Raw genomic sequence first — 113,633 nt, forward strand, 5'->3', positions numbered from 1 at the left:
CTGTCGGACAGGGTGCCCGGCGCCTTCGTGCGCGCGGGTCGGGGGTCCGCTACTCCCCCGCGATGACCTCCGCCGCCGCCCGGCCGCAGACCCGGGCCGCGCCGTGGGTCGCGATGTGCGGGGCGCCCCGGGGCGGCGCCTGCGGGACACCCATCTCCACGACGATCGTGTCGGGGCGGGCGGCCAGCAGGACGTCGAGGGCCGTCGCCATCCAGGCGTGCCGGTGTTCGTCACGGACGACGGCGACGATCCGCCGGGAGCCCGCGGCGGCCAGGACCTCGGCGGCCGCGTCGTCCCCCGCGAAGCCGCGGGTCTCCGTGCCGGGCACCAGCCGGGCCAGTTCGGCGGCGACACCCCAGGGGGTCTCTTCACCGACGGCGATGTTCGCGACCGGCGTGAGCGCGGCCACGTAGGGAGCGCCGGTGAGCGGGGTGTACGGCGCGGCGGAGGTGACCCGCAGCGCGCGACGGGCGGCGACCAGCCCGATCCCGGCGGCGTCGCCCTCGGCACTCCCGCCGCTCGCACCGCGGCCGGAGCCCGCGCCCTCCGCCTCCCGCGCCGCCGCGGCGGCCGTCCACCGGGCCAGCGCCCTGACCCGCGCCGCCGCGTCCGCGAGCCGCTCCTCGGCCAGTTCGCCGGTGCGGACCGCCGAGACGAGGGCGTCGCGCAGCCGTCGTACCGTCTCGTCGTCCGCGAGGCCGCCGCCCACGCAGATCGCGTCGGCGCCGGCCCCGATGGCGAGGACGCTGCCCCGCTCGATGCCGTACGTCGCGGCGATGGCCTGCATCTCCATGCCGTCGGTGACGATGAGTCCCTCGTAGCCGAGTTCCTCGCGGAGCAGACCGGTCAGGATGCGGCGCGAGAGCGTGGCCGGGCGGTCCGGGTCCAGGGCCGGGACCAGGATGTGCGCGCTCATCACCGCACGGGTGCCCGCGGCGATCGCGGCCCGGAACGGGGCGAGTTCGCGCGCCTGGAGGACCGGCAGGCCGGCGTCGATGCGTGGCAGGGCGTGGTGCGAGTCGACCGCCGTGTCGCCGTGCCCGGGGAAGTGCTTGGTGCAGGCCGCGACGCCGGCGGACTGCAGGCCGGTGACGTAGGCGGCGGTGTGCCGGGCCACCAGGTCGGTGTCGGCGCCGAAGGACCGTACGCCGATGACCGGGTTGCCGGGGTTGGAGTTCACGTCCGCGGACGGGGCCCAGTTGAGGTTCACCCCGCAGGCCGCCAGGCGCCGGCCGAGCGCGGAGGCCACCTCCCTGGTCAGTTCCACGTCGTCCACCGCGCCCAGCGCGTGGTTGCCGGGATAGGAGGAGCCGGACCGGACCTCCAGACGGGTGACGTCGCCGCCCTCCTCGTCGATGGCCACGAGGACGTCGTCGCGCTCCGCGCGCAACTGGGCCGTCAGGGCGGAGAGCTGTTCGGGCGACGCGATGTTCCGGCCGAAGAGGCCGACCGAGGCCAGGCCCTCACCGAGCCGGCGCAGCAGCCAGTCGGGGGCCGTGGTCCCCGTGAAGCCGGGCTGCAGGACGGTCAGCGCGTCGCGCGTCAGGTCATCCTTGTCCGCGTTGGACGCGGCTGTTCCGCTGGCGAGTGTCGTCATCGGGGGTGTTATCCCTTCACGGCGCCCGCGGTCAGCCCCGCGGCCATCTTGCGCTGGACGATGAGGAAGAGCACGACGATCGGCACGGCCATCATGGTGGCACCGGCCATCATCGGGGCGTACTCGGTGCCGTGCTTGGTGGTGAAGTTGCCGAGCCAGACGGTGGCGGTCTGGTTCTTCTGGCTCATCAGCATCAGGGCGTAGAGGTACTCGTTCCACGCCTGGATGAAGGCGTACACCGAGGTGGCGACCATGCCGGGGGCGAGGAGCGGGAAGACCACCCGCACGAAGGCGCCGGTGCGGGAGCAGCCGTCGACCATGGCCGCCTCCTCCAGCTCCTTCGGGATGTTGACGATGAAACCGCGCAGCGTCCACACCGTGAAGGGCAGGATGAAGGTCAGATAGGTGATGATCAGGCCGGAGAGTTTGTCGTACTGATCGAGGTCGTTGAGGAGCAGGAAGACCGGGATGATCATGGCGACCAACGGGATCATCTGGACGGCCAGGATGCCGACGATCACGATCTTGCGGCCGCGGAAGGCGAAGCGGGAGATGGCCAGCGCCGCGAGCATGCCCACGACGACGCCGATCAGGACGACCGCCAGGGACACGATCAGGCTGCGGCCGACCGGACCCCAGAAGTCCGCGATGTCCAGCGCGCGGCGGAAGTTGTCGAGCGTCACCCCGGTGGGGAACAGGCTCGGATCCGGGTCGATGGCGTCCTTCGCGGGCTTGAACGCCGTGTTCAGCATCCAGTAGACCGGGAAGCCCGCGACGACGAAGACGAGCAGACCGAGGACGTTCCAGCCGAGCTTGGACTTCCGGGGTCCGGAGGGCGTACGCCTCGGTGTGACGACGGCGCTCATTCGACCTCTCCGATCTTGAGCATCTGGCGCATGTAGACGGCGACCACGCCGAGCAGGAGCAGCACGGTCAGCAGGGCGATCGCCGATCCCTGGGCATAGTCGTTGACCACGAAGGCGCGGTCGTAGGAGTAGGTGGTGAGCAACTGGAACTCGGCCTCGGGGTGGCCGCCGCGCATCACGAAGACCTGCGGGAAGACACCCATGTCCCAGATGACGGAGAGCGTCGTCAGCATCACGACGATCGGCTTGAGGATGGGGAGCGTGACGTAGCGGAAGACGCCCCAGGCGCCCGCGCCGTCGAGGCGGGCCGCCTCCTCCAGTTCCTTGGGCACCTGGGTCAGGCCCGCGCCGAGCGTGATGACGACGAAGGGCACCGCGCCCCACACCACCAGCAGCATGATCACGGCCAGGCCCTGCGGTCCGCTGGCGAACCAGTTGTGACCGACCATGTCGACGCCCGGCAGCTTGCTCAGCAGCGCGTTGAAGACGCCGTAGTCCGAGTCGAAGAGCCACTTGAAGACGGTGGTGGCCACGATGATCGGCATGCCCCAGCTGGCCACCAGGACGATGTTGACGAGCGTCTTGACCCAGCCGGAGACGCGCTGGAGGAGCAGCGCGATCAGCATGCCGGCGACCATCGTGAAGACGACGGACCCGCCGGCGAAGACGATCGTGCGCAGGACGACGGACCAGAACTCGCCGTCGCCGAGCACCTTGGTGAAGTTGTCGAAGCCGACCGACTCGGCCGGCTGGAAGCCCCAGAGCTGGGACTGGCCGAACTTCTGGAAGGACAGGGTGACGAGCCGGACCAGGGGGTAGCCCATGACCAGCGCGAGGATGAGCAGACAGGGGGCGAGCAGCGCCCAGGGGACGGCGGTTCCGCCGGGGGCCCGCCTTCTGCGCGGCGCACGGGGGGCCGTCGGTGGCGATGTCTGCCGTGCCGGTGGCGCCTTGGTCGGGGTGGTCGTGTCTGCGGCACTCATCGCGCGCTCCTCAGCGGTCCCTCAGGTCGTACGAGAAGCAGGGCCCCGTCCCCGGAAGCACTCCCCGGGGTCCGACGGGGCCCTGCGCTCAGGTCACTTGGTGTTGATGACCTTGTCGATCGCGGCGTCCGCTTCCTTCGCGGCGGCCTCGACCGACTTCTTGCCGGTGCCGATGTTCTGCAGCATCGTCTGCAGGACCTGGGCCTTCTCGACCTGGCCCCAGCCCGGCGCCATCGGCACGAACCAGCTGCTCTCGGCCGCGGTGGCCGGGACGACCGTCGCCGGGTCGTTCTTGAGGGTCGCGAGGTCGGTCTTGTTGTTGGGCAGGTTGCCCTTGCCCATCAGGCCCTTCTGGCCCGTGGAGCCCGTGAAGGCGTTGATCCACTCGCCGGCGAGGGCCTGCGCCTTGGACTTCACCGGGACGGCGAGGTCGGAGCCGCCGAGGAAGACGGGCAGGTTCTTGCCGGACGGGCCGGGCATCACGAAGTTCTCGAGGTTGCCCTTGAGCTTGCCGGTCTTGTCGTTCTTCGGGTCCTCGGAGGTCGCGCCCTCCCAGGCGGCACCGAAGATCATGGCGGACTTGCCCTGGCCGTAGACGATGTAGCGGTCGGACTCGTCCTTGGTCTTGTCGCCGTGCATGTACTTGTCGACGACGTTCTTGAACTCGTTGAGGCCCTTGACCGACTCGGGCGAGGAGAGGTTGGCCTTCCACTGGCCGCCCTCGTCCGTGGCGATGGAGCCGCCGGCGTCGTAGACGAAGGACATCGCGGCGTACCAGTCGCGGGTGGGCTGGTACCAGGCGTTGAACTTGCTCCCCTCCTTCTTCTGGATCTTGTCCAGGTCGGAGGTGAGCTCCTGGTACGTCTTCGGGGTCGCCTTGATGCCGGCCGAAGCCGCCACGTCCTTGCGCCAGTTGCCGACGCGGCCGCCGGCGTAGTACGGCACGCCGTAGGTCTTGTCCTCGTACGTGACCGATGCCTTCAGGCCGTCGAGCCACCCGGCCGAGTTGTCGAACTTCGAGGCGTCGACGGGGGCGAAGGCTCCCTTGACCATGTAGCCGAGCATCTCGGTGTTGCCCATCTCGACCACGTCGGGGGCCTTGTCGGTGGCGAGGACGGCGTCGAGCTTGGTGTTCTTGTCCGGCCAGCCGTAGTACTCGTGGTTGATCTTGACGCCCGGGTGCTTCGCCTTCACCGCGGCGTCCGCGGCCTTGACCAGCTCGGGCCAGTTGTTCTGGGCGTCCACCGTGAGCCAGACGGTCAGTTCCTTGGCGTCCGCGCCCTTGTCCGATCCCCCGGACTTGTTGTCACTGCCCCCGCACGCCGCGATGGAGACCATCATGCCCGCGATACCGATCGCAGCTGCCAGCTTCCGCTTCACGCCACCCTCCTCAGGGATGCCACAAACCCCCCTGCCCACCGCGGTGACACACGCCGAATCGCTGCCGATTACTGCCCGTGGGGCTGGGACCTGGACCAATGGTGTAGACCAGTACGGGGAGCTTGGCCTAGACCTAGAGGGGTGTCAAGGGTGTGTAAGCCCGGCCGACCGTCCGTTATGGGACCTACATATGCAAGGACCTTTAAGTAGGTAAGTGGCATAAACGGCAGGGCTGTTCAGGAACCCCGCGCGCACGATGGACTAGACCAACAGGTACGCCGACGGTATATAGAGGGGATCACGGAGCGTGCGGGAGACACTCGCACACGAAGCCGTGCCACGATGTGACCCGTGACCGGCGGGATGCCGGTCGCTTCGGCACCCGGAGCCGGGAAGGCAGAGCATGAGCACCGACGTCAGCAGTGCGGAGAACGAGGGTGGGGCCCCCATCCGTACCGCGCGCGTGCCCAAGTACTACCGCCTCAAGAAGCACCTGCTCGACATGACGGACACTCTGCCGCCCGGCACACCGGTGCCGCCCGAGCGCACTCTCGCCGCCGAGTTCGACACCTCGCGCACGACCGTGCGCCAGGCCCTCCAGGAACTCGTCGTCGAGGGCCGGCTCGAACGCATCCAGGGCAAGGGCACCTTCGTCGCCAAGCCCAAGGTCTCCCAGGCGCTCCAGCTCACCTCGTACACCGAGGACATGCGCGCCCAGGGGCTGGAGCCCACCTCGCAGCTCCTGGACATCGGCTACATCACCGCCGACGAGACCCTCGCGGAACTGCTCGACATCTCGGCCGGCGGCCGGGTGCTGCGCATCGAGCGGCTGCGCCTGGCCAGCGGCGAGCCGATGGCCATCGAGACGACCCATCTGTCCGCGAAGCGCTTCCCCGCGCTGCGCCGGTCGCTCGTCAAGTACACCTCGCTCTACACCGCGCTCGCCGAGGTGTACGACGTCCACCTCGCGGAGGCCGAGGAGACCATCGAGACCTCGCTGGCCACCCCGCGCGAGGCCGGACTGCTCGGCACCGACGTCGGTCTGCCCATGCTGATGCTGTCCCGGCACTCGATCGACCGGCAGGGCGAACCGGTGGAGTGGGTGCGCTCGGTGTACCGGGGCGACCGCTACAAGTTCGTGGCCAGGCTCAAGCGCCCGCAGGACTGAGACACCGGTGTCCCCGAGGCCGGGGTGACCGACGGTCCCCCGCGGGCCCCGCGGTACCACTTCGCGTTCACGTTCGAGGCACGGTCCCGGCCGAGGCGCGGCGGGTCCGGTACGCGACGCGGCCGGCTCCGCTCCGGGCCGTGGGGGCAACGCGCGGCCCGGCAAGGGAGTTCACCGGCCGGCCCGCCCGCGCTCCCGCACACCAACCCTCCACATCCACCGCCGGGGATGGGGTTCCATAAAGCGGAACCGTCGCCTAGATTTCCTGCGCATTGCACAGGTGACCAGCGAGGGGACGGAGCCGCCCATGTCAGACGTGCCGGAAGCGAAACCACCGGTGGTGACACCGGTCCGGGTGGTGACACCGCTCCGCGTGGTGATCGCCCTCTGCCTGATCGCCCCCTTCGTGGCCATGCTGTGGGTCGGCTCGTACGCGAAGGTCGACCCGGCCTTCATCGGCATCCCCTTCTTCTACTGGTACCAGATGCTGTGGGTGCTTCTCTCGACCGTGCTCACCGTGACCGCGTACCAGCTGTGGCAGCGTGACCAGCGCGCCCGCGCCACCACGAAGGGCGGTGCCGACGCATGAACGACGGCGTGAACGGCGTGGCACTCGCCGTCTTCATCATCTTCTTCGTGGCCGTCACGGTCATGGGCTTCCTGGCCGCGCGCTGGCGCAAGGCCGACAACGAGCACAGCCTCGACGAATGGGGCCTGGGCGGGCGGTCGTTCGGCACCTGGGTCACCTGGTTCCTGCTCGGCGGCGACCTCTACACGGCGTACACCTTCGTCGCCGTACCGGCCGCGATCTACGCGGCGGGCGCGGCCGGCTTCTTCGCCGTGCCGTACACGATCCTGGTCTACCCGCTGGTCTTCACGTTCCTGCCCCGCCTGTGGTCCGTCTCGCACAAGCACGGCTATGTGACGACGTCGGACTTCGTGCGCGGCCGCTTCGGGTCCAAGGGCCTGTCCCTCGCCGTCGCCGTCACCGGCATCCTCGCGACCATGCCGTACATCGCGCTCCAACTGGTGGGCATCCAGGCCGTGCTGGACGTCATGGGCGTCGGCGGCGGCGAGAACACGAACTGGTTCGTCAAGGACCTCCCGCTCCTCATCGCCTTCGGCGTACTGGCCGCGTACACCTACTCGTCGGGCCTGCGCGCCCCCGCCCTGATCGCGTTCGTGAAGGACACGCTGATCTACATCGTGATCGCGGTGGCCATCATCTACATCCCGATCAAGCTGGGCGGCTTCGACGAGATCTTCCACTCGGCGAGCGAGAAGTACGCCGCGGCCGGCGCGGGCGGGATCGTACCGGCCCAGGCCGGGCAGTGGACCTACGCCACCCTGGCACTCGGCTCCGCGCTCGCCCTGTTCATGTACCCGCACTCGATCACCGCGACGCTGTCCAGCCGCAGCCGTGAGGTGATCCGGCGCAACACCACGATCCTGCCGCTCTACTCCCTGATGCTGGGCCTGCTCGCCCTGCTCGGCTTCATGGCGATCGCGGCCGGGGTGAAGGTCACCAACGGCCAGCTCGCCATCCCGCAGCTCTTCGAGGACATGTTCCCGGCCTGGTTCGCGGGTGTGGCCTTCGCCGCGATCGGCATCGGAGCCCTCGTCCCCGCGGCCATCATGTCCATCGCGGCCGCGAACCTCTTCACCCGCAACATCTACAAGGACTTCATCAAGCCGGACGCGACCCCGCAGCAAGAGACGAAGGTCTCCAAGCTGGTCTCGCTCCTGGTGAAGGTGGGCGCGCTGGTCTTCGTCCTGACGATGGACAAGACGGTCGCCATCAACTTCCAGCTCCTGGGCGGCATCTGGATCCTGCAGACCTTCCCGGCCCTGGTCGGCGGCCTGTTCACGCGCTGGTTCCACCGCTGGGCGCTGCTCGGCGGCTGGGCGGTCGGCATGCTCTACGGCACGCTCGCCGCCTACGGGGTCGCCTCGCCGACGCAAGCGCACTTCGGCGGCAGCTCGAAGGAGATCCCGGGGATCGGGGAGATCGGCTACATCGGTCTGACGGCGTTCGTCATGAACGTGGTGGTCTCCGTCGTCCTCACCTTCGCCCTGCGGGCGTTCAAGGCACCCGACGGCGTGGACGAGACGACACCGGAGGACTACACGGCGGACGCCGGCGACCCGGGAGTCCAGGCCGAGCTGCCCCCCGCCACCGCGGAGGCGGGCCACTAGGGCGCGTCGCGAAAGTCCCGCCCGCTCCCACCGGGCGGGAACCGCCGGGCGCGGCCCGGGACAGCGGTACCGCGGAGCGGGCCGCCGGAGAGAGATCCGGCGGCCCGTCGCCGTGCGTCCGGCGCGCACGCCCGGCACGGACACCGTCATCAGGCCGGCACGGCCGGAGGAGCACCCCGGTGCCGACCGCGCGCGGGCCACCGGGGGCTGTGCGCGTGGTGCTGTCCACCCGGCGCACCACGCGCGGCGCCCAGCGCCTCTACCCACGCCTCGGCTTCACCCGCGCCCCGGAGCACGCCTCGAACCCGGTTCCGCACCTCGACGACGTCTTCCTCCTCACCTACGAGTTGACCTTCAGGCACACTCCGTAGCGCCCTCCGAAGCCGACACGGCACAACATGTGGGGGTGCTTCCTCGGCCCGGCACTAGATGTATGCTCATGCTCGCTGTCGTCGCAGGGGAATCCGGTGCGAATCCGGAACTGTCCCGCAACGGTGTACTTGTGCGCATTCGCGTACGGGCTTCAGTCCGAGGACCTGCCGACAGCGTGCCCCGGCCAGCCGGCCCGGGCGCCGACGACGTCCGGGCCTCGTGGAATGGGCCGGTGGACGCACGCGTACCCGTCACCGAGTCGCGTGTCCCGCTGCCCTCCGCCAGGCCCCGTGCCGAGCGAGGGAGAGCCCCAAGTGACCATCGCGCCAGCCGACCCGGTTTCAGTTTCCGCCCAGCAGGCCCCGGTGGAAGCGGAGTCCGCGCAGCGGGCCCCGGTGGAGACGGACGGTCCTGGTACCACGCTGCTGCGTACCCTGACCGACTTCACCGCCGACCTCCCCGGCGCCGACCCCGGCCGGGTCGCCGCCGCCGCGTTGCGCGGCCGGTCCACGCACGCGGACGACGCGGAGCTGCGCGAGCTGGCCACCGAGGCGGCCGCCGGCCTCATCTCCGAGGACCCCGTGTACTCGCGGCTGGCCGCCAGGCTGCTGACCGTCGGCATCGCGGAGGAGGCCGCCTCGCAGGGCGTCACGACGTTCTCCGAGTCCATCACCACGGGCCGGCGCGAGGGTCTGATCGCCGACCGCACGGCGGACTTCGTCGACCTGCACGCGGCCCGCCTGGACGCCCTGATCGACACCGCGGGCGACGACCGTTTCGGCTACTTCGGCCTGCGCACCCTGCACAGCCGCTACCTGCTCCGGCACCCGATCACCCGAAAGGTCGTCGAGACCCCCCAGCACTTCATGCTCCGGGTGGCGTCCGGCCTCGCGGAGGACGACACGGCCCGGTCCGTCGACGAAGTGGCCGCGCTCTACGGCCTGATGAGCCGGCTGGACTACCTCCCGTCCTCCCCCACGCTCTTCAACTCCGGTACGCGGCACCCGCAGATGTCGTCCTGCTACCTCCTCGACTCCCCGCTGGACGAGCTGGACTCCATCTACGACCGCTACCACCAGGTCGCGCGCCTGTCGAAGCACGCGGGCGGTATCGGGCTGTCCTACTCCCGTATCCGCTCCCGCGGTTCACTGATCCGCGGCACGAACGGCCACTCCAACGGCATCGTCCCCTTCCTGAAGACCCTCGACGCCTCGGTCGCCGCGGTGAACCAGGGCGGCCGGCGCAAGGGCGCCGCCGCGGTCTACCTGGAGACCTGGCACTCCGACATCGAGGAGTTCCTGGAGCTGCGTGACAACACCGGCGAGGACGCCCGCCGTACGCACAACCTGAACCTCGCGCACTGGATCCCGGACGAGTTCATGCGCCGGGTCGACGCCGACGCGCAGTGGTCCCTCTTCTCCCCCTCCGACGTGCCCGGACTGGTCGACCTGTGGGGCGCCGAGTTCGACGCGGCCTACCGCGCGGCGGAGGCGAAGGGCCTGGCGAAGAAGACCATCCCGGCCCGCGACCTCTACGGCCGCATGATGCGCACCCTGGCGCAGACCGGCAACGGCTGGATGACCTTCAAGGACGCCGCCAACCGCACGGCCAACCAGACGGCGGAGCCGGGCCACACCGTGCACTCCTCGAACCTGTGCACCGAGATCCTGGAGGTCACGGACGACGGGGAGACGGCCGTCTGCAACCTCGGCTCGGTCAACCTCGGCGCGTTCGTCGACACGACGACCGGCGATCTCGACTGGGAGCGCCTGGACGAGACGGTCCGCACCGCCGTCACCTTCCTCGACCGCGTCGTCGACATCAACTTCTACCCGACCGAGCAGGCGGGCCGGTCGAACGCCAAGTGGCGCCCCGTCGGCCTCGGCGCGATGGGCCTCCAGGACGTCTTCTTCAAGCTGCGGCTGCCCTTCGACTCGCCCGCCGCCCGCGCGCTCTCCACCCGCATCGCCGAGCGCATCATGCTCGCCGCCTACGAGGCATCCGCCGACCTCGCCGAGCGCAACGGCCCGCTGCCGGCCTGGGAGAAGACCCGTACCGCCCGCGGTGTGCTGCACCCCGACCACTTCGCCGTCGAGCTGAACTGGCCGGAGCGCTGGGCGGCGCTGCGGGAGCGCATCGCCGCGGTCGGCATGCGCAACTCGCTGCTGCTCGCCATCGCGCCCACCGCGACGATCGCGTCCATCGCGGGCGTGTACGAGTGCATCGAGCCGCAGGTCTCGAACCTCTTCAAGCGCGAGACGCTGTCCGGTGAGTTCCTCCAGGTCAACTCCTACCTGGTGGCCGAGCTGAAGAAGCTCGGGGTGTGGGACGCGCAGACCCGGGAGGCGCTGCGCGAGGCGAACGGCTCGGTGCAGGGCTTCACCTGGGTGCCGCAGGACGTCCGCGACCTGTACCGCACGGCGTGGGAGATCCCGCAGCGCGGCCTCATCGACATGGCCGCGGCCCGTACCCCGTTCCTGGACCAGGCCCAGTCGCTGAACCTCTTCCTGGAGACGCCGACCATCGGCAAGCTCTCCTCGATGTACGCGTACGCCTGGAAGTCGGGCCTGAAGACGACGTACTACCTGCGCTCGCGCCCGGCGACCCGCATCGCCCGTGCCGCCCGGGCGCAGGCCCAGCCCGAGAAGTCCATCCCCCTCCAGCAGGTCGCCGACCCCGACCCCGACGCCGTCGCCTGCTCCCTGGAGAACCCCGAGTCCTGCGAGGCCTGTCAGTAATGAGCTCCACCGAGAAGAACCTGCTCGACCCGGGCTTCGAACTCACCCTGCGTCCCATGCGCTACCCGGACTTCTACGAGCGCTACCGGGACGCCATCAAGAACACCTGGACGGTCGAGGAGGTCGACCTCCACTCGGACGTCGCCGACCTGGCGAAGCTGTCACAGGGCGAGCAGCACATGATCGGCCGACTGGTCGCGTTCTTCGCGACGGGCGACTCGATCGTGGCGAACAACCTCGTCCTGACGCTGTACAAGCACATCAACTCCCCCGAGGCGCGCCTGTATCTCTCGCGCCAGCTGTTCGAGGAGGCCGTGCACGTCCAGTTCTATCTGACCCTGCTGGACACCTATCTGCCCGATCCGGAGGACAGGACGGCGGCCTTCGCGGCCGTCGAGAACATCCCCTCCATCCGGGAGAAGGCCGAGTTCTGCTTCAAGTGGATGGACTCGGTGGAGAAGCTGGACCGCCTGGAGACCAAGGCCGACCGGCGCCGCTTCCTGCTGAACCTCATCTGCTTCGCCGCGTGCATCGAGGGCCTCTTCTTCTACGGAGCATTCGCCTACGTCTACTGGTTCCGCAGCCGGGGTCTGCTGCACGGTCTGGCGACGGGCACCAACTGGGTGTTCCGCGACGAGACGATGCACATGTCCTTCGCCTTCGAGGTGGTCGACACCGTCCGCAAGGAGGAGCCCGAGCTCTTCGACGACCAGCTCCAGCAGCAGGTCACCGACATGTTGCGGGAGGCCGTGGAGGCCGAGCTGCAGTTCGGGCGCGATCTGTGCGGTGAAGGCCTGCCGGGCATGAACACCGAGTCGATGCGCCAGTACCTGGAGTGCGTCGCCGACCAACGGCTGCAGCGTCTCGGCTTCGCCCCGGTCTACGGCTCCGAGAACCCCTTCTCGTTCATGGAGCTCCAGGGCGTCCAGGAACTGACCAACTTCTTCGAGCGCCGCCCCTCGGCGTACCAGGTCGCCGTGGAGGGCTCGGTCGGCTTCGACGAGGAGTTCTGACCGCTCCGGAACGGGTCTGCGGGTGACGAGGCCGGGTCGCGCACGCGGCCCGGCTTCGTCACGCGCACCCCCAGCCACGCCAATCCCCTTTCCAATCCCCGCCTATGGAGCGGCAAAGTTCTTCGGGCGTGACTGTTCGTGTGCCGTCCGTCCCGGTTACGTTCTGGCCGTCCCGCCCTGCCACGCATCGTGGCATCCCAGGACGATCAATGTGTCATGCCCACGACAAAGCTCCGCGTTCACCACGCTACGCGCGTCACGGGCCCGCACCTCAGTGCAGCGCCGAGAACCCCACTTCCGGCTGTGGAACCGCGTACGGCCCCGCCCGGGCCCGCGCGGCACCGGCCTCAAACCGATGGAGGCAGCACTCCCATGAGTGAGACACGCTCCAGCAGGCCCGCCCGGCGGTTGCGAAGACTCCTGACCGCCGCCGCCCCCGCCCTCGCCCTCACCGTCGCCGGCCTCATGGCGGCCCCGGCCGCCGGCGCCCAGACCGCGCCCGCCACCGGACACACCTCTCGCGTGACCCAGAACGCGAAGGCCCTGACCGCCCCGGCCGCCCAGGCCGTCCACGCGACGGGCAGGGCCGGCCAGAAGGTGCCGACCACCCGTCTGTGCGGCTCCCCGACGCCCGGTCACGCGGCCTGCTTCGCCCAGCGCCGCACCGACATCAAGCAGAAGCTGGCCGCGGCGGTCTCCTCCGACGCCGCCGCGGTGTCCGGCCTCAGCCCGGCCAACCTGCACAGCGCCTACAACCTCCCCTCGACCGGCGGTTCGGGCCTGACGGTCGCCGTGGTCGACGCCTACAACGACCCCAACGCCGAATCGGACCTCGCCACCTACCGCTCGCAGTTCGGCCTGTCGGCCTGCACCAAGGCCAACGGCTGCTTCAAGCAGGTCAGCCAGACCGGCTCGACCACCTCGCTGCCGACGAACGACAGCGGCTGGGCGGGCGAGGAAGCGCTCGACATCGACATGGTCAGCGCGGTCTGCCCGAACTGCAACATCGTTCTCGTGGAAGCCACTTCACCCACCGACGCCAACCTCGGCACCGCCGAGAACGAGGCCGTCACGCTGGGCGCGAAGTTCGTCTCCAACAGCTGGGGCGGCGCCGAGTCGTCCTCCCAGACCGGCGAGGACACCTCGTACTTCAAGCACCCGGGCGTCGCCATCACCGTCTCCTCCGGTGACGAGGCCTACGGCGCCGAGTACCCGGCCACCTCCCAGTACGTGACCGCCGTCGGCGGCACCGCGCTGTCCACGTCCTCCGGCACCCGCGGCTGGACCGAGTCCGTGTGGAAGACCAGCAGCACCGAGGGCACCGGCTCCGGCTGCTCCGCCTACGACCCCAAACCGTCCTGGCAGACCGACACCGGCTGCGCCAAGCGCATGGAGGCCGACGTCTCCGCGGTCGCCGACCCCGCCACCGGCGTGGCCGTCTACGACACCTACGGCGGCTCCGGCTGGGCGGTCTACGGCGGTACGAGCGCCTCGGCGCCGATCATCGCGGGCGTGTACGCACTGGCCGGCACCCCGGGCAGCGGCGACTACCCGGCGAAGTACCCCTACTCCCACACCTCGAACCTGTACGACGTGACCAGCGGCAACAACGGCTCGTGCTCCCCCTCCTACTTCTGCACCGCGACCGCCGGCTACGACGGACCGACCGGCTGGGGCACCCCCAACGGCACGGCGGCCTTCACCTCGGGCACCAGCACGGGCAACACCGTGACCGTCACCAACCCGGGCGACAGGTCCACCGCGACCGGCAGTTCGGTGAGCCTGCAGATCGCGGCCAGTGACAGCGCGGGCGCGGCCCTCACGTACAGCGCGACCGGGCTGCCGACGGGGCTGTCCGTCAACGCCTCGACCGGACTGATCTCCGGCACGGCGAGCACCGCGGGCACCTACGGGGTCACCGTCACGGCGAAGGACGGCACGGGCGCCTCCGGCTCGGCCTCGTTCACCTGGACCGTGAGCACCTCCGGCGGTGGCACCTGCACCTCGGCGCAGCTGCTCGGCAACCCGGGCTTCGAGTCCGGCAGCGCCTCGTGGACCGCGTCGAGCGGCGTCATCACGACCGACACCGGTGAGGCGGCGCACGGCGGCTCCTACAAGGCATGGCTCGACGGCTACGGCTCCACCCACACCGACACGCTCTCCCAGTCGGTGACGATCCCCGCCGGCTGCAAGGCCAGCTTCACCTTCTACCTGCACATCGACACCGCGGAGACCACCACCGGCAGCGCCTACGACAAGCTGACGGTCACCGCCGGATCGACCACCCTGGCCACCTACTCCAACCTCAACAAGGCCACCGGGTACGCCCAGAAGACCTTCGACCTGTCCTCGTTCGCCGGCTCCACCGTCACCCTGAAGTTCAGCGGCGTGGAGGACTCCTCGCTCCAGACCAGCTTCGTCCTCGACGACACCGCCGTCACGACCAGCTGAGCATCGCGGGACCCCGGCCGCCGTCGCGGCCGGGGTCCCGCCCGTCCGGTGGGGATCCTGATACGCGGGTGACACGTCCAAGCGGCAAGGAGGTCACCCCCATGCGCCCTATGAACCCTCACCCGGTCCACACCCTCGCGGCCCTCGCCGCCCTGACGCTGCTGCTCGCGGGCTGCGGCACACAGGGCGGCGGCGACGCGGGAGGCGGCGGCACCGTGTCGCCGTCCCCCACGAAGCACCCCCAGGGCTGTGGCACGGCGCCCGCGGAGCTCGACGCCGCGGACGCCGGCCGTACGTACTGCCTCGCCACGGGCGGGGAGCTCCGTCTCTCCCTGGACGGCACCGCCGCCCGGCCCTGGACGCCCGTCAAGGCCGACGGCAGCGGCCTGGAGGCCACCAACAGCGGGATCGTCCTCCAGGCGGGCGATGCCTCGGCCGCCTTCCGGGCGGTCTCGGCGGGGACCGTCCGCCTCACCTCGTCCCGCCCGCTGTGCGCCACCGAGCCCCACCGGATGTCGTGCAAGGGCCTCCAGGAGTGGACGGTCACCGTGCGAGTGACGAAGCCCTGATCTGACGGTCCACGCGGCGCTCGTGCGCGAGCCCGATGAGTGACGGCAGCGCCACCACGGCGAGGACGGCGAGGACGAGAAGGATTCCGGCGAGGTTGTCCATGAATGTGTTCATGGACAGTACTGTCGCGCCGATCGCTCCTTACCGTCAGTGGCAGCGCTGCCGTACACCCTCGAATTCCTGCCAACTCCGAGGCACACTGGACGACATGCTGAAGAACGTGGCCGCCGTGCTGCTCGACGGAGTGCATCCCTTCGAACTCGGCGTGGTCTGCGAGGTGTTCGGGATCGACCGCAGCGACGACGGGCTGCCCGTGTACGACTTCGCGGTGGCCTCCGCCGAGGGCCCGACGCTGAGCACGCACGCGGGATTCTCGCTCCACACGGAGCACGGTCTGGAGCGGCTGGAGACGGCCGACCTGATCGCCCTGCCGGCCGGGAACGCCTACGCCTCCCGCTCCTACCCGCCCGAACTGCTCGCCGCGCTGCGCCGCGCGGTCGACCGCGGCGCCCGGGTGCTCAGCGTCTGCTCCGGCGTCTTCGTGCTCGGCGCGGCCGGACTGCTGGACGGGCGACGCTGCGCCGTGCACTGGCACCACGCGGACGAACTCGCCCGGCAGTACCCCCGCACGACCGTCGAGCCGGACGTGCTGTACGTGGACGAGGACCCGGTGATCACCTCGGCCGGCACCGCCGCGGGCATCGACGCCTGTCTCCACATCGTGCGCAAGGAACAGGGCCCGGAGGTCGCCAACGCCATCGCCCGCCGCATGGTGGTGCCCCCGCACCGGGACGGCGGCCAGGCCCAGTACATCGAACGCCCGCTGCCCCGCTCCACCTGTGACACGGTCGGCGAGGTGCTGGTGTGGATGGAGCGCCACCTCGACGAGGACGTGACCGTCGAACAGCTCGCGGCCCGCGCCCATATGTCCCCGCGCACCTTCGCGCGCCGCTTCCAGCAGGAGACCGGCACCACGCCGTACCGCTGGATCCTGCGCCAGCGGGTGCTGCTGGCGCAGGAGTTGCTGGAAGCGACGGACGAGACGATGGACGCGATCGCGGGCCGCACCGGGTTCGGCACCGCCGCCGCGCTGCGCCACCAGTTCGTGCGGAGTCTGGGGACGACCCCGCAGGCGTACCGGCGCACGTTCAGGGGCCCGCGGGCCGCCTGACCACGCACCGGCACGGACGCGGACCGTCACACACGGTCAGCGCGGCACGGTCCTCAGCAGCAGCCGGTGCGGCCGCAGCGTGATGCCGACACGGGTCGCGTCGTCCGACTCCGACACCTTCTCCAGGCGCCAGCGGGAGGCCACCGTCGCCGTGATCAGGCTGAGCTGCGCCATCGAGAAGTGGTCGCTCGGGCACTTCCGGTTGCCCACGCTGAAGGGGCTCATGGCGTACTTCGGCACGTCCTTCGCGCGTTCCGGAAGCCAGCGGTCGGGGTCGAAATCCAGATGCCCGTCGTACGACCGCGGATCACGCTGGATCGCGTACGGGCTGTAGACGATGTCGGCACCGGCCGGAATCCGATAGCCGCCGAGCTCCGTTTCGGTCATCGCGCGCCGCGTCAGAATCCATACCGCGGGGCGCAGCCGCATCGCCTCCACGACGACATTGTTCGTGTGCGACAGCCTCCGGACGTCGTCGAATGCGACGGGCCGGTCCCCGGCGACGGATTCGACCTCCTCTGCCACCCGGGCGGCGTGTTCCGGGTGTTCCACGAGGACTTGCAGCAGCCACATGATCGTGGATGCGACGGTTTCGCTGCCGGGGGTGAGTATCGCCACGACTTGGTCGTGGATCTCCTGTTCCCCTATCGGCTCACCGTTCTCGTTCTTCGCTTCCAGCAAGGCCGTCAGCAAATCGTCCGGCTTTTGACCAGATGCGCGGCGTTCGGCGATGATCTCGTCGACCAGGACATGCAAATCGGCCAATGCGCGGTCGAATTTGCGGTTGGCCGGAAGCGGTAGCCGATAGAGCGGGCCGGCCGGGATCACCATGCGCCGGTACATGCCGCGGAAGACGGTGGCGAGCGCGATGCTGAGGCGCTCGGCGCGCTCGTCCATGTACTCCCCGCGCAGCAGGCAGCGGGCCGCGATGCGCACGGCGACCCGGAACGACTCCGCGGTGCAGTCGACGGGCCGCCCCGACCCCATGCGCTCCGCGAGGGCCCGTGCCTCCTCCTCCATGACCGGGCCGTACTCGGGGATGACGTCGAGCCGGAACGCCGGCTGTATGGTGCGCCGCTGCCGGCGGTGCCGGGGCCCGTTGGCGGTCGCGACACCCTCCTTGCCGAGCAGGCCCTCCAGGGACTCCCAGAGCGGTCCGTCGATCTTGAAGTCGGGGCTCAGCGCCATCGCTCCGGTGAGGGCGGGCGAGGTGAGCGCGTACACCGTCTTGGGGCCGAGCCTGAGCCGGACGACCTCGCCGTGCTCCCGCAGCCGGGAGAAGAGGCCCAACGGGTCGCGGACCAGTTGCCAGCCGTGGCCGAGGACGGGGACACCGCCTCCGGCGAGGGGCGGGGCGGGCAGCTCCGGCGCCTCGGGATGTGCGGGCCTTACGGACTCGACGGTCATGACTCACCTGCCGCTTCGTTGTTGACGTACGGGGGTGTGGAGCGGTCGTCCCAGCTGTCGACGGTGTACCGGCCGGACTCGTGGTGGAACCAGTACACGGAGCTGAACCAGTTCCGCATGTTGCCGAGGCAGGACTTCACCGCGTCGCTCAGTTCCTTTCCGTGCACGGAGCCGTCCGCGAGCGCGTCGGCGAACTCGTCGAGTTCATCTTCCGCCTCGAGGAATTCGGTGACGCATTCCTCGACGCGCTGCCGCATGTCCGTGACGGCGCCCTCGAGAGTCAGTCCCTCGTGATGAATGAGACTGATTCCGAGATTGTGCACCTCGTCGCCCGCTATTTCCTTCGGGAGCGAACAGAGATCGTTGTACCAGGCGGCGAATTCCTGACTCAGCAGAGCCGCCCGCCGATATACGGAACTGTTCCGCACGACGGCGGGCAGTTCATATCCCGCACTCGTCTCCAGGAGATCGGTCCAGATCCAGTGGGCGAAGGTGAGCCGCCGGAGTTGGAGATATTCCTCGACCGTGGGAACTGTCTTGGAGGTACGGTTCCGGAATTCCCGGTCGTATGCCTCGATCACCGCGTGGAAGTGCCGTGCGAAGCGCGCGTTCCACTTCTCGCCCAGGAACGAGTACAGCCGCACCACGCTGTCCGCGAACCCCGCGACCAGGGGATCCGGGTGATACAGGTGTTCCCGGGGGGAGTCGAGCGCCTCATGGAGCTGGAACCTGAGCCTCCGCCAGGCCGCCGGCCTGCCGTGGACCACGTCCCGGTCGTGCCGGTCGTCCCAGACGAAGAACCACGCGCTGTAGTCCGCTATCGCCTGCATGACCTCGTCGGGCGCGCCAATGTAGTAGCCCGCCATCAAGTCCGTATAGCAAAGGCCGTCGGCATATTCCTGGACCTTGTCGGCGGGCATGAGCCGTTTTTCCCGGAGCCACGAACGTGTGTTCTCCTGGAGCCTGGGCCAATACGGGTGCAGTTGACGGGGAAACTCGGCCTCGATCACCGGGAGTGAGAGCGCCGGTGGAACCTCGATCGCGGTCGGTGTCGATGAAGTGCCGTGTGAGAAAGCATGCACGAACAGACCCCTCTCAGCCGCCAGTTGCGCTACGCCCCTCTCGCCGTGCCGGGCGTGCGCCGTTGCGTATCCCCGCACTTCCCATTCAGCACCACAACTGACTGTTCTGGGAATGGATTTGCTCCACTCACTACCGGAGAGTGCCGAGAATCCCCCTTCGTGTGACTGGATATGGATCATTAGGGGAGCGCAGGGGATCGGACGTGCGACGCACATACGAACGGCGCCTGGTCAGGGAGCTCCCCGACCAGGCGCCGTTCGCGCGGAACCCACGGAAGATCGCGGGCCCCGTCTGTCGTTTTCTGTCTCAGCCGTTCACGGCCGCGCCTCAGTCGTTCGCGACGACCGGGTAGCGCGGCTCGTTCTCGGACATCTGCCGCAGCGCGTCCTTGCGTTCACGCTTGGAGAGCCGGTCGATGTAGAGGTAGCCGTACAGGTGGTCGGTCTCGTGCTGGAGGCAGCGCGCGAAGTAGCCGGTGCCCCGCACCTTGACCGGGTTGCCCTTCTCGTCCTGCCCGGTGACCTCGGCGTAGTCCGGGCGGGCCAGCGGCGCGTAGGCGGTCGGCACCGACAGGCAGCCCTCGTTGCTCTCGTCCAACTGGCGCCGGTCGGCGGGCAGATCGACGAGGACGGGGTTGCAGACGACCCCGACGTGCCGCGTGCCCTCGTCGTCCTGGCAGTCGTACACGAAGACCTTCAGGTCGACGCCGATCTGGTTGGCGGCCAGGCCCACGCCCTCGGCGGTGCGCTGGCTGGCGAACATGTCGGCGACCAGCCGGCCGAGCTCGTCGTCGAACTCCGTGACGTCCGCGCACTCCTTGTGGAGCACCGGGTTGCCGACGACCGTGATCGGCCGCGAGGTGCCGGGCTCGCGGTAGGCCGCCTCACGCTCCTCGCAGTCCTCGGTGTCGATGACGAAACCCTCGTCGTCCACGGGGAGCACGCCCGCGTGCTGCTGTTCGGTGTCCTGCTGCGCCATGACCGACGTACGCCTTCCTGGAATCCATGAGAGTGCTGCGGCATACAGCCTACGGGGCCGGGCGGGCACCTCGGCAGGCGTCCGTGCCCGGCGGAACACGCCCTGGGGCGTGTTGCGAAAGTCCGGCCTGCGTCGCGACGCCTGGCAGGCCCGCCCTCCGGGCGGACGACGGGACTCTCTCAACACGCCCTAGCAGACCTCTTCGAGGTCCCGCCAGTCCCGGGAGTCGGGGCTGTCGGCGACCCAGCCGTCGAGCAGTCCGCGCACCAGCGTGGCCGGTGCCGCGAGCCCGCACTCCCGCTCGGGCACCCACAGCTGCCCGTCGGTGCGGTGGCCGAGCGGGCCCGGGTGACCGGGCTCACTGTGGTCGTGCGGGTCGAGATGCTCGCCGTCGCCCTCGTCGGACGGCATCCGGGACTCGGAGCACATCCGGCACAGCAGCCGTACGGAGGACGACCAGTCCTCGGCGGCGAACCCGGCGTCGGCCGCGAGCCGCTCCAGGGCGTCCCGGTCGTCCTCGGTGGCCGCCTCCAGCAGGACGACCCAGGTCGGCACCGGCGACGGAGCCCACAGCTCGATCTCGTCGAAGACGGGGTAGGAGTGCCCGACGACGGTGGTCCGCTCGCCGTGCGGCACTCCGTCGTGCAGGACGACCTCGCCCCAGCGCCGACCGGAGGACGGCAGCGGAATGGACAGCACCTCGATCCGGGCCGGATCGAGCCTGCGGCCCCACACGACCTCGGCCTCGCCCTCCGGCGACAGCCGTACCGCCGCGCTGCCGAGATCCATGCCCGCCGGCTCCCCGGAGACGGCGGCTCCGCCTGGCACCCGCAGCCCGTACGCCTGCCAGGCACGGCGGGCCAGCGGCCAGTCCTGCAGGGCGGTGGCGGCGATGCCGACGTTCCACCAGTCGGGGGCGCCCGCCTCCCGGTCCAGGAGTGCGACGGCCCGCAGACCGGCCGCTCTGGCCTGCTCCCAGTCGTGCCGGAACTTGTGCAGCAGAGCCAGGTTGAACCAGGACTCGGACAGCCACGGCTCCAGGTCCGCGGCGCGTGTCAGCAGCGCTCCCGCGTCCTCGTACCGGCCGTCACCGATCAGCGTGAACGCACGGTCGGTGGCCTGCCGCCATGAGGCGGAGGGCCGGTGTCGTCCCTTGCCGAAGATCCTCACGATTCCCGCCTGCCAGTTCCTTGCGATTCCCGCCTGCCGGTCGCTCGAAGACTCCCTTGAAGACAGTGCGGCCACGGGCTGGCCCGTGCCCCCGAACACCCTCTTCCTCGCATCCAACCACGTACCGTCGGACGGCCGCTCATTACCCATGGGTTACCCAGCCTGGGGCAGGGTAAGGCTGCCCCGCAACAGGACCCTGGCCAGCGACTCCACGACTTCGGGCTGATGGTCGCGGGCCGTGGCCAGCCGCAGCGTCTCCAGGGCGGTCAGGGGCCCTCCCGGCCCTGCTTCCCTGGCCAGCTCCTCGTAAGCGTTCACCGTGCGGACGATCCGCGCGCTCACCGGCTGCTCCCGGTAGGGGTCGGCCTGCCGCTCCACCACCACCGCGACCTCGGCGTCCACCCCGGTCTGGCGTACGACCGCGCCGCCGAGGAGGGCGATACGGCGCTGTTCCTCGGCGGAGAGCGCGCAGGTCGCGCCGGCCGGGACCGGGTCGACGAGGCTGAGCTGTCCGATGTCGTGCATCAGGGCCGCGTACTCCAGAACGGTCAGATCGGGCTCGGAGAGTCCCAGCTCCCTCCCGACGGCACGGCTGAGCGCGGCCACTCTGCGGGCGTGCCCCGCGGGGGTGTAGCCGGCGATCTCGGTCGCCCGCGCGAGCGAGGCGATGGTCTGCCGGTAGGTGACCCGCACGGCCGCGTACCGCCGGAAGGACAGCTGGGTCAGGAGCAGCGGCAGCGAGAACACGGGCAGCGCCCACAACCCCACCACCGCCACCGCGAGCGACATCACGGCCCCGGTCGCGCAGACCGCGGACCCGATGCCGAGGGTGGCCCGCAACTCGTCCCGCAGCAGCGGACCGAACGGCCAGCGGGTCCGGGAGCGCGCCATCGCGGCCGCGAGCACCGCGTCGCACAGCGCGGTCAGCACCAGCAGCGCGACCAGCAGCAGGGCGTACGAGGGGCCGGCCCAGCCCATCAACCTCCCCCGGTTGTACAGGGGTTGGAAGCAGATCGCCGCGAAGCCGACGGTCAGGACGCGCCGGGTGAGGTGGTCGAGGGTCGGGCCGCCGCCGCGGGCGACGTGCGGGACGCAGCCCAGCAGCGCGGCGGCGCTCACGACGGCCACGACCTGGAGCGCGCCGTGCCGGCTGGGGTGCCCCGCCTGCTCGCCCAGCAGCGCGTAGGCCAGCGCGCCCGCGGCTCCGAGGGGAGCGGACTCCCGGTCCTCGGTGCCGCTCCAGCGGGCGAGTTCCCCCACGGCGACGAGGACACCGAAGGCGAGGGCCGTCCCGCGTTCGTCGATACCGCTCCAGAGCGTGACGGCCAGGGCGACGACGCCGAGCAGGGCGGCCCCGGTGCGCGCGAGCGTGCCGAAGGTGTCGGAGTGCGGACCGGTGCGGGTGCGGCCGGCCGGGAACCGGGCGGACCCCGCGTGCCCCTCGGGCGGGCGCGGACCGGAGGCGCTGCGCTCCGCAGGGTTCATGGGCTTCTCCGGCCCGCGCTGTCGGCGGGACGGCTGTCCGTCGGACGGGGGACGGAGGACGCGGTCCGGTCGTCGCCCGCGGTCACCGCGGGGTGCCAGCCGTGCCGGTCCAGGGCCCGGACCAGGGCGCGCACCATCCCGGGGTCGAACTGCGCCCCGGCGCAGCGCTCCAGCTCCGCCAGCGCGGCGGGCACCGGGCGGGCCCCGCGGTAGGACCGGGTCGACGTCATCGCGTCGAAGGCGTCGGCCACGGCCACCACCCGGGCGAACTCCGGGATCTGCCCTCCGACCAGCCCGTACGGGTAGCCGCTCCCGTCGAGCCGCTCGTGGTGGTGCAGGATCGCCGAGCGGGCCTCCCCGAGGAAGCCGATCCCGCGCACCATCTCGTGGCCGTACTCGGGATGCAGTTCGATGATCCGCCGTTCGTCCGGCGTGAGCGGACCGTCCTTGCGCAGCAGCCGGGTGGGTACGCCGAGTTTGCCGACGTCGTGCAGGATCCCGGCGAAGCGCAGCACCTCGGCCCGCTCGTCGTCCATGCCGAGTTCGCGCGCGATCATCATGGAGGCATGTCCGACCCGCTCGCTGTGTCCGCGGGTGTACCCGTCCTTGATGTCGACGGCCTGCACGAGAGCCCGGATGGTGGCCTGGTGGGCGGCCCGCTCCCGGTGGTACTGGGCGAACACCCAGCACGAGACGTACATCGGCAGCAGCACGAGCAGCGCGGCGACCGGCCCGTACGGACTGCGCCACAGGACCGCCATCATCAACCCGGCGAGTCCGTGCGCGGCGACGGAGGCGAGGGAGCGTGAGAAGAGGCCGCGCCAGGCGCCGCGCACCGGCACCCGTTCGGCCAGGGCCAGGATCCCGCCGTCGAGGACGGTCAGAACCAGGCAGAAGGTGAGCACCGCGGCCCCGGCGGGGACGAGCGCGTACGGGAAACGGGGCGCGACGACCGCGTCCCGGCCGTCCAGCGCCCAGTGCACCCGGGAGGCCGCCCAGACCGCGACGGCGAGCTGCGCGGCGCGCCAGGTCCGGCGGAGTCCGCGCGGACGCTGCTCCACCCGGGAGAGCAGCGCCCCCGGCAGTGCGACGAGCGCGGCGGCGGGCGGCGGCAGCAGGAAGGCGCCGGCGAGCAGCACGGGGAGGAAGGTGCCCAGGCCCTGCGGCGCGTGGCGCCCGGCGGCACGGGTGGCGGCGCTCCCGGGGCCGTGCGGCAGGGTGATCCGCTCGCATCCCGCGTAGAGCGCGGCGAGCAGGGCGACGGCCCACCAGGGGGTGCGAACGCCCGGCAGGGGGGCGAGGACGACGAGGGCGGCGAGGACGACACAGGCCACGTACACCCGGGCCCCTGCCGGAATCGTCCGCATCTCGTCGTCCCCTCCCCCGCTCAGGTTCCGGAGCCTAGGGGCGCGGCGCGGGGGCGGGGGCGGCAACGGCCGAATCCGCGGGCTCGAAGCCCGCGGATTCGCACGTTCGGGTGATAACCGGACGATCTCCCCAAGGTGTGCCCTGCTTCCCGAGGGCGAGGACACCCGGCGGGTCAGGACCCTGGGAGTTCAGGACGCCCGGGGGTTCGGGACGCCCGGAGGTTCAGGACGCCCGGGGGTTCAGGACTCCTGCGGTGTCGCGCTGACGTCGTGCTCCGGCACCGTCTGTCCTGAGCGGATCAGGTCGATGCGGCCCATGACCTTCGCCCGCAGGTCGGTCGGTACGTCGTCCTGCCCGCAGCACCGCTTGACCAGCTTCTTCACGGCCTGCTCGAGGCCGTACTTCTCGAGACACGGAGAGCACTCCTCGAAGTGCACCTCGAACTTGGTGCAGTCCGCGTCCGGCATCTCATGGTCGAGGAACTCGTAAAGATGATCGAGTACCTCACTGCAATCCGTCTCGTGCGGCTCTCCGCAGCTCATGAGCCCGAGCCTTTCGCTTCGTTCGACTCTCCGGCGCCGGCCGGGACCAGCCCACGGTCACGGGCGTAGTCCTCGAGCATGCCGCGCAGTTGACGACGGCCCCGGTGCAGCCGGGACATCACCGTGCCGATGGGTGTCCCCATGATGTCCGCGATCTCCTTGTACGCAAAGCCCTCGACGTCGGCGAGATACACGGCGATGCGGAATTCCTCGGGAATCGCCTGCAGCGCTTCCTTGACGTCCGAGTCGGGCAGGTGGTCCAGCGCCTGCGACTCGGCCGACCGCAGACCGGTCGACATGTGCGACTCGGCACGCGCGAGCTGCCAGTCCTCGATCTCCTCGGCCGCGCTGCGCTGGGGTTCGCGCTGCTTCTTGCGGTACGAGTTGATGAAGGTGTTGGTGAGGATGCGGTAGAGCCAAGCCTTCAGGTTGGTGCCTTCACGGAACTGGTGGAAGGACGCGTACGCCTTCGCGTACGTCTCCTGCACCAGGTCCTCGGCGTCGGCCGGGTTCCGCGTCATGCGCAGGGCGGCCGAGTACATCTGGTCGAGGAATTCGAGTGCGTCCCGCTCGAAGCGCGCGGTGCGCTCGGCGGTCGATTCCGCACCCGTGCCCTGGCCCTCGGGCTGCTCCGCCTGGCCGTGTTCGGTCCCTGCGTCGGTCCCAGTGACCGGACCCACCTCCTCCAGCGATGTGGTGGAACCGAAACCGGTCCCACTCGAATCGGAGGATAGACGAACATCCACACCCGCCGCCGCCCGAACGGGAGCGGCCTTCGACGCGTGCAGCACCGTCCAGTCCAGCTCAGCGCTGCTGCGACTCGGGCAGATGGTCGAACCCATGCGGCGGACTTCCTCTCGTTCGAACGGTTCAGCACGGTGTGCTTCCTGCTCGCGACAACAGCCGACCACCGCGCGGCATTCCCAGCGATTCCGTGAGTGACACGTGAGTGACGAGCCCCACCTCCACGGCGGTCACGGGCTCCGGCTACGGCAGTGACGCGCTCCATCGCACGACGCCGTCGGTGACGATCCTCACGGCTTCGTCCTGGTCGAGCGGCGCCCGCCGGGGGACCGCGAAGCCATGATCGGCGTACGGCACCTCGACCAGCTCGTACGAGCCCTCCGGGAACTCCTCCGGTTTCCCGAAGGGGTCGTTGCCGCCCTGGACGACCAGGGTGGGCACTCCGGAGCCGAGGAGTTCCCCGGCGCGGGACTTCTCGGGCCGGCCCGGCGGGTGCAACGGGAAGCCGAGCGCGAGGACGGCCGCGGCGCCGAGCTCCGTCGCCGTGCGGCAGGCGACGCGGGCCCCGGCGCTGCGGCCGCCCGCGATCACGGGAAGCCCGGACTCCGCGACCGCGGGCCACAGGCCCCGCCATCCCGCGTCCAGCGTCTTCGGCGCGGGCGCCAGCTTCTTCCCGGCCACCCGCCAGGGCTGCTCCACGAGCGCGACGCTCACACCGTGGGCGGGCAGCACCCGCGCCAGCGCCCGCAGGTCCCGGGCCTCGATGCCGCCGCCCGCTCCGTGGCTCACGGCGAGCACGAGCCGGGCCCGCTCCGCCCGGTGCCAGGTGAGGCGGGCGGTACCGGCATCCGTCTCGATGAGCTGTGTCACATCGCAGTCATCGGAGTCGGTGGAGTCGGTGGAGTCCGTCACGTCAGAAGAGTGTGCCCTCTTCGGGCCCCTCCAGCTCCTTCAGCAGCTCCGGGCCGTTGTTGCGGACGCTGCTGACGGCGGTGGAGACGGGGTAGGCGCGCATCAGCCCGGTGGGCGGCGGGGTGAGCAGCGTGCGCAGTTCGTCGACGTCGGTGCGGGCCGGGTCGAGCCAGGCGTCCCAGCGGTCCGGGGTCAGCATCAGGGGCATCCGGGGGTGGATGTCGGCCAGGGTCCGCGGGCCCTCGGCCGGGGCCGACGCGAGCGGCGCCGTCTCGGCCTCGGTGGTGATGACGGAGCAGGTCGCCCACCAGGCCAGCGGGTGCTCGTCGGGGAGCGTCCGGTCCCGCCAGAACTCGTACAGTCCGGCCATCGCGAAGACCGAGCCGTCGGCGGGGAGCACGAAGTACGGCTGTTTGCGCGGCCGCTTCTTCCTGCCCTCGACCTCCAGGTCGCGTTCGCCGGCCCCGGTGACCCACTCGTAGTAGCCGTCGGCGGGCACGATGCAGCGCCGGGTGGCGAAGGCACGGCGGTACGAGGGCTTCTCGTGCACGGTCTCCGCCCGCGCGTTGATCATCCGGGCACCGCCCTCCGGCGTCTTGGCCCAGGACGGCACGAGTCCCCAGGTGAGTCTGCGCAACTGGCGAACCGGCCTCGGGCTGTCCGCGTCCTTGAGAGGGCGGTCCAGGACGGCGTAGACCTTCTTCGTCGGGGCCACGTTGTAGTCGGGCGCCAGGGCCTCCTCCGAGTCCCACTTCTCGATCTCGAAGACTCCTGCGAGATCCTCGGGCCCACGACTGGCTGCATACCGTCCGCACATACGTGCAACACTGCCAGATTCCGCGACACCTGAGGGAGCTCCCGCAGACAATGGACAGCACCGCATCCACCTCGCTGGCCTCGCTCTGGGACCAGGTCTCCGGCACCCAGCCGGACCCCGATCTGTGGGTGGTGATAGCCACCCTGGTCGCGGCCCTCGCCGTGATCGTCCCGCACGGCGTCTGGCGCGTCTCCCGGAACACCATCACCATCGCGCACGAGGGCGGCCACGGGCTGGTCGCCCTGCTCACCGGGCGCAGCCTCAGCGGGATCAGGCTGCACTCCGACACCAGCGGTCTCACCGTCAGCCGCGGCAAGCCCACCGGCCTCGGCATGATCCTCACCGCCGCCGCGGGCTACACCGCCCCGCCGCTGCTCGGCCTCGGCGGCGCCGCGCTGCTCGGCGCGGGCCGCATCACGCTGCTGCTGTGGCTGGCCACGGCTCTGCTGGTGGCGATGCTGGTGATGATCCGCAACGCGTACGGCGTGCTCACCGTCGTCCTCACCGGCGGCCTGTTCCTTCTCGTGTCCTGGCTCGCCGGACCCCAGGTGCAGGCGGCGTTCGCGTACGCCGTGGTGTGGTTCCTGCTGCTCGGTGGTGTCCGGCCGGGCTTCGAGCTCCAGGCCAAGCGCCGTCGTGGCGGCGCCCGCGACTCGGACGCCGACCAGCTCGCCCGCCTCACCCACGTACCCGCCGGCGTCTGGCTCTTCCTCTTCCACGCGGTGTCCCTGTGCTCCCTGCTGGCCGGCGCCCACTGGCTCCTGCCCCTCTGACCCCACAAGACCGCACCCCGCGCGTCACAGGGGGTGACCTTGAAGGGGGACCTTGAAGAGGGTCGGCCCTGAAGGGGGTGACCTTGCAGAGGGTTGGCCCTCAAGGGGGTGTCCTTGACGGGTTGCCCCTGAAGGGGGTCGCCCCCGAAGGGAGGCGCCCCCGAAAGGGGCGCGGGGAACTGCGCGCCCAGCCCCCACCGACCCGCACACGCACCCACCCGCCCACCACCCCACCCCGACACACACCAACCCGCACTCACTCCCGCCGCTCCCCTCCCCCACCCCCCTCCCCCACCCAGCGGAGCGTTTTCGTTCAGGTTCCGCCACTTTTGATCAAGATCTCCGCCCACCCCCAGCCACTAAAGTGGGGCCCATGACCGCGAACCCCGCCCACACCGCCCTCTGGCCCGCCCCGCACGCGAGCGGAGCCGTCGACGCGACGGTCCACGTGCCCGGGTCGAAGTCGGTCACCAACCGCGCTCTCGTCCTCGCCGCACTCGCCTCGGAGCCGGGCTGGCTGCGCCGCCCGCTCCGCTCCCGCGACACACTGCTGATGGCGGGCGCGCTGCGCGCGATGGGGGTCGGTGTCGAGGAGACGGTGGCGTCCAGTTCCACGGTCGCGGCGGGCCCGGACGCCTCCGGCGAGGCCTGGCGGATCATCCCTTCGGGCCTGCGCGGCCCGGCCACGGTGGACGTCGGCAACGCCGGCACCGTGATGCGCTTCCTGCCCCCGGTGGCCGCGCTCGCCGACGGCCCCATCCGCTTCGACGGCGACCCGCGGTCCTACGAGCGTCCGCTGAACGGTGTGATCGACGCGCTGCGCCTGCTCGGCGCCCGCATCGACGACGAGGGCCGCGGCGCGCTGCCGCTGACGGTGCACGGCGGGGGCGCCCTGGACGGCGGCCCGGTGGAGATCGACGCGTCCTCCTCGTCGCAGTTCGTCTCGGCCCTGCTGCTCTCAGGACCCCGCTTCAACCAGGGGGTCGAGGTCCGTCACATCGGCTCGACGCTCCCCTCGATGCCGCACATCCGGATGACGGTCGACATGCTGCGCGCGGTCGGCGCCCAGGTGGACACCCCGGAGTCGGGCGGCGAACCCAACGTCTGGCGCGTCACCCCGGGCGCGCTGCTCGGCCGGGACCTGATCGTCGAGCCGGATCTGTCGAACGCGCAGCCCTTCCTCGCGGCGGCCCTCGTGACGGGCGGCACCGTCGTCGTACCCGACTGGCCGGCGCGCACCACCCAGCCCGGCGACCGGCTGCGGGAGATCTTCACCGAAATGGGTGGCTCCTGCGAACTGACCGACAGAGGGCTGGAGTTCACTGGTTCGGGTGCGATCCACGGGATCGATGTGGACCTGGGCGAGGTCGGCGAGCTGACCCCGGGCATCGCGGCCGTCGCCGCGCTCGCGGACTCCCCCTCCACCCTGCGCGGCGTGTCCCACCTGCGGCTGCACGAGACGGACCGGCTGGCCGCGCTCACCAAGGAGATCAACGAACTCGGCGGTGACGTCACCGAGACCGCCGACGGGCTGCACATCCGCCCGCGCAGGCTGCACGGCGGCGTGTTCCACACGTACGACGACCACCGGATGGCCACCGCCGGCGCGATCATCGGGCTGGCGGTGGAGGGCGTGCAGATCGAGAACGTGGCGACCACGGCGAAGACGCTGCCGGACTTCCCCGACCTGTGGGCCGCAATGCTCGGGAACCCCGGAACGCTCGGGAACTGACGGGCGGACCTGGATCATGCGCCGCTACGGCAAGAACACCGACGAGGACGACATCCGCCAGCGGCCGAACCGCAAGGGCAACCGGCCGCGTACGAACATCCGCCCCAAGCACGAGGACGCGGCGGAGGGCATGGTCCTCACCGTCGACCGGGGGCGCCTGACCTGCCTCGTCGAGGACCGTACGGTCATGGCGATGAAGGCCCGCGAACTGGGCCGCAAGGCCGCGATCGTCGGCGACCGCGTCGCCCTCGTCGGGGACCTGTCCGGCGCGAAGGACACCCTCGCCCGCATCGTCCGGATCGAGCCGCGGACCTCGGTGCTGCGCCGGACGGCCGACGACGACGATCCGTACGAGCGCGTGGTGGTCGCCAACGCCGACCAACTCGCCATCGTCACGGCCCTCGCCGACCCCGAGCCGCGCCCGCGGCTGATCGACCGCTGCCTGGTCGCGGCGTACGACGGCGGCCTGGAGCCGCTGCTGGTGCTGACCAAGTCCGACCTCGCTCCGCCCGACGAACTCCTCGAGATGTACGGGGCGTTGGGCGTGCCCTACGTCGTGACCAGCCGCGAGGAGCTGGAGAGCGGCACGGCGGTGGAGCGGGTGCGCAAGCAACTCGACGGCAAGATCACGGCGTTCGTCGGGCACTCCGGCGTCGGCAAGACGACCCTCGTCAACGCGCTGGTCTCGCTGGAACGGCGGCGCAGCACCGGCCATGTCAACGCGGTGACCGGGCGCGGCCGGCACACCACGACCTCGGCGCGCGCGATTCCGCTGCCGGGCAGCGAGGGCTGGGTCATCGACACCCCCGGCGTCCGCTCCTTCGGCCTGCACCACGTGGACCCGTCCCGGGTCATCCACGCCTTCCCCGACCTCGAACCCGGCACCGAGGGCTGTCCGCGCGCGTGCAGTCACGACGAACCGGACTGCGCCCTGGACCAGTGGGTGGCCGACGGTCACGCGGACCCGGCCCGGCTCTACTCGCTGCGCCGGCTGCTCGCGACGCGCGAACGCGCGGAAGGCGACTGATCCCGGTACGCCCATGAGTGTCCCCCCGTGCGGGACGATCGAGGTTCCCTTCGTGACCTCCGCGTTGTTTGCGTCCGTGGCAGCCCGGTAAATGCATAATCGCACCCAGCGCCCTCGGGGACCGCTGGCCTGATCCGAGCCAGACGGAGCAGTCGACGTGCGGACGCGGGAGGACAAGACATGGCGTGGCTGCTGGTCGTTGTGGCAGGAGTGCTCGAAACCGGTTTCGCCGTCTGTCTGAAGCTCTCGCACGGCTTCACCAGACTCTGGCCGACAGTCGCCTTCTGCGTCTTCGCCCTGGGCAGCTTCGGCCTGCTGACCCTCTCCCTCAAGAAGCTCGACGTCGGCCCGGCGTACGCGGTGTGGACGGGCATCGGCGCGGCGGGTACGGCGATCTACGGAATGATCTTCCTGGGCGACCTGGTGTCGACCCTGAAGATCGTCTCGATCAGCTTCGTCATCTTCGGCGTCATCGGCCTCCAGCTCTCGGGATCGGCCCACTGAACCGCCCGTCGGCTGCGGGGCGGGGTCCGATCGTGCGGCGCGGCTCGCCCGCGCGGCGAGACCTTCACCGCCCTCTGCGCCTTCACCGGCCTCTTGATGCTTCACCGGCCCGCGCCTTCACCGGCCCGCGCCTTCACCGGCCTCTTGTTCCTTGACCGGCCTCCGATCCGTCTGTTCCTTGACCGGCCTCCGATCCGTCACCGGCCCCGGGATGTTCATCGCCCTCGGGGCAGGCGCCACCCCTGGGCAGGCGCCACCCCTGGACAGTCACCGCCATTGCCGGGGCAACGCGCCGCGCACCAGGTCCGTCACCCCGCCCTCCCCCGGAGGAGCCGCCACGCACGACAGCGCCAACCGCGTCACCAGCTCGCAGGACCCGGCCAGTTCGACGGCGTCGGCCCGGGTCGTGCCGGGACCGGCGAGCGAGGCGACGGCCCGGTCCCTCACGAGGGCCACGAAGTCGGCCGGCGACGGCAACGGCCCGTCCGCCCGCCGCTGCGCGGGCACCGCGGACGAGGACGGCACCGCCGAGAGCGTCGGCGAGGGCAGCCGTTCGCTCCAGCAGCCGGTGAGCATGGCCCGTACCAGCGCGTTGCCGCGTGCCGCCGTCATGGTCCACTCTGCGGTCGCGACCAGCCGCTCGCGCGCGTCCGCGTGTGCGGCGAGCGCGCGTTCGATGCCGGCGAGATAGCCGTCGGCCTCCCGGCGCACGAGCGCTCGTGCGAGCCCTTCCTTGCTGCCGAACTCGTTGTAGAGCGTCTGCCGGGACACTCCGGCCACGGCCGCGACGTCGACCATCCGCACCGTGGACCACGGCCGACGGGCGAGCGCCGTTTGAGCGGCGTCCAGAAGGGATTCCCGCGCTGCAGGCATCATTCGCCTCCCTGGGGCGAGCGGGCGGCACTGCAGCTCAGATTTGACGCGTGCACGGGCACTGTCAAGGGTTCGCGGCGGCGCCGAGGGGCGTACGCGAGCCGTCGTGCGCCGCGATGATCACCCGACCGTACGGCGGCGTGGGTGACCCCGTCGCCGACAGCGACCCGCCCGCGATCACCCGGCACGGCGACCGTCCGCACGACGGTCACCCGGCACCGCGGCGACCGCCGCCCGGCCCGTTCGTTCCCGTGGTCTGTTCTCCCGGTTTGTTCCCCGGGTTTGTTCCCCGGGCCGTATGGCTGTGGCCCGAGGGACCCATATACGGTGCAGTCATGCCCGACTACCGCGATGACCTGCGCCTGGCCCATGTCCTGGCGGACGCCGCCGACGCCGCGACGATGGACCGGTTCAAGGCGCTCGACCTGAAGGTCGAGACCAAGCCGGACATGACGCCGGTGAGCGAGGCGGACAAGGCCGCCGAGGAGCTGATCCGCGGTCATCTCCAGCGCGCCCGGCCGCGCGACGCGGTTCTCGGCGAGGAGTACGGCATCGAGGGCACCGGCCCGCGCCGCTGGGTGATCGACCCGATCGACGGCACCAAGAACTACGTCCGGGGTGTCCCCGTCTGGGCCACGCTGATCTCACTGATGGAAGCGGTGGAGGGCGGTTACCAGCCGGTCGTCGGTGTCGTCTCCGCGCCGGCGCTCGGCCGCCGCTGGTGGGCGGCGAAGGGCCACGGCGCGTTCACCGGCCGCAGCCTCTCCTCGGCTTCGCGCCTGCGCGTCTCCCAGGTCTCCCGGATGGCCGACGCCTCCTTCGCGTACTCCTCGCTGTCCGGCTGGGAGGACCAGGGCCGCCTGGACGGATTCCTGGACCTGACGAAGGCCGTCTGGCGCACCCGCGGATACGGCGACTTCTGGCCGTACATGATGGTCGCGGAGGGCTCGGTGGACATCTGCGCCGAGCCGGAGCTGTCCCTCTGGGACATGGCGGCGAACGCGATCGTGGTGACCGAGGCGGGCGGCACCTTCACCGGCCTCGATGGACGTCCGGGCCCGCACAGCGGCAACGCGGCCGCTTCGAACGGCGTCCTCCACGACGAGATGCTGGGGTACCTGAATCAGCGCTACTGAGGCTCGGGGGGCCTGGCACCCGGGCCGTCGCTGTCAACCGGACCGGCGCCGCCCACGGGGATTCCTGGACACCACGGGGTGACCTGGGGTTTCTGAGTAACCCCTGGGCGCCCCCGATCTCACGGCACGCGCCCCCTTGTTGACCGTCCCTTTAACTGCGACTCTGAGAGTCCCCCCACTTGTGAACTTGTGAATCCGCTCGCAAGCTCGACGGATTCGTAGGAGGTGGCTCCTTCCATGCTCGTCCGCGACGCCATGAGCACAGTGGTCCTCACCATCGGCCCGGCACACACCCTCCGCCAGGCGGCCCGTCTGATGTCCGCTCGCCGCGTCGGCGCGGCCGTCGTCCTCGACGAGGACGCCGGCGGCGTCGGCATTCTCACCGAGCGTGACATCCTCAACTCGCTCGCCCTCGGCCAGGACCCCGACGCCGAGACCGCCGACACCCACACCACCACCGAGGTCGTCTTCGCCGCCCCGGTATGGACCCTGGAGGAGGCCGCGACGGCGATGTCGCACGGCGGCTTCCGTCATCTGATCGTGCTCGACGGCAGCGGCCCCGTCGGCATCGTCTCGGTGCGCGACATCATCCGCTGCTGGGCACCGGCCCGGCAGCGCGTGCCGGCCTGAGCGGATCCCGCGCGCATACCGGCGGGCCGGACCCCCTCGGAGCGAGGGGGTCCGGCCCGCCGTCGACGACAAGCGGTCCAGTGCTGGTGATCAGCCGCGCAGGGCTTGGACCGCGGCCTCCAGCCGCTTGCCGAAGTCTCCGTCGGCCTGACGGAAGTTGGCGATCGCGCGCTCGGCGATCTCGTCACGGGAGACCTTGGCGATGAAGCCCGCAAGGTTCTCGATCAGACGGCCCCGCTCGTCCTCGGACATCAGCCGGTAGAGGTCACCGGCCTGCACGAAGTCGGTGTCCTCGGAGTGGACCGGGGCCTCATGGCTGCCGGTGCCCGCGGTGAAGCCCGCGGTCGGCCGCCACAGCGGGCGGTCCGTCTGGAACGGGCCGCCGAAGCTGTTCGGCTCGTAGTTCTTGGCGCCGCCGTGCCTGCCGTCGTACAGGGAGCCGTCACGGGAGTGGGTACGCGCCTCGGTGGCGCGCGGGCGGTTCACCGGCAGGTGGTCGGCGTTGACGCCGACGCGGTAGCGGTGCGCGTCACCATAGGCGAAGAGGCGCCCCTGGAGCATCTTGTCGGGCGAGGGGCCGATGCCGGGCACGAAGTGCGCGGGCGAGAAGATCGACTGCTCCACCTCGGCGAAGACGTTCTCCGGGTTGCGGTTGAGTTCCAGCCTGCCGATCTCGATCGGCGGGTAGTCCTCGTGCGGCCACACCTTGGTGAGGTCGAACGGGTTGAAGCGGTAGTTCGCCGCCTCGTCCGCCGGCATGACCTGGATCTGCACGGTCCAGGACGGGAAGTCGCCGCGCTCGATGGCCTCGCGCAGGTCGCGCTGGTGGGAGTCGGGGTCGACGCCGGAGAGACGGACGGCCTCCTCGGTGGTCAGGTTCTTGATGCCCTGGTCGGTCTTGAAGTGGTACTTGACCCAGAAGACCTCGCCGGCCTCGTTGTTCCACTGGTACGTGTGCGAGCCGTACCCGTTGAGGTGGCGGTAGGAGGCCGGGATGCCGCGGTCACCGAAGAGCCAGGTCACCTGGTGGGTGGACTCGGGGGACAGCCCCCAGAAGTCCCACACGTTGTCGGCCTCCTGCGAACCGGTGTACGGGTCGCGCTTCTGCGTGTGGATGAAGTCGGGGAACTTGATGGCGTCCTTGATGAAGAACACCGGGGTGTTGTTGCCGACGAGGTCGTAGTTGCCGTCTTCGGTGTAGAACTTCAGCGCGAAACCGCGGGGGTCGCGGACCGCGTCCGCGGAACCGAGGTTTCCGGCCACCGTCGAGAAGCGCAGAAACGTCTCGGTCTGCTTGCCGACCTCGGAGAGGAACCTCGCGCGCGTCCACCGCGACACGTCACGGGTGAGCGTGAAGGTGCCGTACGCGGCGGCGCCACGGGCGTGCACGACACGCTCCGGGATGCGCTCGCGGTTGAAGTGGGCGAGCTTCTCCAGCAGCAGCTGGTCCTGGACGAGCACAGGGCCGCCGACGCCCGCGGTCTCGCTGTTCTGGTTGTCGGCCACCGGCGCGCCGGCCTCCGTCGTAAGCGGTCCCTGCGTCACGTGCGCCTCCTGTGCCATTCCTGCCCAGACCTGTTCCCCGGTCACTGACGAGCACGATCCTACAATGGACAATGTCTAAGTCAAATCACCTTCCAAAGTCGTACTCGCTCGGGATCTGGTACTCGTGCTGTTAGGCTGAACCGCATGAGTGACCTGTTGGAACGCCTGCGCGGACACGGCTGGCGCATGACCGCACAGCGGCGTGTCGTGGCCGAGGTGCTCGACGGCGATCACGTCCACCTGACGGCCGACGAGGTGCACGCGCGCGCCGTCGCCAAGCTGCCGGAGATCTCCCGGGCGACCGTCTACAACACGCTGGGTGAGCTGGTCTCGCTCGGCGAGGTGCTGGAAGTCGCCACGGACAAGCGCGCGAAACGCTACGACCCGAACGCGCACCGCCCGCACCACCATCTGGTCTGCGCCCGGTGCGGTGCGATCCGCGACGTCCACCCGGGCGGCGACCCGCTGGCGGACCTGCCGGACTCGGAGCGCTTCGGCTTCGCGGTCTCGGACGTCGAGGTCACCTACCGCGGCGTGTGCCCGAACTGCGCGGCGGCCTGACGACCGCACGCCCCGCTCCAAGGAAGCCCCGGCCCCTGAACGAGGGCGGCCGGGGTTTTTCATGGCCGCGCGCCCCCGGGTGAACACCGGGGCGCAAAACGCCAGGGGGAAAACACTCAGGGCCCGGATCAGAAGATCCGGGCCCTGAGTCTTGAGTAGCGGGGACAGGATTTGAACCTGCGACCTCTGGGTTATGAGCCCAGCGAGCTACCGAGCTGCTCCACCCCGCGCCGTTGAACTGAACGTTACGTCACCTGGGTGGACCAGCGCAAATCGCTTTTCCACGGGCTCGAGACCGGTGCCCCCGGCACAGCGGAGGTCCACGGGCGGAGCCCCGGGCGCGGGCGGGGCCTACCGGCGGAGCCCCGGGCACGCACGGGGCCTACCGGCGGAGCCCCTGTTACGGCCGGGACGGGGACGCCTCACGCCGACAGCTCCTCCCGCAACGCATCCCGCAACCGGGCCGCCCGCTCCGACACCTCCGCCGGCCCCAGCGAGACCGCCCGGTCCGCCCACCGCTGCCCCTCGGCCAGCTCGCCCCGCCGCGCGTACACGAGCGCCAGCCGCAACGCCGCCCGCCCGTGCCCCGCGTCCGCCGCCCTTGCCCACCACAGCGCCGCCTCCGGCTCGCTCCCCTCCCGGGCGAGCAGCAGCCCGAGGTTGAACGCCCCGTTCCGCGACCCGGCCTCCGCGGCCTCGCGGTACCAGCGCGCCGCGTCGACCACGTCCCCGCGCGCCGCCGCGAGCATGCCCACCCGCACCTGCGCCCGCCGGTGCCCCTGGGACGCCGCCCGCTCGTACCACTCCTCGCACTCACTCTTCTCGTGCGCGGGCTCCCCCAGTTCGTGCTCCGGCGCGGGTGGCCGGCGCGCGTCGAGCACCGAGGCCAGCCGGTACGCGGCCTCCGCGCTGCCACCGCCCGCCGCGCGGCGCAGATGCCGCTCCGCCGCGGCCTCGTCCCCGTCCCGCAGCCGTGCGATGCCGACCTGGAGCGCGGCCTCCGTGTGCCCGTCGGCGGCGGCACGCTCGTACCACCGCAGCGCCGCGGCGTCGTCGGCCGCGGTGCCCCGTCCGGCGTGCAGGATCCCGAGGTTGAACGCGGCGTCGACGCTGCCCGCCTCCGCCGCCTTGGAGAACCACGGCTCGGCGCCCGCCGCGTCCCCGACCTGGAGCAGCAGCACGGCCAGGGCGTTCGCCGCCTCCCGGTGTCCGGCGTAAGCGGCCTGCCGGTACCACTGCTCGGCCTGCGCGGTCCGTCCCTGCTCGGCGCAGAGCAGCGCGAGGTTGTAGGCGCCGTTGGTGTCACCCGCGTCCATCGCCGCCCGGTACCACCGCTCGGCGGTCTGGGTCTCGCCCCGTTCGGCGTGCAGCGCGCCGAGCGCGTTCGCGGCGTTGCCGTCGCCCTCCTGCGCGGCCCGCAGCCACCACACGGCGGCGCTCTCGCTGTCGCCGGCGTCCCGCAGCAGGAATCCGAGCGCGCAGGCGGCCCGCGCCTCGCCGTCCTTGGCGGACGTCAGGTACCAGCGGCCGGCCTCCTTGAGCTCACCCCGCTTCTCCAGGATGGCCCCGAGGTGCAGCGCGGCCCGCCGGTGCCCGCGCGCGGCGGCCTGCCGGTACCACTGCTCGGCTTCTTCACCGGCGGCCCCGATGACGCCCAGCACACCGCTGACACCGTTGTCGGAGCCCCTTTCGCCCGCGTCCACGGCCTTACGGTCGAGCGTGCGTGCGAGGCGGTACGCGGCCTCGCGGTGTCCCCGCTCGGCGGCCGCCCGCATCCACTGCTCGGCGCCGACGTCACCGCGGTGCTCCAGCAGGTCGGCCAGCGCGTACGCCCCGAGGGCATGGCCCTGCTCGGCGGACTGGCGCAGCCAGTACTCGGCGGCGGGTTCGTCGCCCCGCTCGCGGTGGTAGCGGCCGAGCGCGTGCGCGGCGGCGGCGGAACCCGCGACGGCGGCGATCCGCCACCATCCCGCGGCGTCGTCGGTGTATCCGCGCTGGTGCAGGAGGACACCCAGGTTGTTGGCGGCTGCACGGTCACCCGCGGCGGTGGCGGCGCGCAGCTGGGGCTCGGCCGCGTCGAGATCGCCGCGGCGCAGCAGCATCGCTCCGAGGACGCTCATCGCCTCGACGTCGCCGGATTCGGCGGCGAGCCGCTGACGTGCCTCTTCTGCCGCCTCGCCGGTTTCGTCCCGGTTCGAAGGCTGCACAAAACGCCCTGTCTCCAACAGAGTTGCCTTGTCCCCCATAACGTCCATCGTCGCACCACCTGCAACCCGGCCACACCTGGTATACCGCAGTCAGTGAGGTCACTTCAGCGTTTTGTCGACATGCCCACAGAGAGACAAGTGAAACACAAAATCCCCAACTCCCCACGGATGGCGCAGCCTTCGCGCGTGTCGCCGAGCGACGCCGGTACGCACTCACCCGTCCGGCGGCAAGCGGTCCGCACGCGCACCCGTGCGGGCGCGGCGACACCCGGCGCGCGACGCGGGGAACCACACATGACGGGAACCACACATGACGAAGGCCCGGATCCTTGAGGATCCGGGCCTTCGCCTTTCAGTAGCGGGGACAGGATTTGAACCTGCGACCTCTGGGTTATGAGCCCAGCGAGCTACCGAGCTGCTCCACCCCGCGCCGTTGTGTTGCAACCGTACCACGGCGCGGAGGGGACTCCTTTCAGCTGCTTCCGGAGCTCCCGTCGCCGCTGGGAGTACTGCTGGGGCCACCGCTCGGGCTGTCGCTCGGGCCGCCGTTCTTGTCGCTGCCCTTGTCGCCGCTCTTGCTGCCGCCGCTGCCACTGGGCTTGCCGGCCGCGGTCTGGGCGTCCTCAGCCCGCTTCAGAGCGTCCTGAAGGTCCTTCTGCGCCTGGCCGTACGCCGTCCAGTCGCCCTTCTTGAGGGCTTCCTGGCCCTGCGTGAAGGCCTTCTGGGCGTCCTCGAGCGCCTGCTGGACCGTGGGGTTGCTCGATGTCGGTGGCTTCGTGGTGCCCGTGTCGCCCGGTGGGGTGGTCGTGACGTCCGCCCCGAACACCTTGTTGAGGGCCTGGTCGAGCGTGTCCTCGAAGGCGGTGTTGCCTCCGTAGGTCACCAGCACCTTGCGCAGCAGTGGGTACTTGAGTCCACCACCCCGTACGTAGACGGGCTCCACATAGAGCAGTCCTCCGTCGAGCGGAATCGTCAGCAGGTTTCCGTACTCGACCTCCGAGGCGCCGCCGCTGAGAAGTCTGATGGACTCGGCGATGGTCTGTTCGGAGTTGAACTGGCTCTGGACCTGTTTGGGTCCGTCGACGGGTTCGCTCGTCGGCAGTTTCAGGATTCTGATCTTGCCGTAGTCGCTGGTGCCCGCTTCGGCGTTGACCGCCATGAAGGCGCTCAGGTTGTCCCGGCCGTTCGGCGTGAACGTCGTCGTCAGGGAGAACGCCTGTGCCTGCTGGTCGGGCATCTTCATGCTCAGGTAGTACGGCGGCACCGCGTTGCCCGACTTGTTGCTCGGGTCGTCGGGGACCTGCCACACCTCGCTGCCGCTGAGGAACGTCTGCGCGTCCTTCACGTGGTAGCGGGTGAGCAGTTCGCGCTGGACCTTGAACAGGTCCTGCGGGTAGCGGAGATGCGCCATCAGCGAGGGCGAGATGTTCTTCTTCGACTTCACCGTGTGCGGGAACGCCTTCATCCAGGTCTTGAGGACCGGGTCCTTGGTGTCCCACTGGTAGAGCTTGACGTCACCGGTGTACGCGTCGACGGTGGCCTTCACCGAGTTGCGGATGTAGTTGACCTGGTTCTGCTGGGCCACCACCGCGCGCTGGTTGTTGGTCGCCGTGAGCGAGTCGGCCGTCGTGTCGCCGAGGGTGGTGCGGGAGGCGTACGGATAGCCGTTGGTCGTGGTGTACGCGTCGACGATCCACTGGATCCTGCCGTCGACCACGGCCGGGTAGGCGTCGCCGTCGATGGTCAGCCAGGGCGCCACCGCCTCGACACGGTCCTTGGGGGTGCGGTTGTAGAGGATCCGGGATCCCTCGCCGATCGCGCCCGAGTAGAGGATCTGCGGCTCTCCGAACGCCACCGCGTATGCCGCCCGGTTGACCGGGCTGGAGAGGCTGACGCCGCTGCCGCCCTTGTAGCTGGTCGTCTTCTCCCCGCTGTCGTCGGAGTAGTCGATCTCCTTCTGGGGACCGCCGACGATGGAGTACTGGGTGGTCTTCTCGCCGTAGTAGACGCGCTGCTCGTACGTCCCGAGGTCGCCCTTGGACGGCAGGTCGGACTCGGTGAAGACCGGCCGGCCGCCGGCGGTCGCCGTGGTGCCCTTGGCGGCGACCACGCCGTAGCCGTGCGTGTAGCGGAAGTGGTCGTTGATCCAGTTGTTCTTCGGGATGCCGTTGAGGTTCAGCTCACGCAGCCCGATGACCGTGTCCTGGTCCTTGCCGTCCTTGGTGTAGCGGTCGACGTCCAGGTTGGTCGGGAACGCGTAGTAGTTCCTCATCTGCTGCAGCTGCTGGAACGTCGGGGAGACGATGTTCGGGTCCATGATCCGGATGCTCGCCGTGGAGTCGGCGTCATCGCGCAGCTTGGTCTTGTCCTTGGTGTCGCTCGTGCCCGCGTACTCCGAGACCTTGGTGCCGTCGATGCCGTAGGCCTCGCGCGTCGCCTTCAGGTTCTTCTCGACGTACGGCGCTTCCTTGGCCTGCTCGTTCGGCTGGACCTGGAACTTCTGGACGATCGCCGGGTACAGGCCGCCGATGAGGATCGCGGAGAGCACCATCAGGCCGAAGCCGATCACGGGCAGCTGCCAGGTGCGCCGCCACAGGGTGGCGAAGAACAGCAGCGCGCAGATGACGGCGATGCAGAAGAGGATCGTCTTGGCGGGCAGGTAGGCGTTGGCGTCGACGTACCTGAGGCCGGTCCAGTTACCGGTCGCCTTGAAGTCGCTGGACTTCACGGCGAGTCCGTACCGGTCGAGCCAGTAGGCGACCGCCTTCAGCGCGACGAAGACGCCGAGGAGCACCGAGAGGTGACCGGTGGCCGCCGCCGTGGCGCGCGCCCCCGGGCTGGTGATCCGCAGTCCTCCGTAGAGGTAGTGCGTGAGCGCGGCGGCGATCAGCGACAGCACGGCGGCGGCGAAGCCGAAGCCGAGGAGGAACCGGTACCAGGGCAGGTCGAAGGCGTAGAAGGAGACGTCGAGGTGGAACTGGGGGTCCTTCTGGTCGAAGGGGACTCCGTTCACCCACATCAGCCAGGTGCGCCACTGGCCGGACGCGGACGCGCCCGCGATCAGGCCCACCAGGGCGGTGATGCCGAACAGCAGCCACCTCTTGTACGGCGCGATGCCCATCCGATAGCGGTCGAGGCTCTGCTGCTCCATCGACATGGCGCTCAGAGGCGGTCGCAGCCGGTGCGCCAGCCAGATGTTCACCCCCACCGCGGCCGCCATGAGCAGGCCGAAGACGAAGAAGAGTCCGATCTTGGTCCACAGGGTCGTCGTGAAGACGGACGAGTAGTGGACCGACCGGTACCAGAGCCAGTCCGTCCAGAACCCCGCGAACATGACGAAGGCCATGGCCAGCACGGCCAGCACGCCCAGTGTCATGAGCAGGGTCCGGACACGCCGGGAGGGGCGGCCCACTCTCATCCGTGGCCCCGTCGGGCCTCCGCCGCGGTCCGGCATCTGGAAAGCCAAGGTGCGCACCTCGAAGTCGCTGTTGATCCGTCAGGCCCCCGTGAACGCGGACCATCCATCAGGCTCCGTGATCGTGGAGCCTCACCTATGCAACTTACTCACGCTTTACTCGGTTCCCGCTTCCGGGTACTAACGAGGCAGGATTGTGACCATGTCCAACACTCCCATGGCAGCGAGCCCGCTCACCCGGGCCGTACTCGAGATCGACGAGTACGCCTCAGGCCTCGGCTGGGACCAGCCCGCCCGCCTCTTCGCCCTCGTAGACACCGCGCGACTGCGCACCCAGGAACCCGGCCTCGCGGCCCAGCTCGGTCTGCAGGACGAGACCGAGAGCACCGCCCTCACCCCCGTCGAGCAGGACGAGATCCCTGCCGGCAAGCCGCTGGACGAGTTCCTCGGCACCATCGCCTGGCCCGACGCCGTGGTCGGCTGCGCGCTGACCGTGGAGCGGCTGATGCTGCCGCCGTCCGCCGAGGCCTCCGTTCCGGAGGGGCTGAGCGATAAGAAGCTCGCGAAGTGGGTCGCCGAGCACCCGGACCGTCAGGAGGTCCGCATGACGGTCGGCGTCCTGCGCGACGGGACGCGCGACTCGGCTCTGCGGCTGCGCGAGAAGGACGCGCCGACGGAGGTGCTGACGGGGTCGGGCCTGGTGCCGGGGCTCGCCGAGGCGTTGTCGGCCACGTTCGCGGAGTAGCCCCGGGGCTGTGTGACGGTGCGGATCGCCCGGTCTACTTGACCGTGCACTTCGGCAGGTCGGCCGTCCTGCCGGACCTGATGTCCTTGAGGGCGCTCATCGCGTCGTCGATGGTGTTGACCTTGACGAGCGTGAGCCCCTCGGGGGTGTCCTTGGCGGCGGCCGCGCAGTTGTCCTTGGGCGTCAGGAAGTACTGGGCGCCCTTCTCGCGGGCGCCGACCGTCTTCATCTCGATGCCGCCGATCGGGCCGACGGTGCCGGCGTCGTCGATGGTGCCGGTGCCGGCCACGAACTTGCCGCCGGTGAGGTTGTCCGGGGTCAGTTTGTCCACGATGCCGAGCGCGAACATCAGGCCGGCGCTCGGTCCGCCGACGTCGGCGAGCTTGATGTCGATGTCGAACGGGAAGGTGTGGTCGGTCCCGGCCGAGATGCCGACGATGGCGCGGGAGGCGCCCTTGTCGGCGGACTTCGCCGTGGTGATCGTCACGTCCTGCGTCTCGGTCGCGGTCTTCTTCGCCTTCTCCGCGGCGGCCTGCTCCTTGAAGGGCACGACCGTGAAGACGACCTTCTCGCCGGGCTTGTGGCGGGTGACCAGCTTCGCGACGTCGTCGGGCGCCTTGACCGCCGTACCGTCGACCTTCTTGATCACGTCACCGGCGTGCAGGCGTCCCTCGGCCGGCGAGCCCTTGACGACCGTGGAGACGATCACCCAGGACTTCACCGGGATGTTCAGCTCCTTCAAGGCCGCCACCTTGGCGCTCTCCTGGGACTGGCTGAACTCCTCGGCGTTCTCCTGGGTCGACTGCTCCTCGGTCTTGCCGTCGGGGTACAGCGTGTCGTGCGGGACGATCTTGTTGTCGTGCGCCAGCCAGCCGTAGACGGCCTCGACGAGGTTCATCCGGTAGTCGGCGCTGGTCACCCGGACGGTGGTCATGTTCAGGTGTCCGGTGGTCGCGTATGTCTTGCGCCCGGAGATCTGCAGCACCGGCTCGCCGTCGTGATCGCCCAGTGTGTTCACCGTCGGTCCCGGTGACATCTCCGAGTACGGCACGGTGATGAACACTCCCGCGCACAGGAGCGCGATCAGGATCAGAGTGGAAGCGAGCATCGTCGCGGTGCGGCGTGGCATGTGTCGACACTACGGGACGGTGCTGTCAGCGCACCGTCGGGGCCGCCCGTACGGGTTCCTCGGCCGCGTACGGGCGCCGTGCCCTCAGACCGCGTCGGAGGGGGACTTCTCCAGCGCGTCGGACCGTGCCGGGACGGCCTCGGACCGTGCCGGGACGGCCTCGGACCGCTCCATGGCCGCACGGAAGCGGGCGTAGCCCTCGAGCTCCACGCCGTCTCCGGCCGTCTTGCGATTCCGGCCGGCCCAACTTCCCCACAGTCCGGCACCGATCGCGGCCATAAGCGGAATCAGCAACCAGGCGAGCGACGCCATGCCGACCTCCCAACCCCAACGAGCGACCGCAACTGACTGATCAGCAGATTAACCATTCGCAGTGCTAACGCTCACGCCAGGGGGTCGGTTACGCAAATCGAGCACGTGCGGAGGACCGGTGTGCTCCCTCCGTGGGCGCGCCGGGGCTTCGCCGGGGCTTCGTCCCTGCTCCGGGCCGTGTTCCTCAGCAGGCGCCGACCCACTCCTCCGTGCCGTCGGAGAACTTCTGGTGCTTCCAGATGGGCACCTCGTGCTTGAGGTCGTCGATCAGTCTGCGGCACGCCTCGAAGGCCTCGCCGCGGTGCGGGCAGGACACGGCGACGACGACCGCGAGATCCCCGACGGCCAGGTCTCCGACGCGGTGCACGGCGGCCAGGGCCCGTACCGGGTACTCGGCGGCCACCTTCTCGGCGATCCGGCGGATCTCCGCCTCGGCGCCGGGGTGGCTCGAGTACCCCAGTCCGGCGACGTCGGCACCGCCGTCGTGGTCGCGCACGGTCCCCACGAACAAGGCGGTCCCGCCGGCCGCGTCGTCACCGACGGCCCGGAAGACCTCGTCCAGGGACAGCGGTTCGTCCCGGACCGCCACCAGCCGAATGGGATCCCGCGCGGCCCGCTCTCCGGGGTGTTCAAAGGAAGGTGCCATGCGCCCATGGTGCCGCACCCCCACGACGCCAAGGAATACACGTTTCCCCCGGCTCCGGCGCGGGCCCCTTTGGAGCGTCCTACAGGGTGGGGACTCCAGGGGACTCCTCGGGGGCGGCGCGACGGCCCGGACGGCGGATCCCGTCACGCGTGCCCGGAGGCAGCCCCCAGGGGCCTGTCCTGCCGCCCTGCCGCCCTGCCGTTCTGCCGTTCTGCCGTCCCGTTCAGATCCTGCGCCGGGCCTTCCGCGCGCGGCGCACGATCGCCGCCGTACCGAGCAACGCCACCGTCGCTCCCGCGGCCCCGGCGGCCGTGGCGTCCTTGCGGCCCAGCCGCCGCCCGGCCACCGTGTGCCGACCCGCGACCTCCTCCAGCAGCTCCGCGAGAACCTCCTCGTTGGTCCATCGCGGCCGCCACCCGGCTTCGTGCAGCCGACTGCCGCTCACCACCCAGGGGTACATCGTGTAGGCCAGGTCCCCGGCCGGTGACGGGGTGAGTCCGATCCGGTGCAGGCGGGCCGCGGCCCCGAGGGCGACGGCGGACGGCAGCTCCATCCGCCGGATCCCGCTCAGCTCCTCGACCTCCTCCTGCTCCAGCCACCCGTCGCACCCGACGGCCAGCTCCCCGTCGACCTTCTCCAGAACGGCGTGTTCCAGAGCACTGCACAGGTCCTCGACGTGGCAGAACTGCCAGGCGGGCCGGGACCCGGCCACCACAAGGAGCCGCGGCGACTCGAAATACCTGGTCAGCGCGGTGTCGGAACCGCCACCGACCAGTACCCCGGGGCGCACGACGGTGACATTGAGCCCGGGGTGCGCGCGGGGCGCCCGTCGCGCGAGCCGTTCGATCTCCAGGAGGTCGCCGACCCCGGTGGCCTCGGCGGTCGCCCGCAGCTCGGCGTCCTCGGAGAGCGGCAGCTCGTTGTCCGGCAGCGCCCCGTAGACCATCGCGGAGGTGCACAGCACGACCCGGTGCACCCCGGCCGCCGCGGCGGCCGTGAGCACGGTCTGCGTCCCCCGGACGTTGTAGGCCGTACGGGCGGCCGCGTCCGTCTCCAGATCGAGGTCGAGTGCGAGATGCACCACGACGTCCGCACCGCGCAGCTTCTCCGCGATCGCCGGGTCCCGCACGTCGAGGATGTACCACTGGGCGGCCGCGCACTCGCCCCGACGCTCGTCTATGGCGATGACCTGCTTGATCTCCTCACTGGCGGCGAGCCGCTCGGTGAGCATCGCGCCCACGCCGGACGCGGCTCCGGTGACCGCGACGACGGGCCCGCGCGGGAGCGGGCTGGTTGAGTGGTTTCGCGCTGCGCGAACCTGTGGATCTGGGGAACTCACCGGGCGTCTCCAGCGGTTGTCTTCAGTAACGGACGCGCGTGACGCGTCCGTACCAGGTGACATCCATCCTGCCGCAGGCCAAGAGTCGGCGAAGCACCGAGGCCCGATCGGGTTGTGGTGTCTAGGCTGGGTGGTGTTGTCGGGCAGCCGCCGTCGGAACGAACCGGCGGCCCTAACCAGCCGAGGAACCCCGTGAGTGACACCCCATTCGGATTCGGCCTTCCGCCGGAGGAGCCGGAGAACGGCGACGAGGGCAAGAAGAAGGACCAGGAGAGCGGTGGTGGTCAGGGACCGTTCGGTTTCGGGCTGCCCGGAGCCGGCGGTTTCGGCGCCGACAATCCGCTCGCAGCCATGTTCGGGTCCATGAACCCCAACGACCTGGGCGCCGCGTTCCAGCAGCTGGGCCAGATGCTCTCGTACGAGGGCGGCCCGGTGAACTGGGACATGGCCAAGCAGATCGCCCGCCAGACGGTCTCCCAGGGCACCTCCGACGGCACCAAGGACGCGAGTGTCGGTCCCGCCGAGCGCACCGCGGTCCAGGAGGCCGTCCGTCTGGCCGATCTGTGGCTCGACGACGCGACCTCCCTGCCGTCCGGCGCCGGCTCCGCCGTGGCCTGGAGCCGCGCGGAGTGGGTCGAGGCGACGCTGCCGGTGTGGAAGGAGCTCGTGGACCCGGTCGCCGAGCGGGTCGGCGCGGCCATGGGGGACGTCCTGCCGGAGGAGATGCAGGCCATGGCGGGCCCGCTCATCGGCATGATGCGCTCCATGGGCGGAGCGATGTTCGGCACGCAGATCGGGCAGGCCGTCGGCGTGCTCGCGGGCGAGGTGGTCGGTTCCACCGACATCGGCCTGCCGCTCGGCCCGGCCGGCAAGGCCGCGCTGCTGCCGCTGAACATCGCGTCGTTCGGCAAGGACCTCGGCATCGCCCAGGACGAGGTGCGGCTCTATCTCGCCCTGCGCGAGGCCGCCCACCAGCGGCTCTTCGCGCACGTGCCGTGGCTGCGCTCGCACCTCTTCGGGGCCGTCGAGGGCTACGCGCGCGGGATCAAGGTCGACACGGCCAAGCTGGAGGACGTGGTCGGCCAGCTCGACCCGCAGAACCCGGAGCAGCTGCAGGACGCCCTCCAGCAGGGCATGTTCCAGCCGGAGGACACGCCGGAGCAGAAGGCCGCGCTGGCCCGTCTGGAGACGGCGCTCGCACTCGTCGAGGGCTGGGTGGACGCGGTCGTGCACGCGGCCGCGAAGCCGCGCCTGACGTCCGCGGACGCGTTGCGTGAGACGCTGCGCCGCCGCCGGGCGACGGGCGGCCCCGCGGAGCAGACCTTCGCCACGCTCATCGGCCTGGAGCTGCGTCCGCGCCGGCTGCGGGACGCCTCGCGTCTGTGGGCCTCGCTCACCGACGCGCGTGGTGTCGACGGCCGGGACGGTCTGTGGGCCCACCCGGACATGCTGCCGACCGCGTCCGACCTGGACGACCCGGACGGCTTCGTGCACCGCGAGCAGCTGGACTTCTCCGAGCTCGACAAGATGCTCGGCGAGGCGGCGAGCGGTTCCGCCGACCGGCCGAACCTGACGAAGGACGACAGCGAGGCCGACAAGGGCCAGGCGGACGACGAGGACGGCGAGGGCGGCAGGGACACGGGCAAGAGCGACGGCAAGGGCGACGACACCGAGTGACCCTCCACGACGACGCGGTCCTCGTACTGAAGGGCTACGAGGGCCAGGAAGAGCTGCGGCAGAGCTATCTGGACCACCTGTCGGCGCACCCCGAGGGCCTGTGGAGGTCGTGCTCCGCGGGGCATGTCACGGCGAGTGCGCTGGTCGTGGACGCCGAGAGCGGTCATGTGCTGCTGACGCTGCACCGCAAGCTGCGGATGTGGCTGCAGATGGGCGGTCACTGCGAGCCGGGTGACCCGACGCTGGCCTCGGCCGCACTGCGCGAGGCGGCCGAGGAATCGGGCATCGAGGGTCTGACGCTGCTGCCGGGCGGCCCCGTGCGCCTGGACCGGCACGCCATCCCGGCGCCGTGCAACTGGCATCTGGACGTCCAGTACGTCGCGCTCGCCCCGGCCGGATCCGTGGCGGCGATCAGCGACGAGTCCCTCGACCTGCGCTGGTTCGGCTACGACGAGGTCGCGGAGGTGGCCGACGTGTCGGTCGTGCGTCTGCTGGAGGCGACCCGCGCGCGGCTCTCCGCCTGAGTACGGCGACCCTCCGCCGAGACGCGCGTAAGGGGCGACCGCCATGGCGGTCGCCCCTTACCGTTGTTCCTGGCCCGCCCGTCACTCAGCTCCAGACGTTGCCCTGGTTCTGCGCGTGGGCGCCCTGCTGTCCCATGCCGTACTGGGCGCGCAGTCCCTGGCCGATCACCGCGTTCTGCGGCGGCAGCAGTTCGCTGGGCTGGACGAGCGCGTACCCCTGGCCCATGAAGCTGAGCTCCCAGCCCTCACCCGTGTTCCCGCGCCGCCGCCACACCCCGGAGGAGTGCGTCTGCGCCTGCATCTGCACCCTCAGTCCGGTGGACCACGCGACGATCGCGTCGGCGTCGCAGTTGACGTACTTGTCCGGCGTGACCTGCATCATCAGCGGTGCCCCCGAGGTCATCAGGGCGACCTTGCCGCGTCCGGTGATGTTGAGCTGGTACTTGCCGGACCCGGAGATGCCGTACTGGCTGTCCACGGCGATGACCTCGTGATGCAGCGCGGAGTCCATGGCCAGCACATAGCTGCTGTCGACGGTCAGACCGTCCTGGTCCACGTCGACCACGTGCACGTGCTGGGCGAGGTTCGCGAGGTAGACCGTCCCCTGCCCGTGGCAGCGCATCAGGTCCAGGCCCTCACCGGTGTACGCACGCGCGCGGTGCTGGCTGTTGTTCTGGTACTCGGCGTCGAACTCGACGAGTCCCTGGTAGGCGACCATCGTGCCCTTGCGGGCCAGGATGTCGTCGTGGCCCTCCATGACGACCCGCAGCATCTGCGAGTTCTGCAGGCTGTAGCGCTCCTGGGTCTGCTGTTCGTTGTAGCCGAAAAGCGGGCTCTGCATGATGTCCTGCTCCCCCTCAGCCCCGGATCCGGAGGCGGTCGGTGCTGTCCTCGCTGGGCTGGACGACGACGATGCCCTGCCCGGAGAACGCCATCTGGTACGCCTCGCCGCTGCCGCGGCCGATCAGCGACTGTGCCTTGAAGCTGCGCTTGCCCTTCACCTTGAGGTTCGGGGACCAGGCGACCAGCGCGTCCGGATCGACGTACGTCTCGTCCTCGCCGCCACCGCAGTCGACCACGATCGGCTCGCCCCGGGAGGTCAGCGCGACCCAGCCCTGGCCGGAGATCTTGGTGTTCCACAGGCCCTGTCCGGCGAACTTGGCGAGCCCCTTGACGCGCTCGACGCCCCAGGTGAGGTGCGCGTCGAAGGCGAGCAGGTTGGTGGCGTTCACGGAGATCGCGTCCCCGTTGAGGTTGATGACGACGACGTTCGCCCCGTAGTCCGCGAGATAGAGCAGACCGTCACCGTGGCATCTCATGAGGGGTGCGCCCTCGCCGGTCATCCAGTCGCGGGCGATCTGACGTACCGCGGGCGGGTTGGGCTCGTACTGGACGAAGCCCTCGTAGGCGACCATCGAGCCCACGCGCGCGAAGAGGTCGCTTCCGGTCTGCATGGCGACCTTCAGCATGTGATTGCCGTGGTTCTCCATGCGCGCGGTGACGGGTGCCGGGGCGTAGCCCGTGAGTGGCTGGTTCATGACGGGCTCCCTCAGACCTCGTACGGCTGGACGACGATGAAATTGCCGGGCGCGCCGCGGAACTGGAGGTTCACGCTCTCCCCGGTGTCGCCCGGGTAGGCGTTGCGCCGCATCCGCACCTGGCTGGAGACGACCACCTGGGAGGCCGCCGACCAGGCGACGACGGCGTTGCAGTCGGCGAACGTCGTCGGTGTCACGGGCAGCACGACAGGCGCGCCGTGCGTCTTGACCACGACCGTGCCGGTCCCCTGGAACTGCATGGTGAACAGCGCGCCCCCGGGGATGCCGTGGCCCTCGATCCTGCGCACCTCGTACTGGAGCGTCTCGTCGAAGGCGAGAACGTTCTCGGAGGACACGCAGATCGCGTCACCCTGGAGTTCGATGGGGTGCACATGGGCGGCGTTCTCGGCGAGGAACACCTGACCGCGGCCCGAGCAGCGCATCAGCTGCATCTCCTGCCCGGTCGCGTTGCCCACGATCCGTCCGGCGAAGCCGGCGCCCTTGTAGCTGAAGTCGACCTTGCCCTGGTAGAGCACCATGCTGCCCTGGCGGGCCAGCACCGGCTGGTCCCCGATGCCGAGGTCGACCCGGATCAGCTTCTTGTTCTGCTGCGTCCACCGCTGCCCGGTGGGCGTCTCCTTGAAGGCCCCCAGCGCGGCGAGCACACCGGCCCCGCCCTGCGGAGCGCCTTGGGGGACACCGTACGGGGAGGGCGCGCCCGGCTGACCCGGGTACTGCCCCGGGACCTGGCCGTACGACGCCTGCTGCCCGTAACCGGGAGGCGCCGGCGGGGCCTGCTGCCCGTAACCGGGAGGCGCGGACGGTGCCTGTTGGCCGTAACCGGGAGGCATGGGGGCGCTCTGCCCGGGGGGCTGCTGGCCGTAACCCGGCGGCGGGCCGGGCGGGCCGGGGGGCTGCGCGTACGGGGCGGGCCCCGGCGGCGGCACGGTGCCGCCCGGCGGGCTGTGCAGCGGCGCGATGATGGTCGGCGCGGCGTGCACCGAGGGCGCGGACGGGGCGGCCGGCGGAGCGAACCCCTGCGTCGCGGGAGCCGGTGCGGGAGCCGGGGCTGCCGGCGCTCCGAACGCGGGCGCCGCGCTCACCTGGGTGGGAGGCGAGAACGAGGGCGCCCCGCCGCCCTGCGGCTGCCGCGTGGCGGGCTCCTCGTCGGCGACCTCGCCGCCGAAGTTCTTCAGCAGCGCGTCGAGGCCGCCGTCGAATCCCTGTCCCACGGCGGCGAACCGCCAGACGTCCTTCAGATAGAAGTCGCCCAGCATCACGGCACGCTCGGTGGAGAACTCCGCTCCGCTGAACGAGTAGCGGGCCACCTCCTCGCCACCCGCGACGACACGGAGATACCCGGGGGCGATCTGGGACATCTGTCCGGCGCCGTCGACCGTCGCCGTGAACGACAGCTTCTGGATCTGCGCCGGGATCCGGTCGAGGGTGACACGGAAGGACTCCGTGTCACCCGACTGGGCGCCAAGGAGCTGGACGGATTCCTCGGGGGTCTTCGGCTGGTTGAAGAAGACGAAGTACCGGTCGTCCGAAAGCCGTTCGTCGGCGTCCAGACCGAAGCAACTGATGTCGAAGGTCAGTCCGGGGCCGGTGATCTGCACACCCACGTACAGATCGGTGCCCGCGGTGAGGTCACTGATTCTGGCCTTGTGGCCGCGTTGGAATTCCCTGGCCATGCGTAACGACCGTCCCCCATCCCGAATGCGATTGCGTCGCGTCAGGCTAACGGGAAACCCCGGAAGTGAACGCGGCCGGTACAGACCCGGTACACAATCACCCCCCGCCCGGGACGGACCGCGCCCGCCCGCCCGCTATTCGTCGCGGCCGACGGGCGGATGGGGCAGCCGGGCGGCCGCGACCACCCCCTCGAGGTAGCCGCGCGCCCGCTCCGTGCGCGGATACGCCTCCAGCAGCCGCCAGAAGCGCGGACCGTGCCCGGGCACCAGAAGATGCGCGAGTTCGTGGACGAGGACGTAGTCGACGACGTACTCGGGCATGCCCTGCAACCGGTGCGAAAGACGGATACTGCCCTCCGCCGGCGTGCAGGAGCCCCACCGCGTGTTCTGATTGGTCACCCAGCGGACCGAGGTGGGCCGGGCCCGCCCTTCGAAGTACTGGTCCGACAGACGCGCGGCACGCTCGGTCAGCTCGGCGTCACCGAGCACCCGTTTGCTCTCCTGGGCGGCCAGCTTGTCGAGCATGACGGTCACCCAGCGCTGTTCCTCCGCCTCGGACATCCGGGCGGGGATGAGCACGACAGTGCGATCGCCCTCGCGGTACGCGGAGACCGTCCTGCGCCGTCGCGCACTCCTGCGAACCTCGATCGCGCTCGCCCCCGAGCCGCTTGGCGGCAAGCTCGTCGTGCTGCGCTGTGGTTTTCCGGCGCGGTGCAGTGGGTCGGCGGGCACGCCCCGACGTTACCCGCTGCAGATGGGGGAAGTCCCGTCCACAGGACGGTTCGGTGTCGATCCGCACCCTGCACGCTCGATTTGTCCGACCAACACCACAGCCTGTGGACAACTTTCCGCACCCTCCCCCCGCCCCCGGGCATCCTGGCATCCGAGCGGCGGCCCCGGCAGGGCCCCGCCGGCACACGGGGATGCTCCATGGATACGGGGGTCGGTCATGCATCCGATGGTGAAACCCGCGCTGCGGCGCGGCTGGCGAGACCTCAACACCGTGCAGTTCGGCATGGCACCGGCCCACGCGATGGTGCTGGGCCCGGTGGACACGGCGACGGGCAGCTTCCTCGACCTGCTCGACGGAACCCGCTCGCTCCCCCTCCTGCGCGAGGAAGGACGCGGCATGGGCCTGCCCGACGGCCATGTCGACGCACTCGTGGAACGGCTGGCCCGCTCCGGACTCCTCGACGACGCGACGGGCGGCGGCCCGGCCGCGGACACCCTGCGCGCGAAGAAGCCCGTCCTCGACCGGCTGCGCCCCGACCTCGCGGCCCTCTCCCTCGTCACCCCGGCACCGGGCGACGCGCTCGCGCACCTGGCCGCCCGCCGCTCACTGCGGGTACAGGTGCGCGGCGCGGGCCGGGTCGGAGTCACCCTCGCGGCACTGCTGGCGGGCGCGGGCGTGGGCCGGATCGAGGTGCGTGACGTGGGCCGGGTGGAACCGTGGGACGTGGCACCCGGCGGACTGCCGGCGGATTCCATCGGAGAGCGCCGCGAGGAAGCCGCCCGGCGGGCGGTGCGCCGGGCCGCACCCGACCGCCCGCCCCGGCCCGCCGACGAGGGCGACGAACCCGGACTCTCCCTGGTGATCATCACGCCGCGGGACGGCCTGTCCGCGCACGCCCCCGATCCCACCGCCGCCGAACCCCTGATCACCTCCGGCACACCCCATCTGTACGCGGGAGTCGTGGAAGGAACAGGTGTCGTCGGCCCGCTGGTCCTGCCCGGCGACACCGGCTGCGCGGGCTGCCTCGACCGGAGCCGCGCCGACCGGGATCCGACCTGGCCACGCCTGATCGCCCAGTGGCGCTCCGGCACCTCACGCCACGTTCCGGCGTGCGACCTCACCATGGCGACCGGCATCGCCGGCCTCGCCGCCGCGCACGCGCTCGCCTTCCTCGACGGCCGGCCGCCCTCCACCGCCGGAGCCCGCTGGGAGAACTCCGCTCCGGGCCTCCACTGGCACGCGAAACCGGTGTGGCCACACCCCGATTGCCCGTGCGGCGCCACGGAGAAAAGTAAGAAGGGGGAACGCGCCGCCGAAGCCGAGGACCCGCACGAGACAATGGCGGGGCAACAGCCGCATGCGGCACGGCTGTCTGGGACTTGGAGGGCTCATGTCTGATCTTCCCCGGAAGGCGGTCACCCGAACCGCCAAACTCGCCGCGCTACCGCTCGGCTACGCCGGGCGAGCGACCTGGGGCCTGGGCAAGCGGATAGGCGGGAAGTCGGCGGAGATCGTGGGCCGCGAGCTCCAGCAGCGCACGGCCGAACAGCTCTTCAAGGTGCTCGGTGAGCTGAAGGGCGGTGCGATGAAGTTCGGGCAGGCACTGTCCGTCTTCGAATCTGCACTGCCCGAAGAGGTCGCGGGCCCGTACCGCGCGGCGCTCACGAAGCTCCAGGAAGCGGCACCGCCGATGCCGACCCGCACCGTGCACTCCGTTCTCCGGGAGCGGCTCGGCGAGGACTGGTCCGAGCTGTTCCTCGAATTCGACGACAAGCCGTCCGCGGCCGCCTCGATCGGCCAGGTGCACCGGGCGGTGTGGCGCGACGGCCGCGAGGTCGCCGTCAAGGTGCAGTACCCGGGAGCGGGCGAGGCCCTGCTCTCCGACCTCACCCAGCTCAGCCGATTCGCCCGGCTGCTGGGCCCGCTCATCCCCGGCATGGACATCAAGCCCCTCATCGCGGAACTCCGCGACCGGGTCTCCGAGGAACTCGACTACGCACTGGAGGCACAGGCCCAGGAAGCCCACGCCACGGAATTCTCGGGCGACCCCGACGTCCTGGTACCGGCGGTGGTCCACCAGTGCGACCAGATCCTGGTCACCGAATGGATCGACGGAACACCCCTGTCGGAGGTGATCTCCGACGGTACCCAGGAGCAGCGGGACCGCGCGGGGCAACTGCTGGCCCGCTTCCTCTTCTCCGGCCCCGCCCGCACCGGACTGCTGCACGCCGACCCCCACCCGGGCAACTTCCGGCTCCTGCCGGACGAGAAGAACGGCTGGCGCCTCGGCGTACTGGACTTCGGCACCGTCGACCGTCTCCCCGGCGGCCTGCCCTCACCGATCGGCGAGTCCCTCCGCATGACCCTCGACGGAGACGCGGAGGCGGTCTACGACCTGCTCCGCGAGGAGGGCTTCGTCAAGGAGTCGATAGAGCTCGAACCCGACGCGGTCCTCGACTACCTCCTGCCGATCATCGAACCGGCGCAGGTCGACGAGTTCACCTTCACCCGCGGCTGGATGCGCAGCCAGGCCGCCCGGGTGGCCGACCCCCGCTCCCCCGCCCACCAGTTGGGCAGGCTCCTCAACCTGCCACCGTCGTACCTGCTGATCCACCGTGTGACGTTGAGCACCATCGGCGTCCTGTGCCAACTGGGCGCGACGGTCCGGCTCCGCGACGAACTGGAGGAGTGGCTGCCGGGGTTCGTCCCGACCGAAGAACTGCTGGACGAGGAGGACTCAGCGGCTGAGGCGTGAGTCCGGGCTGCCTTCGGGGCGGCTGTGGGGGGTGGGCGGGGGGAGGGGGAGGGGGAGCCCCCCGGAAAGAAGACCCGGAGCAGCAAGCCCCGCCCTACCACCAAGCCGAATCCAGCCGTCCCTCGATCGCCCGCAGGTGTGTCCGGGCACAGTTGTCGCAGAAGTAGTGGCGGCTGCCGTTCTCGACGGAGCAGGTCCAGGTCGGCTGGGGGCCGTCCGCCGAGGTGCCGCAGCGGGCGCACGCGATGCGCCGGGCCTGGGCCGTGTCGGGCCGCTCGGTGGTGCCGCTGCTGTCACTGTCCCCGGGAAGACTCGTCACCTGCCGACGATAGCGCCGGGGACGGGTGTTCGCCCGGTACAACGCACCGCGGGGGCCGGTCCGGACGGACCGGCCCCCGCGGTGTGTCTGTGTATGTCTGCGACTGCCTTCGGCTGCTTACTGCATGACCGCCATGGCCAGCGCACGCCGGGCACGCATGGAGGCGCGCTCGGCCCGGCGCTGCATCCGGCGGGCGGTGACCAGGCGCACGGCCCGGCGCTCCCGCTCAGCCTCTTGCAGTCGCTCGTGCATATGCGCACGAGCCAGGGCTTCTGGAATGAGTTGCATCTCTCGGGTCCTGTTCTCACGCGAGTCGTTCGCGCCGGTGGTGGTGAAGTCTGGAATGGCGGAGCCGGTGGGCTCGCTTGCGGACGGCTTCATCGGGGCCTGTTTCTTGGGGTCGTGCGTCAGGGGGCGGTCGATCGTTCCTGCGGTGTTCATGCCGTGACCGGGTTCTTGCGCGGACGGCCACGGGGCCGCTTGCGGGCTACGACAACACCCTGGACGAACAGCTCGCCGCCCCAGACACCCCAGGGCTCACGCCGCTCCTTGGCCCCGGCGAGGCATGCCTCGATCAGCGGGCAGGTACGGCAGAGGGACTTGGCGTACTCGACGTCGGCCGGCGACTCGGCGAAGAAGACTTCCGGGTCGTAGGAACGGCAGGGGACGGGTACGCCGAGGTTCTCGATGGCGTCGTCGAGCGCGGTGAGCGCAGTGAGCGGGATCAAGGTGGAGTCCTCCGTGAGGCCGGGCGGGGGGATCGTTTCGGAAGGCGGTACGGACGGGGCGTGCGCTTCGAGTTGCACGGTTGGTCTTCCTCGTCTGGTCGTGCCGGCCGGTTGGCCGGTTGGCGGCTGGTACCGGGTTCTTTTCTTGTCCCGAGGCCCCTTCGCTCTGCTGTCCCCGGTCGGGGACAAACAGAAGGGCCGCGGATCCCGGGTGGGGTTCCGCGGCCCTGAAGGCGCCGGCCTGATCGAGGATCAGGCTGGATCACTCCAGGGTTCAGGCCCACGGAAGGCCCACATCGTGTGGTGCTGCTTGGTCTGCTTCAGGGATCCGGCACCGGTTGCCGCAAAGGCATAGGCACGCGCCTCTGCCACTACAGCCGCTTCCAGTGCCTGGATCGGTCGCTCATTGCGCTCACGGATGGGAAGACCCGCGAGGGACAGGGAGGACGCCGGCCGGACGGCAGCGATGCCGGACAGACCGGTGCCCAGGTTCGAGACGCCGAGCAGGCACGTGGAGACGACCGAGGGATCGGTCATTTTGACGGTGGTGTTGGAGCTGGTCTTGATGCTGATCACTGGAATCGCCTCCTCTCGGCGTCTTGGGGGACTGGGGGTGAGCCAGTCCGACGGCTATTAAGTACAGCACGGAACCGGGGCTTCGGAGAAGCCCGCCGCTTCCGTGGTAAGAACCTATGGGGATTGCCGGGGCATGCGCAAACTATTTTTTCGACGAGTTTGAATCAGTCGTCGCGCTTGTCCTCGCCGGTCTCCTGGCCTGCGCAGATGGCCAGTACGTCGGCTCCGAAGCGGTTGAGCTTGCGTACTCCGACCCCGGGGATCCGCGCGAGCCCTCCCTCGTCGTCGGGAACGGTCTCGGCGATGGCCATGAGTGTCTTGTCCGTGAAAACGCAGAACGCGGGCTGGCCGCTGCGCTGCGCCTGTACCGCCCGCCACTCGCGCAGCCGTTCGTAGAGGCCCTCGTCCATGTCGGAGGGGCAGTCCTCGCAGCGCATCAGTTTCATCTCGCCGGCGTCGGTCAATGTGCGGCCGCAGACGCGGCAGCGGGCCGGGGTTCGGCTGGTCCGTCGTACGACGGTGCCGCCGCTGCTCCCGATGCCTCGCTCGACGCCTCCGGGACCGCCTCCGCTCGCGCGGCTCACCGTGGCGACGGAGCCGGGGCGCAGTCCGTCGAGGAAGCGGCTGGGCCGGCGGCCCGCTCTGCCGCCGGGTGAGCGGGACAGGGCCCAGGAGACACAGAGGTGTTCTCTGGCGCGGGTGACGCCGACGTAGAGGAGGCGGCGTTCCTCTTCGATCTGCTCGTCGGTCTTTGCGTAGGTGATCGGCATCATGCCCTCGGCGACGCCGACGAGGAAGACGACGTCCCACTCCAGTCCTTTGGCGGAGTGCAGGGAGGCGAGGGTGACGCCCTGGACGGTCGGGGCGTGCTGTGCGCCGGCGCGCTCGTCGAGTTCGGCGACCAGGTCGCCGAGCGTGGCGTCCTGCTTGGCGGCGGCGAAGTCCTGGGCGAGGTGGACGAGGGCGGCCAGTGATTCCCAGCGCTCCCTGACCGCGCCGGATCCGGCGGGGGGCTGGCTGGTCCAGCCTTCGCCGGACAGTACGGCGCGGACCTGGGAGGGCAGGTCGACGACGTCGTCGAGAAGGGAGTCGTTGGCTCCGAATCGGGCGGCCGCGCGGAGGGCGGCTCCGGCTTTGCGCACTTCGGGGCGGTCGAAGAACCGCTCGGCGCCGCGCAGCTGGTAGGGCACTCCGGCGTCGGCGAGTGCCTGCTCGTAGATCTCGGACTGGGAGTTCGTACGGAAGAGGACGGCGATCTCGCCTGCGGGGATGCCGGAGGCGATGAGGTCACGGATGCGGCGGGCGGCGCCTTCCGCCTCGGCGGGTTCGTCGGTGTATTCGGCGTAGACGGGCTCGGGGCCGGGGGCGCGCTGGGAGATGAGTTCCAGGCGGTGGTCGGCGGCGCGGCCGCGGGCCTGTGAGAGCAGGCCGTTGGCGAGGTGGACGACCTGGGGTGAGGAGCGGTAGTCGCGGACGAGTTTGACGACGGTGGCCGCTGGGTGGCGGGTGCGGAAGTCGAGGAGGTGGTCGGGCGTTGCACCGGTGAACGAGTAGATCGTCTGGCTGGCATCGCCGACGACGCAGAGGCTGTCGCGTTCGCCGAGCCACAGTTCGAGGAGGCGTTGCTGGAGGGGGCTGACGTCCTGGTACTCGTCGACGACGAAGTGCTGGTACTGGGAGCGGACCTGGTCGGCGATGTCGTGGCGGTCCTGGAGGATGCCGACGGTGAGCAGCAGGACGTCCTCGAAGTCGATGAGTGATCGGTCGCGTTTGACGTTTTCGTAGGTGGCGTACAGCTGGGCGATCTCCGCGGGGTCGCGGGGGGATTCGCGGCCGGTCTTGGCGGCGGCGGCCGTGTAGTCGGAGGGGACGGTCTGGGTGACCTTGGACCATTCGATCTCGGCGGTGACGTCCCGGAGCTCGCCGCGGTCGAGGCGGATGCGGCAGGCGGCGGCCGCGTCGGCGACGAGCTGGATCTTGCGGTCGATGAGTCGGGGGAGGCTGCCGCCGACCGCTTTCGGCCAGAAGTACTGGAGTTGGCGCAGGGCCGCGGAGTGGAAGGTGCGGGCCTGGACGCCGCCGGCGCCGAGCTGGCGGAGGCGGCCGCGCATCTCTCCCGCGGCGCGGTTGGTGAAGGTGACGGCGAGGACGCTGGAGGGCTGGAGGATTCCGGCGCGTACGCCGTAGGCGATGCGGTGGGTGATCGCTCGCGTCTTGCCTGTGCCGGCGCCTGCCAGCACGCACACCGGGCCGTGCAGGGCGGTGGCGACTGCGCGCTGCTCGGGGTCGAGCCCGTCGAGCACCGCGTCGGCCGTGTCCGGAACCTGCGGGAAGAGGGTGGAGTGCGTTGCTGCTGTCACCCCGCCATGCTGCCAGGTCGCCGGGGGCGGGTGAGCCGGTTGTCCACAGGGAGGGTCTTGTGGTCGTACTAATGCGGCAGGCGTCGGTGGGGGCCGGTGTACGGGGCGGGGGTACCCGGGTGCGGGAATGGTGGGTGTCCGACGTACGTTCCCCTTTTGCGATGACGTACCCCCAGCAGTAAAGGAGCGCGAGAGACATGCCGGGCACTGTGACGATGTACAGCACCACGTGGTGCGGATACTGCACGCGGCTGAAGGGCCAGCTGGACCGCGAGGGCATCACGTACAAGGAGATCAACATCGAGCACGACCCGGCGTCCGCGGCGTTCGTGGAGAAGGCGAACGGCGGGAACCAGACAGTTCCGACGGTTCAGGTGGTTCCTTCCAACGGTGGGGTCGAGGTCGTGATGACCAACCCGAGCCTTGCCCAGGTGAAGCGCGCGCTCGGCGTCTGACCGGGAGCAGGCGCGACGAGACCCCGTCCGGTGATCACGGGCGGGGTCTCGTCGTGTGTGCTGCTCGGCAGTGGTCGATGGCGCAGAGCAGCCCATCGACGTCCATGTCTACGTCTCTCTGCGGGGCAGGGGCTTTCCGTACCAGAGTTCGATCAGGCGGGCGGCGATGGAGATGCCGTACGGGGGCATTACGTCGCCGGACTCGAAGGCGGTGCGCAGGTCCTCGCGGGAGAACCAGCGGGCTTCGTGGATCTCCTCGCCGTCGACGTTGATCTCGTGGGAGGTGGCGCGGGCCATGAAGCCGAGCATGAGGCTGGAGGGGAAGGGCCAGGGCTGGCTGGCGACGTACTCGACCTCGCCGACGGTGATGCCCGCCTCTTCGAAGACCTCGCGGCGCACGGACTGCTCGATGGATTCGCCGGGTTCGACGAAGCCGGCGAGTGTCGAGAAGCGGCCTTCGGGCCAGTGCACCTGGCGGCCGAGCAGGATGCGGTCCTCGTCGTCGGTGACCGCCATGATCACGGCGGGGTCGGTGCGCGGGTAGTGCTCGGCGCCGCAGGCGGGGCAGCGGCGGATGTGGCCGGCTGCCGCGATCACGGTGCGTTCGCCGCAGCGTGAGCAGAAGCGGTGCAGTCGCTGCCAGTTCTCCAGTGCGACGGCGTGCACCATGAGGCCGGCGTCGCGGGGGGAGAGCAGGAGTCCCGCCTCGCGCAGACCCGCGGGGCGTGCGGACTGGTCGATGCGGCCGGGGAGGGCGTCCTTCTGGAGTGCGAAATAGCTCACACCGTCGTCGTCCGTGCCGAGGAAGTAGCGGTGTGCCTCGGTGAGCGGGGCCTCGAAGGAGGGGGTCATGACGAGTTCGGTGGTGCCGTCCGCGGTCTCGTCGATGAGGACCTGACCGCCGGAGACCACGAAGGCTCGGGTCGTGGGGTGGCTCCAGGCCGCCGCGAGCCAGGCCTCGTCGAGCCGGTGGTGGGCGGCCCGGTCGATGCCGCTCGGGGCGGTGAGCGAGATGGGACGGTCGGCGGTGCGGTCGGTCCAGGTGGTCACGGGTGCTTCCAACTCCCCCGGTGGAAAGGTTATTTCGGCGGGCGGTTCAGCAGGACGTACGGCGGGGCGGGTGTGTGGGGTGCTCTTCTGGGTGTGAATGGGCTTCTTCCGGGTGTGAACGGGCTTCTTCAGTGTGCCTCGCGCCAGTTCTCGGCCAGGTCGTCCCAGAGGTGGGCGCTGGTTTCGACGCCTTTCATGAGGAGGTCGAGTTCGACCTTCTCGTTGGGGGCGTGCCAGCCGTCGGAGGGGACGGAGATGCCCAGGAAGAGCACGGGGGCGTCGAGGACTTCCTGGAGGTCGGCCGCGGGCCCCGAGCCGCCTTCGCGGGTGAAGCGGATGGGCTGTTCGAAGGCGCGGCCCATGGCTCGTACGACGGACTGCAGGGCGGGGTGGTCCAGTGGGGTGAGGCAGGGGCGGGTGGCGGCGCCGAAGGTGATCTCGTGCCGGATGCCTTCGGGGAGCTGTTCGGCGGCCCAGGCGCGTACGGCCTTCTCGATGTGGTCGGGGTCCTGGCCGGCGACCAGCCGGAAGGAGAGCTTGACCAGGGCGGAGGACGGGATGATCGTCTTGCTGCCGGGGCCCTGGTAGCCGCCGCCGATGCCGTTGACCTCGGCGGTGGGGCGGGCCCAGATGCGCTCGAGGGTGGTGTGTCCGGCCTCTCCGTGGGTGGCCGACGACTTGGCGGTGGCCAGCCAGCGTGCTTCGTCGAAGGGCAGTTCGGCGAAGAGTTCGCGCTCGCGGTCGGTGAGTTCGGTGATGCCTTCGTAGAAGCCGGGGACGGCCACGCGCGCGTGGTCGTCGTGGAGGGCGGCGACGAGGCGGGCGGCGGCGGTGGCGGGGTTGGGCACGGCGCCGCCGAAGGAGCCGGAGTGGATGTCCTGGGCGGGCCCGTGCAGCTCGATCTCGCATTCGGCGAGACCGCGCATGCCGGTGCACACGGTGGGGGTGTCCTCGGACCACATGCCGGTGTCGGAGACGATCACCGCGTCGGCGGACAGCCGGTCGGCGTGGGTTTCCACGAGGTGACGGAAGTGCGGGGAGCCGGATTCCTCCTCGCCCTCGATCAGGAGTTTGAGGTGGACGGCGGGGGTGGTGCGTCCGGTGGCGGCGAGGTGGGCGCGGACGCCGAGTGTGTGGAAGAACACCTGGCCCTTGTCGTCGGCGGCTCCGCGCGCGTGGAGGCGGTTTCCGCGGATCACCGGTTCGAAGGGGTCGGTGTCCCAGCCGTCCTCGCGGGCGGCGGGCTGTACGTCGTGGTGCCCGTAGACGAGGACCGTGGGGGCCTGGGGGTCCTCCGACGGCCATTCGGCGAAGACGGCGGGGGCGCCCTCCGTCGTCCAGACCTCCGTGGTGGGGAAGCCGGTCTCCTGGAGTTTGGCGGCGAGCCAGTCGGCGCTGCGCCTCACGTCCGCCGCGTGGTCGGGCTGGGCCGACACGGAGGGGATGCGCAGCCATTCGGCGAGGTCGTCGAGGAAGGCCGCGCGGTGGTCGTGGATGTACGCGCGGACGGTGCTGACGGCGTTGTCAACGGGCTTGCTCATGCTCACGAGCCTAACTGCCCGCGGGGGCGTGTTCGTCCGTCGGTTCTCCGGCCGCATCTTGCCCCGGGCCCCGTGTGTCCTGCGTGAGCAGCCGTTCCAGGGCGGCGCGGTCGGGGAGGTCGCGGGGGCGGACGATCTCTCCGCTGCGGACGTATACGAACGTGGCCTTGACGGACTCCGGGGGCACGCCCTGCTGCTCGGCCCAGGCGAGGCGGTAGACGGCGAGCTGGAGGGGGTCGGCGGTGGGGGTGCGGCTGGTCTTCCAGTCGACGATCTCGTACGTCGTACCGTCGCCGTCGTCCTCCTTGTAGACGGCGTCGATGCGGCCGCGGACGACGCGTCCGGCGATGGCGAGCTGGAAGGGGGTCTCGACGCGGTGGGGCGTGCGGTGTGCGTAGGGAGTGCGTTCGAAGGCGTCCTTGAGGTCCTCCAGGTCGCGTTCGTCGGCGATCTCGGCGTCGTTGCCGGGCAGGTCCTCCGGTTCGAGCATGGGCAGCCGCAGTTCTTCGAAGCGGGACTCCACCCAGGCGTGGAAGCGGGTGCCGCGGCGGGCGGCGGGTTGCGGGGGGCGTGGCATGGGGCGGGCGAGTTCCTGTGCGAAGCCGTCGGGGTCGGCGGCCAGGTGCAGTACCTGGGAGGCGGTGAGCGAGGCGGGCAGGGGTACGTCGGTGACGCTCGCGCGGGCGCGCAGGAGTTCTCCGGTGAGGGCGTCGAGGTCGCGGTCCCAGGAGGCGAGGGTGCGGACTTCCTCGGGTGTGAGGCGTACGGGGTCGTCTTGCGGGTGGGGGCGGGCGCCCTGGGCGTGCGGGGGCTGAGGGGCCGGGCGCGCGTCCTCGGCGTGCGGGGGCTCGGGGGCCGGGCGGGTCTCAGGGGCCGGGCGGGTCTCAGGGGAGGGCGCCTGGTGCGGGAGCGTCGGGCGGTGGGTCGCCCAGGAGTCCCAGTCCGAGTCGTCGCCCATGAGGAGTTCGTCGTCGCCTTCGGGGAGGTCGTCGTTTCCTTCTGGGTGCGGTTCGTCCCCGTAGGGCGTCTCGTCGTCGTCAGGCGGGGGCGGCCACTCCGGGTCGTCGTGGGAGGACGGGCCGTGGGCGGCGGGGTGGGGTTCTTCGTGGGACGCCACCCGCTCCAGGTGGGCGAGTACGGTCTCGGCGGCCGCGCGGCGGCGGGCGAGTGCGGTGTCGTCGAGCGGGAGCGGCCACGCGTGGTCGGCCGCCGCCTCGCGCAGGGCCGGGTTCTCCTCGTCCTCCGCCGGTTCGTCGGCCCAGGCCTCGATCTCCCCGTGTCCGGCGGCGCAGTGGTCGTACAGGGCGTGCAGGAAGTCGGAGGGGCCGCGCGGGCGCTTCTGGGACGGTCCCCACCAGTGACCGGAGCCGAGCAGGAGCGTGCGGGGGCGGGTGAAGGTCACGTAGCCGAGGCGGAGCTCCTCGGTGCGCTGGTGGTCCTTCATGGCCTCGTGGAAGGCCTTGATGCCCTTGGCGTCCCAGGTGTCGACGTCGGGCAGGGTGTCGGCGTCTCCGCGCAGTGCGTGCGGCAGGACCTTGCCCTGGGCTGTCCATTTCTCGCGGCCCTGGGTGCTGGGGAAGGTTCCGGTGACGAGGCCGGGGACGGCGACGACGTCCCACTCCAGGCCCTTGGCCTTGTGGGCGGTGAGCACCTTGACGGTGTTCTCGCCGCCGGGCAGGGCGTTGTCGAGGCCCTTCTCGTACTGCGCGGCGGTGCGCAGGTAGCCGAGGAAGGCGAGCAGGCTCGCCTCGCCGTCGCCCGCGGCGAAGGACGCGGCGACGTCGAGGAAGTTCGAGAGGGTTTCGCGGCGGCGGGCGGCGAGGGCGTGTGGGGACGCGGAGAGCTCGACCTCCAGTCCGGTGACGGCGAGGACCCGGTGCAGGACGTCCATGAGGGGGTCGGCGAGCGAGCGGCGCAGGTCGCGCAGTTCGGCGGCGAGCCGTGCGAAGCGGACCCGGGCGTCGGGTGAGAAGGGCAGTCCGTCGTCGTCCCCCTCGGCCTCGATGGGCATCTCCAGGAACGTGTCCAGGGCGTCGGCGAGCGATATCACCTCGGCCGGGTCGACCCCCTCGACGGCCGCGGCGAGCCGGCGGTCGGCGTCGTCGTCGGCGCCCGCGCGCGCGTGGGACACGAGGAGGCGGGCGCGCCGTCCCAGGAGGGCGAGGTCGCGTGGGCCGATCCGCCAGCGCGGTCCGGTGAGCAGGCGGACCAGGGAGGCGTTGGCGCCGGGGTCCTGGAGGACTTCGCAGACGGCGACGAGGTCGGCGACCTCGGGGAGATGCAGCAGCCCGGAGAGGCCGACGACCTCGACGGGGATGTCGCGGGCGACGAGCGCGCCCTGGATCTCGGCGAAGTCGCTCGCGGTGCGGCACAGCACGGCGATCTCGCCGGGGGCCTTTCCGGTGCGTACGAGGTGGGCGAGGGAGTCGGCGAGCCAGTCGATCTCCTCGGCGTGGGTGGGCAGCAGCGCGCAGTGGACGACGCCGTCGTGCTCGGCTCCGGGGGCGGGCCGGAGTGCCTCCACGCCCGCGTGCATCGCGCGCAGGGGCTCGGCGAGGCCGTTGGCGAGGTCGAGGAGGCGGCCGCCGCTGCGGCGGTTCTCGCTGAGCGACTGGCGGGTGGCGGGGCGGCCGTCGGCGCCCGCGAAGTGTTCGGGGAAGTCGTCGAGGTTGGCGACGGAGGCGCCGCGCCAGCCGTAGATGGCCTGGCACGGGTCGCCGACCGCGGTCACGGGGTGTCCTGTGCCGCCGCCGAACAGTCCGGCGAGCAGTACGCGCTGCGCCACCGAGGTGTCCTGGTACTCGTCCAGGAGGACCACGCGGAACTCGTCGCGGAGGATGTCGCCGACCTCGGGGCGGGTGCGGGCCAGGGTGGCCGAGAGGGCGATCTGGTCGCCGAAGTCGAGGAGGTCGCGGTCGCGTTTGGCCGCGCGGTAGCGGACCACCAGTTCGGCGAGTGCGCGCCGGGCCGCGGCGGCCTCGGGGACCTTGCGGAGGTCGGCGTTGGTGAGTCTGGCGCCCTCCATCGTGTGCAGCAGGTCGGCGTCGTGGGCGCGCAGGTCCTCGGGGCGTACGAGGTGTTCGGAGAGTTCGGAGTCGAGGGTGAGGAGGTCGCCGACGAGGTCGGGGAAGGAGCGGGTGAGCGCCGGGTACGGTCCCGGTGACTCGCGCAGGACGCGCGCGGCGAGCTGGTAGCGGGTGGCGTCGGCGAGCAGGCGGGACGTCGGTTCGAGGCCGATGCGCAGTCCGTGGTCGGTCAGGAGGCGGCCCGCGAAGGCGTGGTACGTGGAGATGACCGGTTCGCCGGGCGGGTTGTCGGGGTCGATCACGTCCGGGTCGGTGACGCCGGCCTTGATCAGGGCCTTGCGGACGCGTTCGGCGAGTTCGCCCGCCGCCTTGTTGGTGAACGTCAGACCGAGGACCTGTTCGGGGGCGACCTGTCCGGTGCCGACCAGCCAGACCACGCGTGCCGCCATCACCGTGGTCTTCCCGGATCCGGCTCCGGCCACGATCACCTGCGGGGCGGGCGGTGCGGTGATGCAGGCCGTCTGCTCCGGGGTGAAGGGGATGCCGAGGAGCTCCTTGAGCTGCTCGGGATCGGTGATACGGGCGGGCACGTCAGAGAGGCTAGCCGCGACCACTGACAGTGGGTGGCCACATCGGCTGTCGGGGTGTGGGAACCGCTGGTCAGCACGTGTGGTGTCCTACGTCACTCAGGTCGCGTCCGAGGGCGCCGCGCGGCCCGGGAGCCGTCGGCCGTCGCCGGTCCGCGTGCCATCGGCCGTCGCCGGTCCGCGTGCCATCGGTCGTCCGGCGGCCGTCATTCGACGACGTGGCGTCCCTCCGCGCGGGCGCTGCACGATGTCCGGAACGCGCAGTGCGTGCAGTGCTGGCCGGTGGTCGGTGAGAACCGTTCGTCGAGGACCTTGCCCGCGGCGGTGGCCAGCAGGTCGCCGACCCACTCCCCCGTGAGGGGTTCCTGGGCCTGCACCTTGGGGAGGGTCTCGCCGCCGTTCTTCTGGGCGGCGCCCTGGCGCAGCTGGACGAGTTCGGCGCCGCCCGGCCCTGGGCGCACGCCGTCGAAGGCGTCGTCGACCGCGCCCTCGCGGACCGCTAGCTGGTAGACGGCGAGCTGTGGGTGGTGGGCCACTTCGGCGGCCGTGGGCGCGTTCTTGCCGGTCTTGAAGTCGACCACGTAGGCGCGGCCCTCGGTGTCCGTCTCGACGCGGTCCATGGAGCCGCGGATGCGTACTTCGTAGGAGCCCGCTTCGAGGGTCACGTCGAAGTCGTGCTCGCTGGCCACCGGTGTACGGCCGGGACGGACCTGGTTGGAGTCGATGTGCCACTTCAGGAAGCGTTCGAGCGCCACGCGCGCGTGCTCCTTCTCCTGCGCCGACTTCCAGGGCGCGTCGAAGGCGAGCGCGTTCCACACGGAGTCCAGGCGTTCCATGAGGACGTCGAGGTCGGCGGGGGTCCGTCCGGAGGCGACCTCGTCGGCGAGGACGTGTATCACGTTGCCGAAGCCCTGGGCCGCGGTCGCGGGCGCGTCGGCCTTCACCTCGCGCCCCAGGAACCATTGCAGGGCGCAGGTGTTGGCGAGCTGGTCGAGGGCGCTTCCGGAGAGCACGACGGGCTGGTCGCGGTCGCGCAGCGGGACCTTGCTCTCGGTGGGGTCGTACATCCCCCACCAGCGGTAGGGGTGGGCGGAGGGCACCAGGGGGCGGCCGTCGTCGTCGGTGAGGGCGGCGAGTCGGGCCAGTCGGTGGGCCGCGGCCTGCCGGAGGGGTTCCGAGACGCGGGGGTCGACGGTGGTGGCGCGCAGTTCGGCGACGAGGGCTGCGACGGAGAGCGGGCGGCGGGGCCGGCCGGTGACGTCCTTGGGTTCCACGCCGAGTTCGGTGAGGAAGCGGGAGGGCTGGTCCCCGTCGTCGGCGGGTGCCTTCACCGCGGTGACGACGAGGCGCTCACGCGCGCGGGTGGCGGCCACGTAGAACAGGCGGCGTTCCTCGGAGAGGAGCGCTCCGGGGGTGAGGGGTTCGGCGAGGCCGTCGCGTCCGATGCGGTCGGCCTCCAGCAGGGAGCCGCGGCGGCGCAGGTCGGGCCACAGACCCTCCTGGACGCCGGCGACGACGACGAGGCGCCATTCCAGGCCCTTGGAGCGGTGCGCGGTCATCAGGCGCACGGCGTCGGGGCGTACGGCCCGGCGGGTGAGGGTGTCGGCGGCGATGTCCTGGGCGTCGATCTCCTCCAGGAAGTTGAGGGCGCCGCGTCCGCCGGTGCGTTCCTCGGCGCGGGCCGCGGTCGCGAACAGCGCGCACACGGCGTCGAGGTCGCGGTCGGCGTTGCGTCCGGCCGCGCCGCCGCGCCGGGCGGCCCGTTCCAGGCGCCTCGGCCAGGGTGTGCCTTCCCAGAGGTCCCACAGCGCCTCCTCGGCCGTGCCACCGCCCGCCAGGCGTTCCCGTGCCTTGCGCAGCAGCGCGCCGAGGCGCTGGGCTCCGCGGGCGTAGGCCGGGTCGTGGGCGACGAGCCGTTCCGGTTCGGCCAGCGCGAGGGCGAGCAGTTCGTCGGAGGGCGGCGGTACGTGGTTGCCGGCGGCGCGTTCCTCCTCGCGCAGCGCGCGGCCCAGGCGCCGCAGGTCGGCGGCGTCCATGCCGGCGAGGGGCGAGGCGAGCAGGGTGAGCGCGGTCTCGGTGTCGAGCCAGGACGCCGTCCCCTGGAGGCCGGTGTCTTCGGGCTGTGCGTCCGCGTCGTGCGGAACGACTGCCGAAGGGGCTTCAGGGACGTTTTCCAGGGCAGCTCCGGGATCGTTTTCGGGAGCAGCTCCGGGTGCGTCGTCGGAGATGTCGTCAGGGGCGGTGTCAGGGGTGCGGACGGGAGCGTCGCCGCCGGCGCGGGGCCTCGGTGCCGCGCCGGCTCCCGTCCCGGACTCGGCGCGGGCGACCGCCCGCAGTGCCGTCAGCAACGGCGTAACCGCGGGTTCGTGCCGCAGGGGCAGGTCGTCGCCGTCGATGTCCAGCGGTACACCGGCGGCGGTGAGGGAGCGGCGGATCACCGGGATCGTGCGGGAGCCCGCGCGCACCAGGACGGCCATCTCGCCCCAGGGGACGCCGTCCTCCAGGTGGGCGCGGCGCAGGAGGTCCGCGATGTTGTCCAGTTCGGTGCCCGCCGTCGGGTACGTGTAGACCTCGACCGTGCCGCCGTCCCGCACCGGTGTCAGCTCCCGGTGGGCGCGTACCTTCGGCGCGGGCAGCCGGGTGAGCGGCATGCGCTGGGTGAGCAGGCGGGTGGCGTCGAGCAGGGTGGCGCCCGAGCGGCGGGAGGTGCGCAGTACCTCGACCGGCGCGGGGTGGCCGTCCGCGCGCGGGAAGGCGTCGGGAAAGTCCAGGATGCCGTTCACGTCGGCGCCCCTGAAGGCGTAGATCGACTGGTCGGGGTCGCCGAAGGCGACCAGGGTGCGGCCGCCGCCGGCCAGGGCGCGCAGGAGCCGCACCTGGGCGGGGTCGGTGTCCTGGTACTCGTCCACGTAGACGGCGTCGTACTGGGCGGCGAGACGTTCGGCGACGCCCGTGCGTCCCGTGAGCAGCACCGCGCGGTGGACGAGTTCCGCGTAGTCGAGCACTCCTTGCAGGTCGAGAACGTCGAGGTACTCGGCGAGGAAGGCCGCGGCGGCGCTCCAGTCGGGGCGGCCGATCCGGCGGGCGAAGGCGGTCAGGGCGTCAGGGCCGAGTCCGAGTTCGCGGCTGCGCGCCAGGACGGCCCGGACCTCGTCGGCGAAGCCGCGTGTGGTCAGGCAGGCGCGCAGTTCGTCGGGCCAGCGGACGTGGGCGAGGCCGAGCCGCTCCAGGTCGGGCTGGCCCGCGAGCAGTTCGCGCACGGCGACGTCCTGTTCGGGTCCGGACAGCAGCCGCAGTGGTTCCACGAACAGTTCGCTGTCCTGGTGGGCGCGGACCAGGGCGTAGCAGAACGAGTGGAAGGTGGTGGCCCGGGGGGCGCGGGCGGCTCCGATGCGCAGCGCCATGCGGTCGCGCAGTTCCACGGCGGCCTTGCGGCTGAACGTGAGGACCAGGATCCGTTCCGGGTCGCCGCCGTGTGCGATCCGGGCCGCGACGGACTCGACGAGGGTGGTCGTCTTGCCGGTGCCGGGGCCCGCCAGCACGAGGAGTGGGCCCGAGCCGTGGTCAACCACGGTGCGCTGTCCTGCGTCCAGACGAGGGGGGCCCACCCGGACCGGCGCGGTGCGCACCAGTCGGTACGCGCCGCGGGTCCCCTGCCGCACCTGGGGGTGCGGCGGGCGCCTGGTGGAGGAAGAGGAGCTCACGTGGTTCGCCGGTCCTGGAGGTTGTGCTGGTGTGCGGAGCGCCGCGGGCCGAGGGTGGTGGCCGCGGGGTGAGGGGGATGCGCGCCGTCGACGGTACGCCGGTGGACATCGCGGACGGACGGCTTCCCGTTCTTCCCTCACGCCCGGTGCGTTCCCCGCTCGTCGAACGTACGGCATGTCACGGACGTGCCTCGTTTCCCCCGTACGGGCCACAGACGTCCCGTCCGCCCGTCCGATGGCGGAAGCTGTCAGGTGTGATCCTGTGCGCGTTCGTCGCCGTCCCATCGTGCTCGTCTCATGTCGACGCGCGGCAGATGCCCCTCGGAAGCCCTGCTCGCCTCCTTCAGCGGCGTGCCCTCCTCGCGATAGCGGGCAAGCGCCTCGAGTTCGTGGCCCGGCAGGAGGATTCCGTCCGCGCGGACGACGCGCCACCACGAGGCCGCTCCTCCGTAGAGGGCCATCACGCGTCCGACCTGGCGCGGGCCGCCTTCCTCCAGCCACTCGGCGACATCCCCGTACGTCATGACGCGCCCGGGGGGAATGAGGTCGGCGACCTCGAGGACCCGCTCCGCGTACTCCGGCAGCTCGTCCGCCGGAAGGTTCTGCTCGCTCATCCGTCCCATCCTGCCCCACGCCACCGACAGTGTGACGCGACGGCGACTGTGGGTGTCCCTCGCCCCGAAGGCGCACTTCGGGCAGACTGTGCGCCCCCGCATTTGCACCCTGATGCCCCCGTGTGTCGGTGGGGCATGCCACCATCGTGCGGGCGGTGACTGGTGATACGAGATCAAGAAGAGACCATGAGGCAGCAGGGCGTGCACCCCGAAGGCGCGGAGAGCACCTCCGCCGCTTCGTCGCGCCCGGAAGCCGCCGGGACCGCCGACGAGAGCTCCGGTACGACGGGCGGCGAGCCCGGTTCGAAGGCCGATTCCCCCTCGAAGGCGGACCAGAAGCCCTCTCCTGAGGCGCACGGCACCGGGAATCGGCGGACGACGGGCGACGACGGCTGCGGTGACGGCGTCCACAACGACGAGGTCGAGGGCGACGAACCGCTGCTGCCCGCGCGCGTGCACCGTCCGTCGGACCTGATGCGGCTGCTGGTCGGCTTCCTCGCGATCGTCGTGCTGCTCGCCATCGCGGCGTTCGCACACGGGACGACCTCCGGACTCGAACAGGACATCAACAAGGGCACCGGCCAGGCACCCGATCTGCTGATCAAGATCGCGGGACTCGCGTCGAGCATCGCGATCCTGCTGGTCCCGGTCGCCTTCGCGATCGAGCGCCTGATCAAGCGGGACGGGCTGCGCATCGCCGACGGCGTGCTCGCCGCGGTCCTCGCGCACGGGGTGACCCTCGCCACCGACCTGTGGGTCGCGAAGGCCGCTCCGGGCTCCATCCAGGAGGCCCTCACCCAGCCCTCGCCGGGTGACATCCACGCCCTCACCGACCCGGTGCACGGCTATCTGGCGCCGGTCATCGCGTACATGACGGCCGTCGGCATGTCCCGCAGACCCCGCTGGCGCGCGGTGCTGTGGGTGGTGCTGCTCCTGGACGCCTTCTCCATGCTGGTCACCGGCTACACGACACCGTTCTCGATCATCCTGACGGTGCTGATCGGCTGGACCATCGCCTACGGGACGCTGTACGCGGTCGGGTCGCCGAACGTCCGGCCGACCGGCCGCACACTGATGGCGGGGCTGCGGCACGTCGGTTTCCATCCCGTCAGCGCGGCCCGCGAGGAGACCCCGGACACGTCCGACAACGGCGACCGGGGCAGGCGCTACTTCGTCACCCTGGAGGACGGGCAGCCGCTGGACGTCACGGTGGTCGACCGGGAGCAGCAGGCGCAGGGCTTCTTCTACCGGGTCTGGCGCAATCTGACCTTGCGCGGGCTCGCCACCCGTCGCAGCCTCCAGTCGCTGCGGCAGGCCCTGGAGCAGGAGGCGCTCCTCGCGTACGCGGCCATCGCGGCCGGCGCCAACGCGCCGAAGCTGATCGCGACCTCCGAGCTCGGCCCGGACGCCGTGATGCTCGTCTACGAGCACACCGGCGGACGGACCCTGGACTCGCTGCCCGGGGAGCTCATCACCGACGGCCTGCTGCGTGACACCTGGCATCAGGTGCAGGCACTGCAGTCACGGCGCATCGCGCACCGCAGGCTCGCGGGTGACGCGATTTTGGTGGATCGTTCCGGCACGGTGATCCTCACCGATCTGCGCGGTGGCGAGATCGCGGCCGGTGATCTGCTGCTGCGCATGGACATCGCCCAGCTGCTGACCACGCTGGGGCTGCGCGTGGGCGCCGAGCGCACGGTGGCGTCGGCGGTCGGTGTGCTGGGGCCGGACGCCGTAGCCGACTGTCTGCCCCTGCTGCAGCCCATCGCACTGTCCCGCTCCACGCGCGCGACGCTGCGCAAATTGGCCCGGGAGCGTGCCCAGCGCGAGCGCGACGCGGTCCTGGAGGCCTCACGGCAGGACAAGCTCGCGCGCGCGGAGCAGGCCCAGCACGCCGAGACCGTGGCGGAGAAGCCCGGCAAGAAGGCCGTACGGGCGGAGCAGCGGGCCGAGAAACGGGCGCTGGACGAAGCGCTGGACGAGGCACGCGAGGAGGACCTCCTCACCCAGATCCGTCACCAGGTGCTGCGGATCAGACCGCAGGCGCCGGTCGAGCCGGCCCGCCTGGAGCGGATCAAGCCGCGCACGCTGATCAGTTTCATCGCCGGTGCCATCGGCGGGTACTTCCTGCTGACGCAGCTCACCCACATCGAGTTCGCGACCCTCTTCGAGAGCGCCGAGTGGGGCTGGGTCGCGGCGGCCGTGCTGTTCTCGGCGCTGAGCTACTTCGCGGCGGCGATGAGCCTGCTCGGCTTCGTGCCCGAACGGGTGCCGTTCCTGCGGACCGTGGCCGCGCAGGTCGCCGGCTCGTTCGTGAAGATCGTGGCGCCGGCGGCGGTCGGTGGTGTCGCGCTCAACACGCGCTTCCTGCAGCGTGCCGGGGTGCGGCCGGGGCTCGCGGTGGCGAGTGTCGGCGCGTCGCAGCTGTTCGGGCTGGGCTGTCACATCCTGATGCTGCTGTCCTTCGGCTATCTGACCGGCACGGAGAAGACTCCGTCCCTGTCGCCCTCCCGTACGGTCATCGCCGGTCTGCTGACGGTCGCGGTGCTGGTCCTCGTCGTGACGTCGGTGCCGTTCCTGCGGAAGTTCATCGTCACCCGGGTCAGGTCACTGTTCGCCGGGGTCGTGCCGCGGATGCTGGACGTGCTGCAGCGTCCGCAGAAGCTGATCACCGGTATCGGCGGGATGCTGTTGCTGACCGCGTGCTTCGTGATGTGCCTGGACGCGTCGATCCGTGCCTTCGGCCATGAGGAGACCACCACGCTCAGCCTGGCCAGCGTGGCCGTCGTCTTCCTCGCGGGCAACGCGCTCGGATCCGCGGCGCCCACCCCCGGCGGTGTCGGCGCGGTCGAGGCGACGCTCACGGTCGGCCTGATCGCCGTCGGCCTCCCCAAGGAGGTCGCCGCTCCCGCGGTGCTGCTGTACCGACTGCTGACGCTGTGGCTGCCGGTGCTGCCGGGGTGGCTGTTCTTCAACCACCTCACGCGCAAGGGCGCCCTGTAGGGAACCGGCACGGCGCGCCACACCTCGGCAGGATCACGGGGCTCGCGTCGAGGATCGCGATCCTGGCGGTGACCGGTACGGCGCGCCGCACCCCGGCCCGCGGCACCGCGAGCACCTCGAGCACGGCGCGCCGGGCCCTCACCCGCACGGCCCGCGTCCCGAGCGCGCCGCCCGGCGCGACCGCAGGATGGGAGACATGCCGAACCCGTCCCAGTCGCGCGCCGCTGCCCTCACCATGACCGCCGTCCTGCTGTCCTGTGTGCTGGCGGGCTGCGGCGACGGAGCGAAGGACGGGGACCTGACGGCCCAGAAGCTCAGCTGGAAGGACTGCCCGGCCCCCTCCGAGTCCGAGGGTGGCGGCAGCGCCCCCTCTCCGCTGCCGGGCGGTGCGCAGTGGCAGTGCGCCACCATGAAGGCTCCCCTCGACTGGTCCGACCCCAAGGGCGACACGATCGGCATCGCGCTGATCCGGGCGCGGGCGAGCGGCGACCCGGGCAGACGCATCGGCTCCCTCGTCTTCAACTTCGGCGGCCCCGGCGGTTCGGGCGTCACCACGCTGCCCGCCTTCGGCGGGGACTACGCGAAACTGCGCACCCGCTACGACCTGGTGAGCTTCGATCCGCGTGGGGTCGGGCGCAGCGACGGGGTGAAGTGCGAGGACGACAGTCAGCTCGACGCGTACTTCCAGCAGGACGCCATTCCCGACGACGACGCCCAGCGGAAGTCGCTCCTGGACAACACCAAGGCGTTCAACGCGGCCTGCGAGAAGAACTCGGGCCGGACCATCCCGCACGTGCGCACCACCGACGCGGCCCGCGACATGGATCTCATGCGGCAGGTCCTCGGGGACGACAAGCTGCACTACTTCGGCATCTCCTACGGCACCGAACTCGGCGGTGTCTACGCCCACTTGTTCCCCAAGAACGTGGGTCGCGCCGTGTTCGACGGGGTGGTCGACCCGACGCAGGACCCGGAACAGGGCGCACTGGGGCAGGCGAAGGGTTTCCAGCTCGCGCTCGACAACTTCGCCGAGGACTGCACCTCGAAGGCGGATCCCTGTCCGATCGGCGACACTCCGCAGGACGTCAAGAACCGCATCGCCAAGTTCCTCACCGGCCTGGAGAGCAAGCCGATCCCCGGTGTCTTCCCGCGTGAACTGACCCAGACCGCCGCGACCAACGGCATCGCGCAGGCCCTGTACTCCAAGGACTTCTGGGAGTACCTGACGGAGGGTCTCGACCAGGCGTACAGCGGTGACGGCAAGGAGCTGATGGTGCTGTCGGACTCGATGAACGGGCGCAGCGAGGACGGCCAGTACAGCAATATCGCCGCGGCGAACGTGTCCATCAACTGCGCGGACGAGAAGCCGCGTTACACCGTCGCCGACGTCGAGGCGAGACTTCCCGAGTTCCGGGCCGCGTCGCCCCTGTTCGGCGACTATCTGGCCTGGGGCATGCTCAGTTGCACCGACTGGGCCGTCCCGGGGGCCGCCGACCACCCGGACGTCGGCGCGGCAGGCGCGGCACCGATCCTCGTGGTCGGCAACACCGGTGACCCGGCCACGCCGTACGAGGGCGCGAAGAAGATGGTGGAGGCGTTGGGCAAGGGCGTCGGCGTCGAGTTGACCTACAAGGGCCAGGGGCACGGCGCGTACGACAGCGGGAACAAGTGCGTGCACAACGCGGTGGACGGCTATCTGCTGAACGGAACCGTGCCCCCCGCCGGAACCGTCTGCACCTAGAAAAGTGCAGGTCAAACAGTTATCCACAGGTGCCCGGGGCTGCTCGCCGCGGGCGCCTAGTATGGCGTGCAGGTGATCCGCGGCATCCGGCGGACACGGGTGAGGGGGGAAGCTCATGACGCGTTTCGCGCGGTGGACGGCCTTGGTCGCGGCCGCTTTGCTGGTGGCCGGCTGCGGCGGCTCGTCCGGGAACGGCAAGGACGAGGGGAAGAACAGCGATCCCCCGTCGGCCACCACCCCGTCGTCCGGCGCGGCCTCGGCTCTGCCGGCCTCGCTCACCTCGCAGAAGCCCGACTGGGGCCGCTGCAAGAGCACTTCGGGCGACTGGCAGTGCGCGACGCTCAAGGTGCCGCTCGACTACGCGAAGCCGGCCGGCGAGACGATCGGCCTCGCCCTGATCCGTTCGAAGGCGACCGGCGGCCAGGGCAAGCGCCTCGGCTCACTCCTGTTCAACTTCGGTGGCCCCGGCGGCTCGGGCGTCTCCACGATGCCCGGCTACGAGAGCCTCGTCGGCCCGCTCCACGAGCGCTACGACCTGGTGAGCTGGGACCCGCGTGGTGTGGCCGCCAGCGAGGGTGTGCGCTGCCGCGGTGACAAGGCGATCCAGGCCGCCGAGTCGGTGGACGCCACCCCGGACGACGCCGCCGAGGAGAGCGCCTACTTCAAGGACGCCACGGACTTCGGCAAGGGCTGCGAGAAGGCCGCCGGAAAGCTGATGTCGCACGTCTCGACGACCGACACCGCCCGCGACATGGACCTGATGCGCCAGGTCCTCGGCGACAGCAGGATGCACTACTTCGGCATCTCCTACGGCACCGAACTCGGCGGTGTGTACGCCCACTTGTTCCCGAAGAACGTGGGGCGGCTGGTGCTGGACGCTGTCGTCGACCCGAGCGCCGACACGGTGGGCCACGCCAAGAACCAGACCCTGGGGTTCCAGCGCGCCCTGGACGACTACCTCAAGTCCACCGGTCAGGAACCCGAACAGGGCTCCCGAAAGATCGTGGACCTTCTGGACCGCATCGACGCCAAGCCGCTGCCGACCACCGGCGGGCGCCGGCTCACCCAGACCCTGGCCCTCACCGGCATCGTGCTGCCGCTGTACAGCAAGGCGGGCTGGCCGCGCCTGACCAGCGCGCTCGAGAGGGCCGAGGACGGCGACGGGACGGAACTGCTGGAGCTGGCCGACGGGTACAACGACCGTGACTCCGCGGGGCACTACGGCACGACGACCCATTCGCAACGGCTCATATCGTGCTTGGACGACAAGCAGCGGCCGACTCCCGAGGAGACGAGGAAGCTGCTGCCCGAGTTCGAGAAGATCTCGCCCGTCTTCGGGGACTTCATGGGCTGGGACACGGCGGGCTGGTGCCACGACTGGCCGGTCGCCGGTCAGTACGACACCCCGGAGGTCAGCGCCCCGGGAGCCGCGCCCGTCCTGGTCGTGGGCAACACCGGGGACCCCGCGACGCCGTACGAGGGCGCCCGCAGGATGGCCGACGAACTGGGCAGGGGCGTCGGGGTCGAGCTCACCTGGAAGGGCGAGGGCCATGGCGCGTACGGGAGTGGCAGCGAGTGCGTCGACTCCACGGTGAACGGCTATCTGCTGAGCGGGACGGTACCGAAGGACGGCAAGGTCTGTTCATGACGGCGGCGGGGGTCCCCCACACCTGTCGTGTGGGGGACCCCCGCCGCCGGAAGTGCGGGACGAGCCGGTGCACAGCGGACCGGCTCACCCGTCGCTCAGTAGATCGGCTTGTCCGGCTCGATCTGGTTGACCCAGCCGATCACGCCACCACCGACGTGCACCGCGTCCGAGAAGCCCGCGGACTTCAGGACGGCGAGGACCTCGGCGCTGCGGACGCCCGTCTTGCAGTGCAGGACGATCTTCTTGTCCTGCGGGAGGGTCTCCAGGGCGGTGCCCATGAGGAACTCGTTCTTCGGGATCAGCTTGGCGCCGGGGATCGAGACGATCTCGTACTCGTTGATCTCGCGGACGTCGATGATCTCGATGTTCTCGCCGTCGTCCATCCACTCCTTGAGCTGCTTGGGAGTGATCGTGGAGCCGGCCGCCGCCTCCTGGGCCTCCTCGGACACGACGCCGCAGAAGGCTTCGTAGTCGATGAGCTCGGTGACGGTGGGGTTCTCACCGCAGACCGCGCAGTTCGGGTCCTTGCGGACCTTGACCTGGCGGTACTGCATCTCCAGGGCGTCGTAGATCATCAGACGCCCGACCAGGGGCTCCCCGATGCCCGCGAGCAGCTTGATCGCCTCGTTGACCTGGATGGAGCCGATGGACGCGCACAGCACGCCCAGGACACCGCCCTCGGCGCAGGAGGGGACCATGCCGGGGGGCGGGGGCTCCGGGTAGAGGCAGCGGTAGCACGGGCCGTGCTCGGACCAGAAGACGGACGCCTGGCCGTCGAAGCGGTAGATCGAGCCCCACACGTACGGCTTGTCGAGGAGCACGCACGCGTCGTTGACCAGGTAGCGGGTCGCGAAGTTGTCCGTGCCGTCGACGATCAGGTCGTACTGGCTGAAGATGTCCATCACGTTCTCGGCCTCGAGCCGCTCTTCGTGCAGGACCACCTTCACGTACGGGTTGATGCCCAGTACGGAGTCGCGCGCCGACTGGGCCTTGGAGCGGCCGATGTCCGCCTGGCTGTGGATGATCTGGCGCTGCAGGTTCGACTCGTCGACCTCGTCGAACTCCACGATGCCGAGCGTGCCCACACCGGCTGCGGCCAGGTACATCAGCGCCGGGGACCCGAGGCCGCCGGCGCCGACACACAGCACCTTGGCGTTCTTCAGCCGCTTCTGCCCGTCCATGCCCACATCGGGGATGATCAGGTGGCGGGAGTACCTGCGGACCTCGTCTACGGTGAGCTCGGCAGCCGGCTCGACCAGGGGTGGCAGCGACACGGGGACTCCGTTGGTCGGTCAATCACTACAGTTGTTCTCCCCGTAACACTGCCACGCCCTTCTTCATTCCGAGACACCCGTTCCGATCCGCGAGACGATCTCGTCCCAGTAGCCGGGCATCGTCTCCCAGGGATCGGTGCGGCCGCCCCGGTCCGTGCGGTCGGTGAAGTAGATGGTCGAGGCGCCCTGCCAACGGGCGATGCGCAACGCCTCGTCCAGATGACCGCGCGGCACGCCGTGCACGAAGTGGCAGAACCGCTCGGGCATGTAGTCGGCGGTCCACTCGGCGACCTGCGACCAGCGGTAGTCGCTCCAGGATCCGGAGAACGTCACCAGCTGGTCGGCGTTCTCGGCGTAGCCGGGGTAGGGGTGGGTGCCATGGCCGAGCACGATGTGCGGGTCGTCGAGGAGGGCGCGGAGCCCGGTGACCGCCCGGCGGACCTCGGGAAGCGCGGCCCGCTCGGTGGGGCAGCGGTGCAGGAGGAAGCCGCCGACCCGGTACCAGTCGAGATACCGGTGCGCGTCGGAGATCAGCTCGCCGACGGCGCGTGCGCCGTACGTGACGTCCAGGTGCCCGAGCACGCGCACACCGGCGTGGCGCAGGCGGCCGACGGCCTCCAGGCAGTGCGGGTCGGGGCGGATGCCGGGGCCTTCGGCCACGTTCAGGACGACCCAGTGCAGGGGGGTGCCGGGGCGGGTGAGCGCGCCCCACTCCCCCGGCGCGACGAGGGGGTGCGCATAGCCGGGGATGCCGAAGCCGGTCCTCAGGTCCGTGCTCGCGGTGCCCGCCGTGGCGCTGGTCAGATGCGGCATGCCGCCTCCATCCAGATGTCGGCGAGGGACTCCTCGAGGTTGATCCGGGGCCGCCAGCCGAGGCGGTCGCGCGCGGTGCGCACATCGGCCTGCTGCCAGCTGCCGCAGCCGTCCGGGTAGGGGTAGGCGACCGGGCCCGCGTGGTCGGGTTCGGGGCGGGGGTGCCCGATGGGTGCCCTCATGGGTCCGGGCGGGCCGTCGAGTTCGTGCAGTGTGCCGCCGTAGCCGGCCACGCGGGCGAGGACGGCGGCGGCGTCACGCAGGCGGACGGCGCGGCCCGAGCCGATGTTGATGACGCCCTGTGCGGCGGAGAGGGAGGCGGCGTGAACGGCACGGGCGACGTCGCGGACGTCGATGAAGTCGCGCTGGACGCCGAGTCCGCCGAGTTTGAGTTCGCCGTCGCCGGACTGCATGGCGCGCCGCATGGCCTCGGCGAGACGGCCGAGCGGGGATCCGGCGGGCGTCCCGGGCCCGGCGGGCGAGAAGACGCGCAGGACGACGGCGTCGAGTCCGGAGCCCAGGACCAGTTCCGTGGCCGCGAGTTTGCTGACGCCGTACGGGCCGCCGGGCCGCGGAACGGCGTCCTCGGCGGTGGACGAGCCGGGCTGGCTGGGCCCGTACTCGGCACCGCAGCCGATCTGCACGAGCCGCGCCCCGCACCCGCTGCGCCGCAGCGCCTCGCAGACGGTGGCGACGGCGACGGTGTTGTGCCGGGTGAGTTCACGGGCGCCGCCGCGGGTGGCACCGGCGCAGTTGACGACGACCCCGGGGTGTACCGCGTCCAGGAAACGGGTGAGTGCGCCGGGGCTGCCCGAGGCGAGGTCGAACCGTACGTCGGCGTCGTCGCCCCGGCCGAGCGCGGTGAGTTGCACGGCCGGGTCGGCGAGCAGCCTGTCGGCGACGAAACGGCCCAGGTATCCGTTGGCTCCGATCAGCAGGACCCTCATCGGGCGGCTCCCGGGGCGGATTCTCCGGTTCGGGAGGTGATCATCTGGCGTTCTCCTTCAGGGTGGTGCCGTGGGTCGGAAGGGAGGCCCGCGGTGTCGGCCCCGCGGGAGAGGTGGGCCTGGCGGTGGGGCCGGGGCCCTCGGGCGGCGCTCGCGGCGGCTCGCGGGGGTGACGCGTCAGTGGAGGGGACCGTGGGCCGGGTCGGGGTGCGCGGGTCGTGGCGCGGTGCGGGCGACGCTCGGCTCGTCCGGACCGGGCTCGGCGTCCACCGGGGTGTGCCGAGCGGTGACCGGATCGAGCCCGGGGAGACGCCGTGTGCGTGGCCCGGGTCGGGGGCGGGGGCGGCGCTCATGGCGTCCCGTCGGGTGCCGCGTGGGCCGAGGCCCGGGTCAGGGTGCGGGTCGCGTGGATGAGGAGGATGAGGGCGCCCGCGCCGCACACCAGGGCCGGGACGGCGCCGGGTCCCCAGGCGTAGGCGACGGTCTCGACGGGCGTGTCCAGGAACGCACAGCCGGGCAGGCGGCCCGCGAAGACCGTGGCCGTCGCGGTCGCCTCGGCCGCGCCGGCGGCGCCGAGGACGACAGCGGGGGCGTGGGTGAAGCCGCGCGCCGTGAGCAGGCGTGCGAGGAGAAGCAGCGCGCCGAGGGCGCCCGCTCCGGCGTAGGCGGGCGGCTCGTCCAGGACCGCCCCGCACAGCGCGAGCAGGGCGCCGAGGGCACCCAGGAAGAGGGCGAACACGCCCAGGAGCAGGGGCCTCACGGAGACCGCGAACTCCTTCAGGCCCCGGCTGGCGGCCAGTCGGCGGCGGGCGCCCGCCATGAACAGGTGGGCGCACCAGGCGGCGGGGGCGCAGGACAGGGCGAGGGCGAGTACGGGCGCCGTGGCGGGCGGCCAGGGGTCGTCGGGTCCACCGGAGAGGGCGGCGCTCAGCAGCCCGTCACCGAACAGGGCGTACGCGATCAGCCAGCAGGTCCACGCGCGGGTGCCGTTCGTCGTGCGGTGAGCGGTGCCGAGCGGCCCGCGGCGCAGGGCGGCGCGCAGGCCGAGCGCCACGGCGAGGGTGCCGGTCGCGGCGACGGCGAGGTGGGCCCGCCCTTCGGTGAACCGCAGTCCGGTCACGGTGGCCGCGCAGAGGACGCCCGGCAGCAGGGCGAGCACGGCCCAGCCGGCGCGTGCGCCGGAGCGTTGCGCGGGGGCGGGCCGCGGGGCCGGTTCCACCTCGCGCGCCCGGCGTGCGTACATCTCCTCGGCGAGGGAGAACACGTCACGGTGGCGGAAGCGGGTTGCGGTCCGGTCGGTCAGTCCGTGTGCCTCCAGGCCGGCCGCGATCTCCAGCGGGTCGACGGCGCGTTCGCAGAGCGCGCGGTGCCGGTGCATCAGGGCCTTCACCGGGTCCACGGTGTTCCGGCGGGCGGGCGGCCTGCGGGAGTGTCCGAGGAGGCCGCCCGCGACGGTCGAGGTGTCGGGCTCCGCGCTCGTACCCGCGTCCGCTGGGCCTGTCCCTTCCCCTGTCCCTTCCCCTGTCCCGTCCCCCGTCTCAGCCCCGGATCCGGCCTCGGCTCCGCGAGGCGCGCCGCCGGGCGTGAGACCAAGTGCGGCCACGGGTGCACTCCCCGTCCGACTCCCCCCGCTCGGTACGGCCGTTCCCCCGTTCGGTACGGCCGTCCCCCCGTTCGGCACGGCCGTCCGCGCGCGCGGGTCCATCTCCACGTCTGCCACGGATTCCTCCGCCACGGACTCCTCGTCCCCCACGTGCCGCTCCCCGGACTGCTCGTCCCCCAGAAGCCGCTCCACCGACTGTTCGTCCCAGGCCCCGGCACTCCTCGGTGTCGCGGGCCGGTCCATCGCGTCGAGTCGTCCTTCGGTTCTGCCCGGTTCGCTCATCACGCGCTCTCCCCCGCGGTCAGCGGAACCGTCGCGCGTACCGGGGTCCCCGCCGCCCAGCGCTGCCGCCCAGCGGCGGCGATGGGGCGGGCCTCGGTCCAGCGGCCGGGCACGTGGGCCTCCGCGGGTACGCCGAACGGCAGTGGTTCACCCAGGGCGTCCACGACGACCCGCCGGATCGGGGAGTGCGAGACGATCTCGAGGTAAATGCCGTGAAATGCCTCGACGTTCTGCTCGACGGTGAAGAGTTCGAGGGCACGCGCGCGTGCCGCCGCGCCGAGGCGTGCGCGCCGCGCTGGGTCGCGCAGCAGCGCCACGCACGCCTCGGCGAGCGCCCGCGGATTGCGTGGCGGCACCACCAACCCCGTACCGCCGATGACCTCGACGACCGCGCCGACGTCGGTGGACACCGTGGCGCGGCCGCAGAACATGGCCTCGACGAGGCTGATCGGGAAGCCCTCGACAACGCTGGACAGGACGACCAGGGCACCGGACGCGTACGCCTCCGCGAGCCCCGGGGCCTCCGGACCGCCGATCTCCTCGAAGGACACCGGGTTGTCGCCGACGGCGTGCACGCCCTCGGCCTCGTCGGGGAAGAGGTGGGCGGCCAGCGCCTTGCAGTGGTCCAGATAGAGCGCGCCGTCCGGCCCGTCGACGGGCGCTCCGATGATCCGCAGCCGGGTCTTCGGCTCCTCCTTGCGGATCTCGGCGAAGGAGTGCAGCAGGGAGACGAGGTCCTTCGACGGTTCGACGCGTCCGACCCAGACCAGCGTGTCCGGGTCCGTGCAGCCGGCTCCCTCGACGCTCTCCCCCACCTCCGCGAAGCGGGACGCCTCCATGCCCGGGTAGACGGTACGCAGTTTGGCGCGGTCGGCGCCGCAGCGCTCCTGCCAGCGGCGGGCGTGGGTGTTGCCGGGCGTGATGAGCGCGGCCCGGCGGTAGACCTCGGTGGCCAGCCGGCCGTGGAAGGAGGCGAGCAACGCCCTTACGGCGGGCGGCTCCTCGGTGGCGGCGGAGGCCAGATAGTGCGCGCGCAACGGCACCCCGTACTCCGTGACGAGCAGCGGGACCGAGGCGAAGTGCCGGGCGAGCAGACCGGGCAGGGCCGCCGAGCCGCCGGCGGCCGCGTGGCAGAGGTCGACCGCGCCGAGCCCGTCGTCCGCGTACCAGTCCAGTGAGAGGGGGCGCAGCGACCGCTCGACGTGGGTGGCGACGGCGAGCAGGTCGGACACGCGGGCGGTGCGCGCGGCGCGCAGTGCGCCCGGCGCGCGGCAGGCGCGTTCCCATGCGCGTACGGCGCCCTCGGAGCGCAGTGCGCCGGCCAGGCCGCCCTCGTCACGGGCGAGTTCCGCGAGCCCGTACAACGCGGTGGCGAAACGGTCCGCCTCAAGGCCGAAGGAAACCCCCGAGCCCGCGAGAACCCCCGCAGCACCCCCGGCACCCGGCCCACCCGCCACGCCCGGTCGACCCGCCACGCCCGGTCCACCCGCCACGCCCGGTCCACCCGCCACGCCCGGCCCACTCCCGACGGCCGCTCCCCCCGCGGCACCGAGGCCCCCGGCCGCCCCCGCGCCGCCGGCAACCCCCGCCCCACCGGACGCGCCGGCCTCCCCAGGGCCGTCCAGGCTTCCCGGGCCCGCGCACACGGCCGCCGCCAGCTCCCCGAAGCACTCGGCGTACCGTCGTCGCACCCGGCGGCCGTGCACCCTGCGCCCGTACACCGCTCCGTCGTCCTCGGCCGTCCACAGCGGAGCCGTCCGTACGCGGTTGATCTGGGGCGGCAGTTGGACCCAGCCCTCGTCCTCCTGCTGTCGGCTGCGGCTGAGCGCGTAGATGTCGAACTCGTGCTGCCCGAGCCCGCGCACGAGCCGGTCGCACCAGAGCTTGGCGTCACCGCTCACATACGGATAGCCACCCTCCGTAAGCAGTCCGATGCGCACGAGTGCACCCCCGATCTCCCATATGGGGAGCCGCCGTTGACCCGGCGGCTCGCAGCGGGAAGAACGTATGCGGACATGGCGGTGGCGCGACGGACGGTTGTCCATCGCGCCACCAAAAGGGGTGAACGGGCGTAACTTTCCCGCGCAGGTCGCGTTCTGTCGCGCTAGGGGATCACGCGATGACGCCCCGTCACACGGTGGCCAGTTGTCCGCGGGCCCTGCGCCGCTCCGCCGCGACCTCCGGATCGAGTGCCGGTACGGCGGCCAGCAGCTGCTTCGTGTACGGGTCCTGCGGGGACCCGTACACCTCGTCGGCGAGGCCGTGTTCGACGATCCGGCCGCCTCTCATCACCGCGACCCGGTCGCTGACCTGGCGTACCACGGCCAGGTCGTGCGCCACGAAGACCAGCGCGAGACCGAGTTCGCGCTGCAGTTCGGCGAGCAGGGCGACCACCTGGGCCTGTGTCGTGACGTCGAGCGCGGAGACCGGTTCGTCGCAGACGATGACGCGCGGGTCGGCGGCGAGCGCCCGCGCGATGCCGACCCGCTGGCGCTGTCCACCGCTGAACTCGTGCGGGTAGCGGTCGTAGTGCGCCGCTTCGAGCCCTACGCGCTCCAGGAGCTCCCGTACGCGCCCCCGGATGCGCGTCTCGTCCCGTTCGCCGCGGGCCCGGAGAGGGTCGGCGATCGACTCGCCCACGCTGCGGCGGGGGTTGAGGGAGGAGACGGGATCCTGGAAGACCATCTGGACGGTGGGACGGACGCCGGACCGCGCCCGGCCCTCGTAGCGGACCGACCCGGCGGTCGGCTCCAGCAGTCCGACCAGCATCCGCCCCAGCGTGGTCTTGCCGCTGCCGCTCTCGCCTACGACGCCGAGCGTCTCCCCGCGCCGGACCGTGAGCGACACCCCGTCCACGGCGGTGAACCGCCGCTTGCCGCGGCCGAATTCGCGCCGCAGGTCCACCGCTTCGAGCACGACCTCGCCGACCGCCCCGCCATCGGACGCACCACCGGACGCGCCATCGACCGCCGCACCGGCGACCGACGCCCGGTCCTCCGGCACGCCACCATCCGACACGCGCGCCATCGACACGCCGTCGTCCGACCCACCAGCGCCCGACGCACCGCCGTCCGACGCACCGCCGTCCGACCCGCCGGCGCCCGACGCACCGCCGTCCGAAGCACCACGACCGTCCGCCCCGCCCCCGCCCCTCTCGGCAGGAGCCGGCACGGCCACCCCGGCCCGAACGCGCGGCGCGTCCACACCCGGTACGCCCGCACCCAAAACGCCCGCACCCGGAACCTTTGCGCGCGGAACGTCCACACGCGGAACGGCACCCAGCAACTCGCGCGTGTACGCCTCTCGCGGCGCCCCGAGGACCGCCGCGACCGGCCCGTGCTCGACCGCCCTCCCGTGCCGCATGACGAGCACGTCGTCGACGCTCTCGGCGGCCACACCCACGTCGTGGGTGACCAGCAGCAGCCCCATCCCGGTCTCCTCCCGCAGGGTGTGCAGCAGGTCGAGGATCTGGGCCTGGACGGTCACGTCGAGGGCCGTGGTCGGCTCGTCGGCGATCAGCAGGTCCGGCGCGCAGGCCAGCGCCATCGCGATCAGTGCGCGCTGCCGCATGCCGCCGCTGAACTCGTGCGGGCGCGAGCGCGCGCGCCGGGCGGCGTCCGCGATGCCGACACGGTCGAGCACCTCGACGGCACGTGCGCGTGCGGCGCGCCGGGACGCCTTGACGTGGACCCGGTACACCTCGGCGATCTGGTCGCCGACCGCGTAGTAAGGGTCGAGGGACGACAACGGATCCTGGAAGACCATCGCGGCCTTCCCGCCCCGCAGCCGCCGCAGTTCGTCGTCGGAGGCGGCCTGTACGTCCACGCCGGCCACCCGCACCGCACCGCCGACGCGCGCTCCGGTGCCCCGGTGCAGCGCCAGCAGCGCGGACGCCACGGTGGACTTGCCGGAGCCGGACTCGCCGACCAGTCCGAGCGCGGCGCCCTTCTTGAGGGTGAAGGAGAGCCCGTCGACGGCACGCAGGTCCCCGAACCCGACGACGAGGTCGCGGACGTCCACGAGCGTGTCGTCGGTGTCGTGCGGCCCGCCGTCCAGGGATTCGTCGGTCTTCACGAGACTCACGTCAGCACCACCCGTCGGTCGGCCATCGCGTACAGGACGTCCGCGACGGCGTTGGCCAGGACCACGAAGAAACCGGTGACCAGCACCATCCCGACGACCACCGGCAGGTCGACGACCTGCACCGCGTGGACGAGTTCACGTCCGAGTCCGGGCAGTCCGAACATCGTCTCGGTGAGCACGGCGCCGCCGATCGCCGAGCCGACGTCGTTGGCGTTCAGCGCGATGACCGGCGCGATCGCACCGCGCAGGGCGTGCCTGCCGATGATCGAGCGTTCCCCCACGCCGTAGGCGCGGAAGGTGCGGACATGGTCCTCGGCGAGCGTCTCCAGCATCGAGGCGCGGGTCAGCCGGGCGTACTTGGCGGCCTCGATCAGGGCGAACGCCAGCCAGGGGAGCAGCAGGTTCCACGCCCACTGCTCGGGGTCCTCGGTGAAGGGAACGTACTGCGGGAAGGGCAGCCACTGCAGCTGTCCGCAGACGACGATCATCAGCACCAGGCCGATGACGAAGACGGGTGTGGCGGTGCCGGCGAGGGTGATGCCGGTCAGCACGCGCTCGGTGATCCGGCCGCGGCGCCACGCGGAGAGCACGCCGGTGCCGACGCCGAGGACCAGCCACAGCACCATCGCGCCGAGCACGAGCGAGAGGGTGACCGGCAGTTTCGTCCAGATCAGCTGGGTGACCTGCTGATCGCTCTGGTACGAGAGGCCGAGGCAGGGGGCGCCGCAGTGCTGGACGGAGGTGCCCGTCGAGTAGTCGTGTCCGACGACGATGCCCTGCAGGAAGTGCCAGTAGCGCAGGTACAGCGGGTCGCCGAGCTTCAACTGCTCGGAGACCTGGTGCACCTGGGCGGGTGAGCAGCGCGGGCCGCAGGTGATCTGGGCGACGTCGCCGGGAGCGACGTAGAAGACGAGGTAGATGATCACGGAGATCGCGAGCAGGGTGACGACGGCGCCGACCAGGCGCCGTACGGCGAATCCGGTGAATCCGCCGGCCCCGGGCAGGTTGCTCATGCCCTGGCCTCCCGCTTGCGTCCCGTGCCGATGCGCAGCCGCGAGGCGGCGCGCGGGTCGAGGGCCGTGCGCACGCCGTCGCCGAGGACGGTCAGCGAGAGCACGGTGAGGAACAGCGAGCCCGCCGGCAGCAGCAGGTACTGCGGCGCCGCCTGGTACCAGACGTCGGCCGCGGTCAGCATCTGGCCCCACGAGGGGGTCGGCGGTTTCACGCCGACGCCGAGGAAGCTGAGCGCCGCCTCGACGGTGATGTTCAGGGGGACGAGGAGGGCGGCGTACGTGATGACGGGCGCTGCCAGCGCGGGCAGGAGTTCGCGGCGGGCGACGCGCCAGGGGCCCCAGCCGCTGAGCCGGGCCGCCGCGACGTGGTCGAGCTCCTTGAGGGTCAGGGTGTGGGCGCGCACGATCTTCGCGGTCGAGCCCCAGGCCACCAGGCCGATGATGAGGGCGACCAGGACGGGACGCGGGAAGCCGCTGGGCACGATCGCGAGCAGCGCGAGGGACATGATCATGAGGGGCATCGCGATGATGATGTCGGTGACGCGGCTCAGCAGTTGGTCGACCCATCGGTTGCCGAGGCCGGCCGCGACACCGACGACGACGCCGATGAGGACCTGCACGAGGGTGGCCGCGAACGCGACACCGAGGGAGACCCGGGCCCCGTAGACGAGGCGGGCGAAGAGATCGCGGCCCGTCTGCGGTTCGACGCCGAGCCAGTGGTCGCCGCTGACACCGCCGAGTGATCCGAGCGGTACGCCGCCGCGCGCGGAGTCGACGAGCGAGGGGTGGTAGGTGGTCGGGTCCTGGCCCTCGATCGCCGTGAACAGCGGTGCGGCGAGTGCGACCAGGAGGAGCAGCGCGACGACGGCCGCGGCGACGAGGGCGGCGCGCTGGGTGCGCAGCCGCCGCCAGAACTGACGGGCCCCGGAGGCCCCCGGGACGGACATGTCCGTCCCGGGGGCCTGGGAGGCGACGATTGCCTCGCTCATGGTGCTACTTCACCGCGACCTGGGAGATGTCCAGCACGCCGGTCCAGTCGCTGATCACGATGTCCTTGACGGCCTTGCCGTAGAGGCGCTTGTACACCGGGTGGAACAGCGGCACGGTCAGGGCCTGTTCGCCGATCTTCTTGTCGAGCGCGCCCCAGCGCTGCGCGGCCTCGTCGAGGTCGGTCAGCTTGTTGATCGCGTCGACCTCGTCGTTGACGGCCTTGTCGTCGAGGAAGCCGGTGTTGAAGTTGGCGCCGTCCTTGACGATCTGGCGGCCGTCGAAGATCGGGGCGAGGAAGGGGCCGCCGGAGGGCCAGTCGGCACCCCAGTGGGCGAGGAAGAAGCCGGGCTCGGACTTGGCGCCGTGGATCTTGTCCTTGTAGTCGTTGGACTCGAGGCCCTGGAGCTTGACGGTGATGCCGGCCTTCTTCAGGGCGTCCTGGATGGCGGTGGCGATCTCCGGACTGGTCTCGAAGTCCTTGTCGTTGGAGTGCGTGAGGGTGACGGTGAGGCCGTTCTGGTGGCCGGCTTCCTTCAGGAGCTCCTTGGCCTTGGCCGGGTTGCCGGACGCGCCCGCCGGGAAGTGGTCGTAGGGCGTGTAGCCGAAGGACTTCTGGTTCGGCAGGTAGGTGGTGGCCGCCTCGGCGAGGGAGGAGCCGCCGGCCGCGTTGATCACCGATGTGCGGTCGATGGCGTACGAGATCGCCTGTCGTACCTTCGGGTCGTCGAACGGCTTCACCTTCGGGTTGAAGGCGATGTAGTTGGTGTAGCCGAAGTGTCCGGTGCCGACGCGCGAGGCGAGTTCCTTGTCGCCGGTGACCTTGGCGAGTTCGGCCGGGCCGAGGTTGGTGTCGGTGGTGACGGCGGCGGCGTCCGCGCCCTGGGAGGACGACAGCCGCTGGTTGATGACGGACGAGTCCAGGCCGGACCGTACGTCGATCCTGTCGGGGTAGGCCTTGCGTTCGTCGTCGGTCGACGCGGACCAGTGCGTGTTGCGCTCCAGGATCAGCCGCTCGCCGTCGTTCTCGTTCTTGACGACCTTGTAGGGGCCCGAGGAGATCGGGTGCTCCTCGTACTTGGTGCCGTTGTCCTTGGCCTTCGGGACGGGCGTGAACTGCGTCTGGGTGGCGAGGTAGGGGAACTCGCCCTCGGGCTTGTTGAGATGGAAGACGAGGGTCAGGTCGTCCGGGGTCTCGATCGAGTCGAGGCCCTTCTTGTCCTTGTAGGGGCCCTGGTAGTCGGCGCCGCCGATCAGCCAGTCCCTCAGGTAGGGCGCGCCGCCGGAGAGTTCGGCCGCGAAGGAGCGCTCGATGCCGTACTTGATGTCGGCGGAGGTGATCGGCGTGCCGTCCTCGTACTTGAGGCCCTTCTTCAGGGTGTACGTCCACACGGTCGCGTCCTTGTTCGGGCGGCCGGTGTCGGTGGCGAGGTCGGGGACGACCTTGGCACCGGCGGCCCCGTTCTCGCGGTTGCGTGTGGTGAGCGTGCGGAAGACGAGGGAGGGGACGTTGCCGCCGCCGGAGGTGTAGAGGCGTGCCGGGTCGAAGTCCTCCTGCGGGTTGGCGTTGAGGACGGTGAGCGTGCCCCCCTTCCGCGGCTTGGAGTCGCCACCGGCGCCCTTGGCATCGTTGTCCTTGGGCCCGCAGGCGGCGGCGCCCGCTGCCACGACCAGGGCAAGCGAAACGGTGGCCACGCGGGCTCTGTTCACGGACGGTTGACGCATCGGAAGACGACCTCTCGAATGATGAGACAGATTGACGAGGAGTGAGACGAAAGTGAACAGACGTCTGCCCCGGCGTCAGGTCGCCGAAAGGTCACGGACCATTACGGTCACGGAGGAAACGGAATCGCGACGAGCACGCCGGGGGCGGACGTCAGCGACAGTGGATGTCGGCCACGCAGAGCGCGGTCACGCCGATCAGCGCCAGCTCGATGGCGGCGCGACGGACGGCAGGACTGGACCACATGCGCAGAAATATGAACGAACTTTCGGAGCATGTCAACGTGGTCCAGTCCGTGACGGACGTGACTCCTGTCTTCTTTGGGTCAACTGCCCGGATAAGGCCAGGGGTTGGCCAGGCAGTGAATCCCGTCATGGTCGAGGAACTTGGTCTGCTGCTGCATGACCGGAGCGAGCGCGCCGTCCTTCTCGCAGCTGACGTGCCCGTACCCGAGCCGGTGCCCGACCTCGTGGTTGATGAGCATCTGCCGGTAGGGGTGGATCGCGGCGCCGTACGTCCTGGAGCCCTGGGCCCAGCGGTACGCGTTGATCATGACGCGTTCGGTGGAGGCCGAGTCGCAGGACACGTTGTCCTCGGTCGTGTCCAGGCCGGACTTGGCGCACCAGTCGGCGGTGGTGCCCGGACTGGCCAGCGTGATCACGAAGTCGGGCCTGCCGGAGGAGATCCGCTCGAAGGTGCGGGCGCGGTTGTGGGCCCAGCTCCTGCGGTCGTTCAGGGTCTTCTGCACGGCCTGCGCGAAGAGCACACCGTCAAGTCCCAGACCCTGTTCCACATCCACTCGATAGGTGTACTTCCGGCCCGTGCCGGGGGCCTTGTCGAACCCGGCGACGGTGTCGAACCTGCCCGACGCCTTGAGCTTGGGGCCGAGCGGGTACGTCACCCCCATCTTCTCGTCGTACGTCAGTGCCTTCACGGGCAGCACGCCCGGTGTGGCGGACGCGGTGGCCCGGCCGTCGCCGCGTGAGGCGGGGTCGAGGGCGCCCCGGCCCGCACCGGCGGCGGCCTGCGTGTGGGTGCCGCCGCCGTCGCGTCCCGTGGCCACCTGTCCGGCGACCACGACGGCGAGCACGGTGGTGACGGCGGCCGCGGCGATGCCGGTGAACGTCCTTCCCTTGCCGCCCTTGGACCTGCCCTCCTCCTCGGGCTGCGGCGCCGACTCCTCGACGACCTGCGGATCCCAGTCGGTGACGGGGGTGTCCCAGCCGGTGGCGGGGCCGTGGGGGGCGCTGCGGAGCGCGGTGGTCCGCCGGGGCGCGAAGAGGTCGACGTCCCCGGTGCCGCCCTCGTCGAAGGCGTCCACGTAGGCCTGCCGAGGCCCATGCCCGGACCCGGACCCGAACCCGGCCCCTGTCCCGGTCCCTGGCGCCGTGCCGGTCTCCTGGCGTTGGCCGGGCACGCGAGGTCCGCCCGGCACCGCGGGCCCGGACTGGCCGGCGGGCGCGGCCCGGGGTGTCGTCCCGGGGCCGCCGTACGCGGCTCCGCTCGGCGGACCGCCCCTGAACTCGCCCCAGCCGCCCCCGGTCTCCCGCTGCTCGGGGTGGCCGCCACGCGCCTGGCCCTGCCCCCGGGCCGCAGGGCCCCCCGCCATCCGCGGGACACCGCGCGCGGGCGTCCCGTCGGCCGCCCGCGGGATGCCGTGTGCGGGCGTCCCGTCGGGGAGACGCGGCACCCCATGGGCCGGTGTCCCGTCGGACTGCCGGGGAATGCCCTGGGCCGGGGTCCCGTCCTGGAAGCGGTCCTGGAAGCGCGGCACCCCGTGCGCCGGGGTCCCGTCCGTCCCGCGGGGCGCCCCCGCGGCCGGTGTCCCGCCCGCCGGAGGGCGCGGCGGCCGGGGGCCCAGGGCACCGCGCGGGGTCTCCCGCGGCGCGCCTGCCGGCCTCTGCGCCGCACGCGGCACCGCACCGGGTGCCGACGCCGCCGGCTTCTCCCCCGTGTCGCTCTTCTCCGCCCGCCCCCGGCGACTGTGACGTCCCACGCCCCGCCTCAGCTCCCCGCACCGGTGACGGCCGACGAGGCCGACTCGGCGTATTCCCCGAGGAGTTCACGGAAGGCCATGGCCACCGTCTCCGGGTACTCCATCATCGCGACATGCCCCGCGTCCGGCAGGGACAGCAGCCGGCCGTCACGGAAGGCGCGCGCGGCGCGCCGTGCCATGCGGTAGCCGACCAGCTGGTCACGGCCGCCGTAGACGAGCAGCGTGGGCGCGAGCACCCGCTCCGCCTGCCGCCACAGTCCGTGCTGGCCGCCCAGCGTGTACGCGTTCACGATCCCGCGCGCCGAGCGCGTCATGGCGTCCCAGAAGTAGGGCAGCGCGAGCCGCCGCTCCATCTCCTCGACCGCGTCACGGAAGCCCTCGGGCGACACCTTGCCGGGATCCCCGTAACAGAGCGCCGTGACCCCGCGGACGCGCTGTTCGGCGTTCCAGTCCTTGGTGAGGCGGGTGAACAGCCCCGCCACCCCGGGCACCGCGAGCAGTGCGGTCGGCCACGCGGTGCGCTGCACGCGGATCTCCGGGAGCGCGGGGGAAACGAGCGTGAGCGTCCGCACGAGGTCGGGCCGCACGGCCGCGACCCGGGTGGCGACGGCACCGCCCAGCGAGTTGCCGAACAGGTGCACAGGACCACGCTCGGCGGCGTCCAGGTAGCGGATGACCGCGCGCGCGTGCCCGGTGACGCCGTAGTCCCCGTCGTCCGGTGGCGGCGAGTCCCCGAAGCCCGGCAGGTCGATGGCCTCGCTGTCGACGAGCCCGTCGAGCAGCACCATCAGGGCCGACCAGTTCTGCGAGGAACCGCCCAGCCCGTGCACGTACAGCGCCGGTGGCAGCCCCTCGCGGGCGGGTGGCCGGGAACGCACGGTCAGCGTGATCCCGGGCAGACCGACCGATCTCAGCCGTTCCCCCTCCGCGACCCGGACGGTCCCGACCCTCGGCGTGACGGTGGCGGCCAGCACGGAGGGCAGCTCGGTCGAAGACATGCGGCAATGTTACGAGACGATCACGCGGTGGTTCATGTGTTCGCCGTCACAGATGGTGCGCGAATCGCATAGCGTCTGGATCGGGTGTCTCCTAGGCTTCAGACGAGGGCACTCGCAGACACACAGGAGCGCACTCGCACCACTCGGGAAGAGGAACCATGACAGTCGACCCCACGGACCCCGAGACCTTCACCGCAGTTGACGAGAGCCCGGACCTCGACCCGGAGGCCCCGGAGGCCGACGCCGCCGAACAGCACGCGGACCTGACACCGCAGGACGACGGCCTGCGGGCCGCGGGCGACCCCCTCAACGCCAACGAGGCCGACCTCGCCGAGCAGGCCAGAGTCGTGGAGCTCAACGAGGACGAGTACCGCTAGACCGGGCCGCGCGGACCCGGCGGAGGACAGGACGGACCGGTCGCGCGAACGGCCGTGGCCGACCGGGCGACCGGGGCGGTCCGGGCACCAGGACGCCCGCCCTGCCCGCGTTGAACATGCTCTGTGCCGTTATCGCCCGCGTCCGGTCCGTGAAATTCTGCGCCCTCACCGCGCACACCAGGGTTACCGAAAAGTACGATGGCGGCGCGGCGCACACCGCAAGTGGACAATTTTGGGAGGCGGCGTGACAGCCATCGAGCAGACAGAGGCGGCGCGCCCGCGGGGCACTCGCCTGCCGCGCCGTGCCCGACGCAACCAGCTCCTCGGCGCCGCCCAGGAAGTGTTCGTTGCTCAGGGGTATCACTCGGCCGCCATGGACGACATCGCCGAGCGCGCGGGCGTCAGCAAGCCGGTCCTCTACCAGCACTTCCCGGGCAAGCTGGACCTGTATCTCGCCCTGCTGGACCAGCACTGCGAGTCCCTGCTGCAGGCGGTACGGACGGCGCTCGCGTCCACCACGGACAACTCGCTGCGCGTCCGCGCCACCATGGACGCGTACTTCGCGTACGTCGAGGACGACGGCGGCGCATTCCGACTGGTGTTCGAGTCCGACCTGACGAACGAGCCGGCGGTCCGCGAGCGCGTGGACAAGGTCACGCACGAGTGCGCGGAGGCCATCTGCGACGTCATCGCCGAGGACACCGGTCTCTCGCGCGCCGAATCGATGCTCCTCGCCTCCGGTCTGGGCGGTCTGGCCCAGGTGGTGGCCCGTTCCTGGCTGCACAGCGACCGCAGCGTGCCGCGCGACCAGGCGGTCCAGCTGCTGACCTCGCTGGCGTGGCGGGGCATCGCGGGCTTCCCCCTGCACACCACCGACCACCGCTGACCACCGCTGACCGCCACTTTGTTCCCGCCCGCTGTTCGCTCCTGGCGTTCTCGGGCGGAACGTGTACGTCCCCTCACCGGGCTAATGTGTGCTGCGTACGGCGCGGATGAACGCGCACATGACTGACCGTCGGAGGGACAAAGCCGTGGAGGTCAAGATCGGCGTGCAGCACGCGCCCCGCGAGATCGTTCTGGAGAGCGGTCAGACCCCGGAAGAGGTCGAGCGCGCGGTGTCCGAGGCGCTGGCCGGCAAGTCGCAGCTGCTGAGCCTCGTGGACGACCACGGGCGCAAGGTCCTGGTTCCGGCCGACCGCCTCGCCTACGTGGAGCTCGGTGAGCCCACGCAGCGCAAGGTGGGATTCAGCGCGCTGTAGTCAGCCACGCGGAGGGGCCCGGTGACGCTGTCACCGGGCCCCTCCGCGCACCCGCCAAAACCCGTCCGGCACGACGGCCTGGATCCCGCCCCCGCACCCTGGGCGGCTCCCTCCCGGAGCCACGGTCGGAGCACAGATCGGCCACAGGGGAGGGTTGCGTTCCGCACCTCACGGGTAGACCGGCTACGACCGATTTGCACGGCCCGTGCGGGAGGGACCCCCACCATGTTCTTGGAAGCGCTCGGCGCCGCTGTGCTCGGTCTGGCCCTGTCCTGGGCCGCCTCGCGCCGCCTGCCGCACCGCCTGCCCGCGCGCAGCCTGGTCCTGTCGACCGGCGTCGCGGGAGGGCTGTTCGGAGCCTTCCTCACCCACACCGCGCTGGGCTCCGGGTACTACCCGGTGATCCTCTGCGGTGCCGCGATCGTCTCCGCCGCGCTGCTCTCGCTGCTGCTGCGCCCGGCGGAAAGATTTCGCCGCCGCTCGGCGACGGCGTGACCACACCGGGCGACGGCGCATCCCGTAAGGACCGGGTCCAGGCCCGGTCGAACAGGACCTAGGGCGTGTTGCGGCGGGCAGCGTTCGCCCCGCCGCGGCGCGCGGACCCTAGGCCGCCAGGCCCAGCGCCGCCATCCGCTTCGTGTGGGCCTCGGTGATCCGCGAGAACATCCGGCCGACCTCCGCGAGGTCGAAGCCGTCCGCCACGCCGCCCACGAGCATCGTCGACAGCGCGTCGCGGTCCGCGACCACCCGCTGCGACTGGGAGAGCGCCTCGCCCATCAGCCGCCGCGCCCACAGCGCGAGCCGGCCGCCCACCCGCGGGTCCGCGTCGATCGCGCCGCGGACCTTCTCCACGGCGAAACTCGCGTGCCCGGTGTCGTCCAGGACGCCGAGGACGAGACCGCGCGTGTCCTCGTCCAGCCGCGCGGCGACCTCCCGGTAGAAGTCACTGGCGATCGAGTCGCCGACGTAGGCCTTGACGAGCCCCTCCAGCCAGTCCGAGGGCGCGGTCTGCTTGTGGAAACCGTCGTACGCGGCGACGAACGGCTCCATCGCCCCGGTCGGCTCCTCGCCGATCCCGGAGAGCCGGTCCCGCAGCCGCTCGAAGTGGTGGAACTCGGCCGACGCCATCTTGGCCAGCTCCGCCTTGTCGCTCAGCGTCGGCGCCAGCTTGGCGTCCTCGGCGAGCCGCTCGAACGCCGCCAGCTCGCCGTACGCGAGCGCTCCGAGCAGGTCCACGACCGCGGCGCGGTACTGGGGGTCGGCGGACGCCGTGTCCCAGTTCCGCGCGGCGACTCCGGTGGCCGCGGGAGTGGTGGTGCCGGGTGTCTCGGCGGACGTGTCAGCGGCGTTGTCAGGCGTCGTCATGAAGCGCACAATAGCCCGCGCGCCGCGGCAGGGAAGTCCCTGCTCATCCAGTGTGACGACGACTACGTGACCAGATCGGCCATCGCATATGCGCGATTCCGGGGTATGGTGGTAATGCGCCCGGCGAGTATTCGACGGGCCGCACGAATGAGGATGCCCGGTCGGTGGCCCGATCGGCTCCGACCCGACAGCCCTCCTCACCGGTACGGCACATCGCGTACGGCATCCGGAGGGAACCCTCAGCGGCACGAGAGCTCGAGCGTCGGCAGTGGTCCCATGCCACTCGGCCCGCCCGTCACAGAGCGGCCGACGTCCCCGGCACGGTCCCGTCACGACCCCCGCGCTCGCCTCGTACCGCGTACACAGAAGAGGCAGCACCCTGACTACGACTTTCCGAGAGCTCGGAATCCTTCCCGAGACGGCCGAAGCCCTTGAGGCCGTCGGCATCATCAACCCCTTCCCCATCCAGGAGATGACGCTCCCCGTCGCCCTCTCGGGCAGCGACGTCATCGGCCAGGCCAAGACCGGCACCGGCAAGACGCTGGGCTTCGGCCTCCCGCTCCTGGAGCGTGTCACCGTTCCCGCCGACGTCGAGGCGGGCCGCGCCCGGCCCGAGCAGCTGACCGACGCGCCGCAGGCCCTCGTCGTCGTCCCGACGCGCGAACTGTGCACCCAGGTGACGAACGACCTGCTGACCGCGGGCAAGGTCCGCAACGTCCGCGTGCTCGCCATCTACGGCGGCCGGGCGTACGAACCCCAGGTGGAGGCCCTCAAGAAGGGCGTCGACGTCATCGTCGGCACCCCGGGCCGGCTGCTGGACCTCGCGGGCCAGAAGAAGCTCGACCTCAAGCACATCAGGGCCCTCGTCCTCGACGAGGCCGACGAGATGCTCGACCTGGGCTTCCTGCCCGACGTCGAGAAGATCATGAACATGCTGCCGGCCCGCCGCCAGACCATGCTGTTCTCGGCGACCATGCCGGGCGCGGTCATCGGCCTCGCGCGCCGCTACATGTCGCAGCCCACGCACATCCGCGCCTCCGAGCCGGACGACTCGGGTGCGACGGTCCGCAACACCGCGCAGTTCATCTACCGCGCGCACAACATGGACAAGCCCGAGCTGGTCGCACGCATACTGCAGGCCGACGGCCGCGGGCTCGCGATGGTCTTCTGCCGCACCAAGCGGACGGCGGCCGACCTCGCCGACCAGCTCCAGCAGCGCGGCTTCGCCTCCGGCGCGGTCCACGGCGACCTGGGCCAGGGCGCCCGCGAGCAGGCGCTGCGCGCCTTCCGCAACGGCAAGGTCGACGTCCTCGTCTGCACCGACGTCGCCGCCCGCGGCATCGACGTCGAGGGCGTCACCCACGTCATCAACTACCAGTCCCCCGAGGACGAGAAGACGTACCTGCACCGCATCGGCCGGACCGGCCGCGCGGGTGCCAAGGGCATCGCGATCACCCTCGTCGACTGGGACGACATCCCGCGCTGGCAGCTCATCAACAAGGCGCTGGACCTCGGCTTCAACAACCCGCCGGAGACGTACTCCACGTCCCCGCACCTGTTCGAGGAACTCAGCATCCCGGCCGGCACCAAGGGTGTCCTGCCGCGTTCCGAGCGCACCCGCGCCGGGCTCTCGGCGGAGGCCGTCGAGGACCTCGGCGAGACCGGTGGCCGCGGTCCTCGCGGCCGCGGTGGCCGCGCGGCGGCGCCTGCCGTGGAGCGGGAGCGGGAGCGTCCGGACCGCACCCCGCGCCGTCGCCGCCGTACGCGCAACGGCACATCGCTGGACGAGACCGCCGGCGCGCCGACGGCATCGGCGCCGCAGACTCCGGCCGAGCCCGCCGCCACGGAGGCCACCGAGCCCCGTACGCCGCGCCGCCGTCGCCGTACGCGCGCCGGTGCGTCGGAGCCGTTGGCGACCGCCACGGCCACCGAGGCCGTCGAGCCTTCGGCCGCACCCGAGGCCGCGGAGACCGTGGTCACGACGGTCGAGGGCACGGACGCCACGGCCACCAAGTCGCGCCGCCGCACCCGCAGGACGGCACAGGCCCCGGCCGAGACCGTCACTGTCGTCGCGGAGCCCGTCGCGGTCGCCGAGACCGTCGCCGCGCCGCCCGCCGAGACGGTCGCGGAGGCTCCGGCCGCCAAGCCGCGCCGCCGCACCCGTAAGGCCGCGGAGGCCGCGGAGGCCGTCCTCGACACGGTCGAGGTCACTCCGGAGGTCACCGAGACCAAGCCGCGCCGCACCCGCGCCAAGGCCACGACCGCGGCAACTCCCGCCGCGGAAAGTGCCGTTGACACCGCGGAGGCCGCGGAGGCCAAGCCCCGTCGCCGCACCCGCAAGGCCGTCGCGGAGACCGTCGAGGCGGACGGCGCGCCCCTGACGGCCGCCGTCGAGGAGGCGGCACCGCGCCGCCGCACCCGCAAGGCCGCCGAGGCCGCGGTCGACACCGCCGAGGGTGTCGCGGAGGCGCCGGCCGCCAAGCCGCGCCGCACCCGCAAGGCCGCGGTGGCCACGACCGAGGCGCCCGCCCAGGTCGCCGAGGCCGTCGAGGCCACGGAGCCGAAGCCGCGCCGTACGCGCGCCAAGGCGACCACCAAGGCCACGCCCGAGGTGGCCACCGAGGCGACCGCGGACACCGCCGAGGCACCCGTCACGCCCCGGCGCCGCACCCGCAAGGCCGCCACACCGGCCGTCGAGGCGACCATCCCCGCGCAGACGGCCGCCGCCGAGGAGCCGGAGGCGGGGCCGCGCCGCCGCACCCGCAAGACCGCGGAGGCCGCGGTGGCCCCGGAGACGGACGAGGCCAAGCCTCGCCGCCGCACCCGCAAGGCCGCCGCTGTCGCGGAGCCCGCGGAGAGCTGATCCGCAGTCCGATGGCCCGGTCCCCCGCTTTCGGGGGGCCGGGCCGTCGGTGTTCCCGCACCTCACCCGCCCGGCGCCGTGGGCAGGTGCCCGGACGACCCGAACAGACGCCCCGGACAGTGGGTCACGAGGCGCCGCCCGATAGCCTCGGAGCCATGAGCCGTCCCCCCTCCTTCGTCCCGCCTGCCGGAGCGCGCGCCTACCGGCTGAGCACCGCGCGCGGCGAGTTCGCGGTGATCGACGCCGGAACCGCCGTACGGGGAACCGCCTTGCTCCTGCCGGGTTTCACCGGGAGCAAGGAGGACTTCATCGCGCTGCACGAACCCTTGGCGGCGCGCGGGTACCGGACCGTCGCCGTCGACGGACGTGGACAGTTCGAGAGCGAGGGGCCCGAGCACGACGAAACGGCTTACGCGCAGGAGGAGTTGGCGCGTGACGTACTCGCACAGGCGGCGGCCCTCGCGGTGCCCGTGCACCTCGTCGGGCACTCCCTCGGCGGACAGGTCTCCCGGGCCGCAGTCCTTCTCGACCCGGCCCCCTTCGCCTCGCTCACCCTGATGGCGTCGGGCCCCGCCCAGATCTCCGTCTCCCAGCAGCAGCGCGTCAAGCTGCTCCGGGACGCGCTCGCCGTGATGGACATGGGCCAGGTGTGGGACGCGATCCGGGCGATGGAGCCGCCGGAGGAGACCGAGACCGGAGAGCTCGACGCGGGGCTGGACGACCGTGACGACCTGCGGCGCCGCTGGCTGGCCACCCGTCCCGCCCAGCTGATCGCGACGGGCCGGCAGCTGTGCACCGAGCCCGACCGCGTCGCCGAGCTGGCCGCCGTGCGGCTGCCGAAGCACGTCCTGTCGGGCTCGCAGGACGACACCTGGCCGGTGGAGCTGCTGGACGACATGGCCGTACGTCTCGACGCCCGGCGCACGGTCGTGCGGGGTGCCGAGCACTCCCCCAACACGGACCAGCCCCTGCCGACCGCCCGCGCCCTCGCCGACTTCTGGGACACCGCCGCCACCGCGTGAACCGTGGCTCGTGCCTCGTGCCTCGTGCCTCGTGACCCGTGACCCGTGCCCTGTGGCCCGTGTCGGACGAACCGCGCGGCGGAGACCGGACGGGGAAACCGGACGGGGGACGGCACCCGAGGGCGGAGACCGGGGACCGGTCAGTACTGCGCCTGCAGATGCTCCCAGAAGCCGTCCCGGAGGGACCGGCGCAGATCCGCCTGCCCCCGCAGGGAGTACTGGAGCAGCCCCTCCGCCTCGACCAGCAGGTCCTGGTCCACCGAGCCGGGCAGATACGGATGACCCGGCAGCAGGTCCACCAGCGCCTCGCGTCCCCGCGCGGCCAGCCACTTCGCGGCGATCTGCGCGCCCACGAACCGCACGTCCTCTCGCGTGGGCCGGCTCACCGCGCTCGCGTCGTACGTGGTGGCGGTCCGACGGGACACGTAGGGCTTGAAGAAGTCGAGGTCGAAGGTGCGCTGGCTGTCGACCTCCCAGAGCAGCGGCTCGGCCTGGTTGCGGCCCTCGGGCGCCTCGATGCCCCAGAGGTGGACCCGCGCCCCGTACCCCTGCGCGGCCTCGACCGCCGACACCAGGTCCTCGTCGCCCCCGAGCAGGGCGGCATCGCTGATGGCGCGGTGCCGGGCCAGGGACTCCAGGTCGGACCGGATGAGGGAGTCGACGCCCTTCTGCTGGTTGTTGGCGTTCAGGTTGCCCAACCGCACCTTGACGTCCGGGAGTTCGGCGATCGACTGCTGCTCCGCGGTGTGGATGCGGCGACGCGCGCCGTCGTACCAGTACACCCGCAGCAGCCTGCTGTCCGCGAAGATGGTGCGGGCCTTGTCGATGAGTGCCTCGATGAGGCCCTCGGCGTCGAGGTCGAAGGAGCGGCGGTCCTCGGTCCCGGCGACGAGCCGTCCCCCGGCCGCGTACAGGTACCCGGCGTCGACGAAGATCGCGTGGGTCGAGGGCGTCTTCGCCACCTCGGCGAGCATGCGCTGAAGCAGCTCGTTCGTGCGGTCGATGCGGGCGCCGAGCGCCGCGAGGTCGTCGTTCATCACCCCCCATTCTCCCGGCGGTCACGCTTCGAACACAACTGGTCCCGTTCAGTCTCCTCCACACTTCTTACCAGGCGATAATTAGGGACTCGAAAAATTTCCTTAGCGTAGGGAATGTTTGTAACACGCACACCGTTGAATACGAACGGAAGCGGGGACTGATTCAGCTCGCACGCCAGCACCGAGTAGTTCTCCTCAGGAGGATGACCAGACGAAGGGAGAAGCCCATGCGCTTCGAAATCATGCGACTCGACGATGTCAACGGCACGCCCGTGGACAGCACCGTCGTTGACGCCGCCTCCGTCAACCGGATCGTTCAGCAGGCCGCCGCGATAGGGCAGCGCCTGTGGATCCGCCCGGCCGATTCGTCCGCCTCGTAACCCGCGGACACCTCTCGGACGTCCCGGACGTCTCAGACTTCAAAGCCCCGTACGGCATCGACGCCGTACGGGGCTTTGCGTATACGAGAGGGCCGTCGCGGCACCGGAGGCGGCCGACCGCCCCGGAGGCCGCTCAACCGCCCCGGACGACCTGTGTGACGCCGTTGATGATCTGCTGGACGGCGATCGCCGAGAGCATCATGCCCGCGAGCCGGGTCACGAGCACGACGCCCCCGTCCTTGATGACGCGGATGATCAGCAGCGAGTACCGCATGACCACCCACAGCACGACGTGGATGGCGAGGATCGCGGTCCACACGGACACCTGCGTGGCGACGCTGTCCGCCTTCTGCACGGCGAGGATCACCGACACGATCGCACCGGGGCCCGCGAGCAGCGGCATGCCGAGCGGTACGAGGGCGACGTTGACGTCCTTGGTCTGCTTCGGCTCGTCGGTCTTGCCGGTCAGCAGGTCGAGGGCGATCAGCAGGAGCAGCAGCCCGCCCGCGATCATCAGCGCGGGCACGGAGACGTGCAGGTAGTTCAGGATCTGATGACCGAGCAGGCCGAAGACCGCGATCACCCCGCCCGCCACGCAGACGGCCTGGAACGCCATGCGCTTCTGCACCTTGGCGGGGCGTCCCGCGGTGAGCGCGAGGAAGATCGGGGTGATCCCGGGGGGATCCATGATCACGAAGAGGGTGAGGAAGAGGGAGCCGAAGACGGCGAGGTCGAACATGGTTCAGTGAGGCCTTGCGAGGGTGGGGGGAGCGGCACGGCGGGAAGTGCGGTCACCGCTGGGGAAGGGCGTTCCGCCGGGCGGAACAGGGCACACGGCCGACAGCGCCGGGTGCGTGGGGAGGGAATCCGGTGTCCGAGGGGCGGGCGATCAGGCTCCGCCGGTTCCCGGCACCGGGAACGCCCCGGTGGCCCGCCGGGTGATCTCCCCGTACACCTCGGGGTCGGTCGTGTACTCCCCGAGGACGCAGGTCTTGCGGCTGCCGTGGTAGTCGCTGGACCCCGTGACGAGCAGTCCCAGCTCGGCCGCGAGACCCCGCAGCCGCGCCCTGGTCGGCGGCTCGTGGTCCATGTGGTCCACCTCGATGCCGTCGAGTCCGGCGGTGGCCAGCTCCGCGATGACCGCCTCCGGCACGGTGCGGCCCCGCTTGACGGCGGCCGGGTGCGCGAAGACGGTCACGCCGCCCGCCGCCTTGACCAGCCGGATCGCGTCGAAGGGGTCCGTCTCGTGCCGGGGTACGTAGACCCGGCCGCCGTCGGCGAGCCAGTCGCCGCCGAATGCCTCGGAGACGGTGTCCACGACCCCCAGCTCGACCAGGGCGGAGGCGATGTGCGGCCGGCCCACGGAGCCGTCGCCCGCGATGCGCGCGACCTGCTCCCAGGTGACCGGCACGCCCAGTTCCCGGAGCTTGGCGACCATGCTCCGGGCCCGCGGCACCCGGTCGTCCCGGATCAGCTCGCGCTCGGCGAGCAGCTCGGGTTCGGCGGGGTCGAAGAGGTAGGCCAGCAGGTGCATGCTGATGCCGTCGAGGCGGCAGGAGAGTTCGGCACCGGCGACGAGGGTGAGCCCCTCGGGGAGGGCCGCGGCGGCCGCGGCGTGTCCGCGGGTGGTGTCGTGGTCGGTCAGCGCGACGACGTCCAGACCGGCGGCGGCCGCGTTGCGGACGAGTTCGGCCGGGGTGTCCGTGCCGTCGGAAGCGTTGGAGTGGGCGTGCAGGTCGATGCGCACTACGCGACTCCAGGCGGTGACGACACGGAAGGGGACACCCAAGGATAACGGGGTTCCCGAGCAGCCCTGTCACACCCGCAACCGTGGTGCACCCCCTACGAGGCGCCCCATCCGCCGAGCCGCGCAGCGCCCACCGCCCAGCCGCCCGGCGTCGGCCCCGTTTCCCGGCCCGGCGGAGCGCTACGGCTCCAGGATGCGCGGCGACAGCGCCCCGCAGGGCAGCAGGTCCACCTCCGCCCCCGCGTCCCGCAGGTCCGTCAGCACCAGCTCGTCGTACATCAGCAGCCCCGACTGCTCGGGCCACACGACCGCCCACAGCCACAGCCCGAGCGCCTCGCCCGCGAAGACGGCGCGGTCGTCGGGGGCGCCGGCCACATGCCACAGCGGGGTGGGCCGGCCGGCCGCGAGGACCTTGGCCTGCGGCGGTTTCTCAACACTCATGTAGGGCCCTGGGTCAGGGCCGTCGATACCGGCGTAGCGCGCGCCGAGGCCGACGCCGAGCTCCTCGGCGACCAGGATCAGCTCCCCGATGCCGCCGAGGGGGCCGGGGCCCGAGCAGGCCACCATGGTCGCGCGCCCGCCGCTGCGGTCGTCGCCCGCGAAGCCGGCACCGGTGAACAGCCATCCGACCGGCAGCGGCCACGGCATCCACACCGGCACCCGGGCACGGTGCACCACGACACCGAGGGCCTCGACGCTGGGCGGGATCACGGGCTGCAGCGGATGCACGGTCCCGTGCGCATCACACTGCCAGGAGTCGGCAAAAAGGCCGGGAGCCCTGACCCGGCCACCACACTTCGGGCAACTGGGTTCGCCCCTCATAGAGCCCCACGGTCCTCCCCGTCTTTCGCCGCGTCAAGGACGATCACCCGTCCGGAGCGCGCCGTCACCGCGAGGAATTAGATGTAACTTGCACTAATTAGCTCAGCTAACTTATTATGTGCATACAGCAACGACCTCACCAGGACCGTCGGAGGCACGAACATGACCAGCAGCACGGGAGGCCCCGCCCAAGGGGACACGGGGGACACAGGAGACACGTTCGACGCGGGCGCGGGCGGTCTCCTGCGCCAGCCGAACGCCGTCTGGGCGACCGCCGGGGCATCCGTCGTCGCCTTCATGGGCATCGGGCTCGTCGACCCGATCCTGCCCTCCATCGCCAAGGGCCTGGACGCCACCCCGAGCCAGGTCTCCCTGCTCTTCACCTCCTACTTCCTGATCACCGCGGTCGCGATGCTGCTGACCGGCTTCGTCTCCAGCCGCGTCGGCGGCAAGAAGACCCTGCTGCTCGGTCTCGCGCTCGTGGTGGTCTTCGCCGGTCTCGCGGGCACCTCCGGGTCGGTCGGCGAACTCGTCGGGTTCCGGGCCGGCTGGGGGCTGGGCAACGCCCTGTTCGTCTCGACGGCCCTCGCCGTCATCGTCGGCGCGGCGGCGGGCGGCAGCGCCGCGGCGATCCTGCTGTACGAGTCCGCGCTCGGCCTCGGCATGGCCTGCGGGCCGCTGCTCGGCGCGCTGCTCGGCAACGCCAGCTGGCGCTACCCGTTCTTCGGCACCGCGTTCCTGATGGCGGTCGGCTTCCTGTGCGTCACGACCTTCCTCAAGGAGCAGCCGAAACCGGCGCGCAGGACCGGGCTGCTCGACCCGCTCAAGGCGCTCGGCCACGGCGGTCTCGCCTCGGCCGCCGCCTCCGCGTTCTTCTACAACTACACGTTCTTCACCGTGCTGGCCTTCACGCCGTTCGTACTGAACATGACTCCCTACAAGTCCGGAGCGGTCTTCTTCTGCTGGGGCGTCCTGCTCGCGGCGTTCTCGGTGGTCGTGGCGCCACGCGCGCAGGCACGGTTCGGCTCGCTGAAGGTGCTCGGCGGTTCCCTGGTGCTGCTCGCCGCCGACGTGCTCGTGCTGGGCTACGGCGACCACACCACCGCCGTCGTCTGCACGATCCTCTCGGGCGCCTTCATCGGCGTGAACAACACCGTGTACACGGAACTGGCGCTGGGCGTGTCGGACGCGCCGCGCCCGGTGGCGAGCGCCGGGTACAACTTCGTGCGCTGGTTCGCGGCGGCCGCGGCGCCCTACTTCGCGCCGAAGATCGAGGAGTGGAGCTCCGTCCGCGTCCCGTTCCTGGTCGCGGCGGCCACCGCGCTGATCGGCGCCGCGGTGGTCTGCGTACGGCGCGACGCGCTCACGCAAGAGGCGGCCGGGCTGCGGCCGCGGCACGCCTCCGAGGACAGCGTCACGGTTTTTGCCAACTGACGATTTCCGGCCAGGAACTGACCTGGTCTCAGTCCAGCGGAACGGATGTGCGCAGCGGATCGCGCAGGTCCGTCCCGCCGTTCAGCCACCGCTCCTGGAGGGCCCCGGCGCCGTGCACCCGCTTCCACGCGGCCTCGTTCGGCGTCATCGGGAGCAGCGGCAGGAACCGTACGGGATCGGCGGGCGCGTCCAGCTCCAGGTCCTCGACCAGGCCACCGGACTCCGCGACCAGGACGGAGGTGAAGGGCGCGCCGGGCCACAGTGGTCCGCCCACGTCGAGCGAGGCACCGGGAGTCACCACCAGCCCCTCGACCTGCGGGGACGCGGCGAGCACGGCGAGCGCGCGCAGCACCTTGTCGGTCTCGGCGCCGCCCGCGCGCACCGACAGGACCAGCTCGGCGCGCGGACCCTTCACCGGATCGGCGAGCACCACCGTGGGGTCCGCCATCGGCTGGGCGGACATGCCGAGCGTCGCGTAGCGGACGACGTCTCCCTCCGTGAAGCGCAGCACCTCGATGCGGTCGGTGCCGAGGAAGGTGACCGCGGCGCGCGCGTCGGGTTCGCCCAGCGCGGAACGCAACCGGGCCTCGACCAGAGGAAGAACATCAGCCATGAACCGAGCATAGAACTCGTCAGCAACGGGCAAAGCGGGGGCTTGACGCTTCGGTGCGCTGATAGTCTTGGCCGCTGGTCGGGGCAGCACGCAGAAGCGTCGCTCTCGAGCTCCGACGCACTGAGACTGACTGATCTCCCCGACGGGAGACAGCTCCCCCACGGGGGATGGATCGTCCCTCACGGGGGACCGGCCGGAGGAGGTGGGGCTGCAATGGACCGAAGTCGACCGTGCAGTACCACCCGCTCTTCCGGTCGCTGAATTCTGTAGCTGGTTTCCTTGCCCAGGCCGGCTGCCGCCTCCTGCAAACGTGTGCATACGTGTCAGCGTTGTCCGTTGCACCACGGAAGAGCGCTTCGTTCCCGCCTGATCTGTCTGATCTGAATCAGTAGCGAAGCTGCCACCGCGACGGTGCGGTGCTCCCCGCTTTGTGGACGTGCCAAACATCCGCAGTCAGGACGTCCCCATTCCGGGCAGTTCCAACCGTCGCCGGCGGCCTCCAGTTGTGAAGGAGCCTGCCATGTCGATGATCCGTGACCTCCGTGCCGCGGTCCGCCCCCGCCCCTCCCTGCGCAAGGACAGCGGCTCGTACGACACCACCCGCGCCCCCGGGACCAACTCCGCCGTGGTCGACTGCGCGGTCTACCGCGACGGGGCCCGCGTCCAGACCCGCGAGCCCCTCACCCCGCACCAGGCGATGCGCCTGGTGCACCGCGACGGCGGCTTCGTGTGGATCGGCCTGCACGAGCCCACCGAGGCCGAGTTCTCGGGCATCGCGAGCGAGTTCGGGCTGCACCCGCTGGCCGTGGAGGACGCCGTACAGGCACACCAGCGGCCCAAGCTGGAGCGCTACGACGACTCCCTGTTCACGGTCTTCAAGACGATCCACTACGTGGAGCACGACGAACTCACCGCCACCAGCGAGGTCGTGGAGACCGGTGAGGTCATGTGCTTCACCGGCCGGGACTTCTTCATCACCGTCCGGCACGGCGGCCAGGGATCGCTGCGGGCGCTGCGGCACCGGCTGCAGGACGAACCTGACCTGCTCGCCAAGGGCCCCTCGGCCGTGCTGCACGCGATCGCCGACCACGTCGTGGACGGGTACATCGCGGTCGCGGACGCCGTGCAGGACGACATCGACGAGGTCGAGACGGAGGTGTTCTCGCTCGGACGCAAAGGCACTCCGCGCGGCACCGACGCCGGTCGCATCTACCAACTCAAGCGTGAGGTACTGGAGTTCAAGCGGGCGGTGTCGCCGCTGCTGCGTCCCATGCAGCTGCTGAGCGAGCGGCCGATGCGGCTGGTCGACCCGGACATCCAGAAGTACTTCCGCGACGTGGCCGACCACCTCGCCCGGGTGCAGGAGCAGGTCCTCGGCTTCGACGAGCTGCTCAACTCGATCCTCCAGGCCAACCTCGCGCAGGCGTCCGTCACGCAGAACGAGGACATGCGCAAGATCACCTCGTGGGCCGCGATCATCGCCGTACCGACGATGGTGTGCGGTGTGTACGGCATGAACTTCGACTACATGCCGGAGCTGCGCTGGAAGTTCGGCTATCCGCTGACGCTCGGCGTCACCGTCGGCATCTGCCTCTCGATCCACCGGATCCTGAAGCGCAACGGATGGCTCTGACGCGGGCGCGTCCCGCTGGCTAGGCTGAGTCCCATGACGGAACAGGTGCTCGATCAGGCGCTCATCGAGGAAGCCACCAAGAAGTCCGGGCTGATCTGGGTGCGTGGCGACGGCACGCCGTCGACCGGCGCCCAGGGCCCCGGAGAGCCCGCCCAGGCCCTGTGGCACGTGTGGCACGACGGCGCGGTCTGTCTGGTCGGCGACGGACCCGGCGAGCAGCCGCTGCCGGGCCTCTCCGACGGGGGCGAGGCGGTGGTCACCGTACGCAGCAAGGACAAGGGCGGGCGTGTGGTGGCCTGGACGGCGAGGGTGGTCGAGCTCGCCCCCGACTCCGACGTGTGGCAGGTGACGGTCGCCGAACTCAAGGGCAAGCGTCTGAACGCGCCGGACGGTGAGGAGATGCCGGCCCGCTGGGCGCGCGAGTGCCGGGTGCTGCGTCTGGAGCCCCTGGCCGGCACGCTCCCGCTGCCGGACGGCTCGCTGGCCGCCGCGCCCCTGCCGACCCCGGCGACGACCCGGCAGCCGGTCCCGGCGGCCGTCCCCCGTCTCCTCTTCAAGAAGCGCAAGCGGTCGTAGGTCCGGGCGGCATCGGGACACTCGGGCCGTCGTAGGACGTCCGGTGGGCATCGGGAGACGCGGGCGGCCGTGGGGCTCGGCGGCGGCTACGAGGTGGGCAGCTGCCTGCCGTAGTCGACGGTCTCGTCCTTGGCCGGTTCGGCGAGGGCGAAGCCCTTGCCCCAGTCAGTGAGGCGGAGGGTGCCGGCGCCGCCCGCGCGGACCAGAAGGACCGGGTAGGGGGTCCCCTTCAGTGAGACGTCGAGGGTGCCGCCCGCTCCCTTGTCACCGGTGATCCGGATGGTGCGGACGCCGGACTGCTCGTGGTGGCCGTCCGTGGCGAGCGTGCCGTGCAGGGTGAGCAGGCCCTCCAGGAGGGCGTCCTTGTCCGTGAAACTGATGAAGCGCTTGTAGGCCGGGTCGCCGGCCGGCACCTTCACGTACTTGCCGCCGAGCTTGTCGGCGGCGGCCGTGTCCGCCGAGGTGCCGTCGCTCTTGTCGCCCTGATGGCTCCAGAACTCGGCGCCGGCCTTGAGGAAGAGGTGTTCGCCCACCCGCAGCAGCCGGAAACCCGCGCCCTGCGAGGTGACCGAACCGGTGCCGCCGTCCGCCTTCAGACGCATGTCGAGCTTGTACGTGCGTCCGTTCGACACCACGGTCCCGGCGAGCCTGACCGCCTCCGCGGACGTGGCCGCGGTGCGGGCCTTCGACTGGATCGTGGCGGCGGGCAGCTTGCCCACCCCGTTCGTGCCCGCGTCCGGATCCTCGCTGCCGCACCCCGTCAGTCCCGTCCCCGTCACGACCAGGGCGCACATCGCGCCCACCAGTGCGGCCCTGCGGGTACGGCCCTGGAGAATCGCAGTCACAGGTGGGCTGCCTTTCGTACGGGGGTCCATGCGGGTGTCCGTGCCGGGGCGCCCTGCGGGGGTCCACACGGGGTGCCCACCACGGCGTACGGCAGCGTACCGGTGCCGCCGCGGGCCGACGGAGCCAGTCCGTCCGGACCGCTCACCAGGGCGTATCCGACCGGGACGGGCTAGCCTGAAGCCCACCCGAGCGGACAGAACGGGACCAAGCACGCGTACGGCGACACCACCCGGCGCACGTACCGGGACAGCACGGGAAACACCTACCGGGACAGCACGGAAAGAAGGAGGCGCGGGCATGGCCGCAGGCGCCCCCCGGATCTTCGTCTCGCACCTCGCCGGTGTCGCCGTCTTCGACCCCAACGGCGACCTGGTCGGACGCGTGCGGGACCTGGTCGCCATGCTGCGCGTGGGGCGGCGCCCGCCCCGGCTGCTGGGGCTGGTCGTCGAGCTGTCCACCCGGCGGCGCATCTTCCTGCCCATGACCCGTGTGACCGGTATCGAGTCCGGTCAGGTCATCACCACCGGCGTCCTGAACGTGCGGCGCTTCGAGCAGCGGCCCACCGAGCGGCTCGTGTTCGGGGAACTGCTCGACCGGCGGGTACGGCTCGTCGACACGGACGAGGAGGTCACCGTCCTCGACGTGTCGGTCCAGCAGCTGCCGGCCCGCCGGGAGTGGGAGATCGGCCGGGTCTTCGTGCGCCGGGCCCGCAGCGGGACCTTCCGGCGCACCCGGGGCGAGACCCTGACCGTCGACTGGTCCGCCGTCACCGGGTTCTCGCTGGAGGAACACGGGCAGGGCGCCGAGAGTCTGCTCGCCACCTTCGAGCAACTGCGCGCCGCCGACCTCGCCAACGTGCTGCACCACCTCTCCCCGAAGCGGCGCGGCGAGGTGGCCGCCGCACTCGACGACGACCGTCTCGCCGACGTGCTGGAGGAACTCCCCGAGGACGACCAGATCGAGATCCTCGGCAAGCTCAAGGAGGAGCGCGCGGCGGACGTCCTGGAGGCGATGGACCCCGACGACGCGGCCGACCTGCTCGCCGAACTGCCGGAGGAGGACGTGGAGCGGCTGCTGACGCTGATGCGGCCCGACGACGCGGCCGACGTACGGCGGCTGATGGCGTACGAGGAGCGCACCGCGGGAGGTCTGATGACGACCGAGCCGATCGTGCTGCGGCCGGACGCCACGGTCGCCGAGGCGCTCGCCCGGGTCCGCAGCTCCGACCTGTCCCCCGCGCTCGCCGCCCAGGTGTACGTGTGCCGCCCCCCGGACGAGACGCCGACCGGCAAGTACCTGGGCACCGCGCACTTCCAGCGACTGCTGCGCGACCCGCCCTACACGCTGGTCAGCTCGATCCTCGACGACGATCTGCAGCCGCTGGCGCCGGACGCGGCGCTGCCGGTCGTCGCGGGTTTCTTCGCCACCTACGACATGGTCGCCGCGCCCGTGGTCGACGAGAGCGGCTCCCTGCTCGGCGCGGTGACCGTGGACGACGTCCTGGACCACATGCTGCCCGAGGACTGGCGCGAGACGGAGTTCCATCTGCACGAGGACGAGGCCGTAGGGGGGAGCCATGACGCCTGACCGCGAGACCCGCGAACGGGCCGTCACGGGCGCCACCGCGACCACCCGGCCGCGCAGCCGTCTCGACCAGCCGATGCCGCCGCGCCGCAGGCTGCTGCCCGAGTGGGACCCGGAGGCGTTCGGACGGCTGTCGGAACGGATCGCCCGCTTCCTGGGCACCGGGCGGTTCATCGTCTGGATGACGGTCGTCATCATCCTGTGGGTGGTGTGGAACGTCAGCGCACCCCGTGACCTGCGGTTCGACAACTACCCGTTCATCTTCCTGACCCTGATGCTGTCGCTCCAGGCCTCGTACGCCGCCCCCCTGATCCTGCTCGCCCAGAACCGCCAGGACGACCGCGACCGGGTCAACCTCGAACAGGACCGCAAACAGAACGAGCGGTCGATCGCGGACACCGAGTACCTCACCCGCGAGATCGCCGCCCTGCGCATCGGCCTCGGTGAGGTGGCCACCCGCGACTGGATCCGCTCCGAACTCGAGGACCTGGTCAGAGCGCTGGAGGAGGACCATTCCGACAGCCACGTCGTATTCCCGGCGGAACGGTCGCCGGGACGTGACGCAGGCGACCGCTGACGGGGCTTTCCGGGCCCCGGTCCGGGCGCCGTACCATCGTCCCTATGGCTACGGAAGACGCGGTGCGCGAAGCACTGGCGACGGTGAACGACCCCGAGATCCAGCGACCCATCACCGAACTGGGGATGGTCAAATCGGTGGACGTCGGTGCGGATGGCGCGGTCGCGGTCACCGTGTATCTGACCGTCTCCGGCTGCCCGATGCGCGAGACCATCACCGAGAACGTGACGAAGGCGGTCTCGGCGGTCGAGGGCGTCACCCGCGTCGACGTGACCCTGGACGTCATGAGCGACGAGCAGCGCCGCGAGCTGGCGGGAGCGCTGCGCGGCGGCCAGGCCGAGCGCGAGGTCCCCTTCGCCAAGCCGGGCTCACTCACGCGCGTGTACGCGGTCGCCTCCGGCAAGGGCGGCGTCGGCAAGTCCTCGGTGACGGTGAACCTGGCGGCGGCGATGGCAGCCGACGGGCTCAAGGTCGGCGTGGTCGACGCGGACATCTACGGCCACTCCGTACCGCGGATGCTCGGCGTCGACGGCCGTCCGACCCAGGTCGAGAACATGATCATGCCGCCGTCGGCGCACGGCGTGAAGGTCATCTCCATCGGCATGTTCACCCCGGGCAACGCCCCGGTCGTGTGGCGCGGCCCGATGCTCCACCGCGCCCTGCAGCAGTTCCTGGCGGACGTGTACTGGGGTGACCTGGACGTCCTCCTCCTCGACCTCCCGCCGGGCACCGGCGACATCGCGATCTCCGTCGCCCAGCTGGTGCCGAACGCCGAGATCCTCGTCGTCACCACCCCGCAGCAGGCGGCGGCCGAGGTCGCCGAGCGCGCGGGCTCCATCGCCGTCCAGACCCACCAGAAGATCGTGGGCGTCGTCGAGAACATGTCGGGCCTGCCGTGCCCGCACTGCGGCGAGATGGTCGACGTGTTCGGCACCGGCGGCGGTCAGTCGGTCGCGGACGGTCTGACCCGCACCACCGGCGCGAACGTCCCGGTGCTCGGCTCCATCCCCATCGACGTCCGTCTGCGCGAGGGCGGCGACGACGGCAGGCCGGTCGTCCTGACGGATCCCGCGTCCCCGGCCGGCTCGGCCCTGCGTGCCATCGCCGGCAAGCTCGGCGGCCGGCAGCGCGGCCTGTCGGGCATGTCCCTGGGCATCACCCCGAGGAACAAGTTCTAGACCGGCGGTTTCCCGAACCTTCCGTCCCGAAGAGGCGAACGCGCCCCCCGCCAGGGGGCGCGGAGATCCGCCCCCCCCCGCCGGCGGCGCGGAGATCTGCGCACCCGCCAGGGGCGTGAAGATCCGCGCACCTTCAGGAGGGCGGGAAACCGCACGCCTCGGCGACGCGGGCAACCTCACACCTTCAGGGGCGCGGGGAACCGCACGGCCGGCCACAGCCGACCCGCGGCGGAAGAACCGCCCCGCGGCACCCCGGCAGGTCACCCCGCGGAGCGCTCACGCGTACGCGGCGATGTCCTTGACCACGGCGAAGCCCAGCCCGTACGCGCTCATGCCCCGCCCGTACGCACCCACGTGCACGCCCTCCTGGGTCGACCCCGCGAGCACCCAGCCGAACTCGGACTCGCGGTAGTGGAACGGCGTGGGAACGCCGTCCACCGGCAGGGACAGCGAGGACCAGTCCGACCCGTCGAGATCGTCCGCGAGGACCCACGCCGTCTCGGTCTGCTGGTCCAGCCAGTCGTCCCGCAGCGTGTGGTCCATCTGGCCGGGCCAGGTGAAGGACAGCAGGCCCACGCCTGCCAGCCAGGCCGCCGAGGACACCGAGGTGGCCTCCAGCAGCCCCGTGCCGTCCGCGCTGCGCCGCGAGGGGTTCGCCGCGACGGTCACCACGACCGCGAAGCGCTCCTTGTCCTCGGTCGACTCGCTGCGCACCGAGGGCTCCTCACCGTGCCCGATCGAACCGTGCTCGACGGCGCCGTCCGCCGACATGCCCACCTGCATCAGCCAGCGCGGTCCCGTGAATGCCTCGTCGAGGCCGTACCACGGGAAGGGCGCCAGCAGGTAGCCGTCGACCGTGCGCCGGGCGAAGGGGACCGGTTGTCCGCCCTCCGTGGCCGGTGCCTGCCCGCCTACCCGACTTGTCGTCTCCATCTGCCGGACGCCTCCTTGCTCTCGTCGGACCGGGTGGCCCGCCCCCCTCGGGCGTCCTCAGCAGTCCGCACAACAACTGGGCAGCATAGCCACACCGCTCCGAGCAGCACGGAAAGCACCCGTCGCGTGGGTCGCGGCCGCCGTCGATTTCCGGCCGTGTCGCAAGGGCCCGGACCCCTGACGCGCCTCGGTCGGTGTACGGCTCAGGTGGCGTCGGCGTCGAAGGGCGGGCGCTCGTCCTGGCCGGACTTCTCGGGCTTCTTGGTCATGTCCACGGTCGAGCCGGAACCCGAGCCGGAACCCGAACCCGATCCTGAACCCGAAGCGGAGCTCGACGACTCGGATTCACGGCCGTGCACCGCGTCCGTGACCTCGGCCATCTCCTTCTTCAGGTCGAAGCCGTTACGGATCTCCTTGAGCCCCAGCTCGTCGTTGTCCAGCTGCTTGCGCAGGAACGTCTTGGGGTTGAGGTCCTCGAACTCGAAGTCCTTGAACTCCGGGCCGAGTTCCTCGCGGATGTCCGCCTTGGCGCTCTCCGAGAACTCACGGATCTTGCGGATGGTGCGCGTGACGTCCTGGATCATCTTCGGGAGCTTGTCCGGACCGAAGACGAGCACGGCGAGGACAACGAGCGCCACCAGCTCGAGCGGTCCTATGTCATTGAACACCTGAAGCTCCTTGCGATGTCCTTCGGTCCTCGGCCCTCGGCGGTTCTTCCGTGGTCCGGGCCCGGTCCACGGTACCCGGCGATCCCGTCCGTCCGGAACTGTCCCGGGGCCTCCGGGTCCCTGTACACGTCGAGTTTTCCCGGAAGTTTGCCGCTCGGGGCCGGGTGCGGGCCCCCGCTGTGACGTTCGTGTCAGTTGTCGTCCGTCGAGGTGAACCGCGGTCCGGGACCGTCAGTCGCCGTCGGCCGAGCCGAGAACCAGGGTGATCCGCTCAGGGCCACCGGCCCGCCGCAGGGTCAGCAGCAGCCGGTCGCCGGGGCGGTGGGCGCGAGTCCGCACGATCAGCTCCTCCCCCGAGTGCACGCGCAGCCCGTCGACCTCGGTGATGACGTCGCCCGCCCTGATCCCCGCCCGCGCCCCGGGGCCCCCCGGGGTGACCGGCGGGCCGCCGCTCGTCTTCGTACCGACCCGGGCGCCGTCGCCGGTGTAGTCCATGTCGAGCGTGACACCGATCACCGGGTGGGTCGCCCGGCCCGTGTTGATCAGCTCCTCGGCGACACGCCTGGCCTGGTTGACGGGGATGGCGAAACCGAGCCCGATGGAACCGGCCTGACCGGCCTGCGGGTCGGCGGCGCTGTCGGCGGAGCGGATGGCGCTGTTGATGCCGATCACCCGTGCCCGGGAGTCGAGGAGGGGCCCGCCGGAATTGCCCGGGTTGATGGGCGCGTCGGTCTGCAGGGCGTCCACGTACGAGACGTCGCTCCCGTCGCCCTTCTCGCCGCCCGCCGTGATGGGCCGCTCCTTGGCGCTGATGATCCCGGAGGTGACGGTGTTGGCGAGGTCGAAGGGTGCGCCGATCGCGACGACGGGGTCGCCCACCTGGACGCTGTCGGAGTTGCCCAGCGGCAGCGGCCGCAGTCCGCCGACCCCGGACACCTCGACCACGGCGAGGTCGTAGCCGCTGTCGTGCCCGACGACGGTGGCCTTGGCGCTCTCGCCGCCGCTGAACGTCACGGTTATCCCGCCACGCGTGCCGGCCGGTTCGACCACGTGGTTGTTGGTGAGGATGTGGCCCCGGGTGTCGAGGACGAAGCCGGTGCCGGTGCCCTGCTCGTCGGTGCCGCGCACATGCAGCGTGACGA

General features: G+C 71.2%; 97 protein-coding genes, 2 tRNA genes and 1 riboswitch (1 of these 100 running past the window's edge). Of the genes, 38 read left to right on the plus strand and 61 right to left on the minus strand.

Translation table 11 applies throughout. The annotated features are described in order from the left end of the window. Positions 1-49: 49 nt before the first annotated feature. From ACFVTC_RS13875 to ACFVTC_RS13890, 4 genes are all read right to left on the minus strand, one after another. On the minus strand, positions 50-1,597 hold the full coding sequence (locus ACFVTC_RS13875; protein WP_390126805.1) for a glycoside hydrolase family 3 protein: 1,548 nt from the start codon (positions 1,595-1,597) through the stop codon (positions 50-52). An 8-nt stretch (positions 1,598-1,605) separates the two neighbouring features. Further along, positions 1,606-2,463, minus strand: coding sequence for a carbohydrate ABC transporter permease (locus ACFVTC_RS13880; protein WP_390126806.1), 858 nt, complete (start codon positions 2,461-2,463; stop codon positions 1,606-1,608). Then, positions 2,460-3,446 carry a carbohydrate ABC transporter permease gene (locus ACFVTC_RS13885; protein ID WP_390126807.1) on the minus strand — a complete coding sequence of 329 codons (987 nt, stop codon included), beginning with the start codon at positions 3,444-3,446 and terminating at the stop codon, positions 2,460-2,462. Before ACFVTC_RS13885 ends, ACFVTC_RS13880 begins: the two co-directional genes overlap by 4 nt. A 93-nt stretch (positions 3,447-3,539) precedes the next feature. Further along, complete coding sequence (locus ACFVTC_RS13890) at positions 3,540-4,826, minus strand: extracellular solute-binding protein (protein WP_390126808.1); 1,287 nt, start codon at positions 4,824-4,826, stop codon at positions 3,540-3,542. 403 nt (positions 4,827-5,229) lie between these two features. On the opposite strand from ACFVTC_RS13890, the gene ACFVTC_RS13895 reads away from it, so the two are divergent. The 8 genes from ACFVTC_RS13895 (at position 5,230) to ACFVTC_RS13930 (ending at position 15,333) form a co-directional block, all read left to right on the plus strand. After that, entirely contained in the window at positions 5,230-5,994 is a 765-nt protein-coding gene (locus ACFVTC_RS13895) for a GntR family transcriptional regulator (RefSeq protein ID WP_148010391.1), read from the plus strand. 307 nt (positions 5,995-6,301) lie between these two features. Beyond that, positions 6,302-6,583 carry a DUF3311 domain-containing protein gene (locus ACFVTC_RS13900; protein ID WP_390126809.1) on the plus strand — a complete coding sequence of 94 codons (282 nt, stop codon included), beginning with the start codon at positions 6,302-6,304 and terminating at the stop codon, positions 6,581-6,583. Continuing rightward, entirely contained in the window at positions 6,580-8,190 is a 1,611-nt protein-coding gene (mctP, locus tag ACFVTC_RS13905) for a monocarboxylate uptake permease MctP (protein ID WP_390126810.1), read from the plus strand. The genes ACFVTC_RS13900 and mctP overlap by 4 nt, the downstream gene beginning before the upstream one ends. A gap of 179 nt (positions 8,191-8,369) precedes the next feature. Continuing rightward, entirely contained in the window at positions 8,370-8,561 is a 192-nt protein-coding gene (locus tag ACFVTC_RS13910) for a hypothetical protein (RefSeq protein WP_390126811.1), read from the plus strand. Positions 8,562-8,588: 27 nt separating this feature from the next. Continuing rightward, positions 8,589-8,749, plus strand: a riboswitch (cobalamin riboswitch). 127 nt (positions 8,750-8,876) lie between these two features. Next, entirely contained in the window at positions 8,877-11,300 is a 2,424-nt protein-coding gene (locus ACFVTC_RS13915) for a ribonucleoside-diphosphate reductase subunit alpha (protein WP_390126812.1), read from the plus strand. Then, positions 11,300-12,313: a ribonucleotide-diphosphate reductase subunit beta gene (locus tag ACFVTC_RS13920; protein WP_266701280.1), complete on the plus strand. Its 1,014-nt coding sequence runs from the start codon at positions 11,300-11,302 to the stop codon at positions 12,311-12,313. Before ACFVTC_RS13915 ends, ACFVTC_RS13920 begins: the two co-directional genes overlap by 1 nt. A gap of 372 nt (positions 12,314-12,685) precedes the next feature. Beyond that, positions 12,686-14,764: a putative Ig domain-containing protein gene (locus tag ACFVTC_RS13925; RefSeq protein ID WP_390126813.1), complete on the plus strand. Its 2,079-nt coding sequence runs from the start codon at positions 12,686-12,688 to the stop codon at positions 14,762-14,764. Positions 14,765-14,874: 110 nt separating this feature from the next. Next, positions 14,875-15,333 (plus strand): hypothetical protein, encoded by a 459-nt coding sequence (locus tag ACFVTC_RS13930; protein WP_390127051.1) that lies wholly within the window; start codon positions 14,875-14,877, stop codon positions 15,331-15,333. Here ACFVTC_RS13930 and ACFVTC_RS13935 read toward each other — a convergent pair. Further along, a complete protein-coding gene (locus tag ACFVTC_RS13935) occupies positions 15,308-15,448 on the minus strand; it encodes a hypothetical protein (RefSeq protein WP_390126814.1) in 141 nt (46 codons plus the stop codon). The genes ACFVTC_RS13930 and ACFVTC_RS13935 overlap by 26 nt on opposite strands. Positions 15,449-15,542: 94 nt before the next feature. Between ACFVTC_RS13935 and ACFVTC_RS13940 the strand changes: the two genes are divergently transcribed. Further along, positions 15,543-16,505 (plus strand): GlxA family transcriptional regulator, encoded by a 963-nt coding sequence (locus ACFVTC_RS13940; protein WP_390126815.1) that lies wholly within the window; start codon positions 15,543-15,545, stop codon positions 16,503-16,505. 36 nt (positions 16,506-16,541) lie between these two features. On the opposite strand, the gene ACFVTC_RS13945 is transcribed toward ACFVTC_RS13940, so the two are convergent. The 10 genes from ACFVTC_RS13945 to ACFVTC_RS13990 form a co-directional block, all read right to left on the minus strand. Continuing rightward, positions 16,542-17,912, minus strand: a complete 1,371-nt coding sequence (locus ACFVTC_RS13945; RefSeq protein ID WP_390126816.1) for a cytochrome P450 — start codon at positions 17,910-17,912, stop codon at positions 16,542-16,544. Beyond that, positions 17,909-18,994, minus strand: a complete 1,086-nt coding sequence (gene cyc1 / locus ACFVTC_RS13950; RefSeq protein WP_390127052.1) for an epi-isozizaene synthase — start codon at positions 18,992-18,994, stop codon at positions 17,909-17,911. Before cyc1 ends, ACFVTC_RS13945 begins: the two co-directional genes overlap by 4 nt. A 328-nt stretch (positions 18,995-19,322) precedes the next feature. Continuing rightward, complete coding sequence (gene def / locus ACFVTC_RS13955; protein WP_390126817.1) at positions 19,323-19,973, minus strand: peptide deformylase; 651 nt, start codon at positions 19,971-19,973, stop codon at positions 19,323-19,325. Between the two features lie 189 nt (positions 19,974-20,162). Further along, positions 20,163-21,143 carry a tetratricopeptide repeat protein gene (locus tag ACFVTC_RS13960; RefSeq protein WP_390126818.1) on the minus strand — a complete coding sequence of 327 codons (981 nt, stop codon included), beginning with the start codon at positions 21,141-21,143 and terminating at the stop codon, positions 20,163-20,165. Between the two features lie 153 nt (positions 21,144-21,296). Then, on the minus strand, positions 21,297-22,628 hold the full coding sequence (locus ACFVTC_RS13965) for an HD-GYP domain-containing protein (protein ID WP_390126819.1): 1,332 nt from the start codon (positions 22,626-22,628) through the stop codon (positions 21,297-21,299). Beyond that, positions 22,625-23,995 (minus strand): HD-GYP domain-containing protein, encoded by a 1,371-nt coding sequence (locus ACFVTC_RS13970; RefSeq protein WP_390126820.1) that lies wholly within the window; start codon positions 23,993-23,995, stop codon positions 22,625-22,627. Before ACFVTC_RS13970 ends, ACFVTC_RS13965 begins: the two co-directional genes overlap by 4 nt. Positions 23,996-24,235: 240 nt before the next feature. After that, positions 24,236-24,538 carry a mycothiol system anti-sigma-R factor gene (gene rsrA, locus ACFVTC_RS13975; protein ID WP_148010381.1) on the minus strand — a complete coding sequence of 101 codons (303 nt, stop codon included), beginning with the start codon at positions 24,536-24,538 and terminating at the stop codon, positions 24,236-24,238. Continuing rightward, positions 24,535-25,218, minus strand: coding sequence for an RNA polymerase sigma factor SigR (gene sigR / locus ACFVTC_RS13980; RefSeq protein WP_153288710.1), 684 nt, complete (start codon positions 25,216-25,218; stop codon positions 24,535-24,537). The genes rsrA and sigR overlap by 4 nt, the downstream gene beginning before the upstream one ends. A 307-nt stretch (positions 25,219-25,525) precedes the next feature. After that, positions 25,526-26,194 carry an alpha/beta family hydrolase gene (locus ACFVTC_RS13985; protein WP_390126821.1) on the minus strand — a complete coding sequence of 223 codons (669 nt, stop codon included), beginning with the start codon at positions 26,192-26,194 and terminating at the stop codon, positions 25,526-25,528. A gap of 1 nt (position 26,195) precedes the next feature. Then, positions 26,196-27,011, minus strand: coding sequence for an SOS response-associated peptidase (locus ACFVTC_RS13990; RefSeq protein WP_390126822.1), 816 nt, complete (start codon positions 27,009-27,011; stop codon positions 26,196-26,198). A 50-nt stretch (positions 27,012-27,061) separates the two neighbouring features. Between ACFVTC_RS13990 and ACFVTC_RS13995 the strand changes: the two genes are divergently transcribed. The 4 genes from ACFVTC_RS13995 (at position 27,062) to ACFVTC_RS14010 (ending at position 31,047) form a co-directional block, all read left to right on the plus strand. Further along, positions 27,062-27,784 carry a M50 family metallopeptidase gene (locus ACFVTC_RS13995; RefSeq protein WP_390126823.1) on the plus strand — a complete coding sequence of 241 codons (723 nt, stop codon included), beginning with the start codon at positions 27,062-27,064 and terminating at the stop codon, positions 27,782-27,784. A gap of 373 nt (positions 27,785-28,157) precedes the next feature. Further along, positions 28,158-29,516: a 3-phosphoshikimate 1-carboxyvinyltransferase gene (aroA, locus tag ACFVTC_RS14000; protein ID WP_390126825.1), complete on the plus strand. Its 1,359-nt coding sequence runs from the start codon at positions 28,158-28,160 to the stop codon at positions 29,514-29,516. 16 nt (positions 29,517-29,532) lie between these two features. Then, on the plus strand, positions 29,533-30,543 hold the full coding sequence (gene rsgA / locus ACFVTC_RS14005; RefSeq protein ID WP_390126826.1) for a ribosome small subunit-dependent GTPase A: 1,011 nt from the start codon (positions 29,533-29,535) through the stop codon (positions 30,541-30,543). Between the two features lie 180 nt (positions 30,544-30,723). Next, entirely contained in the window at positions 30,724-31,047 is a 324-nt protein-coding gene (locus ACFVTC_RS14010) for a multidrug efflux SMR transporter (RefSeq protein WP_168530141.1), read from the plus strand. Positions 31,048-31,314: 267 nt separating this feature from the next. Here the strand turns inward: ACFVTC_RS14010 and ACFVTC_RS14015 are convergent, their stop codons facing one another. Next, on the minus strand, positions 31,315-31,923 hold the full coding sequence (locus tag ACFVTC_RS14015; RefSeq protein ID WP_390126827.1) for a TetR/AcrR family transcriptional regulator: 609 nt from the start codon (positions 31,921-31,923) through the stop codon (positions 31,315-31,317). A gap of 332 nt (positions 31,924-32,255) precedes the next feature. On the opposite strand from ACFVTC_RS14015, the gene hisN reads away from it, so the two are divergent. Next, positions 32,256-33,056: a histidinol-phosphatase gene (hisN, locus tag ACFVTC_RS14020; protein WP_390126828.1), complete on the plus strand. Its 801-nt coding sequence runs from the start codon at positions 32,256-32,258 to the stop codon at positions 33,054-33,056. A 237-nt stretch (positions 33,057-33,293) separates the two neighbouring features. Beyond that, positions 33,294-33,686: a cyclic nucleotide-binding/CBS domain-containing protein gene (locus tag ACFVTC_RS14025; RefSeq protein ID WP_390126829.1), complete on the plus strand. Its 393-nt coding sequence runs from the start codon at positions 33,294-33,296 to the stop codon at positions 33,684-33,686. A 90-nt stretch (positions 33,687-33,776) separates the two neighbouring features. Here the strand turns inward: ACFVTC_RS14025 and ACFVTC_RS14030 are convergent, their stop codons facing one another. Further along, positions 33,777-35,249, minus strand: a complete 1,473-nt coding sequence (locus tag ACFVTC_RS14030; RefSeq protein ID WP_390127054.1) for a catalase — start codon at positions 35,247-35,249, stop codon at positions 33,777-33,779. A 126-nt stretch (positions 35,250-35,375) separates the two neighbouring features. Between ACFVTC_RS14030 and ACFVTC_RS14035 the strand changes: the two genes are divergently transcribed. After that, on the plus strand, positions 35,376-35,792 hold the full coding sequence (locus ACFVTC_RS14035; protein WP_390126830.1) for a Fur family transcriptional regulator: 417 nt from the start codon (positions 35,376-35,378) through the stop codon (positions 35,790-35,792). A gap of 156 nt (positions 35,793-35,948) precedes the next feature. Here the strand turns inward: ACFVTC_RS14035 and ACFVTC_RS14040 are convergent. The 4 genes from ACFVTC_RS14040 to ACFVTC_RS14055 all read right to left on the minus strand — a co-directional run bounded on the left by ACFVTC_RS14040 (position 35,949) and on the right by ACFVTC_RS14055 (position 41,453). Then, a tRNA-Met gene (locus ACFVTC_RS14040) sits at positions 35,949-36,022 on the minus strand. A 192-nt stretch (positions 36,023-36,214) separates the two neighbouring features. Further along, positions 36,215-38,047 (minus strand): sel1 repeat family protein, encoded by a 1,833-nt coding sequence (locus tag ACFVTC_RS14045; protein ID WP_390126831.1) that lies wholly within the window; start codon positions 38,045-38,047, stop codon positions 36,215-36,217. A gap of 308 nt (positions 38,048-38,355) precedes the next feature. Beyond that, a tRNA-Met gene (locus ACFVTC_RS14050) sits at positions 38,356-38,429 on the minus strand. Between the two features lie 42 nt (positions 38,430-38,471). After that, positions 38,472-41,453 (minus strand): UPF0182 family protein, encoded by a 2,982-nt coding sequence (locus ACFVTC_RS14055; RefSeq protein WP_390127055.1) that lies wholly within the window; start codon positions 41,451-41,453, stop codon positions 38,472-38,474. Positions 41,454-41,616: 163 nt separating this feature from the next. On the opposite strand from ACFVTC_RS14055, the gene ACFVTC_RS14060 reads away from it, so the two are divergent. Then, positions 41,617-42,159 carry a PPA1309 family protein gene (locus ACFVTC_RS14060; RefSeq protein WP_168530136.1) on the plus strand — a complete coding sequence of 181 codons (543 nt, stop codon included), beginning with the start codon at positions 41,617-41,619 and terminating at the stop codon, positions 42,157-42,159. Between the two features lie 34 nt (positions 42,160-42,193). Here the strand turns inward: ACFVTC_RS14060 and ACFVTC_RS14065 are convergent, their stop codons facing one another. The 4 genes from ACFVTC_RS14065 to ACFVTC_RS14080 all read right to left on the minus strand — a co-directional run bounded on the left by ACFVTC_RS14065 (position 42,194) and on the right by ACFVTC_RS14080 (position 45,585). Next, positions 42,194-43,288: a PDZ domain-containing protein gene (locus tag ACFVTC_RS14065; RefSeq protein ID WP_390126833.1), complete on the minus strand. Its 1,095-nt coding sequence runs from the start codon at positions 43,286-43,288 to the stop codon at positions 42,194-42,196. Between the two features lie 84 nt (positions 43,289-43,372). After that, positions 43,373-43,600, minus strand: a complete 228-nt coding sequence (locus ACFVTC_RS14070; RefSeq protein WP_390127066.1) for a hypothetical protein — start codon at positions 43,598-43,600, stop codon at positions 43,373-43,375. Between the two features lie 184 nt (positions 43,601-43,784). Beyond that, positions 43,785-44,246, minus strand: coding sequence for a molybdenum cofactor biosynthesis protein MoaE (locus tag ACFVTC_RS14075; RefSeq protein ID WP_390126834.1), 462 nt, complete (start codon positions 44,244-44,246; stop codon positions 43,785-43,787). Positions 44,247-44,469: 223 nt separating this feature from the next. After that, positions 44,470-45,585 (minus strand): SDR family oxidoreductase, encoded by a 1,116-nt coding sequence (locus ACFVTC_RS14080; protein WP_390126835.1) that lies wholly within the window; start codon positions 45,583-45,585, stop codon positions 44,470-44,472. Between the two features lie 192 nt (positions 45,586-45,777). Here ACFVTC_RS14080 and ACFVTC_RS14085 point away from each other — a divergent pair, with 192 nt between their 5' ends. Further along, a complete protein-coding gene (locus ACFVTC_RS14085) occupies positions 45,778-47,262 on the plus strand; it encodes a zinc-dependent metalloprotease (RefSeq protein ID WP_390126836.1) in 1,485 nt (494 codons plus the stop codon). Continuing rightward, positions 47,259-47,786, plus strand: coding sequence for an NUDIX hydrolase (locus ACFVTC_RS14090; protein ID WP_390126837.1), 528 nt, complete (start codon positions 47,259-47,261; stop codon positions 47,784-47,786). The genes ACFVTC_RS14085 and ACFVTC_RS14090 overlap by 4 nt, the downstream gene beginning before the upstream one ends. A gap of 85 nt (positions 47,787-47,871) precedes the next feature. Here ACFVTC_RS14090 and ACFVTC_RS14095 read toward each other — a convergent pair whose 3' ends face one another. The 4 genes from ACFVTC_RS14095 to ACFVTC_RS14110 all read right to left on the minus strand — a co-directional run bounded on the left by ACFVTC_RS14095 (position 47,872) and on the right by ACFVTC_RS14110 (position 51,750). Further along, a complete protein-coding gene (locus ACFVTC_RS14095) occupies positions 47,872-48,627 on the minus strand; it encodes an AIM24 family protein (protein ID WP_168530129.1) in 756 nt (251 codons plus the stop codon). A gap of 16 nt (positions 48,628-48,643) precedes the next feature. After that, entirely contained in the window at positions 48,644-49,324 is a 681-nt protein-coding gene (locus tag ACFVTC_RS14100) for an AIM24 family protein (RefSeq protein WP_153288730.1), read from the minus strand. An 11-nt stretch (positions 49,325-49,335) separates the two neighbouring features. Continuing rightward, on the minus strand, positions 49,336-51,018 hold the full coding sequence (locus ACFVTC_RS14105) for a TerD family protein (protein ID WP_390126838.1): 1,683 nt from the start codon (positions 51,016-51,018) through the stop codon (positions 49,336-49,338). Between the two features lie 135 nt (positions 51,019-51,153). Continuing rightward, entirely contained in the window at positions 51,154-51,750 is a 597-nt protein-coding gene (locus ACFVTC_RS14110) for a M48 family metallopeptidase (RefSeq protein ID WP_168530127.1), read from the minus strand. Between the two features lie 217 nt (positions 51,751-51,967). On the opposite strand from ACFVTC_RS14110, the gene ACFVTC_RS14115 reads away from it, so the two are divergent. Then, positions 51,968-53,149: a TOMM precursor leader peptide-binding protein gene (locus ACFVTC_RS14115; RefSeq protein WP_390126839.1), complete on the plus strand. Its 1,182-nt coding sequence runs from the start codon at positions 51,968-51,970 to the stop codon at positions 53,147-53,149. After that, positions 53,142-54,506, plus strand: coding sequence for an ABC1 kinase family protein (locus tag ACFVTC_RS14120; protein WP_390126840.1), 1,365 nt, complete (start codon positions 53,142-53,144; stop codon positions 54,504-54,506). Before ACFVTC_RS14115 ends, ACFVTC_RS14120 begins: the two co-directional genes overlap by 8 nt. Positions 54,507-54,600: 94 nt before the next feature. On the opposite strand, the gene ACFVTC_RS14125 is transcribed toward ACFVTC_RS14120, so the two are convergent. From ACFVTC_RS14125 to ACFVTC_RS14145, 5 genes are all read right to left on the minus strand, one after another. Next, complete coding sequence (locus ACFVTC_RS14125; RefSeq protein WP_390126841.1) at positions 54,601-54,825, minus strand: hypothetical protein; 225 nt, start codon at positions 54,823-54,825, stop codon at positions 54,601-54,603. A gap of 117 nt (positions 54,826-54,942) precedes the next feature. Continuing rightward, positions 54,943-55,266, minus strand: coding sequence for a hypothetical protein (locus tag ACFVTC_RS14130; protein WP_390126842.1), 324 nt, complete (start codon positions 55,264-55,266; stop codon positions 54,943-54,945). After that, positions 55,263-55,631 (minus strand): WhiB family transcriptional regulator, encoded by a 369-nt coding sequence (locus ACFVTC_RS14135; protein WP_010984500.1) that lies wholly within the window; start codon positions 55,629-55,631, stop codon positions 55,263-55,265. Before ACFVTC_RS14135 ends, ACFVTC_RS14130 begins: the two co-directional genes overlap by 4 nt. 174 nt (positions 55,632-55,805) lie before the next feature. Further along, positions 55,806-56,129: a hypothetical protein gene (locus tag ACFVTC_RS14140; protein ID WP_390126843.1), complete on the minus strand. Its 324-nt coding sequence runs from the start codon at positions 56,127-56,129 to the stop codon at positions 55,806-55,808. 164 nt (positions 56,130-56,293) lie between these two features. Further along, positions 56,294-58,489 carry an ATP-dependent DNA helicase UvrD2 gene (locus tag ACFVTC_RS14145; protein WP_390126844.1) on the minus strand — a complete coding sequence of 732 codons (2,196 nt, stop codon included), beginning with the start codon at positions 58,487-58,489 and terminating at the stop codon, positions 56,294-56,296. A gap of 197 nt (positions 58,490-58,686) precedes the next feature. On the opposite strand from ACFVTC_RS14145, the gene ACFVTC_RS14150 reads away from it, so the two are divergent. After that, positions 58,687-58,944, plus strand: coding sequence for a glutaredoxin domain-containing protein (locus ACFVTC_RS14150; protein WP_148010353.1), 258 nt, complete (start codon positions 58,687-58,689; stop codon positions 58,942-58,944). Positions 58,945-59,052: 108 nt separating this feature from the next. Here ACFVTC_RS14150 and nudC read toward each other — a convergent pair whose 3' ends face one another. From nudC to ACFVTC_RS14175, 5 genes are all read right to left on the minus strand, one after another. After that, positions 59,053-59,994: an NAD(+) diphosphatase gene (gene nudC, locus ACFVTC_RS14155; RefSeq protein ID WP_390126845.1), complete on the minus strand. Its 942-nt coding sequence runs from the start codon at positions 59,992-59,994 to the stop codon at positions 59,053-59,055. A gap of 128 nt (positions 59,995-60,122) precedes the next feature. Continuing rightward, a complete protein-coding gene (locus ACFVTC_RS14160; RefSeq protein WP_390126846.1) occupies positions 60,123-61,535 on the minus strand; it encodes a dipeptidase in 1,413 nt (470 codons plus the stop codon). Positions 61,536-61,545: 10 nt separating this feature from the next. Next, the gene (locus tag ACFVTC_RS14165; protein ID WP_390126847.1) at positions 61,546-65,151 is read right to left on the minus strand and encodes a UvrD-helicase domain-containing protein; all 3,606 of its coding nucleotides are present in this window, start codon (positions 65,149-65,151) and stop codon (positions 61,546-61,548) included. Positions 65,152-65,354: 203 nt separating this feature from the next. Continuing rightward, complete coding sequence (locus ACFVTC_RS14170; RefSeq protein WP_390126848.1) at positions 65,355-68,852, minus strand: ATP-dependent helicase; 3,498 nt, start codon at positions 68,850-68,852, stop codon at positions 65,355-65,357. A 248-nt stretch (positions 68,853-69,100) separates the two neighbouring features. After that, positions 69,101-69,466, minus strand: coding sequence for an MGMT family protein (locus ACFVTC_RS14175; protein ID WP_390126849.1), 366 nt, complete (start codon positions 69,464-69,466; stop codon positions 69,101-69,103). Positions 69,467-69,652: 186 nt separating this feature from the next. Between ACFVTC_RS14175 and ACFVTC_RS14180 the strand changes: the two genes are divergently transcribed. From ACFVTC_RS14180 to ACFVTC_RS14190, 3 genes are all read left to right on the plus strand, one after another. Beyond that, complete coding sequence (locus ACFVTC_RS14180) at positions 69,653-72,469, plus strand: lysylphosphatidylglycerol synthase domain-containing protein (protein WP_390126850.1); 2,817 nt, start codon at positions 69,653-69,655, stop codon at positions 72,467-72,469. Between the two features lie 196 nt (positions 72,470-72,665). Beyond that, a complete protein-coding gene (locus tag ACFVTC_RS14185) occupies positions 72,666-74,210 on the plus strand; it encodes an alpha/beta hydrolase (protein ID WP_390126851.1) in 1,545 nt (514 codons plus the stop codon). Positions 74,211-74,325: 115 nt separating this feature from the next. Continuing rightward, positions 74,326-75,858: an alpha/beta hydrolase gene (locus ACFVTC_RS14190; RefSeq protein WP_390126852.1), complete on the plus strand. Its 1,533-nt coding sequence runs from the start codon at positions 74,326-74,328 to the stop codon at positions 75,856-75,858. Between the two features lie 95 nt (positions 75,859-75,953). Here the strand turns inward: ACFVTC_RS14190 and moeZ are convergent, their stop codons facing one another. The 12 genes from moeZ to ACFVTC_RS14250 all read right to left on the minus strand — a co-directional run bounded on the left by moeZ (position 75,954) and on the right by ACFVTC_RS14250 (position 91,577). Continuing rightward, positions 75,954-77,132, minus strand: a complete 1,179-nt coding sequence (moeZ, locus tag ACFVTC_RS14195) for an adenylyltransferase/sulfurtransferase MoeZ (RefSeq protein WP_390126853.1) — start codon at positions 77,130-77,132, stop codon at positions 75,954-75,956. Between the two features lie 63 nt (positions 77,133-77,195). Continuing rightward, the gene (locus tag ACFVTC_RS14200; protein ID WP_390126854.1) at positions 77,196-77,945 is read right to left on the minus strand and encodes a spherulation-specific family 4 protein; all 750 of its coding nucleotides are present in this window, start codon (positions 77,943-77,945) and stop codon (positions 77,196-77,198) included. Then, entirely contained in the window at positions 77,933-78,892 is a 960-nt protein-coding gene (locus ACFVTC_RS14205) for an NAD-dependent epimerase/dehydratase family protein (protein WP_390126855.1), read from the minus strand. The genes ACFVTC_RS14200 and ACFVTC_RS14205 overlap by 13 nt, the downstream gene beginning before the upstream one ends. A 349-nt stretch (positions 78,893-79,241) precedes the next feature. Beyond that, complete coding sequence (locus tag ACFVTC_RS14210; protein WP_390127057.1) at positions 79,242-80,270, minus strand: hypothetical protein; 1,029 nt, start codon at positions 80,268-80,270, stop codon at positions 79,242-79,244. 506 nt (positions 80,271-80,776) lie between these two features. After that, positions 80,777-82,717 carry a DUF3492 domain-containing protein gene (locus ACFVTC_RS14215; RefSeq protein WP_390126856.1) on the minus strand — a complete coding sequence of 647 codons (1,941 nt, stop codon included), beginning with the start codon at positions 82,715-82,717 and terminating at the stop codon, positions 80,777-80,779. 190 nt (positions 82,718-82,907) lie between these two features. Then, complete coding sequence (locus ACFVTC_RS14220) at positions 82,908-84,851, minus strand: dipeptide ABC transporter ATP-binding protein (RefSeq protein ID WP_390127058.1); 1,944 nt, start codon at positions 84,849-84,851, stop codon at positions 82,908-82,910. A gap of 5 nt (positions 84,852-84,856) precedes the next feature. Next, positions 84,857-85,873: an ABC transporter permease gene (locus tag ACFVTC_RS14225; RefSeq protein WP_390126857.1), complete on the minus strand. Its 1,017-nt coding sequence runs from the start codon at positions 85,871-85,873 to the stop codon at positions 84,857-84,859. Next, complete coding sequence (locus tag ACFVTC_RS14230) at positions 85,870-86,862, minus strand: ABC transporter permease (RefSeq protein WP_390126858.1); 993 nt, start codon at positions 86,860-86,862, stop codon at positions 85,870-85,872. Before ACFVTC_RS14230 ends, ACFVTC_RS14225 begins: the two co-directional genes overlap by 4 nt. A gap of 4 nt (positions 86,863-86,866) precedes the next feature. Beyond that, entirely contained in the window at positions 86,867-88,585 is a 1,719-nt protein-coding gene (locus ACFVTC_RS14235) for an ABC transporter substrate-binding protein (RefSeq protein WP_390126859.1), read from the minus strand. Positions 88,586-88,736: 151 nt separating this feature from the next. Continuing rightward, complete coding sequence (locus ACFVTC_RS14240) at positions 88,737-88,829, minus strand: Ms4533A family Cys-rich leader peptide (RefSeq protein WP_315986905.1); 93 nt, start codon at positions 88,827-88,829, stop codon at positions 88,737-88,739. Positions 88,830-88,908: 79 nt separating this feature from the next. After that, complete coding sequence (locus ACFVTC_RS14245; protein WP_390126860.1) at positions 88,909-90,579, minus strand: DUF3152 domain-containing protein; 1,671 nt, start codon at positions 90,577-90,579, stop codon at positions 88,909-88,911. An 8-nt stretch (positions 90,580-90,587) separates the two neighbouring features. Further along, on the minus strand, positions 90,588-91,577 hold the full coding sequence (locus ACFVTC_RS14250; RefSeq protein WP_390126861.1) for an alpha/beta fold hydrolase: 990 nt from the start codon (positions 91,575-91,577) through the stop codon (positions 90,588-90,590). A 158-nt stretch (positions 91,578-91,735) separates the two neighbouring features. On the opposite strand from ACFVTC_RS14250, the gene ACFVTC_RS14255 reads away from it, so the two are divergent. The 4 genes from ACFVTC_RS14255 (at position 91,736) to ACFVTC_RS14270 (ending at position 93,708) form a co-directional block, all read left to right on the plus strand. Continuing rightward, positions 91,736-91,954 carry a hypothetical protein gene (locus tag ACFVTC_RS14255; protein ID WP_390126862.1) on the plus strand — a complete coding sequence of 73 codons (219 nt, stop codon included), beginning with the start codon at positions 91,736-91,738 and terminating at the stop codon, positions 91,952-91,954. 244 nt (positions 91,955-92,198) lie between these two features. Next, positions 92,199-92,840: a TetR/AcrR family transcriptional regulator gene (locus ACFVTC_RS14260; RefSeq protein WP_168530103.1), complete on the plus strand. Its 642-nt coding sequence runs from the start codon at positions 92,199-92,201 to the stop codon at positions 92,838-92,840. 145 nt (positions 92,841-92,985) lie between these two features. Then, a complete protein-coding gene (locus tag ACFVTC_RS14265; protein ID WP_028801993.1) occupies positions 92,986-93,213 on the plus strand; it encodes a DUF3107 domain-containing protein in 228 nt (75 codons plus the stop codon). Positions 93,214-93,438: 225 nt separating this feature from the next. After that, positions 93,439-93,708: a hypothetical protein gene (locus ACFVTC_RS14270; protein ID WP_390126864.1), complete on the plus strand. Its 270-nt coding sequence runs from the start codon at positions 93,439-93,441 to the stop codon at positions 93,706-93,708. Positions 93,709-93,816: 108 nt separating this feature from the next. On the opposite strand, the gene ACFVTC_RS14275 is transcribed toward ACFVTC_RS14270, so the two are convergent. After that, positions 93,817-94,587, minus strand: a complete 771-nt coding sequence (locus tag ACFVTC_RS14275; RefSeq protein ID WP_390126865.1) for a ferritin-like fold-containing protein — start codon at positions 94,585-94,587, stop codon at positions 93,817-93,819. Positions 94,588-95,050: 463 nt separating this feature from the next. Here ACFVTC_RS14275 and ACFVTC_RS14280 point away from each other — a divergent pair, with 463 nt between their 5' ends. Next, entirely contained in the window at positions 95,051-97,441 is a 2,391-nt protein-coding gene (locus tag ACFVTC_RS14280; protein WP_390126866.1) for a DEAD/DEAH box helicase, read from the plus strand. 155 nt (positions 97,442-97,596) lie between these two features. Beyond that, the gene (locus tag ACFVTC_RS14285; RefSeq protein ID WP_390126867.1) at positions 97,597-98,463 is read left to right on the plus strand and encodes an alpha/beta fold hydrolase; all 867 of its coding nucleotides are present in this window, start codon (positions 97,597-97,599) and stop codon (positions 98,461-98,463) included. Positions 98,464-98,603: 140 nt separating this feature from the next. Here the strand turns inward: ACFVTC_RS14285 and ACFVTC_RS14290 are convergent, their stop codons facing one another. Then, positions 98,604-99,500: an NYN domain-containing protein gene (locus ACFVTC_RS14290; RefSeq protein ID WP_168530099.1), complete on the minus strand. Its 897-nt coding sequence runs from the start codon at positions 99,498-99,500 to the stop codon at positions 98,604-98,606. A 227-nt stretch (positions 99,501-99,727) separates the two neighbouring features. On the opposite strand from ACFVTC_RS14290, the gene ACFVTC_RS14295 reads away from it, so the two are divergent. Next, a complete protein-coding gene (locus tag ACFVTC_RS14295; RefSeq protein WP_168530098.1) occupies positions 99,728-99,880 on the plus strand; it encodes a hypothetical protein in 153 nt (50 codons plus the stop codon). Between the two features lie 133 nt (positions 99,881-100,013). Here ACFVTC_RS14295 and ACFVTC_RS14300 read toward each other — a convergent pair whose 3' ends face one another. The 3 genes from ACFVTC_RS14300 to ACFVTC_RS14310 all read right to left on the minus strand — a co-directional run bounded on the left by ACFVTC_RS14300 (position 100,014) and on the right by ACFVTC_RS14310 (position 102,449). Further along, positions 100,014-100,619, minus strand: coding sequence for a MarC family protein (locus tag ACFVTC_RS14300; protein ID WP_168530097.1), 606 nt, complete (start codon positions 100,617-100,619; stop codon positions 100,014-100,016). A 150-nt stretch (positions 100,620-100,769) separates the two neighbouring features. Next, positions 100,770-101,627, minus strand: coding sequence for a PHP domain-containing protein (locus tag ACFVTC_RS14305; protein ID WP_390126868.1), 858 nt, complete (start codon positions 101,625-101,627; stop codon positions 100,770-100,772). A 180-nt stretch (positions 101,628-101,807) separates the two neighbouring features. Beyond that, on the minus strand, positions 101,808-102,449 hold the full coding sequence (locus ACFVTC_RS14310; RefSeq protein ID WP_390126869.1) for a DUF6758 family protein: 642 nt from the start codon (positions 102,447-102,449) through the stop codon (positions 101,808-101,810). Positions 102,450-102,611: 162 nt separating this feature from the next. Between ACFVTC_RS14310 and ACFVTC_RS14315 the strand changes: the two genes are divergently transcribed. Further along, positions 102,612-103,883: an MFS transporter gene (locus ACFVTC_RS14315; RefSeq protein WP_390126870.1), complete on the plus strand. Its 1,272-nt coding sequence runs from the start codon at positions 102,612-102,614 to the stop codon at positions 103,881-103,883. A gap of 28 nt (positions 103,884-103,911) precedes the next feature. Here the strand turns inward: ACFVTC_RS14315 and ACFVTC_RS14320 are convergent, their stop codons facing one another. Beyond that, the gene (locus ACFVTC_RS14320; RefSeq protein WP_390126871.1) at positions 103,912-104,496 is read right to left on the minus strand and encodes a suppressor of fused domain protein; all 585 of its coding nucleotides are present in this window, start codon (positions 104,494-104,496) and stop codon (positions 103,912-103,914) included. A 520-nt stretch (positions 104,497-105,016) separates the two neighbouring features. Between ACFVTC_RS14320 and ACFVTC_RS14325 the strand changes: the two genes are divergently transcribed. Beyond that, positions 105,017-106,129: a magnesium and cobalt transport protein CorA gene (locus tag ACFVTC_RS14325; protein ID WP_390126872.1), complete on the plus strand. Its 1,113-nt coding sequence runs from the start codon at positions 105,017-105,019 to the stop codon at positions 106,127-106,129. A 33-nt stretch (positions 106,130-106,162) separates the two neighbouring features. After that, positions 106,163-106,705, plus strand: coding sequence for a hypothetical protein (locus ACFVTC_RS14330; RefSeq protein ID WP_390126874.1), 543 nt, complete (start codon positions 106,163-106,165; stop codon positions 106,703-106,705). Positions 106,706-106,791: 86 nt separating this feature from the next. Here ACFVTC_RS14330 and ACFVTC_RS14335 read toward each other — a convergent pair whose 3' ends face one another. Then, positions 106,792-107,550 carry a hypothetical protein gene (locus ACFVTC_RS14335; protein WP_390126875.1) on the minus strand — a complete coding sequence of 253 codons (759 nt, stop codon included), beginning with the start codon at positions 107,548-107,550 and terminating at the stop codon, positions 106,792-106,794. Positions 107,551-107,848: 298 nt separating this feature from the next. Here ACFVTC_RS14335 and ACFVTC_RS14340 point away from each other — a divergent pair, with 298 nt between their 5' ends. The 3 genes from ACFVTC_RS14340 to ACFVTC_RS14350 are packed head-to-tail and all read left to right on the plus strand — an operon-like array spanning position 107,849 to position 110,890. Continuing rightward, positions 107,849-109,138 carry a magnesium transporter MgtE N-terminal domain-containing protein gene (locus ACFVTC_RS14340; protein ID WP_168530092.1) on the plus strand — a complete coding sequence of 430 codons (1,290 nt, stop codon included), beginning with the start codon at positions 107,849-107,851 and terminating at the stop codon, positions 109,136-109,138. Further along, positions 109,128-109,712 carry a DUF1003 domain-containing protein gene (locus tag ACFVTC_RS14345; protein ID WP_390126876.1) on the plus strand — a complete coding sequence of 195 codons (585 nt, stop codon included), beginning with the start codon at positions 109,128-109,130 and terminating at the stop codon, positions 109,710-109,712. Before ACFVTC_RS14340 ends, ACFVTC_RS14345 begins: the two co-directional genes overlap by 11 nt. A 44-nt stretch (positions 109,713-109,756) precedes the next feature. Beyond that, the gene (locus tag ACFVTC_RS14350; protein ID WP_390126877.1) at positions 109,757-110,890 is read left to right on the plus strand and encodes an Mrp/NBP35 family ATP-binding protein; all 1,134 of its coding nucleotides are present in this window, start codon (positions 109,757-109,759) and stop codon (positions 110,888-110,890) included. A gap of 276 nt (positions 110,891-111,166) precedes the next feature. On the opposite strand, the gene ACFVTC_RS14355 is transcribed toward ACFVTC_RS14350, so the two are convergent. From ACFVTC_RS14355 to ACFVTC_RS14365, 3 genes are all read right to left on the minus strand, one after another. Further along, positions 111,167-111,823: a hypothetical protein gene (locus tag ACFVTC_RS14355; RefSeq protein WP_390126878.1), complete on the minus strand. Its 657-nt coding sequence runs from the start codon at positions 111,821-111,823 to the stop codon at positions 111,167-111,169. 203 nt (positions 111,824-112,026) lie between these two features. After that, a complete protein-coding gene (locus ACFVTC_RS14360) occupies positions 112,027-112,491 on the minus strand; it encodes a sec-independent translocase (RefSeq protein WP_390126879.1) in 465 nt (154 codons plus the stop codon). 231 nt (positions 112,492-112,722) lie between these two features. Beyond that, positions 112,723-113,633: the 3' portion of a trypsin-like peptidase domain-containing protein gene (locus ACFVTC_RS14365; RefSeq protein WP_390126880.1), read on the minus strand. The gene runs 961 nt beyond the window's last position; 911 of the gene's 1,872 nt are visible here — the last part of the coding sequence; the start codon falls outside the window, past its right edge; its stop codon occupies positions 112,723-112,725.

It is taken from the genome of Streptomyces sp. NPDC057950, from assembly GCF_042887295.1.
GTDB lineage: Bacteria > Actinomycetota > Actinomycetes > Streptomycetales > Streptomycetaceae > Streptomyces > Streptomyces kaempferi.

Excerpts from the sequence above, each read along its gene's own strand:
- ACFVTC_RS13885 (WP_390126807.1), bottom strand. The coding sequence starts at position 3,446 with ATGAGTGCCGCAGACACGACCACCCCGACCAAGGCGCCACCGGCACGG.
- ACFVTC_RS13925 (WP_390126813.1), top strand. The coding sequence starts at position 12,686 with ATGAGTGAGACACGCTCCAGCAGGCCCGCCCGGCGGTTGCGAAGACTC.
- ACFVTC_RS14285 (WP_390126867.1), top strand. The coding sequence starts at position 97,597 with ATGAGCCGTCCCCCCTCCTTCGTCCCGCCTGCCGGAGCGCGCGCCTAC.
- ACFVTC_RS14330 (WP_390126874.1), top strand. The coding sequence starts at position 106,163 with ATGACGGAACAGGTGCTCGATCAGGCGCTCATCGAGGAAGCCACCAAG.
- ACFVTC_RS14340 (WP_168530092.1), top strand. The coding sequence starts at position 107,849 with ATGGCCGCAGGCGCCCCCCGGATCTTCGTCTCGCACCTCGCCGGTGTC.
- aroA (WP_390126825.1), top strand. The coding sequence starts at position 28,158 with ATGACCGCGAACCCCGCCCACACCGCCCTCTGGCCCGCCCCGCACGCG.
- ACFVTC_RS13945 (WP_390126816.1), bottom strand. The coding sequence starts at position 17,912 with ATGACCGTCGAGTCCGTAAGGCCCGCACATCCCGAGGCGCCGGAGCTG.
- hisN (WP_390126828.1), top strand. The coding sequence starts at position 32,256 with ATGCCCGACTACCGCGATGACCTGCGCCTGGCCCATGTCCTGGCGGAC.
- ACFVTC_RS14200 (WP_390126854.1), bottom strand. The coding sequence starts at position 77,945 with ATGCCGCATCTGACCAGCGCCACGGCGGGCACCGCGAGCACGGACCTG.
- ACFVTC_RS14015 (WP_390126827.1), bottom strand. The coding sequence starts at position 31,923 with ATGATGCCTGCAGCGCGGGAATCCCTTCTGGACGCCGCTCAAACGGCG.
- ACFVTC_RS14035 (WP_390126830.1), top strand. The coding sequence starts at position 35,376 with ATGAGTGACCTGTTGGAACGCCTGCGCGGACACGGCTGGCGCATGACC.
- ACFVTC_RS14025 (WP_390126829.1), top strand. The coding sequence starts at position 33,294 with ATGCTCGTCCGCGACGCCATGAGCACAGTGGTCCTCACCATCGGCCCG.
- ACFVTC_RS14230 (WP_390126858.1), bottom strand. The coding sequence starts at position 86,862 with ATGAGCGAGGCAATCGTCGCCTCCCAGGCCCCCGGGACGGACATGTCC.
- ACFVTC_RS13940 (WP_390126815.1), top strand. The coding sequence starts at position 15,543 with ATGCTGAAGAACGTGGCCGCCGTGCTGCTCGACGGAGTGCATCCCTTC.
- ACFVTC_RS14045 (WP_390126831.1), bottom strand. The coding sequence starts at position 38,047 with ATGGACGTTATGGGGGACAAGGCAACTCTGTTGGAGACAGGGCGTTTT.
- ACFVTC_RS13995 (WP_390126823.1), top strand. The coding sequence starts at position 27,062 with ATGGACAGCACCGCATCCACCTCGCTGGCCTCGCTCTGGGACCAGGTC.
- ACFVTC_RS14010 (WP_168530141.1), top strand. The coding sequence starts at position 30,724 with ATGGCGTGGCTGCTGGTCGTTGTGGCAGGAGTGCTCGAAACCGGTTTC.
- ACFVTC_RS14160 (WP_390126846.1), bottom strand. The coding sequence starts at position 61,535 with ATGAGCAAGCCCGTTGACAACGCCGTCAGCACCGTCCGCGCGTACATC.
- def (WP_390126817.1), bottom strand. The coding sequence starts at position 19,973 with ATGGCGCAGCAGGACACCGAACAGCAGCACGCGGGCGTGCTCCCCGTG.
- ACFVTC_RS14355 (WP_390126878.1), bottom strand. The coding sequence starts at position 111,823 with ATGGAGACGACAAGTCGGGTAGGCGGGCAGGCACCGGCCACGGAGGGC.
- ACFVTC_RS14105 (WP_390126838.1), bottom strand. The coding sequence starts at position 51,018 with ATGGCCAGGGAATTCCAACGCGGCCACAAGGCCAGAATCAGTGACCTC.
- ACFVTC_RS14150 (WP_148010353.1), top strand. The coding sequence starts at position 58,687 with ATGCCGGGCACTGTGACGATGTACAGCACCACGTGGTGCGGATACTGC.
- mctP (WP_390126810.1), top strand. The coding sequence starts at position 6,580 with ATGAACGACGGCGTGAACGGCGTGGCACTCGCCGTCTTCATCATCTTC.
- ACFVTC_RS14300 (WP_168530097.1), bottom strand. The coding sequence starts at position 100,619 with ATGTTCGACCTCGCCGTCTTCGGCTCCCTCTTCCTCACCCTCTTCGTG.
- ACFVTC_RS14185 (WP_390126851.1), top strand. The coding sequence starts at position 72,666 with ATGCCGAACCCGTCCCAGTCGCGCGCCGCTGCCCTCACCATGACCGCC.
- ACFVTC_RS14055 (WP_390127055.1), bottom strand. The coding sequence starts at position 41,453 with ATGCCGGACCGCGGCGGAGGCCCGACGGGGCCACGGATGAGAGTGGGC.
- ACFVTC_RS14070 (WP_390127066.1), bottom strand. The coding sequence starts at position 43,600 with ATGGCGTCGCTCGCCTGGTTGCTGATTCCGCTTATGGCCGCGATCGGT.
- ACFVTC_RS14310 (WP_390126869.1), bottom strand. The coding sequence starts at position 102,449 with ATGAGGGGCGAACCCAGTTGCCCGAAGTGTGGTGGCCGGGTCAGGGCT.
- rsrA (WP_148010381.1), bottom strand. The coding sequence starts at position 24,538 with ATGAGCTGCGGAGAGCCGCACGAGACGGATTGCAGTGAGGTACTCGAT.
- ACFVTC_RS14290 (WP_168530099.1), bottom strand. The coding sequence starts at position 99,500 with ATGAACGACGACCTCGCGGCGCTCGGCGCCCGCATCGACCGCACGAAC.
- ACFVTC_RS14325 (WP_390126872.1), top strand. The coding sequence starts at position 105,017 with ATGTCGATGATCCGTGACCTCCGTGCCGCGGTCCGCCCCCGCCCCTCC.
- ACFVTC_RS14190 (WP_390126852.1), top strand. The coding sequence starts at position 74,326 with ATGACGCGTTTCGCGCGGTGGACGGCCTTGGTCGCGGCCGCTTTGCTG.
- ACFVTC_RS14210 (WP_390127057.1), bottom strand. The coding sequence starts at position 80,270 with ATGCACCGGCACCGCGCGCTCTGCGAACGCGCCGTCGACCCGCTGGAG.
- ACFVTC_RS14250 (WP_390126861.1), bottom strand. The coding sequence starts at position 91,577 with ATGTCTTCGACCGAGCTGCCCTCCGTGCTGGCCGCCACCGTCACGCCG.
- ACFVTC_RS14095 (WP_168530129.1), bottom strand. The coding sequence starts at position 48,627 with ATGCAGAGCCCGCTTTTCGGCTACAACGAACAGCAGACCCAGGAGCGC.
- ACFVTC_RS14240 (WP_315986905.1), bottom strand. The coding sequence starts at position 88,829 with ATGTGGTCCAGTCCTGCCGTCCGTCGCGCCGCCATCGAGCTGGCGCTG.
- ACFVTC_RS14060 (WP_168530136.1), top strand. The coding sequence starts at position 41,617 with ATGTCCAACACTCCCATGGCAGCGAGCCCGCTCACCCGGGCCGTACTC.
- ACFVTC_RS13895 (WP_148010391.1), top strand. The coding sequence starts at position 5,230 with ATGAGCACCGACGTCAGCAGTGCGGAGAACGAGGGTGGGGCCCCCATC.
- ACFVTC_RS14030 (WP_390127054.1), bottom strand. The coding sequence starts at position 35,249 with ATGGCACAGGAGGCGCACGTGACGCAGGGACCGCTTACGACGGAGGCC.
- ACFVTC_RS14115 (WP_390126839.1), top strand. The coding sequence starts at position 51,968 with ATGCATCCGATGGTGAAACCCGCGCTGCGGCGCGGCTGGCGAGACCTC.
- ACFVTC_RS14100 (WP_153288730.1), bottom strand. The coding sequence starts at position 49,324 with ATGAACCAGCCACTCACGGGCTACGCCCCGGCACCCGTCACCGCGCGC.
- ACFVTC_RS14270 (WP_390126864.1), top strand. The coding sequence starts at position 93,439 with ATGTTCTTGGAAGCGCTCGGCGCCGCTGTGCTCGGTCTGGCCCTGTCC.
- ACFVTC_RS14130 (WP_390126842.1), bottom strand. The coding sequence starts at position 55,266 with ATGAACACCGCAGGAACGATCGACCGCCCCCTGACGCACGACCCCAAG.
- ACFVTC_RS14205 (WP_390126855.1), bottom strand. The coding sequence starts at position 78,892 with ATGAGGGTCCTGCTGATCGGAGCCAACGGATACCTGGGCCGTTTCGTC.
- ACFVTC_RS13965 (WP_390126819.1), bottom strand. The coding sequence starts at position 22,628 with ATGAACCCTGCGGAGCGCAGCGCCTCCGGTCCGCGCCCGCCCGAGGGG.
- ACFVTC_RS13875 (WP_390126805.1), bottom strand. The coding sequence starts at position 1,597 with ATGACGACACTCGCCAGCGGAACAGCCGCGTCCAACGCGGACAAGGAT.
- ACFVTC_RS13880 (WP_390126806.1), bottom strand. The coding sequence starts at position 2,463 with ATGAGCGCCGTCGTCACACCGAGGCGTACGCCCTCCGGACCCCGGAAG.
- rsgA (WP_390126826.1), top strand. The coding sequence starts at position 29,533 with ATGCGCCGCTACGGCAAGAACACCGACGAGGACGACATCCGCCAGCGG.
- ACFVTC_RS14345 (WP_390126876.1), top strand. The coding sequence starts at position 109,128 with ATGACGCCTGACCGCGAGACCCGCGAACGGGCCGTCACGGGCGCCACC.
- ACFVTC_RS14320 (WP_390126871.1), bottom strand. The coding sequence starts at position 104,496 with ATGGCTGATGTTCTTCCTCTGGTCGAGGCCCGGTTGCGTTCCGCGCTG.
- ACFVTC_RS14255 (WP_390126862.1), top strand. The coding sequence starts at position 91,736 with ATGACAGTCGACCCCACGGACCCCGAGACCTTCACCGCAGTTGACGAG.
- ACFVTC_RS13970 (WP_390126820.1), bottom strand. The coding sequence starts at position 23,995 with ATGCGGACGATTCCGGCAGGGGCCCGGGTGTACGTGGCCTGTGTCGTC.
- ACFVTC_RS13935 (WP_390126814.1), bottom strand. The coding sequence starts at position 15,448 with ATGAACACATTCATGGACAACCTCGCCGGAATCCTTCTCGTCCTCGCC.
- ACFVTC_RS14065 (WP_390126833.1), bottom strand. The coding sequence starts at position 43,288 with ATGCCACGCCGCACCGCGACGATGCTCGCTTCCACTCTGATCCTGATC.
- ACFVTC_RS14315 (WP_390126870.1), top strand. The coding sequence starts at position 102,612 with ATGACCAGCAGCACGGGAGGCCCCGCCCAAGGGGACACGGGGGACACA.
- ACFVTC_RS13990 (WP_390126822.1), bottom strand. The coding sequence starts at position 27,011 with ATGTGCGGACGGTATGCAGCCAGTCGTGGGCCCGAGGATCTCGCAGGA.
- ACFVTC_RS13920 (WP_266701280.1), top strand. The coding sequence starts at position 11,300 with ATGAGCTCCACCGAGAAGAACCTGCTCGACCCGGGCTTCGAACTCACC.
- ACFVTC_RS14295 (WP_168530098.1), top strand. The coding sequence starts at position 99,728 with ATGCGCTTCGAAATCATGCGACTCGACGATGTCAACGGCACGCCCGTG.
- ACFVTC_RS14350 (WP_390126877.1), top strand. The coding sequence starts at position 109,757 with ATGGCTACGGAAGACGCGGTGCGCGAAGCACTGGCGACGGTGAACGAC.
- ACFVTC_RS14075 (WP_390126834.1), bottom strand. The coding sequence starts at position 44,246 with ATGGCACCTTCCTTTGAACACCCCGGAGAGCGGGCCGCGCGGGATCCC.
- ACFVTC_RS13930 (WP_390127051.1), top strand. The coding sequence starts at position 14,875 with ATGAACCCTCACCCGGTCCACACCCTCGCGGCCCTCGCCGCCCTGACG.
- ACFVTC_RS13900 (WP_390126809.1), top strand. The coding sequence starts at position 6,302 with ATGTCAGACGTGCCGGAAGCGAAACCACCGGTGGTGACACCGGTCCGG.
- ACFVTC_RS14175 (WP_390126849.1), bottom strand. The coding sequence starts at position 69,466 with ATGAGCGAGCAGAACCTTCCGGCGGACGAGCTGCCGGAGTACGCGGAG.
- ACFVTC_RS14120 (WP_390126840.1), top strand. The coding sequence starts at position 53,142 with ATGTCTGATCTTCCCCGGAAGGCGGTCACCCGAACCGCCAAACTCGCC.
- ACFVTC_RS14235 (WP_390126859.1), bottom strand. The coding sequence starts at position 88,585 with ATGCGTCAACCGTCCGTGAACAGAGCCCGCGTGGCCACCGTTTCGCTT.
- ACFVTC_RS14180 (WP_390126850.1), top strand. The coding sequence starts at position 69,653 with ATGAGGCAGCAGGGCGTGCACCCCGAAGGCGCGGAGAGCACCTCCGCC.
- ACFVTC_RS14280 (WP_390126866.1), top strand. The coding sequence starts at position 95,051 with ATGACGCTCCCCGTCGCCCTCTCGGGCAGCGACGTCATCGGCCAGGCC.
- ACFVTC_RS14225 (WP_390126857.1), bottom strand. The coding sequence starts at position 85,873 with ATGAGCAACCTGCCCGGGGCCGGCGGATTCACCGGATTCGCCGTACGG.